The sequence below is a fragment of the Microbacterium sp. LjRoot205 genome (genome assembly GCF_056175745.1).
This window is the reverse complement of the sequence record NZ_JBGFFH010000008.1, coordinates 108,554-222,277: the sequence shown is the minus strand read 5'-3', so window position 1 is coordinate 222,277 and position 113,724 is coordinate 108,554. Positions and strand designations below refer to the sequence as shown.

The 113,724-nt window shown below is 67.3% G+C and carries 103 protein-coding genes, 1 tRNA gene and 1 pseudogene (2 of these 105 only partly in view); 68 read left to right on the top strand and 37 right to left on the bottom strand.

Annotated features, from left to right (window positions below):
• A protein-coding gene (locus AC04ME_RS15415; RefSeq protein ID WP_475435867.1) for a hypothetical protein crosses the window boundary here: on the bottom strand, positions 1–83 show its 5' portion. The gene continues 61 nt to the left of window position 1, outside the view; only the first 83 of its 144 coding nucleotides appear in the window; its start codon is at positions 81–83; its stop codon lies beyond the left edge, outside the window.
• 16 nt (positions 84–99) lie between these two features.
• Here AC04ME_RS15415 and AC04ME_RS15410 point away from each other — a divergent pair, with 16 nt between their 5' ends.
• The 3 genes from AC04ME_RS15410 to AC04ME_RS15400 all read left to right on the top strand — a co-directional run bounded on the left by AC04ME_RS15410 (position 100) and on the right by AC04ME_RS15400 (position 1,880).
• Entirely contained in the window at positions 100–603 is a 504-nt protein-coding gene (locus AC04ME_RS15410; protein ID WP_475435865.1) for a hypothetical protein, read from the top strand.
• Positions 604–850: 247 nt separating this feature from the next.
• The gene (locus AC04ME_RS15405; protein WP_475435863.1) at positions 851–1,537 is read left to right on the top strand and encodes a hypothetical protein; all 687 of its coding nucleotides are present in this window, start codon (positions 851–853) and stop codon (positions 1,535–1,537) included.
• A gap of 112 nt (positions 1,538–1,649) precedes the next feature.
• Positions 1,650–1,880 (top strand): histidine ammonia-lyase, encoded by a 231-nt coding sequence (locus AC04ME_RS15400; protein WP_475435861.1) that lies wholly within the window; start codon positions 1,650–1,652, stop codon positions 1,878–1,880.
• Between the two features lie 84 nt (positions 1,881–1,964).
• Here the strand turns inward: AC04ME_RS15400 and AC04ME_RS15395 are convergent, their stop codons facing one another.
• Genes AC04ME_RS15395 through AC04ME_RS15385 form a run of 3 tightly spaced genes read right to left on the bottom strand, consistent with a single transcriptional unit; the run spans position 1,965 to position 4,210 of the window.
• Positions 1,965–2,312, bottom strand: a complete 348-nt coding sequence (locus tag AC04ME_RS15395) for a cupin domain-containing protein (protein WP_475435860.1) — start codon at positions 2,310–2,312, stop codon at positions 1,965–1,967.
• Positions 2,309–3,715 (bottom strand): NAD(P)/FAD-dependent oxidoreductase, encoded by a 1,407-nt coding sequence (locus tag AC04ME_RS15390; RefSeq protein ID WP_475435858.1) that lies wholly within the window; start codon positions 3,713–3,715, stop codon positions 2,309–2,311. Before AC04ME_RS15390 ends, AC04ME_RS15395 begins: the two co-directional genes overlap by 4 nt.
• A gap of 27 nt (positions 3,716–3,742) precedes the next feature.
• The gene (locus tag AC04ME_RS15385) at positions 3,743–4,210 is read right to left on the bottom strand and encodes an Lrp/AsnC family transcriptional regulator (protein ID WP_140038142.1); all 468 of its coding nucleotides are present in this window, start codon (positions 4,208–4,210) and stop codon (positions 3,743–3,745) included.
• A 100-nt stretch (positions 4,211–4,310) separates the two neighbouring features.
• Here AC04ME_RS15385 and AC04ME_RS15380 point away from each other — a divergent pair, with 100 nt between their 5' ends.
• The 4 genes from AC04ME_RS15380 (at position 4,311) to AC04ME_RS15365 (ending at position 9,188) form a co-directional block, all read left to right on the top strand.
• Positions 4,311–5,744: a gamma-aminobutyraldehyde dehydrogenase gene (locus tag AC04ME_RS15380; protein ID WP_475435855.1), complete on the top strand. Its 1,434-nt coding sequence runs from the start codon at positions 4,311–4,313 to the stop codon at positions 5,742–5,744.
• Positions 5,745–5,821: 77 nt separating this feature from the next.
• Positions 5,822–6,961 carry an ROK family transcriptional regulator gene (locus AC04ME_RS15375; RefSeq protein ID WP_475435853.1) on the top strand — a complete coding sequence of 380 codons (1,140 nt, stop codon included), beginning with the start codon at positions 5,822–5,824 and terminating at the stop codon, positions 6,959–6,961.
• Entirely contained in the window at positions 6,958–7,866 is a 909-nt protein-coding gene (locus tag AC04ME_RS15370; RefSeq protein ID WP_475435851.1) for a polysaccharide deacetylase family protein, read from the top strand. Before AC04ME_RS15375 ends, AC04ME_RS15370 begins: the two co-directional genes overlap by 4 nt.
• Positions 7,863–9,188 (top strand): MFS transporter, encoded by a 1,326-nt coding sequence (locus AC04ME_RS15365; RefSeq protein ID WP_475435850.1) that lies wholly within the window; start codon positions 7,863–7,865, stop codon positions 9,186–9,188. The genes AC04ME_RS15370 and AC04ME_RS15365 overlap by 4 nt, the downstream gene beginning before the upstream one ends.
• 23 nt (positions 9,189–9,211) lie before the next feature.
• On the opposite strand, the gene galE is transcribed toward AC04ME_RS15365, so the two are convergent.
• The 3 genes from galE to galT form a co-directional block, all read right to left on the bottom strand.
• Positions 9,212–10,189: a UDP-glucose 4-epimerase GalE gene (gene galE, locus AC04ME_RS15360; RefSeq protein WP_475435848.1), complete on the bottom strand. Its 978-nt coding sequence runs from the start codon at positions 10,187–10,189 to the stop codon at positions 9,212–9,214.
• A gap of 64 nt (positions 10,190–10,253) precedes the next feature.
• Positions 10,254–11,438, bottom strand: coding sequence for a galactokinase (galK, locus tag AC04ME_RS15355; protein ID WP_475435846.1), 1,185 nt, complete (start codon positions 11,436–11,438; stop codon positions 10,254–10,256).
• Positions 11,435–12,658, bottom strand: coding sequence for a galactose-1-phosphate uridylyltransferase (gene galT, locus AC04ME_RS15350; RefSeq protein WP_475435844.1), 1,224 nt, complete (start codon positions 12,656–12,658; stop codon positions 11,435–11,437). The genes galK and galT overlap by 4 nt, the downstream gene beginning before the upstream one ends.
• A 170-nt stretch (positions 12,659–12,828) precedes the next feature.
• Here galT and AC04ME_RS15345 point away from each other — a divergent pair, with 170 nt between their 5' ends.
• From AC04ME_RS15345 to AC04ME_RS15315, 7 genes are all read left to right on the top strand, one after another.
• Positions 12,829–13,779: a LacI family DNA-binding transcriptional regulator gene (locus AC04ME_RS15345; RefSeq protein ID WP_042541493.1), complete on the top strand. Its 951-nt coding sequence runs from the start codon at positions 12,829–12,831 to the stop codon at positions 13,777–13,779.
• A 361-nt stretch (positions 13,780–14,140) separates the two neighbouring features.
• Positions 14,141–15,304, top strand: a complete 1,164-nt coding sequence (locus AC04ME_RS15340; protein ID WP_475435842.1) for a Gfo/Idh/MocA family protein — start codon at positions 14,141–14,143, stop codon at positions 15,302–15,304.
• A gap of 2 nt (positions 15,305–15,306) precedes the next feature.
• On the top strand, positions 15,307–16,506 hold the full coding sequence (locus AC04ME_RS15335) for a dihydrodipicolinate synthase family protein (RefSeq protein WP_475435840.1): 1,200 nt from the start codon (positions 15,307–15,309) through the stop codon (positions 16,504–16,506).
• Positions 16,503–17,366: a sugar phosphate isomerase/epimerase family protein gene (locus AC04ME_RS15330; protein WP_309691402.1), complete on the top strand. Its 864-nt coding sequence runs from the start codon at positions 16,503–16,505 to the stop codon at positions 17,364–17,366. Before AC04ME_RS15335 ends, AC04ME_RS15330 begins: the two co-directional genes overlap by 4 nt.
• 332 nt (positions 17,367–17,698) lie before the next feature.
• Positions 17,699–18,457 (top strand): sugar phosphate isomerase/epimerase family protein, encoded by a 759-nt coding sequence (locus AC04ME_RS15325; RefSeq protein ID WP_455905547.1) that lies wholly within the window; start codon positions 17,699–17,701, stop codon positions 18,455–18,457.
• A gap of 81 nt (positions 18,458–18,538) precedes the next feature.
• A complete protein-coding gene (locus tag AC04ME_RS15320) occupies positions 18,539–19,594 on the top strand; it encodes a LacI family DNA-binding transcriptional regulator (protein ID WP_475435838.1) in 1,056 nt (351 codons plus the stop codon).
• Positions 19,594–20,694 carry a glycerate kinase gene (locus AC04ME_RS15315; protein ID WP_475435836.1) on the top strand — a complete coding sequence of 367 codons (1,101 nt, stop codon included), beginning with the start codon at positions 19,594–19,596 and terminating at the stop codon, positions 20,692–20,694. The genes AC04ME_RS15320 and AC04ME_RS15315 overlap by 1 nt, the downstream gene beginning before the upstream one ends.
• Before the next feature lie 606 nt (positions 20,695–21,300).
• Here the strand turns inward: AC04ME_RS15315 and pgm are convergent.
• A complete protein-coding gene (gene pgm, locus AC04ME_RS15310) occupies positions 21,301–22,944 on the bottom strand; it encodes a phosphoglucomutase (alpha-D-glucose-1,6-bisphosphate-dependent) (RefSeq protein WP_475435834.1) in 1,644 nt (547 codons plus the stop codon).
• A gap of 62 nt (positions 22,945–23,006) precedes the next feature.
• On the opposite strand from pgm, the gene pheA reads away from it, so the two are divergent.
• Positions 23,007–23,957, top strand: a complete 951-nt coding sequence (gene pheA, locus AC04ME_RS15305) for a prephenate dehydratase (RefSeq protein WP_042541487.1) — start codon at positions 23,007–23,009, stop codon at positions 23,955–23,957.
• Positions 23,958–23,970: 13 nt separating this feature from the next.
• Here the strand turns inward: pheA and AC04ME_RS15300 are convergent, their stop codons facing one another.
• The 11 genes from AC04ME_RS15300 to AC04ME_RS15250 form a co-directional block, all read right to left on the bottom strand.
• Positions 23,971–26,037, bottom strand: a complete 2,067-nt coding sequence (locus AC04ME_RS15300) for a molybdopterin oxidoreductase family protein (protein ID WP_475435832.1) — start codon at positions 26,035–26,037, stop codon at positions 23,971–23,973.
• A complete protein-coding gene (locus AC04ME_RS15295; protein WP_475435831.1) occupies positions 26,034–27,575 on the bottom strand; it encodes an FAD-dependent oxidoreductase in 1,542 nt (513 codons plus the stop codon). The genes AC04ME_RS15300 and AC04ME_RS15295 overlap by 4 nt, the downstream gene beginning before the upstream one ends.
• A gap of 2 nt (positions 27,576–27,577) precedes the next feature.
• Positions 27,578–28,969 (bottom strand): MFS transporter, encoded by a 1,392-nt coding sequence (locus tag AC04ME_RS15290; protein WP_475435829.1) that lies wholly within the window; start codon positions 28,967–28,969, stop codon positions 27,578–27,580.
• Positions 28,970–29,096: 127 nt separating this feature from the next.
• The gene (locus AC04ME_RS15285; protein ID WP_200933737.1) at positions 29,097–29,381 is read right to left on the bottom strand and encodes a DUF6457 domain-containing protein; all 285 of its coding nucleotides are present in this window, start codon (positions 29,379–29,381) and stop codon (positions 29,097–29,099) included.
• Positions 29,378–30,073 (bottom strand): molybdenum cofactor guanylyltransferase, encoded by a 696-nt coding sequence (gene mobA / locus AC04ME_RS15280; RefSeq protein ID WP_475435827.1) that lies wholly within the window; start codon positions 30,071–30,073, stop codon positions 29,378–29,380. The genes AC04ME_RS15285 and mobA overlap by 4 nt, the downstream gene beginning before the upstream one ends.
• The gene (locus AC04ME_RS15275; protein WP_475435826.1) at positions 30,070–31,335 is read right to left on the bottom strand and encodes a molybdopterin molybdotransferase MoeA; all 1,266 of its coding nucleotides are present in this window, start codon (positions 31,333–31,335) and stop codon (positions 30,070–30,072) included. Before AC04ME_RS15275 ends, mobA begins: the two co-directional genes overlap by 4 nt.
• A 91-nt stretch (positions 31,336–31,426) precedes the next feature.
• Complete coding sequence (locus AC04ME_RS15270) at positions 31,427–31,636, bottom strand: methyltransferase (protein WP_042540132.1); 210 nt, start codon at positions 31,634–31,636, stop codon at positions 31,427–31,429.
• A gap of 260 nt (positions 31,637–31,896) precedes the next feature.
• Positions 31,897–32,250 (bottom strand): DUF559 domain-containing protein, encoded by a 354-nt coding sequence (locus AC04ME_RS15265; protein WP_311877991.1) that lies wholly within the window; start codon positions 32,248–32,250, stop codon positions 31,897–31,899.
• Between the two features lie 831 nt (positions 32,251–33,081).
• Positions 33,082–34,122, bottom strand: a complete 1,041-nt coding sequence (locus tag AC04ME_RS15260) for an LLM class flavin-dependent oxidoreductase (protein WP_056374223.1) — start codon at positions 34,120–34,122, stop codon at positions 33,082–33,084.
• Between the two features lie 64 nt (positions 34,123–34,186).
• Positions 34,187–34,423, bottom strand: a complete 237-nt coding sequence (locus AC04ME_RS15255) for a DUF2795 domain-containing protein (RefSeq protein ID WP_042539907.1) — start codon at positions 34,421–34,423, stop codon at positions 34,187–34,189.
• Between the two features lie 57 nt (positions 34,424–34,480).
• Positions 34,481–34,903 (bottom strand): Hsp20/alpha crystallin family protein, encoded by a 423-nt coding sequence (locus AC04ME_RS15250; protein ID WP_042539909.1) that lies wholly within the window; start codon positions 34,901–34,903, stop codon positions 34,481–34,483.
• Positions 34,904–35,025: 122 nt separating this feature from the next.
• Between AC04ME_RS15250 and AC04ME_RS15245 the strand changes: the two genes are divergently transcribed.
• Entirely contained in the window at positions 35,026–35,310 is a 285-nt protein-coding gene (locus AC04ME_RS15245; protein WP_042539911.1) for a MerR family transcriptional regulator, read from the top strand.
• 88 nt (positions 35,311–35,398) lie between these two features.
• Positions 35,399–37,129, top strand: coding sequence for a cation:proton antiporter domain-containing protein (locus AC04ME_RS15240; RefSeq protein ID WP_475435822.1), 1,731 nt, complete (start codon positions 35,399–35,401; stop codon positions 37,127–37,129).
• A 63-nt stretch (positions 37,130–37,192) separates the two neighbouring features.
• Here AC04ME_RS15240 and AC04ME_RS15235 read toward each other — a convergent pair whose 3' ends face one another.
• A complete protein-coding gene (locus tag AC04ME_RS15235) occupies positions 37,193–38,620 on the bottom strand; it encodes a dicarboxylate/amino acid:cation symporter (RefSeq protein WP_042539915.1) in 1,428 nt (475 codons plus the stop codon).
• A gap of 266 nt (positions 38,621–38,886) precedes the next feature.
• Between AC04ME_RS15235 and AC04ME_RS15230 the strand changes: the two genes are divergently transcribed.
• Positions 38,887–39,258, top strand: a complete 372-nt coding sequence (locus AC04ME_RS15230; RefSeq protein ID WP_042539917.1) for a YbjQ family protein — start codon at positions 38,887–38,889, stop codon at positions 39,256–39,258.
• A 1-nt stretch (position 39,259) separates the two neighbouring features.
• Here the strand turns inward: AC04ME_RS15230 and AC04ME_RS15225 are convergent, their stop codons facing one another.
• The 3 genes from AC04ME_RS15225 to AC04ME_RS15215 are packed head-to-tail and all read right to left on the bottom strand — an operon-like array spanning position 39,260 to position 40,742.
• The gene (locus AC04ME_RS15225; protein ID WP_042539919.1) at positions 39,260–39,490 is read right to left on the bottom strand and encodes a helix-turn-helix domain-containing protein; all 231 of its coding nucleotides are present in this window, start codon (positions 39,488–39,490) and stop codon (positions 39,260–39,262) included.
• Positions 39,487–40,122, bottom strand: coding sequence for a hypothetical protein (locus AC04ME_RS15220; protein ID WP_042539922.1), 636 nt, complete (start codon positions 40,120–40,122; stop codon positions 39,487–39,489). The genes AC04ME_RS15225 and AC04ME_RS15220 overlap by 4 nt, the downstream gene beginning before the upstream one ends.
• Entirely contained in the window at positions 40,122–40,742 is a 621-nt protein-coding gene (locus AC04ME_RS15215; protein ID WP_052492921.1) for a DUF2975 domain-containing protein, read from the bottom strand. The genes AC04ME_RS15220 and AC04ME_RS15215 overlap by 1 nt, the downstream gene beginning before the upstream one ends.
• A 227-nt stretch (positions 40,743–40,969) precedes the next feature.
• Here AC04ME_RS15215 and AC04ME_RS15210 point away from each other — a divergent pair.
• The 4 genes and pseudogenes from AC04ME_RS15210 to AC04ME_RS15195 form a co-directional block, all read left to right on the top strand.
• Positions 40,970–43,477: pseudogene (locus tag AC04ME_RS15210) on the top strand (ATP-dependent Clp protease ATP-binding subunit); the annotation flags it as partial.
• 98 nt (positions 43,478–43,575) lie between these two features.
• Positions 43,576–44,079, top strand: coding sequence for an amino-acid N-acetyltransferase (locus tag AC04ME_RS15205; RefSeq protein ID WP_042539928.1), 504 nt, complete (start codon positions 43,576–43,578; stop codon positions 44,077–44,079).
• 9 nt (positions 44,080–44,088) lie between these two features.
• Positions 44,089–44,754 carry a hypothetical protein gene (locus AC04ME_RS15200; protein ID WP_079113548.1) on the top strand — a complete coding sequence of 222 codons (666 nt, stop codon included), beginning with the start codon at positions 44,089–44,091 and terminating at the stop codon, positions 44,752–44,754.
• A gap of 279 nt (positions 44,755–45,033) precedes the next feature.
• Positions 45,034–45,444: a hypothetical protein gene (locus AC04ME_RS15195; protein ID WP_042539930.1), complete on the top strand. Its 411-nt coding sequence runs from the start codon at positions 45,034–45,036 to the stop codon at positions 45,442–45,444.
• Between the two features lie 29 nt (positions 45,445–45,473).
• Here AC04ME_RS15195 and radA read toward each other — a convergent pair whose 3' ends face one another.
• Positions 45,474–46,841 (bottom strand): DNA repair protein RadA, encoded by a 1,368-nt coding sequence (gene radA, locus AC04ME_RS15190; RefSeq protein ID WP_042539932.1) that lies wholly within the window; start codon positions 46,839–46,841, stop codon positions 45,474–45,476.
• A 100-nt stretch (positions 46,842–46,941) separates the two neighbouring features.
• Here radA and AC04ME_RS15185 point away from each other — a divergent pair, with 100 nt between their 5' ends.
• The 5 genes from AC04ME_RS15185 to cydC all read left to right on the top strand — a co-directional run bounded on the left by AC04ME_RS15185 (position 46,942) and on the right by cydC (position 53,622).
• A complete protein-coding gene (locus tag AC04ME_RS15185) occupies positions 46,942–47,619 on the top strand; it encodes a helix-turn-helix transcriptional regulator (RefSeq protein ID WP_475435817.1) in 678 nt (225 codons plus the stop codon).
• A 109-nt stretch (positions 47,620–47,728) separates the two neighbouring features.
• Positions 47,729–49,144, top strand: a complete 1,416-nt coding sequence (locus AC04ME_RS15180) for a cytochrome ubiquinol oxidase subunit I (protein WP_042539936.1) — start codon at positions 47,729–47,731, stop codon at positions 49,142–49,144.
• 14 nt (positions 49,145–49,158) lie between these two features.
• Complete coding sequence (cydB, locus tag AC04ME_RS15175; RefSeq protein WP_042539938.1) at positions 49,159–50,181, top strand: cytochrome d ubiquinol oxidase subunit II; 1,023 nt, start codon at positions 49,159–49,161, stop codon at positions 50,179–50,181.
• 109 nt (positions 50,182–50,290) lie between these two features.
• Complete coding sequence (cydD, locus tag AC04ME_RS15170; RefSeq protein WP_475435815.1) at positions 50,291–51,958, top strand: thiol reductant ABC exporter subunit CydD; 1,668 nt, start codon at positions 50,291–50,293, stop codon at positions 51,956–51,958.
• Positions 51,955–53,622: a thiol reductant ABC exporter subunit CydC gene (gene cydC / locus AC04ME_RS15165; RefSeq protein ID WP_475435813.1), complete on the top strand. Its 1,668-nt coding sequence runs from the start codon at positions 51,955–51,957 to the stop codon at positions 53,620–53,622. Before cydD ends, cydC begins: the two co-directional genes overlap by 4 nt.
• Positions 53,623–53,961: 339 nt before the next feature.
• Here the strand turns inward: cydC and AC04ME_RS15160 are convergent, their stop codons facing one another.
• The gene (locus AC04ME_RS15160) at positions 53,962–54,738 is read right to left on the bottom strand and encodes a hypothetical protein (protein ID WP_475435811.1); all 777 of its coding nucleotides are present in this window, start codon (positions 54,736–54,738) and stop codon (positions 53,962–53,964) included.
• 125 nt (positions 54,739–54,863) lie between these two features.
• Here AC04ME_RS15160 and AC04ME_RS15155 point away from each other — a divergent pair.
• Positions 54,864–54,954, top strand: a tRNA-Ser gene (locus AC04ME_RS15155).
• A 63-nt stretch (positions 54,955–55,017) separates the two neighbouring features.
• Here the strand turns inward: AC04ME_RS15155 and AC04ME_RS15150 are convergent.
• Positions 55,018–56,130 carry a tyrosine-type recombinase/integrase gene (locus tag AC04ME_RS15150; RefSeq protein WP_475435809.1) on the bottom strand — a complete coding sequence of 371 codons (1,113 nt, stop codon included), beginning with the start codon at positions 56,128–56,130 and terminating at the stop codon, positions 55,018–55,020.
• Positions 56,117–56,896, bottom strand: a complete 780-nt coding sequence (locus tag AC04ME_RS15145; RefSeq protein WP_475435807.1) for a hypothetical protein — start codon at positions 56,894–56,896, stop codon at positions 56,117–56,119. Before AC04ME_RS15145 ends, AC04ME_RS15150 begins: the two co-directional genes overlap by 14 nt.
• A gap of 214 nt (positions 56,897–57,110) precedes the next feature.
• Here AC04ME_RS15145 and AC04ME_RS15140 point away from each other — a divergent pair, with 214 nt between their 5' ends.
• From AC04ME_RS15140 to AC04ME_RS15110, 7 genes are all read left to right on the top strand, one after another.
• Entirely contained in the window at positions 57,111–57,401 is a 291-nt protein-coding gene (locus AC04ME_RS15140; RefSeq protein ID WP_475435914.1) for a helix-turn-helix transcriptional regulator, read from the top strand.
• 68 nt (positions 57,402–57,469) lie between these two features.
• The gene (locus AC04ME_RS15135) at positions 57,470–57,958 is read left to right on the top strand and encodes a hypothetical protein (RefSeq protein ID WP_475435805.1); all 489 of its coding nucleotides are present in this window, start codon (positions 57,470–57,472) and stop codon (positions 57,956–57,958) included.
• An 86-nt stretch (positions 57,959–58,044) separates the two neighbouring features.
• Complete coding sequence (locus tag AC04ME_RS15130; RefSeq protein ID WP_475435803.1) at positions 58,045–58,266, top strand: hypothetical protein; 222 nt, start codon at positions 58,045–58,047, stop codon at positions 58,264–58,266.
• Entirely contained in the window at positions 58,263–58,670 is a 408-nt protein-coding gene (locus AC04ME_RS15125) for an Lsr2 family DNA-binding protein (protein WP_475435801.1), read from the top strand. The genes AC04ME_RS15130 and AC04ME_RS15125 overlap by 4 nt, the downstream gene beginning before the upstream one ends.
• A 200-nt stretch (positions 58,671–58,870) precedes the next feature.
• On the top strand, positions 58,871–59,728 hold the full coding sequence (locus AC04ME_RS15120; protein WP_475435799.1) for a helix-turn-helix domain-containing protein: 858 nt from the start codon (positions 58,871–58,873) through the stop codon (positions 59,726–59,728).
• 323 nt (positions 59,729–60,051) lie between these two features.
• Positions 60,052–60,678 (top strand): hypothetical protein, encoded by a 627-nt coding sequence (locus AC04ME_RS15115; protein ID WP_475435797.1) that lies wholly within the window; start codon positions 60,052–60,054, stop codon positions 60,676–60,678.
• A gap of 18 nt (positions 60,679–60,696) precedes the next feature.
• Positions 60,697–61,278: a hypothetical protein gene (locus AC04ME_RS15110; RefSeq protein ID WP_475435795.1), complete on the top strand. Its 582-nt coding sequence runs from the start codon at positions 60,697–60,699 to the stop codon at positions 61,276–61,278.
• 274 nt (positions 61,279–61,552) lie between these two features.
• Here the strand turns inward: AC04ME_RS15110 and AC04ME_RS15105 are convergent, their stop codons facing one another.
• Complete coding sequence (locus AC04ME_RS15105) at positions 61,553–62,320, bottom strand: hypothetical protein (protein WP_475435793.1); 768 nt, start codon at positions 62,318–62,320, stop codon at positions 61,553–61,555.
• Positions 62,321–62,419: 99 nt separating this feature from the next.
• Here AC04ME_RS15105 and AC04ME_RS15100 point away from each other — a divergent pair, with 99 nt between their 5' ends.
• Genes AC04ME_RS15100 through AC04ME_RS15090 form a run of 3 tightly spaced genes read left to right on the top strand, consistent with a single transcriptional unit; the run spans position 62,420 to position 66,283 of the window.
• Positions 62,420–62,890, top strand: coding sequence for a hypothetical protein (locus AC04ME_RS15100; protein ID WP_475435791.1), 471 nt, complete (start codon positions 62,420–62,422; stop codon positions 62,888–62,890).
• The gene (locus AC04ME_RS15095; RefSeq protein WP_475435789.1) at positions 62,883–65,582 is read left to right on the top strand and encodes a phage tail tape measure protein; all 2,700 of its coding nucleotides are present in this window, start codon (positions 62,883–62,885) and stop codon (positions 65,580–65,582) included. Before AC04ME_RS15100 ends, AC04ME_RS15095 begins: the two co-directional genes overlap by 8 nt.
• A 2-nt stretch (positions 65,583–65,584) precedes the next feature.
• Positions 65,585–66,283 (top strand): hypothetical protein, encoded by a 699-nt coding sequence (locus AC04ME_RS15090; RefSeq protein WP_475435787.1) that lies wholly within the window; start codon positions 65,585–65,587, stop codon positions 66,281–66,283.
• 605 nt (positions 66,284–66,888) lie between these two features.
• Here AC04ME_RS15090 and AC04ME_RS15085 read toward each other — a convergent pair.
• Both AC04ME_RS15085 and AC04ME_RS15080 read right to left on the bottom strand, forming a co-directional pair.
• A complete protein-coding gene (locus AC04ME_RS15085; RefSeq protein WP_475435785.1) occupies positions 66,889–67,398 on the bottom strand; it encodes a type II toxin-antitoxin system HicB family antitoxin in 510 nt (169 codons plus the stop codon).
• Positions 67,399–67,407: 9 nt separating this feature from the next.
• Positions 67,408–67,998, bottom strand: a complete 591-nt coding sequence (locus AC04ME_RS15080; protein WP_475435783.1) for a hypothetical protein — start codon at positions 67,996–67,998, stop codon at positions 67,408–67,410.
• Between the two features lie 683 nt (positions 67,999–68,681).
• On the opposite strand from AC04ME_RS15080, the gene AC04ME_RS15075 reads away from it, so the two are divergent.
• Together AC04ME_RS15075 and AC04ME_RS15070 are read left to right on the top strand one after the other, a co-directional pair.
• Positions 68,682–69,122: a helix-turn-helix domain-containing protein gene (locus AC04ME_RS15075; protein ID WP_475435781.1), complete on the top strand. Its 441-nt coding sequence runs from the start codon at positions 68,682–68,684 to the stop codon at positions 69,120–69,122.
• A gap of 17 nt (positions 69,123–69,139) precedes the next feature.
• Complete coding sequence (locus AC04ME_RS15070) at positions 69,140–69,760, top strand: hypothetical protein (protein ID WP_475435779.1); 621 nt, start codon at positions 69,140–69,142, stop codon at positions 69,758–69,760.
• A gap of 454 nt (positions 69,761–70,214) precedes the next feature.
• Here AC04ME_RS15070 and AC04ME_RS15065 read toward each other — a convergent pair whose 3' ends face one another.
• Entirely contained in the window at positions 70,215–71,123 is a 909-nt protein-coding gene (locus AC04ME_RS15065; RefSeq protein WP_475435777.1) for a hypothetical protein, read from the bottom strand.
• 81 nt (positions 71,124–71,204) lie between these two features.
• Here AC04ME_RS15065 and AC04ME_RS15060 point away from each other — a divergent pair, with 81 nt between their 5' ends.
• Together AC04ME_RS15060 and AC04ME_RS15055 are read left to right on the top strand one after the other, a co-directional pair.
• The gene (locus tag AC04ME_RS15060) at positions 71,205–71,387 is read left to right on the top strand and encodes a hypothetical protein (protein WP_475435775.1); all 183 of its coding nucleotides are present in this window, start codon (positions 71,205–71,207) and stop codon (positions 71,385–71,387) included.
• Between the two features lie 26 nt (positions 71,388–71,413).
• Positions 71,414–71,746: a helix-turn-helix domain-containing protein gene (locus tag AC04ME_RS15055; protein WP_475435773.1), complete on the top strand. Its 333-nt coding sequence runs from the start codon at positions 71,414–71,416 to the stop codon at positions 71,744–71,746.
• Between the two features lie 401 nt (positions 71,747–72,147).
• On the opposite strand, the gene AC04ME_RS15050 is transcribed toward AC04ME_RS15055, so the two are convergent.
• A complete protein-coding gene (locus AC04ME_RS15050) occupies positions 72,148–73,104 on the bottom strand; it encodes a LacI family DNA-binding transcriptional regulator (RefSeq protein ID WP_079113542.1) in 957 nt (318 codons plus the stop codon).
• 112 nt (positions 73,105–73,216) lie between these two features.
• Between AC04ME_RS15050 and AC04ME_RS15045 the strand changes: the two genes are divergently transcribed.
• On the top strand, positions 73,217–74,536 hold the full coding sequence (locus tag AC04ME_RS15045; RefSeq protein WP_079113541.1) for an MFS transporter: 1,320 nt from the start codon (positions 73,217–73,219) through the stop codon (positions 74,534–74,536).
• A gap of 52 nt (positions 74,537–74,588) precedes the next feature.
• On the top strand, positions 74,589–77,021 hold the full coding sequence (locus AC04ME_RS15040) for a glycoside hydrolase family 2 protein (protein WP_079113540.1): 2,433 nt from the start codon (positions 74,589–74,591) through the stop codon (positions 77,019–77,021).
• Between the two features lie 127 nt (positions 77,022–77,148).
• On the opposite strand, the gene AC04ME_RS15035 is transcribed toward AC04ME_RS15040, so the two are convergent.
• A complete protein-coding gene (locus AC04ME_RS15035; RefSeq protein ID WP_079114061.1) occupies positions 77,149–77,778 on the bottom strand; it encodes a TetR/AcrR family transcriptional regulator in 630 nt (209 codons plus the stop codon).
• Positions 77,779–77,927: 149 nt separating this feature from the next.
• Between AC04ME_RS15035 and AC04ME_RS15030 the strand changes: the two genes are divergently transcribed.
• Together AC04ME_RS15030 and AC04ME_RS15025 are read left to right on the top strand one after the other, a co-directional pair.
• Positions 77,928–79,280 (top strand): MFS transporter, encoded by a 1,353-nt coding sequence (locus AC04ME_RS15030; RefSeq protein WP_475435771.1) that lies wholly within the window; start codon positions 77,928–77,930, stop codon positions 79,278–79,280.
• 1 nt (position 79,281) lies between these two features.
• Complete coding sequence (locus tag AC04ME_RS15025) at positions 79,282–81,963, top strand: family 78 glycoside hydrolase catalytic domain (RefSeq protein ID WP_475435769.1); 2,682 nt, start codon at positions 79,282–79,284, stop codon at positions 81,961–81,963.
• A gap of 57 nt (positions 81,964–82,020) precedes the next feature.
• Here AC04ME_RS15025 and AC04ME_RS15020 read toward each other — a convergent pair whose 3' ends face one another.
• Complete coding sequence (locus AC04ME_RS15020) at positions 82,021–82,482, bottom strand: MarR family winged helix-turn-helix transcriptional regulator (protein WP_079113538.1); 462 nt, start codon at positions 82,480–82,482, stop codon at positions 82,021–82,023.
• A gap of 167 nt (positions 82,483–82,649) precedes the next feature.
• On the opposite strand from AC04ME_RS15020, the gene AC04ME_RS15015 reads away from it, so the two are divergent.
• Positions 82,650–84,503 carry a flavin-containing monooxygenase gene (locus AC04ME_RS15015; protein ID WP_475435767.1) on the top strand — a complete coding sequence of 618 codons (1,854 nt, stop codon included), beginning with the start codon at positions 82,650–82,652 and terminating at the stop codon, positions 84,501–84,503.
• An 11-nt stretch (positions 84,504–84,514) separates the two neighbouring features.
• On the top strand, positions 84,515–85,513 hold the full coding sequence (locus AC04ME_RS15010) for an SMP-30/gluconolactonase/LRE family protein (protein ID WP_228385578.1): 999 nt from the start codon (positions 84,515–84,517) through the stop codon (positions 85,511–85,513).
• A gap of 59 nt (positions 85,514–85,572) precedes the next feature.
• Here the strand turns inward: AC04ME_RS15010 and AC04ME_RS15005 are convergent, their stop codons facing one another.
• Positions 85,573–86,607 (bottom strand): LacI family DNA-binding transcriptional regulator, encoded by a 1,035-nt coding sequence (locus AC04ME_RS15005; protein ID WP_194285961.1) that lies wholly within the window; start codon positions 86,605–86,607, stop codon positions 85,573–85,575.
• A 167-nt stretch (positions 86,608–86,774) separates the two neighbouring features.
• On the opposite strand from AC04ME_RS15005, the gene uidA (AC04ME_RS15000) reads away from it, so the two are divergent.
• The 8 genes from uidA (AC04ME_RS15000) to AC04ME_RS14965 all read left to right on the top strand — a co-directional run bounded on the left by uidA (AC04ME_RS15000) (position 86,775) and on the right by AC04ME_RS14965 (position 98,043).
• On the top strand, positions 86,775–88,547 hold the full coding sequence (uidA, locus tag AC04ME_RS15000; protein WP_475435764.1) for a beta-glucuronidase: 1,773 nt from the start codon (positions 86,775–86,777) through the stop codon (positions 88,545–88,547).
• 12 nt (positions 88,548–88,559) lie between these two features.
• Entirely contained in the window at positions 88,560–89,963 is a 1,404-nt protein-coding gene (uxaC, locus tag AC04ME_RS14995; RefSeq protein WP_475435763.1) for a glucuronate isomerase, read from the top strand.
• The gene (locus tag AC04ME_RS14990) at positions 89,960–91,258 is read left to right on the top strand and encodes a mannitol dehydrogenase family protein (protein WP_228385577.1); all 1,299 of its coding nucleotides are present in this window, start codon (positions 89,960–89,962) and stop codon (positions 91,256–91,258) included. Before uxaC ends, AC04ME_RS14990 begins: the two co-directional genes overlap by 4 nt.
• A 131-nt stretch (positions 91,259–91,389) precedes the next feature.
• A complete protein-coding gene (locus AC04ME_RS14985; protein ID WP_475435760.1) occupies positions 91,390–92,943 on the top strand; it encodes an ABC transporter substrate-binding protein in 1,554 nt (517 codons plus the stop codon).
• Between the two features lie 54 nt (positions 92,944–92,997).
• Complete coding sequence (locus AC04ME_RS14980) at positions 92,998–93,939, top strand: ABC transporter permease (RefSeq protein ID WP_079113531.1); 942 nt, start codon at positions 92,998–93,000, stop codon at positions 93,937–93,939.
• Positions 93,936–95,759 (top strand): dipeptide/oligopeptide/nickel ABC transporter permease/ATP-binding protein, encoded by a 1,824-nt coding sequence (locus AC04ME_RS14975; protein WP_475435758.1) that lies wholly within the window; start codon positions 93,936–93,938, stop codon positions 95,757–95,759. The genes AC04ME_RS14980 and AC04ME_RS14975 overlap by 4 nt, the downstream gene beginning before the upstream one ends.
• Positions 95,756–96,580 (top strand): ATP-binding cassette domain-containing protein, encoded by an 825-nt coding sequence (locus AC04ME_RS14970; RefSeq protein ID WP_475435756.1) that lies wholly within the window; start codon positions 95,756–95,758, stop codon positions 96,578–96,580. The genes AC04ME_RS14975 and AC04ME_RS14970 overlap by 4 nt, the downstream gene beginning before the upstream one ends.
• On the top strand, positions 96,577–98,043 hold the full coding sequence (locus AC04ME_RS14965) for a glycoside hydrolase family 43 protein (protein WP_475435754.1): 1,467 nt from the start codon (positions 96,577–96,579) through the stop codon (positions 98,041–98,043). The genes AC04ME_RS14970 and AC04ME_RS14965 overlap by 4 nt, the downstream gene beginning before the upstream one ends.
• Here the strand turns inward: AC04ME_RS14965 and AC04ME_RS14960 are convergent, their stop codons facing one another.
• Positions 98,044–98,658 (bottom strand): TetR/AcrR family transcriptional regulator, encoded by a 615-nt coding sequence (locus AC04ME_RS14960; RefSeq protein WP_475435752.1) that lies wholly within the window; start codon positions 98,656–98,658, stop codon positions 98,044–98,046.
• Between the two features lie 99 nt (positions 98,659–98,757).
• Here AC04ME_RS14960 and AC04ME_RS14955 point away from each other — a divergent pair, with 99 nt between their 5' ends.
• The 11 genes from AC04ME_RS14955 to AC04ME_RS14905 all read left to right on the top strand — a co-directional run bounded on the left by AC04ME_RS14955 (position 98,758) and on the right by AC04ME_RS14905 (position 112,188).
• The gene (locus AC04ME_RS14955; protein ID WP_079113527.1) at positions 98,758–100,002 is read left to right on the top strand and encodes a family 1 glycosylhydrolase; all 1,245 of its coding nucleotides are present in this window, start codon (positions 98,758–98,760) and stop codon (positions 100,000–100,002) included.
• Between the two features lie 27 nt (positions 100,003–100,029).
• The gene (locus AC04ME_RS14950) at positions 100,030–101,400 is read left to right on the top strand and encodes an MFS transporter (RefSeq protein ID WP_475435750.1); all 1,371 of its coding nucleotides are present in this window, start codon (positions 100,030–100,032) and stop codon (positions 101,398–101,400) included.
• 24 nt (positions 101,401–101,424) lie between these two features.
• A complete protein-coding gene (locus AC04ME_RS14945; protein WP_228385575.1) occupies positions 101,425–102,255 on the top strand; it encodes an SDR family NAD(P)-dependent oxidoreductase in 831 nt (276 codons plus the stop codon).
• Positions 102,256–102,333: 78 nt separating this feature from the next.
• Positions 102,334–104,127: a beta-glucuronidase gene (gene uidA, locus AC04ME_RS14940; protein WP_079113525.1), complete on the top strand. Its 1,794-nt coding sequence runs from the start codon at positions 102,334–102,336 to the stop codon at positions 104,125–104,127.
• Between the two features lie 30 nt (positions 104,128–104,157).
• Positions 104,158–105,396, top strand: coding sequence for a D-mannonate dehydratase ManD (gene manD / locus AC04ME_RS14935; RefSeq protein WP_475435747.1), 1,239 nt, complete (start codon positions 104,158–104,160; stop codon positions 105,394–105,396).
• Positions 105,393–105,908: a gluconokinase gene (locus AC04ME_RS14930; protein ID WP_475435745.1), complete on the top strand. Its 516-nt coding sequence runs from the start codon at positions 105,393–105,395 to the stop codon at positions 105,906–105,908. The genes manD and AC04ME_RS14930 overlap by 4 nt, the downstream gene beginning before the upstream one ends.
• A 23-nt stretch (positions 105,909–105,931) precedes the next feature.
• On the top strand, positions 105,932–106,969 hold the full coding sequence (locus tag AC04ME_RS14925) for a LacI family DNA-binding transcriptional regulator (RefSeq protein ID WP_079113523.1): 1,038 nt from the start codon (positions 105,932–105,934) through the stop codon (positions 106,967–106,969).
• A 184-nt stretch (positions 106,970–107,153) separates the two neighbouring features.
• Entirely contained in the window at positions 107,154–108,593 is a 1,440-nt protein-coding gene (locus AC04ME_RS14920; protein WP_194285960.1) for an MFS transporter, read from the top strand.
• Complete coding sequence (locus AC04ME_RS14915; protein WP_079113521.1) at positions 108,586–109,557, top strand: Gfo/Idh/MocA family protein; 972 nt, start codon at positions 108,586–108,588, stop codon at positions 109,555–109,557. Before AC04ME_RS14920 ends, AC04ME_RS14915 begins: the two co-directional genes overlap by 8 nt.
• Before the next feature lie 28 nt (positions 109,558–109,585).
• Positions 109,586–110,386: an SDR family NAD(P)-dependent oxidoreductase gene (locus tag AC04ME_RS14910; RefSeq protein ID WP_079113520.1), complete on the top strand. Its 801-nt coding sequence runs from the start codon at positions 109,586–109,588 to the stop codon at positions 110,384–110,386.
• Positions 110,383–112,188, top strand: coding sequence for a family 43 glycosylhydrolase (locus tag AC04ME_RS14905; protein WP_475435742.1), 1,806 nt, complete (start codon positions 110,383–110,385; stop codon positions 112,186–112,188). The genes AC04ME_RS14910 and AC04ME_RS14905 overlap by 4 nt, the downstream gene beginning before the upstream one ends.
• A gap of 245 nt (positions 112,189–112,433) precedes the next feature.
• Here AC04ME_RS14905 and AC04ME_RS14900 read toward each other — a convergent pair whose 3' ends face one another.
• A complete protein-coding gene (locus AC04ME_RS14900) occupies positions 112,434–113,549 on the bottom strand; it encodes an ROK family protein (RefSeq protein ID WP_475435740.1) in 1,116 nt (371 codons plus the stop codon).
• 110 nt (positions 113,550–113,659) lie between these two features.
• On the opposite strand from AC04ME_RS14900, the gene AC04ME_RS14895 reads away from it, so the two are divergent.
• Positions 113,660–113,724 carry the start of an alpha-galactosidase gene (locus AC04ME_RS14895; RefSeq protein WP_475435738.1) on the top strand. 2,116 nt of this gene lie beyond the right edge of the window, so the window shows 65 of its 2,181 coding nt (coding positions 1–65); the start codon lies at positions 113,660–113,662; the stop codon falls past the right edge of the window.

Below are 113,724 nucleotides of genomic sequence, written 5' to 3'. Positions count from 1 at the left end.
ACGTCGATGACCGCGCCGTAAACGATCGTTTTCGGCAGGCCGCTGAGGGCCCTCATAAAGTCACTTGGCGCGATCAACTGCATTGCTAGGGTGACGTTTATGACGCTCCGCGATACGCAGAAGGCTCGGCCGTCTCAGAACAGTCATGCTGCACGCCAATTCTTCGCTGGCGGTGCCGTGCTCTTCTTCTTTGCGCTGATTCTCACCAGCCTTCTCGCCTCGGCATACGACGGCGCCGCGTCGCTACTGGCCTACGGGCTCATCGCGGTCCTTGTTGCTGTGGTGTCCATGGTCGTGGCATTCGTCATCGGCTTACCGCTACGAATGATCGACGCTCTAAGGGCTCGATGGCTCGCGAACGGTGAGCTGGCTCTGGCGGGAGCTTTCATCGGACTCACCGCGTGCTTTCTCCTGATTAGTTTCGCGCCAGTGAGATACGTCGCGGACGACTTTGGCGAGTATGCGGTACGCGAGCCCATCGGCTGGCTCCTGTTCGCTGCGTGGGCACTGTTCGCGTTCTCAGTAGCGCACTTTGTCTGGCCGCGACGGTGGCACCGAGCCCGGCGGCGCGAGCGAGCAACAGATGCGGCTCGCACGAGCTGAAGCGGCCACAACGTGAGATCTGTGTCAGTCAGCTGTCGTATCGGGAGCGACACCGTAGTTCAGCCGGATACGTCTGCCGAATCGCGCTTCCGACTGGCGTTTACGGCGACCGCTTCGCGCTGTCGCAGGAGGCGCCGCCGATAACGATCGTTTTCGGCGGGTACGGTGGACGCGAGCGCGGGTCGCGGTCGGTCACGTTGCTCCCCCGACGGGCCGATACAGGGCCCCGGCGCGAGAGGATGGGGTGGTGCCGATCTCCTCCGACCGTCCGGATTGCTTCCGCCTGCCGGCCGTCGACGCAGCGGCGATCCGGACGCGCCCGGACCAGCTGCACCTCGTGCCGCCGGACAGCGACACCGACGCGTTGGCGATCATCGAGAGTTATCGGCGAGCGCGCGTCGCCCGTGGCAGGAGCGATGCGATCGGGTGTCTCGTCCCGATCGCCGGCGGTCTCCTGCTCGCGGCCGGGGCCGGCGTGGTGATCGCGTCGCTCCGACCGCCGTTTCGAGACGCAGCCATGGCCGTCGGGCTGCTGTTCGTCCTGGGCGCTGTGGTGACCGCGGTCATCGCCTCGCGCGCGCGACCGGCCGCCTCCATCCCGAAGCCCCTGCCGTCCGTGCTGATCCATCCCCTCGTGGAGGCCGGGGCCCCGGTGGACCTGACCGCCCAGGACATCGAGCTCGCGTCGCGGGCGCTCGACGAGCGGGACCGTGCCGAGGCCGACCTCTTTAAGGCCCGCGCCGACGCGCAGCTCACCGACGAGGAACGATACGTCTCCCCGGGAGACCGATCGACCTGGTACTTCCGCCCGGAGGATCTGCCCGGCCTCGAACGCGCAGCAGACGCCGCTGAGAGGCAGGCTCGTGCTGTCGCCGACCGACTCGGTATCGTCCTAGATGCGGACCGCGGCAGGGACTCATCACCGGAAGGCTGACTGCGCCCGGTGGAGATGCCGACAGTGTCGGCGGTGGGCGCGCTTGGCTACCCTGACAGGAACCAGGAAGCCTGACCTCGACGGTCGGTGAGGGCACGAGAGGAGGAGCACGATGGGCGTCGTATTCCCGGCGGGGTCAATCTCGGTCACGACTGCAGACGGTGACATCGTCATCCTGCGTATCTGCGACCTGTGCGGTGCGGCTGTCGTCGAAGCCGACGGCACCGATCTCGCGTTCCACAAGCGATGGCACCGGATGACCGGCTCGGGCAACTGGATCGACCCCGAGACCCGCCGTCACCACGGGCCCGCTAGTCCGTTCACTCCGGACGGATCGGTCTGACGCAGGGCCTCGGCTGCGGTCTCCTCGCAAGCCCCGAGGATCTCCTTAAACGATCCCGGGTGCGCGTGACGACGTCGCCACACCTCAGGCGATGTAGATCTTGCGGAGCGTCTCGGTGATCGTCCACACGGTGCGCTGGCCCTCGGACAGGCGCACGACCGACCCGGGGTCGACCTCGATCGCAGGCAGCGCCGGTTCGACGAACTCGATGCGAGCGTGACCTGAGAGCACGACGAACACCTCGTCGGCCTCGGTGTCGGATGCCGTGCCCGGCGTCATCTCCCAGATGCCGACCTCGACCTCGCCGACGGTGGCCAGCGGGTGCGTGGCGGAGGTCGGCCGGCCGATGAGAACCTCGTCCGCCGGCAACGGCGAGTGCGCGAGCGGCAGCGCCGCGGCATCCACCCCGGTTCCCGGTACGAGCTCGCTCACGAGTCGAATCCCATGCCGACCGCGTCGAGTGTCTTGAGGAACAGGTTGCGCTTGCCCTCGTTGTGGTCGGCCTGGTTCATCGCCGCGCGGACGAGGTTGACGCCGATCGAGGCGACGGGCTCTGGCGGGAAGGGGATCGGCTTCTCGCGGACCATCGCGAGCTCGGTGCGCTCGGTCGACTCACCCGAGAGCTTGTCGAGCATGACGTCGGCGGCGAAGCGCGCCGCGCCGACGCCGAGGCCGGTGAAGCCGGTCGCATACGCGACCCGACCCTTGCGGGCGGTGCCGAAGAACGCGCAGAAGCGGCTCGACGAGTCGATCGCCCCCGCCCAGCGGTGAGTGAAGCGCAGGCCCTCGAGCTGCGGGAACGTCGTGAAGAAGTGCGAGGCGAGCTTGCGGTGGCTCTCGGCGCGGTCTTCGTATTCGGGGCGCACCTTGCCGCCGAAGTGGTAGACCGCATCGTATCCGCCGAACAGGATGCGGTTGTCGGCCGTGAGCCGGTAGTAGTGGAACTGGTTGGCGCTGTCGGCCAGGCCCTGACGGTTCGACCATCCGATCGAGGCGAGCTGCTCGTCGGTCAGCGGCTCGGTCATCAGCACGTAGTCGTAGACGGGAACGGTCATCAGGCGGTTGCGCTTGAGCAGCGAGGGGAAGACGTTGGTGGCGAGTGCCACGGCATCCGCTCGCACCCGTCCGCCGTCGCGGGTCACGAGCGTGATCGCGCTCGACCCGTCGCCGATCACCTCGCGCACGAGCGAGTGCTCGTAGATCTCGACCCCGAGCTCGACCGCGACACGGGCCAGTTCGAGACCGAGCTTCGCGGGATGCACGAGCGCGCACGCGTCGCGTTCCCACGCTCCGGCGAGGAACGTGTCGGAGTGCACCTCAGCCTGCACGGCGTCGCGGTCGAGGAAGCCTTCCTCCTCGCGCAGCCACTCCACCTGGTGCGGCTCGACGGCCACGGCCAGCTGGCCGGTGCGCTCGAAGTCGACATCCATGCCATAGCGCTTCACGGTCGCCTCGATGCCGTCGAGGTTCTCGAGGCCGAGCTCTTCGAGGCGATCGATCTCGTCGGGCCAGCGGGTCACGCCGTTCTCATGCCCGTGCGTGAGGCTCGCCTCGCAGAACCCACCGTTGCGGCCGGATGCCGCCCACGCGATGCGCGATGCCTCGAGCAGCACGACACGTCGCTGCGGGTCGCGCTCCTTGGCGCGCACGGCGGTCCAGAGTCCGGCGTAGCCGCCGCCGACGATGGCGAGGTCGGCAGTGATGCTGCCGGTGAGCGTGGGGTGCGAGACGCGCTCGACGTCGTCGAGCCAGAACACGCTGAGAGCCGTGTCGCGCAGCGAGGCGTCGATCACGGCATCCGCGGGGCGGCGACGTTCGAAGACCGTGGTTCCCATGATCAGTCCCGTTCTCGGAGCCGCGCCTCAGCGCGTGCCCCAGTTGTAGAGGTCTTTGTAGAGCCCGGCGTAGAGCAGGCTCTCGGTGTGGGTGATGCCGGGGATCGTGCGGATGCGGGTGGCGATCAGGTCGAGCAGGTGGGTGTCGCTCTCGCACACGGCCTCGACGAGGATGTCGAAGGTGCCCAGCGTTACGACGACGTAGGCGAGCTCGGTGATCTTCGTCAGCTCCTCGGCGATGAGTCGGGGGTCGCCCGTCACTCGGATGCCGATCATCGACATGCGGTTGAAGCCGAGCTGCATCGGGTCGGTCACCGCGACGATCTGGATGATGCCTGCCTCGGTCATCCGCTGCACGCGCTGGCGCGCCGCCGCCTCGCTGAGCCCCACCTCTCGGCCGATCTCGGCGTAGGGCCGTCGCCCGTCCTCTTGCAACAGCTCGACGATCCGCTTCGAGATGTCATCCAGCACGGGCTGCTTCGCTGTGGCGCTCATGTGTCGATATTGACAGCACCGCTGCCTTCTGGCAACTGATTCCATCGTTCAGGCCAGCAGGCTCTTCTGTATTCGCAGTCGGATCGCTAGCATGGCGACCATGGCCACAGAACTCCTTCAGAACTTCATCGGCGGGCAGCACGTTCCCGTGAACGGACAGGGGCGGATGCCGCTCATCGATCCCGTCACCGAGGAGACGTATGGCGAGCTGCCGGTCTCGGACGCCTCTGACGTCGATGCCGCGTACGCCGCGGCATCCGCTGCCTTCCCGCTCTGGCGCGACACGACCCCGGCCGACCGCCAGCTCGCGCTGTTCCGCATCGCCGACGAGATGCAGGCGCGTGCCGAGGAGTTCGCCGACCTCGAGTCGAAGGACACCGGCAAGCCCCGGGCGAGCCTCGTGACCGACGAGATCCTGCAGTCGATCGACCAGCTGCGGTTCTTCGCCGGTGCTGCGCGCAGCCTCGAGGGGCGGGCGGCGGGGGAGTACCTCGCCGGACACACCTCGTTCGTGCGCCGCGAGCCGATCGGCGTGATCGGTCAGGTGACCCCCTGGAACTATCCACTCAACATGGCGGTGTGGAAGATCGCCCCCGCGCTCGCCGCAGGCAACACCGTCGTGCTGAAGCCCGCAGAGTCCACGCCGCTGACCACACTGCTGCTCGCCGAGATCGTGGCGCTGCACACACCGGCCGGCACGCTCAACGTCGTGCTCGGCGACCGCGACACAGGGGTGGCGCTCGTCGAGCACCCGACCCCGCAGATGGTCGCGATCACCGGCTCCGTGCGTGCGGGCATGGCCGTCGCGCGCTCGGCGGCGAACGACGTCAAGCGGGTGCACCTCGAGCTCGGCGGCAAGGCGCCCGCGATCGTGTTCCCCGATGCGAACCTCGACAAGGCGGCATCCGGCATCGTCTCCGGAGCATTCTTCAACGCCGGGCAGGACTGCACGGCCGCGACCCGCGTGCTCGTGCACTCGTCGGTGCACGACGAGTTCGTCGCGGCGCTGGTCGAGAAGGCGAAGACGGATGCTCGTACGGGCGGCCCCCACGAGGAGGGTGTGCTCTATGGCCCGCTCAGCAGCGCGGCCCAACTCGCCCAGGTGCAGGGCTTCGTCGACCGGCTGCCCGCGCACGCGAAGATCGAGACCGGCGGGGAGCGTCAGGGTGAGAAGGGCTACTTCTTCGAAGCGACGATCGTCTCGGGTCTGCACCAGGACGACGAGGCCGTGCAGGGCGAGATCTTCGGCCCGGTGCTGACCGTGCAGGCATTCGACACCGACGAGCGGGCGCTCGAGATGGCCAACGACGTGCCCTACGCACTGGCCTCATCGGTGTGGACGACCGATCATGCCCGTGCGATGCGCTTCTCACGCGACCTCGACTTCGGCTGCGTGTGGATCAACACGCACATCCCGTTCGTCTCCGACATGCCGCACGGCGGGTTCAAGCACTCCGGCTACGGCAAGGACCTCTCGCAGTACGGCTTCGACGACTACACGCGCGTCAAGCACGTGATGTCAGCACTCGACTGAGGATCGGGGTTCTGATTCCTCGACACGTATGACGCGATGTGTCAAGCTGGGCGCACGTCGAATCCGGGGGGATCATCTTGGCACGACCACTCGCGGGGCCCCAGACCCTGCTTCGAACGCTCAACGGCCGCGCGATCCTCGAGACGCTCGCGCGCCGGGGCCCGCTCACGCGCGCGGAACTCGTCGCCGAGACAGGTCTGTCGCGCACGGCGGTGACGCAGGTGCTGCGAATGCTCGAGGCATCGTCAGCGGTGGCCGCGGCCGGGGTCGATCGTGACACGCGCGGACCCGCAGCGGGGCGCGTCGCACTGCATCCGCAGCTCGGGTTCGCCGCAGCCGTGCACGTCGACGCCCACGCCGCTCATGTCGCCCTGGTCGACCCCGCAGGGGCAGTGCGAGCAGAGACTCACGCCGCATTCCCGCCGCGCGGCGACCGGGTGCAGCACATCGCCGGGCTGGTCGACGCGTGTCGCCGCACGGTGAACGGGCCGCTGCTGCTCGCTGTCGTCGGCATCCCCGGCATCGTCACCGCCGACGGAGGCATCCGCGACGACCAGGGTCCCGACGGCGGCGCGTTCAAGAACGGGCTTGCCGAGCGGCTCGGATGCCCGGTGCGGGTCGAGAACGACGTCAACCTCGCGGCGCTCGCCGAGCTCTCGGAGGGCACCGGCGCAGGGCTCAGCAGCTTCGCGCTGCTGCTCCTCGACGACGGTCTCGGAGCCGGGATCGTCATCGACGGGTCCCTGCACCGTGGATTCTCGGGTGTCGCCGGCGAGGTCATGTATCTGCCGCAGAGCCCGCTGCCGATCGGCGCTCCGGTGCTCGGCGACGCCGTCGTGCGCGATCTCGCGCTCGCCTACGGACGCGACCCCGACGAGACGATCGACCAGCACCTCGACGCGGCGTGGGCCGGCGATGCGGCCGCGCTCGCCATGACCGCCGAGATGGGGCGCAGGCTCACCCTGATCGCCGGCAGCATCGCGCTCGTGCTCGACCCGGAGGCCTTCCTGCTCAGCGGCACGGCCGCGCACCCGGCGCTCGCCCGTGCAGCAGCCGAGTTCGCGGAAGAGCTCGCCCCGCAGCTGCCGCTCACACTCGTCGTCTCGTCGTTCGGTCCGGAAGCGCCCCTGGTCGGCGCGGTCGGCGAGGCGGCATCCGCGCTTCGAGCATCGGTCTTCGCCCGGCTGCTCCCCGCCTCGGACAGGAGCCGAAGATGACCTCGGACCTCGCGGATCGCCTCGGACTCGCACCCGGAGCCAGGGCCGTGATCATCAATGCGGACGACTTCGGCATGTGCCACGCGGCCAACACGGCGATCACCCAGCTGCTGGACGCAGGCCATGTCGACTCGACGACCCTGATGGTGCCGTGCGCCTGGGCGCCGGAGGCGATGGCATTCGCGGCCTCGCGCACCGACCTCGACGTCGGCGTGCACCTCGTGCTCACGAGCGAGTGGACGGACTACCGCTGGCGACCGCTCACGGGCGCCGCCAGCACCCTCGTCGACGGAGCGGGGTACTTTCCCGCCGACGTCCTGACCATCGAAGAGCTCGCGACGGTCGATGACGTCACCGCCGAGATCGCCGCGCAGCTGCAGGCGGCGCTGGATGCCGGGGTCGACGTGACCCACCTCGACAACCACATGGGATCGGTCTACGGTCTGCTCACCGGGCGGGACTTCCTCGGTCCGGTCTTCGAGCTCGCCGCCCGCAACGGACTGCCTTTCCGGCTGCCGCGCAGCATGGAGGGCACGGACGAGGACCCCGCGCTGCAGGCGAAGCTCGCGGAGGCATCGGCCGCAGCCGACGCCCTGGGGGTCGAGATCATCGATCGGCTGTGGAGCCACCCGTTCGAAGAGGTGCCCGGCGAATCCTATGAGCAGGTCCGCGACGGCTTCATCGCCCTGCTGCGCGCTGTTCCGGCCGGGGTGACCGAGATCTACCTGCATCCGATGGTCGACGACGACGAGCTGCGGGCCGTCGTCGACTTCGCCGCCGCCAAGCGCGGACACGAGCTTCGCCTGCTCTCCGACCCCGCTGTGCTGCAGGCGTTCGCCGACGAAGGACTCGTACGACTCGGCTGGCGCGACCTGCGCGATCTGCAGCGGAGCCGGCGCGCATGACCTCGATGGCGACGCGGCTGCGTGATCGTCGACTCGACGGCGCTCCCACCAGAGCGCAGGCGATCGCGTTCGGCGCATCAGGGTTTCCCACGCAGCTCATGGCGCAGACGTTCTCGGCTTTCGTCGTCTACTTCTACGTCACCCACCTCGGACTCGCACCGGGGTGGGTCGCCGCGGCGATGATCGCGCACGGCATCCTGAATGCGGTGCTGAACCCCGTCGTGGGCGCGCTGTCCGACCGCATCCGCACACCGTGGGGCCGCCGCATTCCGTGGATCGGTCTCGGCATCGTGCCGCTCGTGATCGCCTTCGCGCTGGTGTGGATGCCCCCGGAGCTGCCGACCGCCGGGCTGATCGTGTGGTTCCTCGTCGTCGTGGCGGTGTACGACATCGCGTTCGTGGTGGTGGTGCTGAACATCTCGGCGCTGTTCCCCGAGATCTTTCGCACGACCGACGAGCGCGCGCGGGGCAACGTGCCGCGCCAGATCTTCGCGATCCTCGGAATGGTGCTCGGCACCGCGGGCGCCCCTGCACTGTACGGGTCGATCGGCTGGCCGGGCATGGCGATCGTGCTCTCGACCGTCTGCCTCGTGCTGCTGGTGTGGTCGTTCGTCGGCGGCATGATCGAGCGCCGGGTGCCGGAGGCGGCGTCCGAGGCGATGCGGTGGCGCGACCAGCTGAAGTACACGTTCGCGAATCGGGCGTTCGTCCCCTACGTGCTCGGCTCGTTGTTCATCCAGACATCGATCGCCGTGATCCTCGCCGCTCTGCCGTTCTACGTGAGGTATTCGCTGGGCGCCGCCGAGGGCGAGGCCAGCCTGCTGCTGGGTGCGATCTTCGTGACCGCCATCCCGTCGATCGTGCTGTGGAGCGCGGTCGTGCGCCGCACCTCACCCCGCGCGGCGCTGCTGTGGAGCGTCGCGGTGTTCGGCATCGCCATGCTCGGCTACCTGCTGCCGTCGACCGTGCCGGCCGCGRCTCTGGTCGGCGTCGCGGTGGGTGTCGGTGTCGGCGGCCTGCTGCAGTTGCTCGAGGTCGTGCTCGCACAGATCATCGACGAGGACGCGACCCGCACCGGTCACCGACGAGAGGGCGCCTACTTCGGCGTGAACGGGTTCGTGGTGCGCGGCTCGGTCGTGCTGCAGGCCGTCGTCGCGGCGGCCGTGCTGACGGCGTCAGGCTTCGATGCGTCGCTGGGCGATGCGCAGCCCGAGGCGGTCGATGGCGGCATCCGCGTGATGGTCGCCGTGGTTCCGCTCGTCTTCGCCGCCCTCGCGTGGCTGTGCTTCTGGCTCTACCCGATCCGCTCCCGAGACCTCTGAGGCCGCACCCGAGACCTCTGACGTCAGGACGCGGCCCGACGCGCTTCCCACCCCGTCCGCACCATCTCGTCGACCGTGTACCGCATCTTCCAGTCGAGGTCGCGCGCGGCGAGCTCGCCGGTCGCGACGATGCGGTCGGGGTCGCCGGGGCGACGGGGGCCGATCTCGGGGGTGAAGTCGATGCCGGTGACGCGTGCGACGGCATCCATGATCTGCTTCACGCTGAGGCCGTCGCCCGAACCGAGGTTGTAGGCCGCTTCGATCGGCGCGCCGGTGGCGAGGCGCTGGGCTGCGGCGACGTGGGCCGCCGCGATGTCGCCGACGTGCACGTAGTCGCGCACGTTGGTGCCGTCTTCGGTGTCGTAGTCGTCGCCGTTGATGCGCGGGGTCTCTCCCGCGATGAGCTTCTCGAACACGATCGGGAACAGGTTGTGCGGGCTCACGTCGTAGACGGTCGGGTCTGCGGAGCCGACGACGTTGAAGTAGCGCAGCGACGTGTGTCGCAGCGGCTTGTCGGACTCGGCGGTCGCGATCGCCTGATCGCGCAGCAGCCATTCGCCGATCAGCTTCGACTCGCCGTAGGGGCTGGCCGGCTTCTTGGCGGTGTCTTCGACGACGAGCGCCACATCGGGGGTGCCGAACACAGCGGCCGACGACGAGAACACGATGTTGGCGACGCCCGCGGCCTCCATCGCCTCGAGGATCACGCGGGTGCCTTCGACGTTCTGCGCGTAGGTGTGCAGCGGACGCTGCACCGACACTCCGGCGTACTTGTATCCGGCGACGTGGATGACGCCCTCGGCGTCGTGGTCTCGGAGGGTCTTCTCGACGAGCTCGCGGTCGAGGATGCTGCCCTGCACGAAGGCCACGCCCTCGGGCACGAACGACGCGACGCCACTCGAGAGGTCGTCGAGGATGACGGGCGTCAGCCCCGCATCCGACAGTGCGCGAACGACGTGCGAGCCGATGTAGCCGGCGCCGCCGGTCACGATCCAGGACATTGTGCTCCTCAGGGTGGGGAAGTGTTCAGTATCTCAGGTCGCGATCAGCGGACCCTGACTCCGGTCAGGCGTCGCGGCCCGCTCCGGCCGACGGGGTGACGGTGAAGATCACGGGGGCCGTGAACCCGGATGCGGCGAACGCGGCGTTCACGGCATCCGTCACCTGCTGCACGGCATTCTGCTCGATGAGCGCGATCGCGGCTCCGCCGAACCCGCCGCCGGTCATCCGAGCGCCGATGGCTCCGGCGGCGAGGGCGGCCTCGACCGCCGTGTCGAGCTCGGGCACCGAGATCTCGAAGTCGTCGCGCATCGAGGCATGAGAGGCCACGAGCAGGTCGCCGATGGAGCGGGGGCCCTCTTCGCGCAGCACCTTCACAGTGTCGAGCACGCGCTGGTTCTCGGTGACCACGTGGCGCACTCGACGGAAGGTCACGTCGTCCATGAGCTCTTCGGCGCGGGCCAGGTCGTCGACCAAGACGTCGCGCAGGCTCGGCACGCCCATGATCGCGGCGCCGCGCTCACAGGCGGCGCGGCGCTCGCCGTAGCCGCCGGTGGAGTGGGCGTGCTTGACGCGGGTGTCCATCACGAGGATCGCGAGGCCGGCCTCGGCGATGCCGACCTGCACGAGGTTCGCGTCGAGCGAGCGGCAGTCGAGGAAGATCGCCGCGTCCGGCTCGCCGAGCATCGAGGCCATCTGGTCCATGATGCCGGTCGGAGCGCCGACTGCCTCGTTCTCGGCTCGACGGCCGACGCGCGCGAGGGCGGTGCGGTCGAGTCCGGCGGCCCAGAGGTCGTTCAGGGCGGATGCCGTGGCGCTCTCGATCGCGGCGGACGACGAGAGTCCTGCGCCGACCGGGACGTCGGAGGTGATCGCGATGTCGAGACCGCGGCCGTCCGCACCCGCCTGACGGAGCGCCCAGGCGACGCCGAGCGGGTATGCGGCCCATTCGGGCACACCGGGGGCGGTACCGGACGGGGTGGGGAACAGCTCGTCGAGCTCGTCGAGGGAGACCTCGACCGGTGCATCGGCGAAGGTCGATGCGACGCGCACTCGACCGAGGCCGTCGTCGCGGATCCCGACGGCCGCGTAGGTGCGGTGCGGGATCGCGAACGGCAGCACGAAGCCGTCGTTGTAGTCGGTGTGCTCGCCGATCAGGTTCACTCGTCCCGGCGCCGACCAGACACCGTCGGGGGCGCGGCCGGTGAGGTCGGTGAAGAGCGCCGTCGCGGCCTCGATGGTGGTGGTCATGCGGATGCCTCGTCTGCGGTGTCTGCGGTGTCTGCGGATGCGTGGGTGGCGTCTGCCTTCGCGATGGCCTCGCGGATGCGGGCGGCGCCCTGTTCGGGGGTGACCTCGGCGGCCCAGGCCCACATCGCGGCCTCGGAGCCGGCGAGGAACTTGAGCTTGTCGGCGGCCCGGCGGGGGCTGGTCAGCTGCAGATGCAGCCGCACGCTGTCGCGACCGACGTTCACGGGAGCCTGATGCCAGGCGGCGATGTACGGGGTCGGGGTGTCGTAGAGCGCGTCGACGCCACGGAGCAGGCGCAGGTACAGCGGGGCGAGTTCGTCGCGCTCGGCATCCGTCGTCTCGGCGAAATCGGGAACGTGGCGGTGCGGCATCAGGTGCACCTCGAGAGGCCAGCGGGCGGCGAAGGGCACGAAGGCCGTCCAGTGCTCTCCGCGGAACACGACGCGCTCGGACGCCTGCTCGGACTCGAGGATGTGCTGGAACAGGTCGGGAGCGGTGCGGTCGATCGAGTCGAGCAGCCGCGTGGTGCGCGGCGTCACGTAGGGGTACGCGTAGATCTGGCCGTGGGGGTGGGGGAGCGTGACCCCGATGGCCTCGCCGCGGTTCTCGAACGGGAAGATCTGCTGGATTCCCGGGAGCTGGGAGAGCGCGGCGGTGCGGTCGGCCCAGGCCTCGATCACGGTGCGGGCGCGCGTGACCGACTGCGTGCCGAACGATCCGGTGTGCTCAGGGCTGAAGCAGACGACCTCGCAGCGACCGACCGACGTGCGGGTGCGGCCGAGGCCCAGAGCGCTGAGGTCGTCGAGTCCGCGCGGAGGGTTGCTCGCTGCGGGGGCGGTGCCGGTGGCCTCGGCCAGGGCAGGGCCGAACGCGGGCGAGCGGTTCTCGAACACGGCGACGTCGTAGAGCGACGGCACCTCAGACGGGTTGGTCGGCGACTGTGGAGCGAGCGGGTCGGCGTCGGCGCTCGGCATCATGACGCGGTTCTGCCGGTTCGCGGCGACGGTGATCCAGTCGCCCGTCAGCACGTCGAGGCGCATCGTGGCGGTCTCGCCGCGGGCATCGAGGGTGCGTGCGTCGACCGCGCGCTCGGCACCGAGCGTCGTGTCGGGGTCGTCGAAGTAGATCAGCTCGCGGCCGTCGGCGAGCGTGGTGGCCCGTTTGATGATTCCGGCTGAGAGAGTCTCGGTTCGCAACTCAGGAGATTCGTGCGTGTTCACGTAAACATGGTACGCACATCGCCGTGGTAACGTCAACATTCCGAGAGTTGTGGACGGACTTCGACGGAGACGGACCGAGTGATGGGTGGAGGATGCCGGTGAACGACGACGACCTCGCGCTCAGCGGCGACCGGCCGCGCCGCAGTCGCCCCGCATCGGGTCGAGTGTCGATGGCGATGGTCGCCTCTCGCGCCGGCGTCTCGGGTCAGACCGTCTCACGCGTCGTCAACGACAGCCCCCGCGTCGACCCCGCCACCCGTGAACGTGTCGAGACGGCGATGGCCGAGCTCGGCTATCGCCCGCATCGCGCCGCGCGGGCGCTGCGCACCGGCCGCTCGCAGACCATCGGGCTCGTCGTCACCACTCTCGCGACGGTCGGCAACTCGCGGATGCTGCAGGCCACCGCCGAGGCAGCGGCGGAACGCGGCTATGCGCTCACCCTCGTGACGGCGGGCGACAGCGTCGCCGACGCCTTCGAACGGCTCGCCGAGCAGGAGGTCGACGGGGCGATCGTGCTGAACGAGGCGTCCGCTCTGGTTCCCGAAGCCCAACGGCCGCCCGGTCTGCGACTGGTCGTGGTCGATGCGCCGGCGTCAGCCGAGCTCGCCGTCGTGCACAGTGACCACGTTGGCGGCGCCGCCGCGGCGACCGCCCACCTGTTGAGCCTCGGCCACGAGACCGTGCACCATCTCGCCGGTCCTTCCGGGTCGTTCGCCGCGGCGGAACGCGAGCGCGGGTGGAGGCAGGCTCTCGCGGACGCGGGCATCGAGCCCGCGCCCGTCGTCCGCGGCGACTGGACGGCCGAGGCCGGGTTCGTCGCCGGGGAGGCGCTGCGCGCAGCATCCGCCGTCTTCTGCGCCAACGACCAGATGGCGCTCGGGCTGCTGCGGGCCTTCGCCGAGGCGGGGCGGCGGGTTCCCGAAGACGTCGGCGTCGTCGGGTTCGACGACGTGCCGGATGCCGCGAACTACCGGCCTCCGCTGACGACGATCCGCCAGGACTTCACGGCGCTCGCGCAGCGCGCCGTGGGTCTGCTCGTCGCAGAGATCGAGGGCACGCCGGGCGTCGCGGCATCCGCTGTCGTCCCGACTCTTCTGATCGACCGCGCCAGCACCCGCTGAGGCGCTCGGTTCTTCACGCGGGCAGCCGTCCGTCTCGCCCTGCGGGGTCAGAGGCGCGCCCGGCGCGCGGTGTGGGGCCAGAGATCGCACCCGGCGCAGGTTGTGGGGTCGAAAACGCATCTGGCGCACGGTGCGGGGTCAAAAGAGCACCGGAACAGGCCGGTTCGGATGCGGAATTGACCTCTGCACCCGGCCCCGCCCAGCGAGACCCGTCGCAGGAGTAAGGGAGAGCGTTTTCCCCGCTGCTTGCACATAAGCCTCTAGCGTGGCATGCTGACGGAAAGCGCTTACCCGCGCCGGATCGCACACAGGGGTTTCCCCGCAGAGGATGCGGGATCTGAAAGAAGAGAACGGACCAGCAATGTCGCAGACGACAACCCGCGAGATCGGGATCATCATGAACGGCGTCTCGGGACGCATGGGCTACCGGCAGCACCTCGTGCGGTCGATCCTCGCGATCCGCGAAGAGGGCGGCATCGAGCTGCCCGACGGATCCCGCATCACGGTGAAGCCGCTGCTCGTCGGCCGCAATGAGGCCAAGCTCGCCGAGCTCGCCGCCAAGCACGGCATCGAGGACTACACGACCGACCTCGACGCGGCCCTCGCCGACCCGAAGTGGGAGATCTACGCCGACTTCCTCGTGACCAAGGCCCGTGCCTCCGCTCTTCGCAAGGCGATCGCGGCAGGCAAGGCCATCTACACCGAGAAGCCCACCGCTGAGTCGCTGGACGAGGCTCTCGAGCTCGCGCGTCTCGCCGATGAGGCGCGCGTCAAGACCGGCGTCGTGCACGACAAGCTCTACCTGCCCGGCCTCCAGAAGCTCAAGCGCCTGATCGACTCGGGCTTCTTCGGCCGAATCCTGTCGGTGCGAGGCGAGTTCGGCTACTGGGTGTTCGAGGGCGATTGGCAGCCCGCGCAGCGCCCCAGCTGGAACTACCGCACCGAAGACGGCGGCGGCATCATCGTCGACATGTTCCCGCACTGGAACTACGTGCTCGAGAACCTGTTCGGCCACGTCAAGAGCGTCTACGCGCAGGCCGCCGTGCACATCGCCGACCGCTGGGACGAGAACGGCGAGCACTACACCGCCACCGCCGAAGACGCCGCATACGGCATCTTCGAGATCGAGGGCGGCATCATCGCCGAGATCAACTCGAGCTGGACGGTGCGCGTGAACCGCGATGAGCTCGTCGAGTTCCAGGTCGACGGCACCCACGGATCCGCCGTGGTCGGACTCTTCGGCGCGAAGATCCAGCCGCGCAACGCGACGCCGAAGCCGGTGTGGAACCCCGACCTCGAAGACAGTCATGACTACGACGCCGACTGGCAGCAGGTGCCCACGAACGACGTCTTCCTCAACGGCTTCCGTCAGCAGTGGGAGGAGTACCTGGTCTCGTTCGTCGAGGGCACGAAGTACCCCTTCGACCTGCTTTCGGGTGCTCGTGGCGTGCAGTTCGCCGAGGCGGGTCTGACCTCCAGCGCCGAGGGCCGCAAGGTCGCGCTCGAGCCGCTGACGCTGGGCTGAGCATGAGCACTCTCCGACTTCTCGACACCGCGGGCGCGGTGACGGACGCCGAGCTGCGCGAGGGCGGTGGGTACTCGCGACCGTCCTCGCCGCTGCAGAGCCGCGTCGCTTACGCCGCAGCCCACGTCGTGCCCAAGGTGCACGCCGACAACACCCCCGGCCAGCCCGCCGACATCGATTGGGATTCGACGCTCGCGTTCCGCCGCAACGTGTACTCGTGGGGACTCGGCGTCGCCGATGCCATGGACACCGCGCAGCGCAACATGGGCCTGGATGCCGCGGCGACGCGCGAGCTCATCGCACGCAGCGCCGAGGTCGCCCGCGAGGAGGGTGGCTCCGTCGTGGTCGGCGTCAACACCGATCACGTCGCCGAGTCGCACATCACACTCGACCAGGTGATCGATGCCTACAAGGAGCAGCTGCACTTCACCGAGGAGCAGGGCGCGGGCCCCGTGCTCATGGCCTCGCGCCACCTGGCCCGCGTCGCGGAGAGCGCCGACGACTACCGTCGCGTCTACCGCGAAGTGCTCTCGTCGGCCACGGTTCCGGTCGTGCTGCACTGGCTCGGCACGGCCTTCGATCCTGAGCTCGCCGGCTACTTCGGCGCGGACGAGTGGCAGACGGCATCCGCTGTGCTGCTCGACATCATCGGGGAGCAGCCCGACAGGGTCGCGGGCGTGAAGATGAGCCTGCTGAACGCCGAGTCCGAGATCTCGGTTCGTGAGCAGCTTCCGCAGGGCGCGCGCATGTTCACGGGCGACGACTTCAACTACGTCGGCCTGATCGGCGGCGACACCACCCGGTCGTCGAGCGAGGAGCGAAGCACCGAGACGAAACGCACCCACTCCGATGCGCTGCTCGGCGCGTTCGCGGCGATCACCCCGGTGGCGTCCGCAGCGATCCAGGCGCTGGATGCCGGAGACCCTGCCCGCTACCTCGAGATCCTCGGACCGACCGAAGAGCTGAGCCGTCAGGTGTTCGCGGCGCCGACGTTCTATTACAAGACCGGTGTCGCCTTCCTCTCTTGGCTCAACGGGCATCAGCCCGCGTTCCAGATGGTCGGCGGTCTGCACTCGGCGCGGAGCCTTCCGCACCTCAGCCGCATCGTCGAGCTGGCCAACGCGTCGCTCGCATTGGAGAAGCCCGAACTCGCGCGCGAGCGCTGGCACGGGATGCTGCGCCTGAACGGGGTGGATGCATGATCGTCGATCCCCGCCTGTCGATCAATCAGGCGACCATCAAGCACGCCGACCTCGCGACGGCGCTGCGGGTGACGGCGGATGCCGGCATCCAGGCGATCGGTCTGTGGCGCGAGCCCGTGAACGAGGTCGGGCTCGACGTCGCCGCCCGCATGCTCGAGGACTCGGGGCTGCGATTCACGACGCACTGCCGCGGCGGGTTCTTCACCCTTCCCGAGGGGCCCGAGCGCGTCGCGGCACTCGACGACAACCGCCGCGCGATCGAAGAGACCGCGACGCTCGCCGCCGCAGGTGCCGACGGGTCGACCGCGGTGCTCGTGCTCGTGGCCGGCGGCATCCCCGCCGGCTCTCGCGATCTGATCGGCGCGCGCGAACGTGTGCGCGACGCGATCGGCGTTCTCGCCTCCGACGCGAAGGCGGCGGGCGTGACGCTGGCGATCGAGCCGCTGCATCCGATGTACGCCTCCGATCGCGCTGTCGTCTCGACGCTCGGCCAGGCGCTCGACATCGCCGCCGACTTCGACGCCGATGTCGTGGGCGCAGCAGTCGACACGTTCCACATCTGGTGGGATCCGCAGGTGCTCGAGCAGATCGCGCGCGCCGGTCGAGAGGGCCGCATCGCGACCTACCAGGTGTGCGACTGGAAGACCCCGCTCGCCGCCGACGTGCTGCTGTCGCGGCACTACACGGGCGACGGCGTGATCGACTTCGGCTCGCTCACCCGCGCCGTGATCGAGACGGGCTACGACCGCGATATCGAGGTCGAGATCTTCAACGCCGACGTCTGGTCGGATGCTCCCGAGAACGTCGTGCGGCGCACGGCCGAGACCTTCGGTGCCGCGGTCTCGCCGCACCTGCGCTGACGTCGGGGACTCGATCGCCGAAGGCGGGCCGCTTGCGTGCGATAGGCGTGCCACGTGCAGGACCAGGGCACGGATGCCGGGCCGGAACACGGCTTCTCGTCCTGCATCCGTGCCTCGATCCTGCAGGCGGCAGAGGGCTCTTCGGATGGCGGCCCGGATCGGAACCGGTCGGGGTCCCACGTGCAGGGCCAGGGCACGGATGCCGGGCCGGAACACGATTCCGGTCCTGCATCCGTGCCTCGATCCTGCAGGCGGTGCAGCGGGCTGACACGAAGAGAGCCGCCGGGCGCAACCCCCGAGACACCGACGCAGACCGTTGAGAGGATGAACCCATGACAACGATCCGGCCAGGACTCTGCTCGGTGACCTTCGCGTCGCTGAGCGTCGAACGCGTCGTCGAGCTCGCAGCCGAGGCGCGACTCGAGGTCATCGAGTGGGGTGCCGACACGCACGTGCCGGCCGGGGACGTCGAGCAGGCGGCGAGGGCGGCGAGGCTGACGACGGATGCCGGGCTGGTGTGCTGCTCGTACGGCTCGTACTTCCGCGCCGGTGCCGACGAGGCGGTCACTCCCGTGCTCGACACCGCCGAGGCTCTCGGCGTCGACCGCGTGCGCGTCTGGGCGGGTTCGATCGGATCCGACGAGGCCGCACCGCAGGACTGGGCGGCGACGATCGCCCGACTGCAGGATGCGGTCGACGAGGCGAGCGCGCGGGGCATGTCCCTCGCGCTCGAGTTCCATTCGGGCACGCTCGCCGACACCGCGCCGACGACACTCCGAGTGCTCGAGGAGGTCGCGAGGCCCACGCTCAGCACCTACTGGCAGCCCACGGTCGGTGCCGCGGTCGACGCGGTGCTCGATGAGTATCGCGCGATCGCAGACCATGTGAGCGCCGCGCACGTGTTCTCGTGGTGGCCCGACCACGACCGGCTGCCGCTGCGGGCACGTGATGCCCTCTGGACCCGGTTCTTCGGAGAGGCGCAGTCTGCGCCGACGCCCCCGAGAGACGCACTGCTCGAGTTCGTGCCCGGTGATGATCCGGCGATGCTGCGTGGCGAGGCCGCGACGCTCCGCTCGTACCTCTCGCTCTAAGGCCGGCATGCACGTCAGCACTCGGGATGCCGCCGCCCACCGTTCCTCGGCGCCGCCCGCATCGCACAGTATGCTCGGGGCATGAGTCAGCAGGAAAGCCCTTCCCGGGTGCGTCAGCCGCGGCACTCCCGAGGCGCAGCCCCGACCCTGCACGACGTGGCCCGAGAGGCCGGGGTCTCCCTCGCCACGGCATCCCGCGTTCTGAACGGATCCGAGCGCAAGGTCGCCGAGTCCTTCCGTGAGCGCGTCGAGCAGGCGGCGGCCGAGCTCGGCTACACGGCGAACGCGTCTGCTCAGGCCACGGCCCGCGGCAGCTCGCCCGTGATCGCGTTGCTCGTCGCCGACATCGCCGACCCGTACTTCGGACTCATCGCCGCGGGCGTCGCTCGCGGAGCCGACGAGCACGGTCTCGTCGTCACCATCGCGATCACCGAGCGCGACCCGGCCCGCGAGGCGCGCATCGTGCGCGCGCTGCGCGGACAGCGACCCCAGGGCCTGATCCTCGCCGCCTCACGCACGAACGAGCCGACCGACTCCGACACCTCGCGCGAGCTCGCGGAGTACGCCCGGTTCGGCGGGCAGGTGGTCACCTTCGGGGCCGGCAGTGCAGAGAACCGCCACGTCGAGATCGACAACCGCGCCGGTGCGGAGGCGCTGGGCCRCCGTATGGCGTCGCTCGGCTACCGCTCGGCCATCGCGATCGGCGCGGCCGAGGGGGTCCTGACCTCAGACGAGCGTCTCGCCGGATTCCGCGCCGGCTTCGAATCAGGCGGCGGCACGATCGATCGGCTGATCCGTGGCGACTTCCGTCGCGAATCCGGTGTGCAGGCGATGTCGGCGGCGCTCGCCGATGGCGTCGAGCCGGGCACTCTCGTGTTCGGCATGAGCGATGTCGTCGCGATCGGTGCGATGTCGGCGATCCGCGACGCGGGTCGTGAGATCGGCTCCGACATCGCCGTCTGCGGTTTCGACGATGTGCCGTCGTCGAGCGATGTCACGCCGGCGCTCACGACCGTGCGGGTGCCGCTGAGCGAGGTCGGCTACCAGGCCTTCCGAGCGACGGTCGACGCCGACTGGCAGCAGGCGGCGCTGCCGCTCGAGGTCATCGTGCGGTCGAGCACCCCCGGTATCACCTGATGACCCGCGTCGTGCTGGCGCCAGACAGCTTCAAGGGCACGATCACCGCGGCGGATGCGGCGGCATCCCTCGCCGCGGGCTGGGCGTCGGTCGATCCTTCCGCGACGTTCGTGCACCGGCCGATGGCAGACGGCGGCGAGGGCACCGTCGCCGCATTCGCCGCGGCCGTGCCGGGGGCGCGACGCATGCCGGTCGTCGTCGACGGGCCCGCTGGCGTGCCGCTGAAGACCAGCTGGCTGCTGCTGCCCGCATCCGCCGGGTCTGCTGGCGGCACCGGCGTCATCGACCTCGCCTCGACCTCGGGCATCGAACTTCTCGACGACCTGCGCCCGTGGGACGCCGACACCACCGGCTTCGGTCAGGCTATCGCCGCGGCCCTCGACCACGGCGTCACACGACTGGTGGTCGGCATCGGATCGAGTGCGTCGACAGACGGCGGTACCGGGATGCTGTCCGCACTCGGTGCCCGATTCCTCGACGCCTCCGGTGAGTCCGTCGTCCACGGTGCGCGCGGCCTCGCAGACATCGCATCCGTCGACCTGAGCGCCCTGCGCACCGCGCCTCAGGTGCGCGTGCTCACCGACGTCACCAACCCGCTCGTCGGCCCTCGGGGTGCCGCCGCCGTGTTCGGACCGCAGAAGGGTCTCGACGCCTCCGAGCTCTCAGACGTGGATGCCGGGCTCGCCCGACTCGCCGACCTGCTCGGCCTCGATGCCGCTCTGCCCGGCACCGGAGCCGCCGGCGGCACGGGTGGTGCGCTCGTTGTCTGGGGAGCGGCACTCGCTCCCGGAGCCGCCGAAGTGGCGGAGCTGATCGGACTCGCGGACGCGATCTCCGACGCCGACATCGTCATCACGGGGGAGGGCTCGTACGACGGTCAGTCCGGCGACGGCAAGGTGCCTTCGTTCATCGCCGGCCTCGCGGCATCGGCCGGGGCCGTCGCGCTGCTCGCGGCCGGGCGCATCACCTCCGACTCCGATGTGTCGCTGTTCGCGGCATCCGCGTCTCTCACCGACATCGCCGGATCGTCGGATGCCGCTCTCGCGGAGCCTGCGCGCTGGTTGCGCGAGGCCGGCGCGCTGCTCGCCAGTTCGGTCTGACCGGCCGCTGCTGCCGCCTCTGCTCTTCGGGCTGCCCCCGCGCAGCATCCGATCGCGCTCGACTGCGGTGGTCGAAAGAGCATCCCAGGCGGCCGTTTCCGGTGGTTCTTCGACCACGCACGTCCGTGCAACCCCCGGTGGCGCGCAGTCGCGGTCTGCGGTGGTCGAAAGAGCATCCCAGGCGGCCGTTTCCGGTGGTTCTTCGACCACGCACGTCTGTGCAACCCGCAATGGCGCGCAGTCACGGTCTGCGGTGGTCGAAAATGCATCCCAGGCGGCCGTTTCCGGTGGTTTTTCGACCACGCACGTCTGTGCAACCCCCGGTGGCGCGCAGTCACGGTCTGTGGTGGTCGAAAACGCATCCGAAGTCGCTGCGTCGGATGTGTCTTCGACCCCGCACCCGCGTTGGGTGGCTGTTTCGACCCGGCCTGCGCATGGCGTCCGCCAGGTGGGGTCGCTTTCGCATCGCTGAGCCCAGGCGCTCCCGATCCCGGATGCTCTCGACTCCGGCATGCGCGACCCCGGCGTGCGCTGACCCCGGATGCACTTCTGCCCCCGCACGGGCGGCGTGCGGGGGCAGAAGACGGACGGAAGCGGTACGCCGGGTCAGTCGCCGAGGGCGGCCGACACCACGGCGCGGGCCTCGGCCTGCACCTCGGCGAGGTGCTCGGGGCCGCGCAGGCTCTCGGCGTACAGCTTGTAGACGTCTTCGGTGCCGGACGGGCGCGCGGCGAACCACGCGTGCTCGGTCTGCACCTTGAGGCCGCCGATCGCGGCGCCGTTGCCCGGTGCGTGCGACAGCTTGGAAGTGATCTCCTCGCCCGCCAGGGTCGTCGCCGAGACGGCATCCGGCGCCAGCTTGCCGAGCGTCGCCTTCTGCGCCGGCGTCGCCGGGGCGTCGACCCGCTGATAGGCCGACGAACCGAAGGCCTGCTCCAGCTCGGCGTACCGCTCCGACGGGGTCTTGCCCGTCACGGCGATGATCTCGGCCGCCAGCAGGCACAGCAGGATGCCGTCCTTGTCGGTCGACCACACCGTGCCGTCCTTGCGGAGGAACGATGCTCCGGCCGACTCCTCGCCGCCGAAGGCCACGGATCCGTCCAGGAGCCCGGGCACGAACCACTTGAAGCCGACGGGCACCTCGAGCAGGCGGCGTCCGAGCGACTCGGCGACGCGGTCGATGATCATCGACGACACGAGGGTCTTGCCGATCGCGGCGTCGCGCGGCCACTCGGCGCGGTGCGAGAACAGGTAGTCGATCGCGACCGCGAGGTAGTGGTTGGGGTTCATCAGCCCGGCGTCGGGGGTGACGATGCCGTGGCGGTCGGCATCCGCGTCGTTGCCGGTGAGCACGTCGTAGTCGGCCTTCTTGGCGACCAGCGAGGCCATCGCCGACGGGGATGACGGATCCATGCGGATCTTCTCGTCCCAGTCGAGCGTCATGAAGCGCCAGGTCGGGTCGACTTCGGGGTTCACGACGGTCAGGTCGAGGTCGTAGACCTCCTTGATGAGCGCCCAGTATTCGACCGAGGCTCCGCCGAGGGGGTCGGCTCCGATGCGCACCCCGGCGGTGCGGATCGCGTCGATGTCGATGATGGTGGCCAGATCGCGCACATAGGCGTCGCGGAAGTCATATCCGGGAAGCGCGTCCCAGTCGATATCGGCGAACCGCTCGCGCTTGACGTCGACCAGACCGCCGGTGATCAGCTCGTTGGCGCGGTCGGCGATCCAGCCGGTCGCGTCGGTGTCTGCCGGTCCGCCGTGCGGCGGGTTGTACTTGAACCCGCCGTCCCTCGGCGGGTTGTGCGACGGGGTGACGACGATGCCGTCGGCGCGGCCGGCGGCATCCGGCGCGAGGTCGCGGTTGAAGGTGAGGATCGCGTGGCTGAGCGCCGGGGTCGGCACCCACGCGTCGCGGGAGTCGACTCGGACGTCGACGCCGTTCGCGACCAGCACCTCGATGGCGCTGCGCTCGGCCGGCAGCGACAGGGCGTGCGTGTCACGACCGAGGAACAACGGGCCGGTGATGCCCTCCGCCGCGCGGTAGTCGACGATCGCCTGGGTGGTGGCCAGGATGTGGTTCTCGTTGAAGCTCTTGGTGAGCGAAGACCCGCGATGACCGCTCGTCCCGAACGCGACCCGCTCGGCGGCGACGCCGGGGTCGGGGACGCGATCGTAGTAAGCGGCGATCAGCTCGTCGACATCGATCAGATCGGATTCTTCGGCTGGTAGGCCGGCACGGCTCGTCATGCAGACAGTCTGCCCCCATCTCGGCATCCGCGCATCTTCTGGGCCCCTACCCGTGCCCTAAGGTGAAACGCGTGACTGAACGCCGCACCTACAGCTATCTCGGCCCCGCCGGAACATTCACCGAAGCGGCGCTCGAGCAGGTCGCCGAAGCGCGAGGCCAGGACTGGCGTGCCGTGCACAACGTCGGCGAGGCGCTCGCCGACGTGCTCGAGGGTCGTAGCGATGCCGCCATGATCGCGATCGAGAACTCGATCGAGGGCGGCGTCTCGACCACGCAGGATGCTCTGGCCACGCTGCCCGGCCTGCGGATCGTCGGCGAGTACCTGGTGCCGGTGAACTTCGTGCTCGTGGCTCCGCGCGGCACCACGCTCGCCGATGTGCAGGTGATCGCCGCGCACCCCGTCGCCTATGCGCAGTGCCATGGCTGGCTCGGCGAGCACCTTCCGACGCACTCGCACGTCCCGGCGGCGAGCAACGTGGCGTCGGCGATCGGCATGCTCGACGGCGGTCTTCCCGCGCAGGCGGCCATCGCCGCTCCCGGCGTCGTGAAGCACCTCGACGTCGACGTGCTGGCCGAGGACATCGGTGACAACGCGCAGGCCGTCACCCGCTTCGTGCTCGTCACCCGCACCACCACGGCACCGGCTCCCACCGGCGCCGACAAGACCTCGCTGATCGTCGAACTGCCGAACGACCACCCGGGTTCGCTCCTCGAGATGCTCGAGCAGTTCTCGACCCGTGGCATCAACCTCTCACTGATCCAGTCGCGTCCGATCGGCGACGAGCTCGGCCGCTACCGGTTCGTGATCGACGCCGACGGCCACATCGAGCACGAGCGCATGGCCGATGCTCTGCTCGGCATCCGTCGTTTCAGCCCCCGGGTGGTGTTCCTCGGGTCGTACCCGCGGGCCGACCGGCAGATCGTGCAGTACCCCGAGCGCTACTCCGACGACATCTTCGTCGAGGCACGCGACTGGCTGCGCGGCATCCTCTCGGGCGAACCCGAGGACTGAGACCGACCCCGGGTCAGACCGCGCTGAGCTGCACGAGCGCCCTCTTGAACTCGGGCATCGCCGAGTGCGGATCGACCCGGTCGTCGGTGAGCAGATTCGCGCTCTCGCCGTCGGGGTAGTGGAACGGCAGGAACACCGTGTCTGGCCTGATGTCGTGCGTCAGCTCGGCCCGCGCCTGCACCGTGCCGCGGGAGTTCGAGAGGCGGATGCCGTCGCCCTCGCCGATCCCGTGGCGACGCGCCGTGGCGGGGTGCAGCTGGGCGACGAGGGAAGGCCGCTTTTCGGTCAGCTCGGAGACGCGGCGGGTCTGCGTACCGCTCTGATACTGCTCGAGCAGTCGCCCGGTGATCAGTGTGAGCCGGTCGGCGCTCGGCGTCTGCTGCGCCCGCGCCCGCACCGCCACGAGCTTCGCGCGCCCGTCGGCGTGCGCGAACCGGTCGGCGAACAGACGGGGCGTGCCGAGGCTGCCGATCGGGAACGGCCAGTGCGCCTCGATGCCCAGGTCGAGCAGGGCGTGACTGAGCCCCGAGTAGTCGGCGCGGCCGCCGGCCGATGCGCGGGCGAGCTCGTCGAACACCTCGGAGGGGTCGAGGCTCCAGACGCCGGGGGCGTCGAGGCGGCGGGCGAGCTCGGCCATGATCCACAGCTCGCTGCGGGCTCCGGCGGGGGCGTCGACGGCCCGTCGGCGACGCAGCACCCGGCCCTCGAGGTTGGTCATGGTGCCCTCCTCCTCGGCCCACTGCAGCACGGGCAGCACGATGTCGGCGGCCTTCGCGGTCTCGGAGAGGAAGAAGTCGGCGACGACGAGCAGGTCGAGCCGGCCGAGGGCCTCTCGCACCGTCGAGACGTCGGGTGCGGACACGAAGACGTTGGAGCCGTGCACGAGCAGGGCGCGCACGCCGCCTGGCAGGCCGGCGGTCTGCAGCAGCTCGACGGCCGGCACACCGGCGCCGGGGAGATCGTCGGGGTCGACACCCCACACCGCCGCGACGGACGCGCGCGCCACCGGGTCCGTGATCGACTGATACCCGGGCAGCTGGTCGGCCTTCTGCCCGTGCTCGCGTCCGCCCTGCCCGTTGCCCTGGCCGGTGAGGGTGCCGTAGCCGCACCCCGGAGTGCCCGGCAGTCCGAGCAGCAGCGCCAGGTTGATGGCAGCGGTCGCGGTGTCGGTGCCGTCGACGTGCTGTTCGACCCCGCGGCCGGTGAGGATGTACGTCGAGCCGGGTTCGGCCAGCCGGCGGGCGAGATCCCGGATGCTGCGCGCGGGCACCCCTGTGACGGTCTCGGCGCGCTCGGGCCACCACGCCGACACCGACTGCCGGAGCGCATCGATGCCCGAGGTGCGCTGCCGCACGTAGCCCGAGTCGTACAGCTCTTCGGCGATCACGACGTGGGTCAATGCCAGCAGCAGAGCGAGATCGGTGCCCGGCACCGGCTGCAGATGGATGCCGGCCCCGTCGGCGCACAGCCGGGCCGTCGAGCTGCGGCGAGGGTCGACGACGATGAGGCCGCCCCGTGCCCTGGCGCCCTGCAGGTGCGACACGAACGGCGGCATGGTGTCGCCGACGTTCGAGCCGAGCAGGAGAACCGTCTCGGCGGTGTCGAGGTCGGTCAGCGGGAAGGGCAGACCCCGGTCGATCCCGAAGGCGCGGTTGGCGGCGGCCGCGGCGGACGACATGCAGAAGCGGCCGTTGTAGTCGATGCGCGAGGTGCGCAGCGCGATGCGGGCGAACTTGCCGAGCTGGTAGGCCTTCTCGTTCGTGAGGCCGCCGCCGCCGAAGACGCCGATCGCATCGTGGCCGTCCTCCGCGGCGATCCGCTCCAGCTGAGCGGCGATCAGGTCGAGGGTGGAGTCCCACTCCGCCGGATGCAGCTCGCCGTCGTCGCCCCGCACCAGGGGAGTGGTGAGGCGCCCGGTGTCGGCGAGCAGCTCCGCCGACGTCCATCCCTTCTTGCACAGACCGCCGCGGTTGGTCGGGAAGTCGCGGCCCGCGACGGTCACCGGCAGGGCTTCTCCCGCGGTGGGAGTCAGCGTCATCGCGCACTGCAGCGCGCAGTAGGGGCAGTGGGTGTCGGTCATGCGACGGCCTCCGCGCGGTCGTGCAGCAGTTCGGTGATCCTGGCTCGGCATCCGCCGCATCCGGTGCCGGCGCGCGTGCAGTCCCCGATCGCGGCGACCGAGCTGCAGCCGTCATCGATCGCATCCTCGATCTGCCCGACGGTGACGGCGTTGCAGATGCAGAGCGTCGCGTCACGACCGGCAGGCGCCACCACGTCGGCATCGGGATCGTCGAGGCGCAGCAGCAGCGATCGGTCTGCGGGCAGCTCGCCGCCGCGCAGATACAGCACGCTCAGTTCCGCGGCGGCCCGCGGCATCCCGACCGCCACGAAACCGGTGAGGATGCCGTCGCGCGTCGCCATCTTGACGTAGGTGCCGTGCTCGGGGTCGGCCCACACCGCGATGCCCGGCGCATCCTCGCCCGCAGGGACCGGCGCGAACGGGTCGGCCGAGACGTCGCCTGCCGAGGCGATGTCGACCAGCTCGCCCTTCAGCACGACGACCCCCGGATGCTCGTCCGTGAACTCGGCGGCGTCGCCGATGCCGTCCAGCTCGGCGGCGATGGTCGCGGCCAGCCAGCTCGCCTGCCGCCACCCAGGGCCGATGAGGCCGTGCGGTCCGCCGGGCACCTGGCGCTCGTGCAGGTGCTCGGCGGGGTCGGCGAGGTGAGCGCAGTCGCCGATCGCATGGATGCGGGGATCCGACCACGATCGCAGCGAGCGGTCGACGAGCACGCCGTTGCCGACGCGCAGTCCTGCCGCCTCGGCGAGCTCGGTGCGCGCCCTGACCCCGCACGACAGCACGAGCAGGTCTCCTTCGATGCGCTTGCCGTCGGAGCTCGCCAGCGCGCGGAACCGGCGGATGCCGTCGTCGCCCTCGACGCCGATGACGCCCTCGGCGCGCGTGTGCGGCACGAGCGTGACGCCGGCGGAGGCGAGGGCGGTCGAGAGGATGCTCGCCGATCCGCGGTCGAGCTGACGCGGCATCGGCATCGGACCGAAGTGGGCGACCGAGGGCACGGCGCCCGCATCGGCGAGCAGCATCGCGAGCTCGATTCCGAGCACGCCGGCCCCGAGCACCACCACCCGGCCGCCGCGCTCGACCACGGCCCGCACCTGCTCGGCATCCGCCAGGTCGCGCAGCACGCAGACGCCCGCGGTGAGGCGGGTGTCGAGGCCCGTGCCGTCCGGCCCCAGCGTGTCGAGTCCGTCGAGTGTCGGGACGATCGATCGCGCGCCGGTCGCGAGCACCAGCCGGTCATAGCCGACGTCCGAGCCGTCGGCGAGCTCGACGAGCTGCGCCCCGCGGTCGATGCGCAGCGCTCGCGCCCCGAGACGCAGATCGATCCCCGGAAGGCCCGCTGCGGTGGCCAGGGTGAGTTCGTCGGCCGAGGCCTCGCCGACCGCGAGCTCCGCGAGGAGCACCCTGTTATAGGGATTCGCCGTCTCCGCACCCAGCACGGTCACCGTCGCCCGGCCCTCGGAGACGAGGGGCAGGAGCTCCTCGGCGAAGCGGATGCCGACGGGCCCCGCGCCGATGACGACGATGCGCTCGGTCATGATCAGATCCGGTGTCCGGCGAGGGAGGCCCGGGGGATCAGGTAGACGAAGATCGTGATCAGGAGCAGCGCGACGTAGCCGGCGACGAAACCGCCGAACGCCGGTGCGTACGACCCTGTGCCGCTCTTGGCCGCGGCGAGCACCTGGGGGATCACGAATCCGCCATAGGCGCCGATCGCCGAGATCAGGCCCAGGGCAGCCGCACCCTTGCGCTGGGTGCTGACCGCGAGTGCATCACCCGCGGTCGCGGCTCCTCGCGCGGCGAAGACGTTGGGGATCATCCGGTAGGTCGCGCCGTTGCCGACGCCCGCGGCGACGAACAGCAGCAGGAAGCATCCGAGGAAGAGCGCGAAGCTGTTCGCTTCGAGGGTGACGAGCAGCGAGATGGCTCCGACGATCATGAGCGAGAAGGCGGCGATCGTCATCGGCGCACCGCCGAAGCGGTCGGCGAGCTTTCCGCCGTAAGGGCGGGCGAGCGAACCGACCAGCGCGCCGAGGAACGCCAGTGTGATCGAGGCGCTGCCGATCTGGAAGGTCGAGAACTCGGGGAAGGTGTCGGCGATGAGCTTCGGGAAGACGCTGGCGAAGCCGATGAACGATCCGAACGTGCCGATGTAGAGCAGCGAGAGCACCCACAGGTGCGGTTCGCGCAGGGCGGCGGCGGCTCCGGCGAAGTCGGCCTTGGCGGACGAGAGGTTGTCCATGTGGCGCCAGGCGCCCCAGACGGCTACGAGGATCAGCGGCACCCACATCCACCCGGCGAGCGAGAGGTTGAACGTGAAGGCGGCGGTCATCGAGACGACGATCGGCACCGCGAGCTGCGCCACGGACGTGCCGAGGTTGCCGCCGGCGGCGTTGAGGCCGAGCGCCCAGCCTTTCTCCTTCTGCGGGAAGAAGTAGGTGATGTTCGCCATCGAGCTGGCGAAGTTGCCGCCGCCGAAGCCGGCGAGGGCGGCCACGGCGAGCAGCACGCCGAACGGGGTCTCGGGGTCTTGCACGACGATGCCGAGCAGGACAGCCGGGATCAGCAGCAGGAGGGCCGAGACCATCGTCCAGTTGCGTCCGCCGAAGCGGGCGACGAGGAACGTGTAAGGGAATCGCAGGGTCGCGCCGACGAGGCTCGGCAGCGAGATCAGCCAGAACGACTCGGTGGTGCTGAGCGTGAAGCCGGCGGCCGGGAGCAGCACGACGACGATGCTCCAGAGCTGCCAGATGATGAACCCGAGGAACTCGGCGAAGATCGACCAGCCCAGGTTGCGGCGGGCGATCGCCTTGCCTTCGCCGGCCCAGAACGTCGGATCCTCGGGGTTCCACCCGTCGATCCAGCGACCGGGTCGATGGGTGAGCGTGACGGCGGGGGCATCGACGCTGCGTGTTCCGGTGGTCTGTGACATCGCGGCTCCTGGCGTTCGAGAGGGTGAATGCTCTGAACGTAGGCGGCGGATGTTGCAGGGCCGCGCGCATGCCGTTTCGGTGTGATTACTTCTCGATCACATCGGGGAGGTCGGCGATGAGAGAACTTCAGGAATCGTGGTCGTCGGCGCGCCAGGATGCCGCCAGCGCGGTGATCGTGGCGACCGCCGCGGCCGTGTCCTCGCGGCTGCCGCCCGCGCGACCTGCGGCGAGGCCGGCGAGATAGGCACTGAGCGGGGCGGCGGGGCGCGCGACGCCGTGCGCGACGTCGCGGGCGAGATCGAGGAGCAGGCCGATTTCGACGGACGCGCGGTCGATCCCGAGGGCGGCGCAGGCGGCGGAGGTCCAGTCGTCGAGGGCCTCGACCGGAAGATGCTGCGGCTGGTCGGTCATGTCGTCTCCTCGTTCGGTGCGCTGCCACGCAGGGCGTCTGTGCCGTTGTCGTGGTCGGCGTCTGTGCCGTTGCGGGTGGGTGCCTGCACCGTGGCGCGGGCTCGTTCGAGATCGTCCCACGTGTCGACGTCGGCCGCCAGGGCTCCCGCCGGCAGAGCGCGGATGGTGAGGCCCGCGAGCAGTGAACGGATGGATGCGTCTCGGCCGCCGTCGGGGAGGGTGGCGACAGCTCGGCGCAGCGCGTCGGTGCGATAGAGCCCGATCAGCCACTGCATCCGCCCGGAGTCGTCGGCCAGGCAGACGCCGTCTTCGCCGCCGGCGAGGGGCGGATGCCGACGCAGCAGCGCGACCGCCTCTTCGGCGTTCGGCAGGTCGGCCGCCAGCACGAACACGTCAGCGCTCTCGGTGCGTGCGAGTCCGGCCGCGATGCCGGCGACCGGGCCGCCGAACTCGGGGGTCTCGCGAGTCCAGACGACCTCGCCCTGCACGGGCGCGGGCGGACCGACGACGATGATCGGGTCGCAGCCTGCGACGGCCGCGACCGCCCGATCGAGCAGCGTGCGACCGCCGACGTCGAGCAGCGGCTTGGCGGCACCGTCGAGTCGAGACGCCCGCCCGCCCGCAAGGACGATCGCCGCGGTTGCGCCGCTCGTGTCGGCGGCGCTCGCGTCGGCGGCGCTTGCCGCGGTCACGAGAGCAGCATCACGTCGACGTGGTCGCCGGCGGCCACCGCCGATACCTCGGCGGGCACGACGGCGTAGGCATCCGCTCTGGCGAGTCCTGCGGCGAGGTGCGCGCCGGACGACCCATCGACGGCTGCCGGGTGCACCGCCCAGGCGGCGGGGTCGGACCGGTCGAGAGTGACCGGCACATACTGCTGTCGTCCTGCCGGGCTGCGCCACCCGGCGGTGGTCGTGAGACGGATCATCGGGCGCTGCAGCGGCTCACGCCCCTGGAGAGCGAGCAGTGCCGGGCGCACGAACGCCTCGAACGAGGCGGCGACGCTGGCGGGGTTGCCCGGCAGGCCGAAGATCAGCGCGTCGTCTATTCGTCCGAAGGCCTGCGGTCTGCCGGGCTGCATGGCGACCGCGACGAACTCGATACGATCGCGCAGCACGTTCTTGACGACCTCGTGGGCGCCGGCGCTGACGCCGCCCGAGGTGACCACGACATCGACGCGGCCGGAGTGCAGCGCACGGTCGACGAGGGCTGTGAAGGCGACATCTTCGTCGGTCACCGTGTCGACAGAGATGACGTCGGCGCCCGCCTCGGCGCACATCGACGCGAGCAGCACCGAGTTCGACTCGGGGATCTGCCCTCGGGCGAGGTCTGCGCCGGGCGCGGCGAGCTCGGTGCCCGTCGAGATCACGGCGACTCGGGGGCGGCGACGCACCTGCACGGTGTCGATGCCCGTGGCCGCGATGGCCGTCAGCTGCAGCGGCCCGAGCACGGTGCCCGCCGGCGCGACGACCTCGCCGGCGCGCAGTTCCTCTCCGCGGCGGCGGATGTGAGCGCCCTCGCGGGCAGGAGCCGTGGTCACGATGGCCGGGGCGTCCCAGGCCTGCAGCCCGTCACGGGTGTGCTCGAAGGGCACGACGACGGTCGCCGTGCGGGGCACGCGAGCGCCGGTCATGATCCGAGCGGCCAGCCCTGGACGCAGCTCGGGCTCCTCGCACGACCCCGCCGGCAGGTCGGCGATGACGCGTAGTTCGGCAGGGTGCTCGGCCGTCGCTGCCTCGACGTCGGCGAAGATGACGGCATATCCGTCCATCGCGGAGTTGTCGAACAGCGGCACATCGACCCGGGCGCGCACGTCGTCCGCGAGGGTGCGACCGGCTGCCAGTGCGATCGGCACCGCCTCTGCGCGGAGCGGCCGGGCGGCGGCCGACACCTTCGCCTGCTGCTCCTCGACCGTCAGCATGGCACGAGGAGCGAGGGAGGTGGCGTGGTGCATGCAGTCAGCGTACGACGGTCGCGGGGGTGTCCCCGCGACCGCGTCGCCCCTCTTCCCCTTGTTTCCCCGTTCTCGTGTCAGCGCTCTCGAGTCAGTGCTCGCGGAACATCGGCCAGCCGCTGCCCGGCAGCATGTGCGAATGCAGCGCACCCTTGGCCGATTCCAGGGTCGGATACGTGCCCGTCGCGGCATCCGCTCCGGCCATGACGACGGTGTATCCCCCGTCATCGTGTCGGATGCTGCCGACGACTCCGTTCGTGCCGTACGCCACCCAGAGGGCCAGAGTCTTGGTCGTGCTCATCATCGAACCCCTTCCGTTGCTGGTGAGGGTACGCCCCGGCGCACCGGAATACCAGCCCCTGTCGGAGGGTGCGCGGGCGCCGGTGCGGCGGCGCGTGGTCAAAAGCGCAGCGTTCAGTCGGTGGGTGGTCGAAAAGGCACGGCTACGGGCCGGTGGGGATGCGTTATTGACCACTCAGCGCGTCGGTCGTGCGGGCGGTCGTGCGCACGTAGGGAGAGCGGTGGGCAGGCGCAGGCGCGGCGCAGGGGCAGGGGGGTGTGTCAGGAGCGCGACGCGATCGCACGGCGGATGCGGTCGAGCAGCATCCGTCCTCCGTCGTCGAGGTCGAGTTGCGTCACTCGGATGACGATCCAGCCGATGTCCTCGAGTTCTCGCTGCCGCTGAATGTCACGGCGCCACTGGTCGCGGTCGGTTCGGTGTCCGTCGCCCTCGTATTCGACGGCGATTCGGAGCTCGGGATACGCGAGGTCGCTTCTCGCGATGATCACGCCGTCGCGACGGATCTCGTGCTGGACCACGGGCTCGGGCAGGCCTGCCGCGACGAGCAGCAGCCGCGTCTCGGTCTCCTTCGGGGACTCGACGGACGCACGCACCGCGGGCAGCGCAGCTCGCACGCGCGCGCACCCGGCGAAGCGCCCCCAGTGGCGCAGGCGTTGATCGATCTCCTCGACCGTGTGCAGGGGTCGGTCGGCGCGCAGCCCCGGGTAGTTGTTTGCGGTCGTGACGAGAGCGTCGAGGCTACCACGAGCTCGTCGTCGGTGAACGACGCGACGCAGAGGAAGAGGGCGGTCAGAGGATCGACGACGGGGACGCGGCCGATCCACCACAGCTGTGCTCTGCCGGTTGCGAGCCTTCGACTCCTCACACCCCGCGTGCGCGGCCGGACGGCATCCGTCGCCACGACGACGTCGATGTCGTCGGCGACCTTCCACGAGCCCGGAACGGGATAGCCCCACACGCGCATCGCGGTCGCGCCCCCGATCAGCTGTCCTGGTCTCAGTCGCGAGGCGAGCGCGAACACTCGGTGCAGAGGTGTCGTCTGAGGCGTGAGCGATCGCACACCGTGGAAGGGGCGGTGCAGGTCGGCGGCTGCCGCACGTCCGCGTCCCACCCCCGCTGCCGCTGCCGCTCGAACGGTGAAGGTGGCTCCGAGTGTGGGCGGCAGCACAGATCGACGACGCATCTCCCCAGCATCCGCGTCCGGGAAGCGCCATTCGGAGAGGTGCGCGTTGCGGGCCGGGAGCTGTGCATAAGTCGGTCTCACCCGCCGCWGTGGTGGAGGAGTGATTCAGGTCGTCGTCGCGTCAGCGACGTCGCCCGTACGCCGATGGATGGTCGAAAAAGCATCGGAGCGGAGGAGCGTGGTCAAAAATTCATCCCACGCGGCCCTCAGGCGTGCGCTTTTGACCATCCACGCCCGCGGGCGGGGGGACCGGGGACCGCGACTACAGAGCGGCGGCGATGAGCTCGAGCGTCTGCGCGCGGCCGGCGGCGGCGTCGCGCGGCTCGGACTCGTAGGCCCCGGCGACGGGCGAGAGCATGACCTCGTCGACGCCGTACTTCGTCGCGAACGCACGCACCTCTTCGGCGACGGACTCTCCCGTGCCGACGAACCACCGCGAGCGGGCAGCTTCGACGACCTGGTCGGTCGCGGGATCCGACTCGGCGGCGAGCGCCTCTTCGACGGTCTCGAGCGCGATGAGCGGCTTGTTCAGCCGCAGGCGCGACATCATGCGCAGCTGCGGCAGGGCACGGGCCTCGGCCTCTTCCTGCGTCGGCGAGGCGACGACGTTGACCGTGAGGAACGTGCGGGGCTCGGGATGCTCTTCGCTCGGCTGGTAGCCGGTGCGGTAGAGGTCGAGTGCTCGTTCGAGACCCTGGCCCGAGAAGTGGTTCGCGAAGACATAGGGCAGCCCGTGCGATGCGGCGAGCTGCGCCGAGTAGTCGCTCGACCCGAGCAGCCAGACCTCGGGGCTTCCGCCGGCGGCGGGCGTCGCGTGCACCGTGTACTCGCCACCCGACGTGAAGCGCACGGTGGCGCCGTCGCTCGAGAGGAGCGCAGCGATGTCCTGCACGTTGCGGGGGAACTGCTCGACGTCGCTCGTCGTGCCCGATCCGCGCAGCAGCTGAGTGATGACCGGGTCGCTGCCGGGGGCGCGGCCGAGGCCGAGGTCGATGCGTCCTGGCGCGATCGCCTCGAGCGCGGCGAACTGCTCGGCGACGATGAGCGGGGCGTGGTTGGGCAGCATGACGCCGCCGGATCCCAGACGGATCTTCGTCGTGCGCATCGCGGCGGCGGCGATCAGCACCGGGGGAGTGGTGGACGCCACGGCCGGCATGTTGTGGTGCTCGGCGAACCAGTAGCGGCGATAGCCGAGGCGGTCGGCGGTCGCGGCGAGATCGAGGGAGGAGGAGATCGCCTCGGCACTGGTCTGGCCGGTGCGAACGGGGACGAGGTCGAGGACGGAGAGCGCGGTGGAAGTCATCCCCGAATGCAACGGCGGGGGCGGGCGGGGAATTCCCGCCCGCCCCATCGTCGCCGGTGGGTCGTCACGCTGCGGCGAGGGCGGAGGATGCCGACGGCGAGAACTCCTCGGCCAGAGCGTGGCGCGCGAGGTGGTAGCGGATGTGCCAGGCCGCGCTGAAGCTCTGCTCGGGAAGCCGAGCGAGCACCGCTCTATCGTCGGAGCCGAGACCGTCACGGGCTGCTTCGCGCAACAGGTCGTCGCGCGTCGCCGGGTACTCCATCCCGCGCAGGAAGCGATCGAGTGCAGCGGAGTCGTGCATGGGTCGTCCTTTCCAGAGGAGGAAGCGGGGGCCGGGTGCGCCCCGGCCCCCGTGCTGTCAGGCAGCGATCGACTGTCGGCTGTCGCTCGATTCGACCTCGATCTTGCGCGGCTTCGCCCTCTCGCTGACGGGGATGATCACCGAGAGCACGCCGCTCTCGTACGAGGCGCTGATCGCGTCGAGGTCCACTCCGTCGCCGAGCGAGAACTGACGGAGGAACGAGCCTGCTCCGCGTTCGCGGGCGAGCCAGCGGACGCCTTCGCGGCCGTCGGCCGTGCGCTGCGCGCGGATCGTGAGCTGGCCGCCGTCGAGGTCGACGTCGATGGACCCCGGATCGATGCCGGGAAGATCGGCGTGCAGGACGTACTTGTCGCCGTCGCGGTAGAGGTCCACCGGCATGAGACGCGGTGCGCGGACGGAGTCCAGCACGCTCGCAGCAAAGCGGTCGAGCTGACTGAACGGATCGAAGGACATGGCCATGAGTGTCTCCTTTCGTGTGGCCCGGGTGGGCGTTGTGGATGCAGATTATCTGCATCTGTTGCTATAGATTTGTTATAGAACAATATCGAATAGAATGCAAGTGCCACGAGAAGGAGCTGCCGATGGATGAGCGTGATCCGAGCATGCCGGTGTACGGCATCGCCGTCGCCGCCCAGCTCAGCGGCGTCCCCGAAGCGAGCCTGCGGCTCTTCGAGGCGAAGGGCCTGGTCACGCCTGCGCGCAGCGACGGAGGCACGCGCCGATACAGCGACGACGATCTCGCCCGCATCCGTCGGGTGACGGGCCTGCGTGTCGAGGGCATCAACATCGTCGGCATCCGACGAGTCCTCGATCTGGAGGACGAGAACGCGGGACTCCGCGACGAACTCGCGGACGATCGTCCCTGACCCCGTCGGAACCGCCCGACCCCGTCGGAACCGCCCGACCCCGTCGGAACCGCCCGGCGGCGGCGCGGCAGGGCAGTACTTTAGGGGCATGGATGCCGAGATCTTCTACGTGCTCGTCGGTGCTGTGGTCGTGGCGGCGATCGCCCGATGGCGCGGATGGCCGGCTCCGCTGCTCGTCACGGTGGTCGCGCTCGCGGCATCCTTCCTGCCGTTCGTTCCCGAGGTCGAGATCGACGGGCACCTGCTGCTGAACCTCGTGCTGCCGCCGCTGCTGTACTCGGCGGCGCTCGACGTGTCGTTCGTGGGCTTCAAGCGCAGCCTCCCGCAGATCCGGCGCCTCGGCGTCACCCTCGTGCTGCTCACGGCTGTCGCCGTGGGGCTGGTGGCGTGGTGGATCCTGCCGTCGCTGACCCTGCCGGGCGCGCTGCTGCTCGGCGCCATCGTGGCACCGCCCGATGCCGTCTCGGCCGCGGCCATCGGCCGTAAGCTCGGGCTTCCGCGCCGCATCATGACGGTGCTGTCGGGAGAGAGCCTGATCAACGATGCGACCTCGCTGACCCTCTATCGCGTGTTCGCGGCGATCATCGCCGGGGCGACCCTGACCGTCTGGGACGGCATCTGGCAGTTCCTGCTCGCGGTCGGCGTCGGCGTCGCGGTCGGACTCGTCTTCGGCATCGTGCTGCACCAGCTGCGCATGCGCATCAGCGACCCGGTCGTGATCGGCACGTTCGGTCTGCTCGCCCCGTTCGGTGCATATGCGATCGCCGAGCACCTGCTCGGCTCAGGCGTGCTCGCGGTCGTCGCGATGGGCCTGTATGTCGGATACAACTCGCCTCGCACCGACTACACGACCCGTCAGCAGGAGGCGCCCCTCTGGCTCTCGGCCGACCTGCTGCTCGAGAGCTTCGTGTTCGCCTACATCGGCCTGCAGTTCCCGCGCGTGCTCAGCGACCTCGGGGGCGAGGAGGTCGGTCGCATCCTGATGCTGTCGGGTGTCGTGCTGCTCGTCGTCCTGCTCGTGCGGCCGCTCTACGTGTACCCGACGAATCTCTGGGCGAACTTCCAAGACCGCAAACGGTTGGAACGCTGGGATCGAACGGTCGAATCCGGAGCCTTCGACGAGCGCCGCCGCGACTCGAAACGCTGGAAGCAGTACAGCGCAGAAGAGCTGCGCTCCAAGATCCTGCGCGACCGCATGGCAGGACTGCAGCTGACCTGGAAGGACAACGCCGTCATCTCGTGGGCGGGCATGCGCGGTGTGGTGACGCTGGCGACCGCGCTCGCCGCAGCCGATCTCGCTGCTCTCGACACCGAGCCGTCGCACGCGATCGTCGTCGTCGCCTACGTCGTGACCCTCGGCACGCTGCTGCTGCAGGGCCTGACCCTGCCGCTGCTGATCCGCAGTCTCGGCATCGCCAGCGACGTCGACGACGAAGAGGACGAGCGCGCGATCGCCGACGTCAAGGCCAAGAGCCGCGAGGCGGGCAAAGCCTTCCTCGCCGAGAAGCGCGACGAGTGGGTCGACAAGTACGGCAGCGTCGACATCGGCGTCTTCGATGCCTTCACCAAGCGCATGACCAGGGTCGAGAAGGCCGCAGACGAGGCGCAGGAGGTCGAGGAGGCGGTGACCCGCCCCTCGTACGAAGACCTCGCAGCGCTCACCCGCGGGTGGCTGCAGGTGCGCCGTGACATCCTGCTCGCAGAGCGAGACGCCGGCAACCTCGACGAGGAGGTCATGCGCGAGCTGATGGCCGCGATGGATGCCGAGGAGCTCGCCCTCGACACCCGCGCCGCCACGCGTCTGCAGGGTCGCGCATAGCGGGAGACAGACGAGCGCCCCGCCCCTGAGTGGGGCGAGGCGCTCGGTCGGTGCGGCGAAGGGTCAGCGGGTGCCGGCCGGCTCCTTCTCGGATGCTGCGGCATCCGCCTCGGGTGCCTCGTCGTCGGCCGAGTCGTCGGCGAACGGCAGGCCCTCGCGCGGTGCGTTGTAGAGCTCCTCGTCGAGGATGCCCTCGCGCTTCGCGACGATGGTCGGCACGAGCGCCTGGCCCGCGACGTTGACCGCGGTGCGGCCCATGTCGAGGATCGGGTCGATGGCGAGCAGCAGTCCGACGCCCTCGAGCGGCAGGCCCAGCGTCGACAGCGTCAGCGTGAGCATGACGGTCGCTCCGGTGGTGCCGGCGGTGGCGGCGGAGCCGACGACCGAGACGAGCACGATCAGCAGGTACTGCACGAGGTTCAGTTCGATGCCGAAGAACTGTGCGACGAAGATCGCGGCGATGGCGGGGTAGATCGCGGCGCAGCCGTCCATCTTCGTGGTCGCACCGAACGGCACGGCGAACGAGGCGTACGAGCGGGGCACGCCGAGGTTGCGCTCGGTCACGCGCTCGGTGAGGGGCAGGGTGCCGATCGACGAGCGGCTGACGAACGCCAGCTGCACGGCGGGCCAGACGCCCGAGAAGTACTGCTTGATCGAGAGTCCGTGCGTCTTCACCAGGATCGGGTAGACGACGAAGAGCACGAGAGCCAGGCCGACGTAGACGGCGATCGCGAACCAGCCGAGCGACGCCAGCTTCTCCCAGCCGTATTTGACCACCGCGGCGCCGATGAGGCCGAACGTGCCGAGCGGGGCGATGCGGATGATCCACCACAGCACGCGCTGGATGACCTTCAGAAGCGACTCGGTGAACGCGAGGAACGGCTCGGCCTTCTTGCCGGCCTTGAGAGCGGCGATGCCGACGGCGACCGCGATCACGATGACCTGCAGGATGTTGAAGTTCACGCTCGACGAGAACGTGCCGTCGGTGGCTCCCGGGTTCGTGCTGACGCTGAGCCCGAGGAAGTTCTGCGGGATCAGACCCAGCAGGAAGTTCCACCACGTGCCGACCGTGTACGGGTCGCCGGGCTCGAGGCCCTCACCGGCGCGGTTTCCCGGCTGGATGACCAGGCCGAGCGTGATTCCGATGATCACGGCGATGAATGCGGTGATCGCGAACCACAGCAGGGTCTGGCCCGCGAGGCGCGCGGCGTTCTGCACTCGGCGCAGATTCGAGATGCTGGCGACGATCGCGGTGAAGATCAGCGGCACGACGGCGGCGCGCAGCAGTGTCACGTACGAGCTGCCGATCGTGTCGAGGGTGGCCGAGAGGCCGTTCGGGCTGTCGGCGGTGGCGCCCAGCTGGCGGGCGATCAGGCCGGCGGCGATGCCGAGGACGAGGGCCGCGAGGATCTGGAAGCCGAACGAGGTCAGCAGCTTCCGGACGGGACCGCGGGTGTCAGGCGCCTTCGTGGGGCGGGCGGTGGTGCTCATTGGATTGGGGACTCCAGAATCGGTGCGCGCCGTGTGCGCGCTATAACGCCCAACGCTATGAGGGCGAGTGAATTCCGAGGCTGAGATGACGAAGGATGACGGATGCCGCGGCATCCGTCATCCTTCGTCAGGCGACCCGGCGGGTCAGGCCGCGCACTTCTCGAGGTTGTCGGTCAGGATCTGCGTGGTCAGAGCCTTGTCCTCTTCGCTCGACTGCTTGTCCTCGCCGCCTGGTCGCGTCGGCTGTGTTCTGCCACGATGGCCTCATGTTCATGGTGACCACGAACGACATCCCCGGCTACCGCATCACCCAGGTGCTGGGGGAGGTCATGGGCCTGACGGTGCGATCGACCGACTTCGGGCAGGGTTTCGCCGCCGGGTTCCGCTCGCTCGGCGGCGGCGAGATCCCCGAATACACGCAAGTGATGTACGAGGCGCGGCAGGTCGTGATGGGCCGCATGTGGGCCGAGGCGCAGCAGCGCGGTGGCAACGCGATCGTCGCGATGCGCTTCGACGCCGGGTCGATCCAGAACTTCACCGAGATCTGCGCCTACGGCACCGCCGTGGTCGTCGAACCTCTCGCGCCGGTCGCGCAGCCGCCGCAACCGCCGCAGGCCCCGCAGCCGCCGCAGGCCTGACCTACGCCAGCACCAGCAGGTCGCCGACCTCGCACCCGAGGGCGTCGCAGATCGCCCGCAACGTCGAGTACCTGATCGCTCGCGCCCGGTCGTTCTTCAGCACCGACAGGTTGACGATGCTCACGCCGACGCGCGCGCTCAGCTCGGTCAGAGTCATGCCGCGCTCCGCGAGCAGCTCGTCGAGGCGGCAGTGGATGCCGGTGAGTTCGTCGTCGTTCTCGGCCGGGGTCATACGAGTCCCCTCGTCTCGTCCTCGAGGGCCGCGTTCGTGCGCTGCAGGCGGATGCCCTGCCGGAACGCTGCCGCGATGAGTCCCACCGCGACGCCGGTCGCGAAGATCGGGACGATCGACCAGAACTCGATCGGATGCACGGGCTCGCCGGAGCCGAGGCCCACCGCAGCGGACACCCCGTTCAGCCCCAGCTTCTCGAGCAGCACGATGAACATCGGAGCGAGCACGAGAGTCCAGCCGATCGCGTCGAAGGCCCGCGCGTTGCTCCGCACGAAGAAGCGTCCGCGGAGGAAGTTCCAGGCGACGAGCATCACGCCGACGATGACGATCAACGGGGCGAGCGCCCACAGCACGAGCGAGCCGATGATCGCCGCGGTCGCGGCGGCATCCACTCCGGTGGCGAACACCATCGCCTCCTGAGCGATCCCCTCGACCGACGCGGCTCCTGAGCCGACGGTCGCGTCGATCGGCTGCTCGTCGATGGGGATGGACCACGCGATGCCCTGGTCTCGGAAGGTTCCGAGCACGCGCAGGACGGTGCTGATCGCGGTCACCACCAGAGCGGCGGCGCCGAAGAGGATCACGGTGATCGCATCGGCGGTCTGGGAACGTGTCGCGGTCACGGTGCTCATCAGACGAGCCCGTCCGTGTCGCGCTGCAGGCGGTCGCCGATGGAGAACACCGTGCAGATGAGGGCGATGACGAACGCCCCGAGGATGAAGGTGAACGGTTCGACGCTGATCACGGCGTTGTCGATGCCGTTGTCGGTGATCTGTGCCACCGTGGCATTCGCGAGCATGTTGTCGAAGAAGCGCACAGTGGCGAAACCGACGAGTCCGGCGATGCCGGCTGTCGCGACGAGAGCGGTGTTGCGTCGGCTGAACACGCGGTCGGTCAGCACGCTCCGTGCCAGCAGGATCAGGCATCCGATCACGATGACGATCGTGAGGATCTGCGCCACTTGGCCGATGATGCCCGGCACTGCGGCGATCGCCGGCAGCTGAGGCGCGGTGATCACAGCGCTGTCGACGCCGACGGAGATGCTGGTGCCGTTGCTCAGCGGCAGGTCGACCGGCGTCTGCGAGCCGATGAGCTCGATCAGCACCGGCACGTCGACGCCCCGGGCGAGTTCGATGATCCGCATGACCGAGAAGACGGTGATGTAGGCGGCGATCAGCGCGCCCGAGATGCAGAAGCCGACCAGGGCTCCGCGGTCGCCTCGGGAGATCGTCCGGTTCTTCGTCGAGGTCATCATCCACTCCTTATCGAGAGTCGTTATTACCGATAATCGTTAACATAACGACTGTCGATAAGTGAGTCAACCCCGGCCGCACGAGAGCGCCGTCACCGACCGTCACGGCGCTATGCCGACGGCGAACACGGGCATACAGCATCCGCACGGTGGTTACTCTCGATGTACAGGCGCGGAGACCCGTCGAGGACTCAGCGCTTCGCCCCGTGCGAATAAGGAGTCACAGCATGTTCGAGAGATTCACGGACCGAGCCCGTCGAGTGGTCGTCCTCGCCCAAGAAGAGGCGAAGATGCTCAACCACAACTACATCGGCACTGAGCACATCCTGCTCGGCCTCATCCACGAGGGTGAGGGTGTCGCAGCCAAGGCGCTCGAAAGCCTCGGTATCTCCCTTGACGCCGTCCGCGAGCAAGTGCAGGACATCATCGGTCAGGGCCAGCAGCAGCCCACCGGTCACATCCCGTTCACGCCGCGCGCCAAGAAGGTGCTCGAGCTCAGCCTCCGTGAGGCTCTGCAGCTCGGCCACAACTACATCGGAACCGAGCACATCCTGCTCGGCCTCATCCGCGAGGGCGAGGGTGTCGCAGCCCAGGTGCTCGTCAAGCTCGGCGCCGACCTCAACAAGGTCCGCCAGCAGGTCATCCAGCTCCTGTCGGGTGCTCCCGGACGCGAGCCGGCAGCCGTCGGCGCGCAGTCGAACGACACCCCGAGCGCCCAGGGCGGCTCGCAGGTGCTCGACCAGTTCGGTCGCAACCTGACGCAGGCCGCGCGCGACAACAAGCTCGACCCGGTCATCGGGCGCGAGAAGGAGATCGAGCGGGTCATGCAGATCCTGTCTCGCCGCTCCAAGAACAACCCCGTGCTGATCGGTGAGCCCGGCGTCGGCAAGACCGCCGTCGTCGAGGGCCTCGCCCAGGCGATCGTCAAGGGCGATGTGCCCGAGACGCTGAAGGACAAGCAGCTCTACTCGCTCGACCTCGGCTCTCTCATCGCCGGCTCCCGCTACCGCGGTGACTTCGAGGAGCGCCTGAAGAAGGTCACCAAGGAGATCCGCACGCGCGGCGACATCATCGTCTTCATCGACGAGATCCACACCCTCGTGGGTGCGGGTGCCGCCGAGGGCGCGATCGACGCGGCCAGCATCCTGAAGCCCCTCCTCGCTCGTGGAGAGCTCCAGACCATCGGTGCCACCACGCTCGACGAGTACCGCAAGCACTTCGAGAAGGATGCCGCTCTCGAGCGTCGCTTCCAGTCGATCCAGGTGAACGAGCCGAGCCTCCCTCACACGATCAACATCCTCAAGGGACTCCGCGACCGGTACGAAGCGCACCACAAGGTGCAGATCACCGACGGCGCGATCGTCGCGGCATCGAACCTCGCCGACCGCTATGTCTCCGACCGGTTCCTACCCGACAAGGCCATCGACCTGATCGACGAGGCCGGTGCACGCCTGCGCCTCAGCATCCTGTCGAGCCCGCCCGAGCTGCGCGAGTTCGACGAGAAGATCGCCAAGGTGCGCGAGCAGAAGGAAGTCGCGTCCGAGGACCAGGACTTCGAGAAGGCCGCATCGCTGCGCGACGAGGAGAAGAGCCTCCTCGCCGAGCGCCTGCGCCTCGAGAAGCAGTGGCGTTCGGGTGACGTCGCGACCCAGGCGGTCGTCGACGAGGGCCTGATCGCCGAGGTGCTCGCACAGGCCACCGGCATCCCGGTCTTCAAGCTGACGGAAGAGGAGTCCTCGCGACTCGTCTTCATGGAGAAGGCTCTGCACCAGCGCGTCATCGGTCAGGAGGAGGCCATCGCGGCGCTCTCCAAGACGATCCGTCGTCAGCGTGCCGGCCTCAAGGACCCGAAGCGTCCCTCCGGTTCGTTCATCTTCGCCGGCCCCACGGGTGTCGGAAAGACCGAGCTGGCCAAGGCGCTCGCCGAGTTCCTGTTCGACGACGAAGCTGCTCTCATCTCGCTCGACATGAGCGAGTTCGGTGAGAAGCACACCGTCTCGCGTCTGTTCGGTGCTCCTCCCGGATTCGTCGGATTCGAAGAGGGCGGCCAGCTCACCGAGAAGGTGCGCCGCAAGCCGTTCAGCGTGGTGCTGTTCGACGAGATCGAGAAGGCCCACCCGGACATCTTCAACTCGCTGCTGCAGATCCTCGAAGAGGGTCGGCTGACCGATGGTCAGGGCCGCGTGATCGACTTCAAGAACACCGTCATCATCATGACCACCAACCTCGGTGCTCGTGACATCGCCGGTGGTCCGGTCGGATTCCAGATCGAGGGCGTCAACTCGACGAACTACGAGCGGATGAAGGGCAAGGTCAACGAAGAGCTCAAGCGCAACTTCAAGCCCGAGTTCCTCAACCGCGTCGACGACATCATCGTGTTCCCGCAGCTGTCGAAGGAGGAGCTCGTGCAGATCGTCGATCTGTTCACCAAGCGCCTCGGCGAGCGTCTGCTCGACCGCGACATGACGATCGAGCTGTCTCAGGCCGCCAAGGAGCGTCTCATCGAGATCGGGTTCGACCCGGCACTCGGTGCCCGCCCCCTGCGTCGCGCGATGCAGCACGAGGTCGAGGACCGTCTGTCCGAGAAGATCCTGCACGGCGAGCTCAACCCGGGCGACCACGTGAAGGTCGACTCGAAGGACGGCGAGTTCCTCTTCGAGCACGGCCCCCGCGGCGAGAAGGTCGCGGTCGGCGTGAACACCGGCGGAGCGATCTCCGGCACCCCTGACCTGGCGGTCGCCATCCGCCCCTTCTGCGTGTCCGGGTGGTCCAGCACTCCGGCATTCCGCGTCCGCTCAGGGTCTCGGGAGGTGACGGGTTCTAGGCTTGACGTGTGAGCGAGTACATCGTCCGGCCGGCGCGCAGCGCTGACATCATCGGCATCCGCAACCTGCTGCAGCCGATGGTCGAGCAGCGCATCCTGCTCGGCAAAGACCTGGCAGTGCTCTATGGCGCGGTGCAGGAGTTCGTCGTCGCCGAAGCCGACGGCGAGCTGATCGGATGCGGCGCGCTTCACGTGTTCTGGGAGGACCTCGGCGAGGTGCGCACCCTCATGGTCCGCGGTGACTGGCTGCACCATGGCGTGGGCGGTGCCATCGTCGGCGCGCTCGAAGAGCAGGCGCGCGAGCTCGGCCTCAGCMGACTGTTCTGCCTCACCTTCGAAGTCGACTTCTTCGGCCGGCGCGGCTATTCGATCATCGGCGAACAGGTCGTCGACCCTGACGTGTACTCGCAGCTGCTGCGCAGCGGCGACGCGGGTGTCGAGGAGTTCCTCGATCTCGCGCACGTCAAGCCGAACACGCTCGGCAACACCAGGATGCTGAAGAGCCTCAACTAACCTGAACTAATGCCTCGTCACTCCGCCGCCGTGTATCGTCGCCGGAGATTGGTGACCCTCGTCGCGGCGATCCTGGTGGTCGCGGTCGTCGGCGTGGCGGTATGGCTGCTCGTGGCTCGTCCGTGGGCGAATGCCGCCGAGGCGACGCCATCGCCCAGCGCATCGGCGTCTGCGCCGGAGTCGCCGACACCCGATCCCACCGCGGGCGAGTCGCCCGCAGCCGAGTCGCCCGCGCCTGAGTCGTCGGCCGAGGAGACTCCGGGGATCGTCGCGTGCGAAGCCAGAGACGTCGAGGTGGCTGCTGTCACCGATGCTGACGCATACGACCCCGGGGTCATGCCGCAGCTGTCGATCTCGCTGACCAACCGCGGTTCGACCGACTGTGCGATCGACGTGGGGTCGACGACCCAGAGGCTCACGGTGTCGAGCGGATCCGACGTCTGGTGGACGTCGACCGACTGCCAGGAGAATCCGAGCAGCATGGTCGCCACGCTTCCGGCCGGCGCGACCGTGACGAGCAAGGTGCCGGTCACCTGGGATCGCACCCGCTCGAGCGTCGAGACCTGCGCCGACGAGAATCGTCCGCGTGCACCCGGCGGCGGAGCGTCGTACCACGTCGCCGTCGAGATCGGTGGCTTCAAGGGCACGACCACGAAGCAGATCCTGCTCTATTGACGCCGAAACTGGCCAAACGTCTCGAATACAGTCCTGCACTCAGTTTCGGGTGACACTGGTCGTTCTTTGGGATACCATTGAAGTGACCCTCGCAGACTTGCGGCGCATGCCATCCCCAGTGGCGTCGAGCACAGCGTCCCCAGCGCTTCGACATGCCGCCCGAGGGTCCGAGGGCCCTCTCGAGTACCCCAGTCCCCAATGGATGACTCGAGAGGGCCCCTTTCCATCTCTCCTCCCGTTTCGGGACGCGCATCGCCATCCGCTCAATATGCTGGATGCATGGCAGCGAAGAAGTCGAGATCAGCGAAGAGCGCACCCGCACCCGAGGATTTCCGGTCGGATGCCCTCGCTCAGGCGCTGGAGAAGCAGGACATCGCTGCGGTCGCTCTGGCGCTGCGCCACGGCACCACGGTCGTGCCGCTCGTGAAGCCCGGTGCTCGCGACAATCCGCTCGACAGCGGAGAGGTCTGGACCTATCGCGACCCGAAGTCGGGCGATCTGGCGCTGCTGCTGTTCAGCGACGCCAAGAACAAGCCGGCGAACCTGCCCCCGGGGGTGGGGATCTACACCGCGGACTGGCTGCGCAAGTTCCTCGCCGCGCACCCGATCACCACTGTCTTCCTCGACATCGCCGGGCCGCATCCGATGCAGGCCGCGCCCGACGAGCTGCTCAAGGCGCTCGACGCCTGAGACCCGGCGGCGCTGCGGTGGGATCGCGCTCAGAACGGCGGGATGTCTGCGTCGCTGCGCCGGGTGGTGTTTCGGGCGCGCACGTCGTTCAGTGCCGCGCGCAGAGTCTTCGAGCGATCGTCGACCACCTGGTCGTAGCCGAGCCGCGCGGCCTCCGACCGGCGCTGCGCCGACTGGGTCACCGGGCGGATCTCGCCCGCGAGGCTGAGCTCCCCGACGGCGGCGACCGTGCGCGGCACGGAGATCTGCTGGATGGACCCTGCCACGGCGATCGCGATCGCCAGGTCGGCGGCCGGTTCGGTGAAGCGCACCCCGCCCACGGTCGAGACGTAGACGTCGAGGGTGCTGGTCTTGATTCCCGCCCGGCGTTCGAGGATCGCCAGCACCATCGCCACGCGGGAGGAGTCGAGTCCGTGCACGACACGACGGGGGTTGGGTGCGGTCGTGTTGATGGTGAGCGCCTGCACCTCGACGGGCAGCGCCCGTCGACCTTCGAGCGAGATGGCGACGCACGTGCCCGGCTCCGTCGCGCCCTGCGAGAGGAAGAGGCCCGAGGGGTCGGGCACCTCGGAGATGCCCGCACCCGTCATCTCGAAGCAGCCGACCTCGTCGGTGGGCCCGAAGCGGTTCTTCAGCGCTCGAATGAAGCGCAGTGAGGTCTGTCGGTCGCCCTCGAAGTGGCAGACGACGTCGACCAGGTGCTCGAGCACTCGGGGGCCGGCGACCGTGCCGTCTTTCGTGACATGGCCGACCAGGATGATGGGCAGGCTGCGGTCTTTCGCGACGCGGATGAGAGTCGCCGCCACCTCGCGCACCTGACTCGGCTGACCGGCCGCGCCGTCGATGAGCGACGACGACACCGTCTGCACCGAGTCGACGATGACCAGCTGCGGTGCCACTTCGTCGATGTGGCCGAGGATCGTCGCGAGATCGGTCTCGCTCGCCAGGTAGAGCTCGTCGTGCAGGGCACCGGTGCGCTCCGCGCGCAGGCGCACCTGGGCGGGAGACTCCTCGGCGCTCGCGTAGAGCACGCGACGCCCCGCGCGAGCCGCCTGCGCTGCGACCTCGAGCAACAGCGTCGATTTGCCGACACCCGGTTCGCCGCTGAGCAGGATCGCCGCACCGGGCACGATTCCCCCGCCGAGGACGCGGTCGAACTCGCCGACACCGCTCGTGCGGCGCGGGGCGTCTTCGGTGGTGATCTGCGTGATCGGGCGGGCGGCCTTCGCCGCCGTCGGCGCGAGCGGGGTGATGCGGCTCAGGATGCCGGTCTGCACGCCCTGCTCCTGCACGGTGCCCCACTGCTGGCACTCGGCGCACCGACCCACCCACTTGGCCGTCGTCCACCCGCATTCGGTGCAGACGTACGCGGGAGGGGCAGGTTTTCGGGTGGCCATGCAGCCAGGCTATCGCCGGGATCAGACATCCCTATCGGTTCGGGCATTATTCACGGCCCAACCCCTCGATGTCGCGCAGCAGCCACGGAATACTGGAGTCATGGCCAACGGCGGGCCCGTCTGCGGGCCGATCTCGACCTTCTCGCGAGTGCGGATCCTGCACGCGCTGTTCGAGGGCGGCTCGGCGCAGAACGACGGCACGCGGACGCGCGCGGAGCGAACGATCGGCGAGCTCTGCGAGGCGACCGGGCTGCACCCCAACACGGTGCGCGAGCACCTGCAGCGTCTGATCGAGGGCGGCTACGTCATCCAGGCCAGCGAGCACCGCACCACCCGCGGTCGCCCGCGCACGCTCTACAGTGCGGTGACGGGCGCAGCGGATGCCTCCAGCCCCATCGCCCGCAACAAGGCGAAGGCGGCCGCCGCCCGCGGCGATCTGCTGCGCCGAGTCCTTCCTGCGTCGGCATCCGCTCTGGGTCGCGATGCGACCTATCAGCTGGATGCCCTGATCGAACACTTGGAGGAGAGCGGCTTCGAGCCCGTCGTCGATGACGAGCAGCTCACCGTCGATCTCAGCCCGTGCCCGCACGCCGCGGGTCGCGCCGAAGACCGTCCGATGCTGTGCTCCGTGCACCTCGGCCTCATGCAGGGGGTGCTCACCGAAGCCGGTGGGCCGCTCGCTGCCGAGGCCGTGCGCACCCCCGCCCTCGCGGCGGACTGCGCTGTGCCTGCTGAGTGCGTGGTGCAGCTGCGCCTGACGGAGATGACCGCCGCCTAGGCGAGCATCTGTCTTATTCACGGTCTGCGGCCCCACGAGGGCAGCGGGCACGTCGTTAGCGTGGCACCCGGGGCACGGAAGAATACGGGCACGGAAGAAGGAGTGGCTCATGGAATGGCTCGACCCGCTGGTCCTGTCTCGATGGCAGTTCGGTCTGACGACCGTCTACCACTACCTGTTCGTGCCGCTGACGATCGGCATGGCGCTCGTGGCCGCGATCTTCCAGACCGCGTGGGTGCGCACCGGCAAGGTGCAGTACCTGCACCTCACACGGTTCTTCGGCAAGATCTTCCTGATCAACTTCGCCATGGGCGTCGTCACCGGCATCGTGCAGGAGTTCCAGTTCGGCATGAACTGGTCGGACTACTCCCGCTTCGTCGGTGACGTCTTCGGCGCTCCGCTGGCCTTCGAGGGGCTGCTCGCGTTCTTCTTCGAGGCGACGTTCATCGGCCTGTGGATCTTCGGCTGGGACAAGCTCCCGCAGAAGCTGCACCTCGCCACGATCTGGTGCGTCTCGATCGGCAGCATCCTCTCGGCGTACTTCATCATCGCGGCGAACGCGTTCATGCAGAATCCGGTCGGCTACGTCTTCAACCCCGAGACCAACCGCGCCGAGCTCACCGACTTCTGGGCGCTGCTGACGAACCCCGTCGCGCTCGCCGCCTTCCCCCACACGATCTTCGGTGCGCTGATGTTCGCCGCCGGCGTCGTGATCTCGGTCTCGGCCTGGCACCTCGCACGGGGCCAGCACTTCGACACCATGCGCATCTCGCTCAAGTTCGGGCTCTGGGCGATGATCGTCTCGACCGCCGGCGTCGTGCTCACCGGCGACCAGCTGGGCCTCGCGATGTACGCCGCGCAGCCGATGAAGATGGCCGCGGCCGAAGCCACGTTCAACACGGTCTGCGGGCCCGATGCCTCGTTCAGCCTGTTCACGCTCGGCACCCCCGACGGCAGCTCCGAGCTGTTCTCGATCCGTGTTCCGTACCTGCTGTCACTGCTGTCGACGCACACCTTCGACGCCTGCGTGCACGGCATCAACGACCTCAACGCCGAATACGCCACGACGTTCGCCGACACCGGCCTCACCGAGTTCGCCCCGATCCTGTGGGTCACGTACTGGGCGTTCCGCTGGATGATCGGCCTCGGCATGGCCGCAGCCCTCGTCGCCGTGGTCGGCCTCTGGGTCACCCGCAAGGGCGCCAAGAACCCGCCGGCGCCGTGGATGTGGAAGCTCGCGATCTGGTCGTTCCCGCTCGCGCTCGTCGCCAACATCATGGGCTGGGTCTTCACTGAGATGGGCAGGCAGCCCTGGATCGTGTTCGGCCTGATGACCACGCAGGACGGCGTCTCGCCGGGTGTGAGCGGCGTCGAGGTCCTCATCTCGCTGATCGCCTTCACCGCGATCTACGCCGCGCTCGCCGTGGTCGAGATCCGCCTCATCATCCGCGCGGCCCAGAAGGGCCCGGACACCGAAGAGCAGCCCCACGAGGAGACGGCCCAGCTCCCGTCTGTCGTGTACTGAGAAAGGGATCAGTCATGGAATACATGTGGTTCTGGATCGTCGCCTTCCTCTTCGTCGGCTACTTCGTGCTCGACGGGTTCGACTTCGGCGTGGGCATGTCGCTGCCGTTCCTCGGCAAGAACGACGTCTCTCGTCGCCAGGTGATCAACACGATCGGCCCGATCTGGGATCTCAACGAGACCTGGGTCATCGTCGCCGGCGCCTGCCTGTTCGCGTCGTTCCCCGAGTGGTACGCGACGCTGTTCAGCGGGTTCTACCTGCCGCTGCTGCTGATCCTGCTCGCGCTCATCCTGCGAGGCGTGTCGTTCGAGTACCGGCACCAGCGCGAGAGCGCGGCCTGGAAGCGCGGCTTCGACCGGATGATCGTGATCGGCTCTGCCGTGCCCGCGCTGCTGTGGGGCGTCGCTTTCGGCAACATCGTGCAGGGGGTGGCGATCGACGAGAACCACATCTACGTCGGCGGCTTCTTCGCCCTGTTGAACCCGTATGCGCTGCTGGTCGGCGTCACGACGCTGCTGCTGTTCTTCCTGCACGGCGTGCTGTTCGTCTCGCTCAAGACCGACGGACAGGTGCACGCGGATGCTCGTCGACTGGTGAAGCTCGCCGCCGGCCCGACGGTGCTCGCCGCCGCGGGAACCGTGATCTGGACCATCGGCATCGCCTGGGGGCGCCAGTCTCCACTGATGCTCATGGTGGTCGGCTGCGGGCTCCTTGCAGCGCTGGCGCTCATCGCCTCGGTCCTGTTCTCGCTGCGCGGACGTGACGGGCGCGCGTTCACGGCCGGCGCTGTGACTGTGGCATCCGCTGTCGTGATGCTGTTCGCGGCGCTGTTCCCCTACGTCATGCCGTCGACGATCGACCCGGCCTTCAGCCTCACGATCGAGAACGCATCGAGCACGCCGTATACGCTGACCATCATGAGCTGGACCGCCCTGATCGCACTGCCCCTGGTGCTGGCGTACCAGACGTGGACCTACTGGATCTTCCGCAAACGCGTCACCCGCAGCTCGATCGAGGGGGCTCCGGCGCACGCGTGAGACCTGACTCCTGTTCCGGTCGCAGTTCGTGCCGCATCCCTGTTCGGGGCGCGGCACGAACTGCGATCGGAGTGTCTTCGCTCGTGTCTGTGGCGCGGGAGGTGCGCTCGTGAAGCCGGTCGACATCCGCCTGCTGCGGTATGCGAGTGCCGCGCGCGGATTCCTGCTGCTGTCCGGCGCGATCGGGGTCGTGCAGACGGCGGTCACAGTGGCGTTCGCGTGGATGCTGACGCAGGCCGTCACCGGCGTGCTCGCGGGGCGCGATGTCACGGCATCTCTCCTGTGGCTGCTCGGTCTGGCAGCGCTGCGGGGCGTGCTGATCGCCGCCTCGGATGCCGCCGGCACCCGTGCCGCGGCGAAGACGGGCATGCAGCTGCGGGCTGCGCTGATCGCGGCAGTCGGGCGTCTCGGGCCCGGCTGGCTCGCGCAGCGCAATCAGGCGGGGCTCGCCGTCACGGCGGGGCATGGGCTCGAGGCACTCGACGCGTACTTCGCGCGCTACATCCCGCAGCTGGTGCTCACGGTCATCGCGACGCCGGTGCTGGTGGCGGTCATGTGGTGGCAGGACTGGCCGAGCGGACTCACCGCGATCATCACGCTCCCGCTGATCCCGCTCTTCCTGATCCTGATCGGCATCGCGACCCGCACGGTGCAGCGCACGCAGTGGCAGACGCTGCAGCGACTCGCGGCCCGGTTCGCCGACACGGTGCAGGGTCTCTCGACGCTGCGCCTGTTCGGTCGTGAGCGGCGGGCCGCCGCCCAGATCGAGGCCACGGCCGACGAGTACCGCCGCGAGACCATGAAGGTGCTGCGGTTCTCGTTCCTGTCCGGTTTCGCGATGGAGCTGCTGGCGTCACTCGCCGTGGCGCTCATCGCGGTGGCCGTCGGATTCCGGCTGCTGTCGGGCGACCTGTCGCTCGAGGTCGGGCTGTTCGTGCTGCTGCTCGCCCCCGAGGCCTTCCTGCCGATCCGCCAGGTCGGCGTGCAGTTCCATGCCGCGTCCGAGGGGGTCGCGGCGACGGAGGACGTGTTCGAGGTGCTCGACGCGGCGGAGGCTCGCGTCGTCGGCGTTCACAATTCAGCACGGAACCGTGGCACGGTGCCGGAAGAAGAGCTGAGCGCTGGTTTCGGCCGTGTTCATGCTGAATTGCGAACGGGCAGCGCGCGAGACCTCGTCGTCTCGGGTCTGCGCGTGCGCGATCTGCCGCCCGTCTCGTTCACAGCCGTTCCTGGAACCATCACGCTGATCGAAGGACCGAGCGGCGCGGGCAAGTCGAGTGTGCTTGCGGCCCTGCGCGGCGCCGTCGAGTTCGAGGGCTCGGCTGCGATCGGCGGTGTCGATGTGCGCGAGCTCGCGCCGTCGGAGTGGCTGGCGTGGAGCGGGCAGCGCCCTCAGCTGAGCCGAGGCACGATCGCGGCGAACGTGGCGCTGGGCGATGCGGACCCGGATGGCGACCGCATCCGCCGTGCACTCGACGATGCGTGCGCGCAGGAACTGGATCCGACGTTCGAACTCGGCGTGCAGGGCAGCGGGCTGTCGGGTGGCCAGGCGCAGCGGGTCGCGGTGGCACGGGCGCTGTATCGGCAGGCCGGTCGCCTCGACGCGGTGCTGGCGCTCGACGAGCCGTCCAGCGCGCTGGATCCCGAGACCGAAGCGCGGCTCTGGGCGTCGCTGCGTGCGCGCGCGGATGCCGGCGCGACGGTGCTGCTCGTCTCGCACCGCCGGTCGGCGAGAGACATCTCCGACCACGTCGTGGAGCTGGGGGTGAGCGCATGAGCGCCGACTCCGGTCGCATCCGCGGCATCCTTCGCCTGGCGCAGCCGCCTGTTCGTCGCTTCCTCCCTGGCCTGATCTGGGGCTTCCTCTCGGCTGGTGCCGCGGTCAGCCTGCTCGCGGTCAGCGGCTGGCTGATCGTCAGCGCGTCGATCGTGGATTCGCTCGTACCTCTGTCGATCGCCGTGGTGGGCGTGCGGTTCTTCGCGGTGTCGCGGGCCGTGACGCGCTACCTCGAGCGTCTGAGCGGACACGATGCGGCGCTGCGTCAGCTCGCGTCGACCCGTGCCGACATGGTGCGGCGGTTGACTCCGCTGTCGCCTGCCGGGCTCGGACGCACCGACCACGGACGGGTGCTGTCGGCTCTGGTCGACGACGTCGAGAATCTGCAGAATCTGCCGCTGCGAGTGGTTCAACCGCTCGCGGTGTCGGGGCTCGTGGCGCTCGGCGCGGTGGGGTTCCTCGCGTTCGTGTCGGTGCCCGCGGCTCTCACCCTCGCGGCATGTCTGGTCATCGCGGCCGCTGCGGCGATCGGTCTCGGCTGGTTGTTCGGCTCCCGCGCCGAGGCAGCCGTGTCGAGTCGCCGCGGAGATCTGTCCGCCGCGCTCATCGACTACTTCGGCTCGCTCGACGTGCTGCTCGCCTATGGAGCTGAGCCGCAGGCCCGCGAGCGCGTGCGACAGGCGGATGCCGAGCTGCGTCGCGCCGTGAGCACCGCCTCGCTCGCGCAGGCGATCGCCGCCGGGGTCGTGTCTGCGGTGGCGGGTGCTGCATCGGTGTGGGCACTGGCGGTGGCCGCGCCGGGTCTGCAGACCGGTGCGATCGACGGGCCCTGGCTGGCTGTCGCTGTGCTGGTGCCCATGGTCGTGTTCGAGGTCTTCGGCGCGGTGCCGATCGCGGCGGCATCCTGGCGAAGCGTGCGGTCGAGCGCCGAGCGCATCGTCGACGTGCTGCCCTCCGAGGTGCCGGGCGAACTGCGGTCGGACGACGGCGAGGATGCCGAGATCGTCGGCGTCCCGGCGCTGAGGCTGCGGGGCGTGCAGGCGTGGTGGCCCGGTGGGGCGTCGGCGTTGCGTGGAGTGGATCTCGATCTGCATCCGGGCGAGCGCGTGCTCGTGTCGGGGCCGAGTGGGGCGGGCAAGAGCTCTCTGGCTGCCGCGCTCGTCGGATTCCTGCGGGTCGAGGGCGAGTATTCCGTGGGCGGCATGGATGCTGCGGCGCTGTCGGGTCCCGCGCTCCGCCGCACGATCGGGCTGTGCGAGCAGAGTCCACAGCTGTTCGACGAGGACATCCGGCAGAACCTGCTGTTCGCCCGCGACGATGCGACCGATGATGAGCTGCTCGCCGTGCTCGACCGGGTCGGACTCGGGTCGTGGGTGCGCGAGCGCGGGGGACTGGATGCACGGGTCGGCGACCGGGGCGGCCTCGTGTCGGGCGGTCAGGCGCAGCGCATCGCCCTGGCTCGAGCGCTCCTGCGGGGATTCCCGGTGCTCGTGCTCGACGAGCCGACCGCGGGGGTCGATCCCGACGCATCCGATGCCCTGCTGCGCGACCTGCTTCAGGCGGCGGGGGAGCAGTCGGTGCTGCTGATCTCGCACGTCGCCCCTCCGGCAGGAACCGTCGACCGGGTCGTCAGGTTGGAAGAGGGGCGCACCGTATCGGGGTAGCCGCCGGTCATCCGCGTCCGCGGGGCCGGCCCCGCGGGCTCAGCGTCGCATGACGGGCGCGCCGCGTCGTGGCATCCGTCGTCTCGTGCGGTGTGTGGGTCTCTGCATCTCGAGGTGTGCGCGCTGGCGCGGTGACGATCTCCGAACCTCGTGTCCGTGTGCAGGACGCAGGCACGGATGCCCTCTCGAAATCGGGGTTCCGATCCTGCAGGCGTGCCTCGGTCCTGGAGACGGTACGTGTGGACGGTCCCCGGGGTGGCGGTTCGGGGGGTGGCGCGGTGCGGCTCGGTCGGTGAGCGAGGAGCGCAGCGACGAGACGAAACGCGGTGAGCGTCCCCGTCAGATGCTCAGGTCGGCCCGGGGCTCCATCACGATGCCCTGGGCTTCGAAGACGCGGCGGCGCTCTTCGATGCGGCGGTGCAGCTCGACCTGCGCGTCGTCGACGAGCTGCGGGTCGAGCTCGACCGTCGCGGGGTGCGGGTCGCCGTGGTTCGCCTCGATGTAGGCATCGAGCTCGGGGCCGGACGTCCACGACGTGATCAGGGCGTAGCGCGGAGTCGTGCCGCGGTGCCAGACCGCATGCCAGAAGCGCTGCGTGTCGACGATGATGCGCGAGCCCTCGCGCAGCGGCAGGCGGATCTCGGTCGCCGGGTCGAACCGATCGGAGCGCAGGAGCAGCAGCGAGTCGGTGTCGTCGGAGAGGTTGTAGTAGCCGCGCACGACCCAGCCGGTGCCGTCTTCGTTGAGGCGGTTGTTGTCGTCCTGGTGCAGGTTGTAGACGGCGTCGGCGTATTCGTTGGGCTGCAGCTCGATGACGCGGCAGCGGCCGACTCCGGCACCGGGTTCGAGGGCGCGGCGCTGCAGGGTCGGCGCGATAGCGACCTGCGACTCGACCCACACGCCGTCTTTATCGGTGCGAGGAGGGGTGTGGTTCCAGAATCCGTTGCATTCGATCGCGCCGGCATAGCTCGCGAGCGGGGCGAAGCGCGTGACGCCCGACGAGCGCCACCCGATGTACTCGAGATCGAGCCACTCGGCGGGGTCGGATGCCTGGTCGTGGTCGTCGAGCACGACGTAGCCGGTCTCTGCCAGCGCCTCTGACCTGATGAAGCCCATTGCGTCCCCTCCGTGCCTGATTCCTTAGGTCATCCTAACCAGGGGAGATGGCGGCCGACCGAGGCGCGGCCGGGGAAAACCCCGTCGATTCGCGCCGTGGCCCGGGTTGTCGTAAGCTAGTCCGCGGTGACGTGTCCGAGCGGCCGAAGGTGCAACTCTCGAAAAGTTGTGTAGGGTAACCCCCTACCGTGGGTTCAAATCCCACCGTCACCGCCATTTAGGAATAGCCCCGCTTCCCTTTGTTTCATTGGGAGAGCGGGGCTTTTTCTTTGCCCAAATTCAGTCCGTGGACACGTCTTTGGACACATTCACTTTGGAACGGGCTCGATCGAGTGCGACCGCCACTGAGTTGAGGTCGTCGTCGAACAGGTCGCTATACACGTCCAGGGTCATGGCCGCCGAAGCGTGCCCGAGCATCCGCTGCACGGCTTTTACGTTCGCCCCTGCGGACACCGCGAGTGATGCTGCAGTGTGGCGCAGACTGTGCGGCGTCACGCGAGGAAACTTCGGATCTTCGGCCTGAGCCCGCTTCACGGACGCCGCGAACCAGCCGTCACGAGAGTTGGGCAGGCGAAGGTGATCGAACCCGTCTCCGAAGATCAGCGAGTCGAGCGAGGGTCGAGACGCGACGATCGAGTGCAGGCGATCGGCGATGAACTCGGGGTACGGCACCCAGCGGAACTCATGCGTCTTGGGTGTACCTACATGGATGTTCGATCCGACCATCACGGCGTTCTCTTCGACCGCCAGACGCCGCCTGACGACATCGACATGCCGAACCCTCAGCGCGGTCGCCTCACCCCACCGCAGTCCCGTATAGGCCAGCACATCGACTAGCAGGGCATGCTGACGGGCAGACGCCGCCAGCAATGCAGCCTGATCATGGGAAAGGTAGGTCTTGCTCGACTTCCCCTTGCGGGGCAGATTCACACCGCGCGCCGGATTGGACGGCAGGCGCCGGTCCTTCACGGCCACGTCGAGGATGCCGGCCAGCACGCCGTAGATGCGCAGCACCGATGATGCGGACAGCTTGCCGGTGAGCTCAGTCACCCAGACCTGAACGTCACTGTGTTTGATCTCCCCGATGCGTCGTCGCCCCCAGTGCGGTTCTACGTGCAGTCGCCAGGCGCTTTCGACGGGCCTCAGGGCAGACGGCTTGAGATGAGACTGCCCCTTGAGCCATTCAGCGCCCAGAGCTGCGATCGTCGCTTTGCTGTCTGCCGGGTCGATGAACGTGCCCTGGGACTTCGACATCTCAATGCTGTGCAGGAACTCGCGGGCATCGCGCTTGGTAGTGAACCCCCGCTTGGACGTCTGCTTGCGATCAGGTGTTCGGTAGCGCACCCGGTAGAGCGTCTTGCCACGCGCGGTGTACGGCTCAATCGTTGCCATGAGTAGATCCGACTGGCGTCAGGTCTCCATAGACCTGCGCCACCTTCTCTTGGTTTCGTTGGATTGCCTCGAGAGCGGCATCTCGCGAGGCGAAGGTGTCTTCGATCTCTTGTCCGTTGATTCGCACCTTCACCGCTCCCGTTTCGATTCTCCAGAGGTCAACCCAAACGTCGGGGCTGCCGTCTGGCGAAGAAAGCGTCAGAGATTCGAAGCCGGAGGAATCAACCTCAGTTGTTGCTGCGCTTCCCGGGGCGCGTGCCACTAGAACTTGGCCCGCCTCGCGCGCCTTGGAAATGAGTCGAGTCGCCGTGCTCTGGCTGATTCCTAGCTTCTCCGCGACCGTCCGAAGCGGAGGCAGCCCAACGATCGTGGCAATGCGGTAGATCCGAGCAGCGATCGATACATGCTCAGGTTGCGCTCGGCCATCGACCGTTGCGATCCGCCGCATGAAGGTCAGTCCCCACTTGCTTGAGATCATGCCCCGACGCGGATCGCTGAACCACACCACTCCGAGAGCGCTCTGCTGGATGATCTCCTGAACACGGATCTCGCGCAGCAGAGCACCAGTGATCTCTTCAGTGGGGGCGGGGCCACGGCGCGCCGCGACTCGATCGACTAGGTATCTCCCCGCTTCGTCACTGAAGACCACATCGATCTCCACCGTGGCCTCGGAATCTTGGATGGACGTGGTCGCGCGGAAGCTCTCGGCTACCCAAAGGTCATCGCCCAGATCGAGCGGGTCGGAGGTCATCTTCACAGACGTCATGCGCCTAGTATCCCACTCGGCGAGGTCGGCATGCCTGACTGGCTCTTGCAAGACTGGCTCAAATCATGTACTCTCACAAATGAGCCAGATAAGCACGCATGGCTCAGACAAACTCAATCTCTCGCCGGCCCCCTGAGCCACAGGGCGCGTACGGAGAGACGACAACTAAAAATCGCCGTATTGAGTACCCGTTCGCACTGGCCGCTTGGCAGGCGTGGTGATCGCGGGGCTGCGGACAACAAAACAAAAGACTTCGGGCTCACCGACCGGTGAAGCCCAAATCAGCGAACGAAGAAAGGAGAGCTCCATGGATGAGCTTCTAACCCCGGAGCAGCTTGCGGAGTACCTGCAGGTTTCAACGGCAGCGCTGGCGAACGATCGCTACCTGGGCAAAGGCCCGCGCTTCATCAAGCTCGGCGGCAAGGTCCGATACCGGCGAGCAGACGTTCTCGCTCATCTCGACGAGAACGTTCACACGCGCACCGACATGCGCGTTGCAGTCTGACCAAAAAAGAAGGCCCAGCCCGGGGGCAACCGGGTCTGAGCCAAAGCCACATTCGAAGGGATCGAAAAATGACTACTCATACGAGTATCGCAGAAGCCACAGACAATCGCACCTTGTTGGATGTGGGGGTGGGGAGTACAGCGGCAACTCCACCCCCAACAAGCCGCGACGAGGGCTGGGAGGAGCATGCGGCGGCCTTCCTCGCCAGCCACCCGGAGATCTCGGCAGCCGTCCCCAGGTGGGCGGAAGAGGTCGGCTTCTCTGAGATCGATAGTGAAGTCGAGGGGACGATCTTCTCGTTCTCCCACTCGATCGGCAACGTGGAGCTGTACGGGGTCGGGCAACTGCATAACGGGTTGTTGCAAATCTTCGAAGGGGGCAGGCCGAGCGTGTATCTGCCATCCGAGATCGACAGCCAGAAGGTCTCGGACGTGGCGCAGACGATGCTCGATCTCGCTCGCGATCTCATCTCCGCAGCAGGGTTGTTGCGTGCCGAACCAAAAGTGTTGCGCCGGCCCGTTGAGGTCGACGACGAACTGCAGCGGCTGGACATCTGATGGCCTGCCGATTTGGTTGGTGCGAGACGCCGACCGATCTCCACATCGAAGACCCGACCAATCACACGCGTGAGGTTGGTCACGGCATGCTTTTGGCCGTGAACGTTGAGGGTCAACCGATCTCCAATTGGATGCCCGACTGGTCTGAATGGTGGATCAACCGGCCCGACGAGATCGACACCGAGTATGCGTCGGTGGCTGATATGTTGCGCAACCTCAGTCAGACGTTTCGTGCGTTCCGTGACGCTCTGGCTTCCGACCCGGAGTTTGCTGCAGAGGTCGCGGCAATGAAGGAGCGGGAGCGGTGACCGCGCTCGAGATGAATCCGAATCCGGGTGCAGTCCGAGCCTGGGCAGTGAAGAACGGCATCCCGATCAGCAAGACCGGGAAGATCGCTCGACACGTCCGGGACTGCTACGTCGAAGCGAACCCGACAGCAGTCCTCCAGCAGAGCTCGGAGCTACAGGTGCGGAACTCGCGCCCGGATCTCTTCGCCCTCGCGGACGACATGGCAGAGGCCGAGCTGATCCGCACGGGCCGGCTGAGTTTCAGTCCGCCCGTGGGTGAAGTGCAGTTCGAGGAGCCGCGGTCGCTCGCTGAGTGGCTGCGCATTCGTGACGAGCTCGCCGCTGCGATCGCGGAGCATTCGAACCCTCGCGAGGCAGCCGAAGCACTTCTTGTCCATGGGTGGATGAAGACCGCTGCTGCGTGACGCACCACTAGACCCGGTGCCCCTGATCCCGGCCCGATCAGGGGCACCGTTCCACTTCCAACTGAACAATCACAACCCCGAAAGGGGGACCACATGACCGAGAACGTGAAGGAGACCGCTGCACAGAAGCGGATGAGGGAGTTTCGAGAAGCACAAGCCCGGCTCGCAGCGAATCGGCAGCGAGCGAAAGGGGGCGAGGCGTGGCCAGAACCGATGGATTCGTCAAGATTCCGAATTGGCTGATCGACGACAGCGACTTCTCGCTCTACGAGCTGGCGGTGTACGCGGTGTTGCTGAGGTTCCGTGACCCGAAGACCGGGACGTGCTTTCCGGGCATGACGACCATCGCTGACAGGGCTCGGATCTCGCGCAAGAGCGTGGAGCGCGCGATCCCGAAACTCGAGGCACGGGGAATGATCCGGGTGCAAAGGAGAAGCACCCTCAAGGAGAACAAGCCCAACGTCTACACGGTGGCTTTGGCGAACGAAACACCTGAGTTCATCTGGGCGGAAAGCGCACGCGGGCGTCGGGTTCCTAAGCGCGTCAAAACCACAGACTCCGAGTCGCTGGATCGGGACGAGAGCGAGGTGCCCACAGACTCCGAGTCTGTGGGCACAGACTCCGAGTCGCTACCCCCACAGACTCCGAGTCGCCCTAAGAAGATCCACCTTAAGAAGATCCAAGAACAAGATGTAACACCCACTTTCGTTGAAAGCGGGTCAGAGCGCTTCACCTTCGATCTTCCAGAGCAAGACAAGGCCACCGAGAAGCAGGTGGCTTACCTCAAGGATCTCGCCATCCACCTGTCATACGGATCTGGTGGCGGTGTACCTGACGACCTGCAACTGCAGCGGTGGCGAAAGCTCACGCGCGACCAAGCAGACCACCAGATCGGCGGCTACCTGAAAGCGCTCGGGAGACCCGACGACATCGTGTACCCGGAGTTCGGAGATCCCGAATACGAAGCGCTCAGCGACGCCGGCAAAGAGTTCGCGGAGTCGGGCGGTGATCCCGCGAGCGTCTTCGACTACGGGTTCCTGCGAGGAGTAAACGAATGAATCGACCGATCAACATCTCGCCCGCCACATGCGAAACCTGCTGGCCGTGGGTCCGATGGTTCCGCACCAACTCGGGCGCGTGGGTACGGCAAGAGCAACACGAACCACACTGCAGCGTGTTCCCGCGCATACAGAGATCGGAGATGACATGACCATCCGAACCGCCGTCCTATGCGACACCTGCGACGCAGTATTCGCACCCGACGAACGACAACCAAAAGGCGGGCTCACCCAGCAAGCACACAACGACGGCTGGACCTCAACCCTCACCAACGGACGCTGGACCAACCAGTGCCCCGACCACACAGACAAAGGAGAAGCCAATGGCACTCACCCTTCTTGAGAACAACATCGACAGCGTGCGTAACCGCGCAACACCCATCAAGGACGGCCTGAACGCCGTGCTCGACAAGGTGCGCAACGACGGGCGGCTCACACCGCAGGCAAAGCGTCAGGAGATCGCACGGCACTACCTCGCCGCGAAACAGAAGCTGGACGGTCTGCTCGACGAKGAACGGGCGATTACGGCGAAGCAGCGCGACAACGTGGAACGCGACCTCTTCGGACAGCGCGACACCGGACCAGCCGGCGTCGTTGCCTACCGTGACGCACAGGACCGGGCCTTGCGCCTCGGACCCGCCGACGAAGACCACGCCCTCGCACTCCTCATCAGCGCACGACACAGCGGCGACGACACGCTCGCTACCGCGGTTCTCTCCCGAGCCCTGCACTTCGGATGGTCCGGCGTCATCAGCACCTACACGGACAACTACCCCGAGCAGCGTGAACGCCTCGAAGACCTCACCAACATCAACCACTGGACCAAACAGCAGGAATCGGACGGCTTCAACGGATACGGCGCCATCTACTCCGTCGCCCCTCCCCGAGAAGTCAGCGGCGGGATCAACGACGCCGGCATCCAGAAGATCGCAAGCGGCGACAACGCCTAACCAACACAAGGAGACACCATGACCTTCAGCGACGGAAGCAACGTCAACATCCGATCCACCGACAGCGAGAACCTTGTCGGAGTAGCCATGCGCATCAAGGAACTGCGCGACTCGAACAATCACGCAAGCCGTGAACACACCCGTGCGGTCGACGCGATCAACAACGACCCTTCCCTCAGTGACCACGGCAAGAAGGAACGCATCGACGCACTCGAGGCCGATCGCACCACCCAGCGTCGCAATGCAATGGACCAGGAAAAGCAGATCATCACGAACAAGATCGGAGAACTCGAGCGGCGACTCGACGGATTCGTGGGCTGGTCGAGCGAAAACATCATGGCGTTCAGGGACGCGCAGGACCGTGCTGAGAACATCGACGACCCCGACAAGGCAGCGACCGTCATGGCCCGAGCCATCCGCACCAACGACAAGACTCTCGCGCACGCTCTCTACCGACGCGCGGTCGACCAGCGATGGGACGACGCATCACGCGCATTCGCAGCAGACAACCCCGCTGTCGCACAGCTAGTGAACGACGTGCAGAAGCTTCAGCAGCTTCACGACAACAGCTTCAACCGGGCTGTCTCGTACATGGGTTGAGGCAATGCGATGAGGGCTCTGCGCACACGCGTGGAGCCTTCTCGCATACCCAGGGGGAGGGAGGGGGTAGGCGTGTCGCTTCCGGGTCTCTGGGTGATGCCGTCCTCCCTCCCCGACATTTTTTCCACACGGGGAACACCTTCAGCCCTCTCGCTGGCGAAGAAAAAAAGATCAGAGAGAGACCATCCCAAGACCCAGAGACCTACAGGGCATGGGCCTAGGGCCATCCCTCCCCTGGTCTGCGACTGGTGATCTGGCGCCTCCGCCACGACACCTATGCGGGTCGAGGGTCGAAGACGATCGTTCCGGTTCCGGATTCCGAATCCCAAACGAGACGGACCTCGAAGATGTCGCCCTGGAATGGGATGGTCGCCACTCGCCCTTCTGCATTGGGGTCGAAGAGGACATCGAAGCCGAACTCGTCCGACTGGGCGACGAGGGCGTTGACGCGGATCGGGCCGACGTAATAGGGCCGATGAACAACGTCAGAGCTGATCGCTTGATTAAGGATCGAGGACAAGGCGTGTTCCGCGACCGCGCCTGCTGCTCGGACGAGGTATTCGCTCATCTTGCCTGCTGGTCCCTGGTGGAGCTTGATGGATTCGAGCTCAGTGTTTATGTGCAGGCTGAGGTGAGAGGACGATTCGTTTGCGAAGTCTCGGACGAATCGTTCCCACGTCATCACGCCTTGAGGGAGTCGGATGGCGGGTTCGTTCAACCATTCGAGTAGGGGGACGGTCCGGACAGCATCTTTGGGGCTGCAGGGGATGGGGCCGATCTGCAGGGTGATGGGCCCGCGAAGTTCGGTGACCGCGGGCAAACCCACGTCGGGGAGCTCAAGGTTGAAGGCGTTTGAGAGCCGCAACGCGAGGCGGTCGCCCTTTCCCATGCCCAGGATCGTCCTGTTCAGCGCGGCGACGGTGTAGATGTCGATCGCGTTGCCCTGGTCGAAGCGGTCGAGTGCTTCGGTCAAGCGCTGCAGCACGCTGGGAGCGGCATCCAGCATCTCCTGCGGGGTTCTCTGGCGGACGCGTGAGCTCATCCCCTGAGGCTAGCGGCGAGCCGTTCGAGCGCGCCCGACATTCATAACTAACCCATAACAGACCGGCGCCACCGAGCGTCGAAAGACAAGGAGAAGGACATGACTGATCTGAAAGAGCTGATCGAACGCCAGAAGCGTTGGAACGAGGTGTTGGTTGCCGAGGCTCACGAGTACTACGAGTCGGTGGGGCCGGTTGAGGTTGAGACGGTTTTCGGTGAGCGACCTGTCACGTTTCGAGTTCCGTTCATCCACCCAACGGCGTTCAACGATGTCGCTGACCAGTTCCCGCCGCGTGCTGGGGTTGCTGTCGATTCGACGCTGTGGTTCAACCTCGCGGCGGTGGCTCGGAACTATCCGGGGGTGACGCTGGTCGTCGACGGCGAGGAAGACGACCTGTTCCGGGTGCGGAATAAGGAGGCCGTCTACGTGTGGCCGGAGCTGTACGACGAGATGCCGCCGGAGGATCAGCAGAACTTCCGGATGGCGGTGTGGTCGCTCAACATCTGGGAGCCGCAGCAGCGGCGGAATGCGATTAAGGCGCGCGAGGCAGAGGGGGTCGAGAATGGCTGATCGCAAGGTAAAGGTGACGCTTTCGGCGGTGGTTTCGGACTTTGAGAAGGGGATGCGGGCCGCGGCGCAGGCAACCCACGAGGTGGGAACGGAAGCCGAGAAGCTGGCGCAGCAGAAGCAGGCGTTTCAGCAGCTCGGTGCGACTGGGCTGACGATGGGGGCGGTGCTGTCGGCGAGTCTTGCTCTGGCTACGAAGGCGTCTATGGATTTCGACGCTCAGATGTCGAACGTCGGGGCGGCTACGCATGAGACTGCCGAGAATATGGATCTGCTGCGGCAGGCGGCTCTGGACGCGGGCGAGTCGACAGTGTTCTCTGCGACGGAGTCGGCGGCGGCGATTGAGGAGATGGCGAAGGCTGGTGTTTCGACTGCAGACATTCTCAACGGGGGTCTGCGGGGTGCGCTCGACCTGGCGGCGGCTGGCGGTCTTGACGTGGCTTCGGCGGCGGGCATCGCGGCCACGTCGCTGAAGCAGTTCAACCTTGAGGGTTCGGACATGGCTCACGTGGCGGATCTCCTTGCAGCGGGTGCGGGCAAGGCGATGGGTGATGTCTCTGATCTCTCGGAGGCTTTGAATCAGTCCGCACTTGTGGCGAAGCAGACGGGGCTTTCGATCGAGGAGACGACGGCGGGGCTGTCGGCGTTCGCGGCAGCGGGTCTGCTGGGTTCTGATGCCGGAACCAGCTTCAAGACGCTGTTGCAGTCCCTTACTCCTAGCTCGTCGGCGGCGGCTGAGGCGATGAAGGAATACAACCTCGAGGCGTATGACGCTCAGGGCAATTTCGTTGGTCTATCGGAGTACGCCGGCAAGCTCAAGGAGGGCCTGTCGGGGCTGAGTGTCGAACAGCAGAACGCGACTCTGAAGACGATCTTTGGCGCTGACGCTGTTCGTGCTGCGACCGTGCTTTATCAGCAGGGTTCTGAGGGCATTGATGAGTGGACGGAAGCTGTTGACGACCAGGGGTATGCGGCGTCCACGGCGGCTATGCGGCTCGACAACCTCAAGGGTGACGTGGAAGCACTCGGTGGTGCTTTCGAGACCGCTCTGATCGACACGGGGTCAACGGCGAATGACACGCTGCGCACGATGGTGCAGGCGCTTACGGGGCTGATCGGTATTTACAACGACCTTCCCGGACCCGTGCAGGGGTCAGTGATGGCGCTGGGCGGTGCAGCGGCGGCTGTCGCTCTCACGGGTGGGGCCGCGTTCCTGGCGGTTCCGAAGTGGCTCGAGTTCAAAGCGACGGTGGAAGCATCCACCTGGACGATGAAGGGCATTGGGTTCGCTGCGGGTGGTGCGGCTGCTGTCTTGAGTGGCTTGTTCCTTGTTGTCGGGGAGCTCGCGGCTAGTCATCAGCGTGCGGAGCAGAAGGCACAGTCCTACGCGGACACTCTCGCCGATGGGACTCACAAAGTCACCGATGCCACTCGAGAGATGATCGCGACCAACCTGACCGCGGATCAGTCGTTCCTTTGGGCATCTCAGGGTTCGCTCGCTGATAACGCGGAGACGTTAGGGCTGTCGATCTCGACGGTGACCGATGCAATCTCGGGGAACGTGGAGGCGCTCGAGGAGGTGCAGACGGCGCTGCAGAAGGGCATCGACGAGGGTTACAAGCCTTCGAAGGACGCGAACCTTGAGATGTATGACGCGGCTGTTCTGTTGCAGAGCGGTCTTGAGGGCGAGATTGGCGCACTGGACAAGGCGACGGATAAGGCTCGTCAGTCTGAGGAGGCGACGAAGGGTAGCGCGGAGGCGGCAGGTACGGCGGCTGAGGCGTACCAGGCAGAAGCTGACAGCATCAACGATCTGAACTCGCAGCTCACGGATCTCATCAACCAGATCAACAGCGCGAACGGCGTTGCTGTGGATGCGATCACCGCGAATGCCAACTATCTGTCGGCGCTCGATGGTCTCGGTGCTCAGGCGGAGAAGCTGGGTGTGTCGCTAGACGAGTCGAGTGTGTCGGGTTCGGCGAATGCTGCGGCGATGGGTGAGCTCGCGGAGAAGGCTCGTGCCGCTGCGGAGGCTCAGTTCGAGCAGGATCTTGCAACGATGTCCGCTGACGATGCAGCGAAGAAGTGGAACGGTACTCTCGCGGCGCAGCGGCAGGCGTTCATCGACTCAGCAATCGCAGCGGGTTACAACGCCGATGAAGTGCAGGCGCTCGCAGATCGGATCTTCCAGATGCCGCCCGAGAAGCAGATCGACATGTTGGTGGAGACGGCTCAGGCGCAGTCTCAGATCGATAAGTTCGTGACGCTCAACAACGGCAAACGCGTGAGAGTTCTCGTCGACGTGGAGGGCAACCAGTCGTTCACGGTGGGAAGCAAGACCGTCTCTGCGTTCGCTTCTGGCGGGCGCGTTGCAGGCCCGGGTACTACGACGTCGGATTCGATCCCTGCTCGTCTGTCTCACGGTGAGTACGTCCTGGATGCTTCGGATGTCGACCGTGCTGGTGGCCCTGATGCGATTGATGCATGGCGGGCGGGCAATGACGCGGCTTGGGTTCCGACCAGTCGCTACATCGCATCGCCCGACCACGGCCAGTCGGCAGCTCAATCGCAGGCTGTCGCGCCGCGTTTCGACGTGGTGGTGCAGTCGAAGGGTGGCGTGGATCTTCTGCAGTACGTGGACGTTCGCATCGAACAGTCGAACGACAACTTGGGTTCCAAGATGAAGGGGTTCTGATAGTGGCTGAAGACTTGAATCGCAAGTTTGAAAAACAGCTCGAGAAGCTGAGCAAGGACGTTGCCCGGTTGCAGCGCACCAATCCGCTCGAGTCTGCGTCGGTGACGTCGGGTCGAGTTCGATTCATCGGCGGCCTGCTCCGGGTTGATTCCGGGGGTCGGGTCGAGATCGATGGAACGTTCGTCGGCGCGGGTGGGATGACGTGGACAGGGACGGTCACGCTTGAATCGACCTTCACGCAGAACGGCCCTTGGTTCCTCAACGGCCCCGGCACCATTTCCGGGAACGTCACTCAGACCGGAAACACAAACCAGCAGGGCAACGTGGCGTTGGCAGGAGGCGGGAAGTTGACCGCTGGCAACGTGACGGTCGAACCAAACAAGGTCACGGTGGGCACTGCCCCGAACGCCGCCGTACTGCAGAACGGTGAGCTGGCACTGTCGAATGGCGCGAAGGTTGCAGTCGGGTTGACGGGCGGCTCGTCGAGCATCGGGTTGCTCCCGGGCGGGTCTGCCGACATTTCCGTGAACACGCTCACCGCGTGGTTGCGCGCTACCGGATCAACGATCTCCGTGACGACTGCTCAAGCGAGCATCTCGGCGCCGAACATCTTCATGGCGAACCTGCCAACGGGTGCGCCTGCCGGCGCTAAGGCGGTTCTTGTTGATCCTTCTAACGGGAAGCTCTACCGTGCGGCCTGAGCGATGTCCGACGCAGCTGATTTGATAGCCTCACCGACCGGAAGGGGCCTCATGTTCAATGAGGAGTACGACGATATTCGTAAAGCCATCGGAAACGCTCAAGAACAGACGCTGCAGCTCGCAGTCAGTCTTAATGGTGTGAACCCGAGCCAGGGTGGCCCTGGACTAACACCCGAGCAGACTCACCAAGCGATCGGGTCTCTCACCGCGGAGGTCCACAACCTCGCCTTCGCGTTCGGGAACTTAGTCGACATCCTCGACCAGAATTCGAGAACGACCCAGCCGCCTAGCTAGACGAAGCCCCGGGTCTCGCATCAACATGATGTGGGACTCGGGGCTCCTTCAAAGCGGCGTAACTATCCGTCTGGGGGCAACGGAAAAGCTTCAAGTCTGCGCGGGGTCCCCGACAGGTTCGATCCCATCCGCGGTGTAGAACGCAACCTGGCCATTGTTGGACAGCACCCCGTAGATGACCTTGCCGTCGTCAACCCGCCTGCGTTCGATCACACGCCCAGGGCCGCCTGCGCCGATGGGGGTCACACTGGCGCCAACCGAGTATCTCGCATCTTCCATACACCTGACTCTGGCGGTAAATGCTCGCCACATCAAGGCCGCTCGTTGCCCCCAGGAAGGTGGTAGTCGGACCGTGAACCGAACCGAAAGTGTCGATAGGTCGCCTTCGGAACAAGCCGGCGACCATCGGCCCGCTTCCTCAATAGTTCAGCGATGAGGTCTGCATCCTCCGCCCGCATCCCCGCGTTCAGCGCACGCGCGCGTAGGTGCTCGGATGAGATGCCCGACCAACGCTGCGGCTCGTTCATCAGGTCTGCCTTGAGCTTTTCCTTCTCCATCCAATGGAGACGGTTGCCGTACCCGCGAGCCTTCCCGGCTAAGTGCTCAACGATCTCGTCAACACCGTTCGGCAACGGCTCCGACCGCCAAAGATCGAGAAGAATCTCAAACGCGTCGACCGGCATGCTCAAGGTGATCGAGATGTAGTCGCGAGCCATGTCGGGGATCTCATCCCGTGTGCGAGCTTGTGTCACGCCGTCGAGTTCGGGGATCCGAACTAGCCAGAACTTGCCGTCGCGCTCTGTGGTCACGTCGTAGATCATGCCGCGATCCTACGTCGCCGTTCGGACGTCAGTCAGACCGAGCTTCGGGTGCCCCATCCAGTCGTGACCGGTGATCACGAGCTGGGGAAACTGCTGGATGTAGTGCTCAGCAACTCTCTTGTTCTGAGCGCGGATGTCGACTTGATAGTCGGCCAGGCCGATCAGCCAGTGTGCGACCGAGGCACGGAGGGCTCGAGCACTCGTAGCACCAAACGCCCGCCCGTGATTGGCCAACGAGATGCGGCACCTGCTCCTGAAGAGGACGTCAAGCGACGAGCGCCCGTCCGGTGCGATCATCACGAGCCGGTTCGGGTCCAGAAGCCGCCAAGCGACATGAACGGCAACCATCGCGATGCTGAGGACTGGGAGAGCCACGATCACCGCGAGGACCAGCAGTACTACCTCCGCAGCGCCGAGAAGGGCGAGGATCGCAGCCTCGAGCACCAGCAGTGCGAGCGCCCCGATCATGACCCAGCGCCAGAGCTGGAACTTCCAAAGGGCCAGTACGAGCATCGCGCCGCCCATCTTGACCAGCAGCCAGGCATCACCCCAGGACGCCTCGCGAATACCACTCGGGCGGCTGTCGGGAAGTCGGCTCACGTCGGACACTGTATGAGATTTGACGTGTGGATGGATGATTTCTCGGAGCTTTTTGCCGCCACTACTCAACCGACATGGCGTTACCCCACACCCAGCAGCGGAACGTCTGATCGCCTGCTCGGAACTCGATCCCCGCAGCAAGCGGAGTCGATCGCACGACCCTGGCGCCAACGCGGATCGGCTCGGCACCAAACCTCACCCAAGCCCGGACTCGACGCTGTGCCGCGTGCGGGTAGATGGTCACTGGTGTCTCACGTAGCCCGAGCTCTCGATCCGAAAGTGACTGTAACGGCCCGTGTTTCGCCGCGGAGAGGATCGCCTGGTGCTGTGCCTGCATGTCGTAGTACGGGGCTAGTCGCTTGCTTGTCCCCATGCCGGCACCTCGTCCTCCAGCGTGATTCGATACTAGCAAACTTTCGAAGATATGTTCCATATCTCGAGCGCGCCAGACTGGGGCGAACCGACGACTTAGGGGGTTACACTTAATGTGAAACCCTGCTAGAAAAGTAGTGCCAGTACCAGAACATCCAATCAAGCAATCAAGCAACCACTCAAGCAACCACTCAAGCAACCACTCAAGCAACCACTCAAGCAACCACTCAAGCAACCACTCAAGCAACCACTCAAGCAACCACTCAAGCAACCATCGAAGAGACCAGAGAGTCCGGACTGAGAGCAGTCATATGGGACAGATAACACTTACACCAACGACCGTTGTCGACGACGAGATCCAGGACGAAGCCCGCGAGGCCGTCCGCGTTCTCCAGGATGCCGAGCCCGAGCGCTTCGTGATCCGGACGAACATCGGCGAGATTACACTGCCTGCTGATCTGTCATCCTTCCTGATGGGAGTGGTTCAGCGTGCAGCTACTGGCGACGCGATCGCCATCCAGAGCCTTCCCGAGGAGCTGACGACGACCACCGCCGCGCAGCGACTTGGGGTGTCGCGCCCCACTCTGATGAAGATGATCAAGCGAGGCGAGCTTGAAGCATACAAAGTGGGAAGCCACACGCGCGTTAAGACATCGACGGTGATCGAGTACGCGCGTGGGCGACAGGACGCTCGCAGGGCAGCACTGAGTGAGATGATCCGCACGGGCTATGAGTTCAGCGATGAGGACTAACCGCTAAAGTTCTTTCCATGGTTCCCTTGGTGTTCGTCGATGCAGATGTCCTGTACTCGACGACCCTTCGTGGATGGCTGTTCAACCTCGCGCACGGCAAGTCATTGAATGTTCCTTCCTTCGAGTTGGTCGTGACCGAGGATGTCATCGCTGAGACGGTCGCGAAGTGGCGCGATGGTCACCCGACTGCACCGGGCGGCGTGCTCACCACACTCAGCAACAACCTGCGCACTCTTTGTACAGTCCTCGAGGACTACGACTGCGAGATGGACTTCCCCGGCGATGACGACGGAGATATTCACGTCTTTGCGGCGGCGGTGACGGCGAAGGTCGGCTACCTCGTAACCAAGGACAACGGCTTTCATGACCTGCCAAGCGAGGTCAAGGACGAGCTCGAGTTTGAGATCTATCACCCCGACGATTTTTTTCTCTTGGTGGATGCTCAGAACCACAGCAACGTTCTAGAAGCTACGCGAGAGAACATGCGTCACCATCTGTCCCGGGGACAGGATGACCTTGGCATGGTGGAGATGTTGCGCCGAAACGAGTGCCCGAAGTTCGCGGATATCGTGGAGCAACACTTGATCGTCCTTACGGGGACTGCTGCGATAACTGCGAACGCGGCGCGTGCGCGGTAGCGCTCTCCCTATGGCTGATACATGAGCGGTGACTTCTGGGGTGTCGTGGCTGGCTGGGCGCTTTGGGAACCATCGCGGCGTCTACAGTCGCCCTTTTCGCCTACGTCGCCGGTCGGTCTGCTCAAGGTGGGGTAAAGCAAGAGCTTCTTCGATTCGGCAGCATGTCGATCCAACCCGCGATGCTGAGTCATGGTCGTTCGAGCAATGTGGATCGAAGGTGACGTTTCGCAACGCCACTCAATCCACTGCGGTCGTGGAGCGCGTAGTGGGGGATACGTCCCCCTTACTCAGCATTTCAGCTACCCGGTGGCAGTGCCCCCGTTAGCAGGGTTCGAGATTATCGTGCATCGCATTCTCGGCGGTCCAGCAGTCGCTGGCCTCACGATCGAGGGGACGGATGATGTCGGGCACCGTCACTCGAGGGCGTAACACCTCTGACCCTATGAGCCGGAGCTTAATCCGGCTGTCGCTTCTCGGCGCCAAGCAAGCCAGCGCTTTCGGGAAGCGGGCGGTCTGCCAGTTCCCGGAGGCGCTGGGCCATGTCCTGTGAGAGCTTCGCCGGCGCTAGCCGAATGCGTGCGATTGCGTTCGGGACGATCTTCACGAAGTCGAGGTACATCTCGCGTAGCCGCAGGTAGTCGTCTGCGAGCGAGGGCGTACCTGCATCGACCAACCAGTGAAGAAAGGCAATCGACTCCGCTTCGATATCCGTCCAACGCTGAAGCCTCTTTGCGTAGCGGTCTCCGTCCCTGGCCTGCTGCACCCACCACGGGTCGCCATCGCGCGCGACTTGTTGCTTCCACACATCATCATCCGCCCGACGTTGCGACAGGAGCTCGAGTGCGGGCCTCGGATTCAACCGGCAGAGTGCTCGAAGAACCAAGAGTGTCGTCGGCCACGGCACATAAAGCGCGTCGTCGTGAAACGCGTCCTCATGTCCTGTCAGTTGCTCTTCGGGAAGCTCGGCCAGCCGTGCAAGCTCGCTCACATCTCGAATCACCAGGACGCCTTCTACTCCCGTGTAGTAGATCTCAGCGACACTCGGATGTAGGTACGTTTCGAACAACAGCACAGCGGCTTCACGGTAACCAGTCGGCGGTCGATGGTTCTCGGCCTTGCGCCACGTCTCGAGCATCCTCTGATAGTCGTCTCGGAGTTCCCACGGCACCTTTGCCCTGGCGATCGGCACCCACTCCGACTTGCCACGCATGTCCCTAGCGACATACTGGATGCGAATACGTTGCGCTTTGTCGGGCACGACGTCGATCTCCACACGATGCGCTGACTTCGTTGTCGGATCGACGTAAAGCCAGTCGGTTCCCTCGTCTTCGGGAGTCACGCGGCGTTCGTAAGTGAGAGCCATGGAGGCCAGCTTGGCACCGAACCTAGCGTGGGGGAATGGACGACCAGTCGCTCTGCGCTGTACGCGGCTATGCATCCCCGCATGAAGGTCTACGAGGCGATTGCGCAGCGAGACGGCAAGTTCTGGTTTGTTCAGATCCCCGAGCTCGATCTGTTCACGCAAGCGCGCACGGCGGACGAGATCGACAGCATGGCGCGCGACGTCATCTCGATCACGCTAGAGGTTCCACCCGACTCGTTCGAGGTTCTTGTCAGCGCCCGCTGACTCAATTTTTGAGTATCGTGCGGTGAATGGACTTCAAGGATGCAGTCGCAGGGGCGGTCAGGGCGGAGCTGGCCCGAGCGAACAGGAAACCGGCCGACCTCGCGGATGCTTTGGGTGTGAGCCGGCCCACTGTCGCGGGCCGCTTGTCCGGCGCCTACCCATTCACCATTCCGGAGCTCGACAAGGTGGCCGCACTTCTTGGCCTCACGACTCAGGACATCATGCTGTCCGCGGCGCTCACCGAACGGTTCGGGACGAGCCGAGTTGATGCAATCACCCCGCTCGAGAAACCGCGACAAGATGCGTGGGCTCAGCCAGCGCGCTCTCGACAGCGTGGACACGCCCGTGGACACAAATGAAGCCGAGATCCCCTGATCGAACAGGGCCGTTGCAGGTGCGCTTTCCCCGTGAAATCAACTAAGAAGCGACATCTGCTCGACATTGCGCGGAGCCACATTAGGGTTCAAATCCCACCGTCACCGCCACCACGAAGGCCCCGACTCCCTGGAAGCACAGGGATTGCGGGGCCTTCGTCATGTGCGGAGTGCTGGCAGCGGTAACCCAGCGATGGCCGTCTTGCTGCGCACGCTCAGACGGCTGATCGAGTGGTGAACAGCTTGATCCGATGCTGATACGGATCGCGGAGGTACAGGAACAGCGCATTGCTGATGCCGTGCCGGCCGAGGTCACGATCGATCTCGTCTCCGAAGCCGAGATCTTCGGCGACGTCGGCCGCGTGCAGAAGAGCCGTCCCTCGGCGTCAGGCGGAGTCCCCCGGTACGACGGTGAGGACGACTGGGTCGGTCGGGCGGGCAGGACGAGCGGATCCGGAGACTCGGCTCACGACGTCCCGGATCATTCTGTCCATGGCGGGCGCTGCCTCGACCTTGATCGTGGTGAGGCGTGGCGCCACGAGCGTCCCGATCCGCGTCGCGTCCATGCCCATCAGCGCGACATCTTCGGGAACCCGACGGCCGAGTTCGCGCGCTGCGCCGAGAAGGGCGATGGCCACGTCGTCGTTGTAGCAGGCGATGGCTGTTCCGAGAGGCAGAGTCCGAAGCAGGGAGACCGCCTCGTCGAGCTCGAGCGGAAGCCGGATCGACGTCGGCGCGTCGATTCCGTGCGCGAGGCAGTAGTCGGCGAGCCCCTGTTCCCGAGCGTCGCCGAAGACATCGAGGCGGGCATCTCGGAGGTGCGCGTAGACGAGGTGCCTGTGTCCTTTCGATGCCAGGTACTCGCCCTGGAGCTGGCCGATGCGGTGGTTCTCATCGCGACCGCCCTCCGCGTGCAGGTCGATGAGGGTGATTCCGGCGGCATCGATGGATTCACGCTCCGCGGCTGTGGGAGCGACGAACGGCGCGATGACGGCGCGCGGTCGCACGGTGGTGATGAAGTGCTCGAGCAGCTCCACCGGCGAGCTTGCGAAGCGCAGCACGAGGATCAGTCCCGCGCGAGCGAGCTCTTCGGTGAGAAAGTCGACGAAGTCCTGCAGGTTGGTGCCGAAGGTGGTGTTCGGGACCAGGGCGATGACGACATCGCTCGTGCCTGTCGCGAGAGTGCGAGCCGCCGCCGAGGGGTGATAGTTCATGGCCGCGGCGGTCTCCTCGACCCGTCGGATGGTATCCGCTGAGAAGCGACCGCGACCGTTGAGGATCTGACTGACAGCGGGGCGGGAGACCCCCGCTGCGCGCGCGACGTCGTCGCTGGTCACTGTCATCGGGGCCCCTCCGGTGTCGTCTGCACCAGTGTAGTTGACGCGCGTAATCAGATGGTGTTCACTCGGTGATAACGCGCGTTAGCGCAGTCCCTCACAATGACGTGGAGATCAAATGACCAGCAACATCCATCCGGAAACCGGCCCCTTCGAAGCAACCGTTCCCGGAGCTGCCGTCCGCCCCGATGCCCTCCTCGAGCCGTCGGAAGGCCCGCAGCGGATGAGCCGGTGGCTGTGGGTCATCTACCCCCTTGCACTGATCAGCGTCAACGTCGTGTGGGGTGGAGTGCTCCAGGTCATGCTGGGCAGACAGGTCGCGGAGCTCCTCGGGGAGACGACCGCGGCGGCAGGCGTGCTGGGTCTCGTGATCAGCGCAGGGGCCATCTCGAGTCTGGTCGCGCAGCCGCTTCTCGGACTGCTCTCCGACAAGACGAGCAGCCGCTTCCTGGGGCGTCGCAACATCTGGATTCTCGGATCCGCCATCGCTGCGACCATCGCCCTACTGGTGACGGCCAGCAGCCCGAGCCCGGTTGTGCTCGCCATCACCTGGGCGATCGCAATGTGGCCCCTCAGCGGGTTGCAGGCCGCGCTGACCGCCGTGCTGCCCGAGCGCGTGCCCGTCCGCAATCGCGGCACCATGTCGGGGCTGGTCGGCGCCTCTTCGATCCTCGGCGCCTTCGGCGGTATCGCGATCGCCGGCCTGACGACGAGTCTGTTCGTCGGATATGTAGGCATCGCCGCCGTCATGCTCGTCTTCGGAACCATCTTCGCGCTCACGACCAAGGATTACGTGCCGTCCCTCGCGGGCTCCGGTGCATCCAAGGCGGAGCGTCGCGCCGCCTCCCGTTTCCCCAGCTTCCGCAGCGCACCGGACTTCTGGTGGACATTCGTCGGGCGGTTCCTCATCGTCTTCGGGTACAACTTCATGTCCGGCATGCAGCTCTACATCCTTGCCGACTACATCGGCGTCGGCACGGTCACCGAGGCGGCCGCGGTTCTCGTCGCCGTCCAGGGTGTGAGCACCCTCGCTTTGCTGGTGTTCTCGATCGTCGGCGGGTGGCTGTCGGACCGATTCGGACGAGTCCGGGTGTTCGTCGCGCTGTCGAGCCTGCTCTTCGCACCGGGCGCACTCGTCTACCTCCTGGCTCCCACGCTGACCGGCGCGTTCGTCGCGAGCGGGATCCTTGGTGTCGCGTTCGGTGTGTACCTCGCAGTCGACCAGGCCCTGATCACGCGCGTTCTGCCGAACATGAACAACGCCGCACGCGACCTGGGCGTGATGAACGTCGCCAACGCGGGACCGCAGGTGATCGCCCCTGCCCTCGCCGGGGCGCTCGTCGCCGCGACAGGGCTCTATCAGCCGCTGTTCATCGTGACCATCGTCGCCGTGATCCTCGGGGCGATCAGCGTCCGCTTCATCAAGGGTGTCCGGTGACGACCGACACGCGCTCTTCTCAATCCCTGGCACACAATCAGAAAGCACCGGCATGATACGCACACCCTTCAACAACGACTGGACCGTCGGGCCCAAGGGCTCGATCTTCGACGCCTTCACCGGTGGGGCTGCCAAGACGGCGGTGACCCTGCCGCACGACGGTCTCCGCGATATGCCGCGTTCGGCGAGCAGCCCCAACGGAAGCCACACCGGGTATCACCCCAGTGCACATCTGGAATACAGCAAGACCTTCGACGTGCCCGCAGAGTGGCGTGACAAAAGCGTGGTCCTCGATATCGAAGGGGCATATCGCGACGCCGTCGTCTACGTCAACGGCGACTTCGCCGCCCAGCGCCCGAACGGGTATGCAGGTTTCGCCGTCTCGCTCGATCCTTTTCTCCGTTTCGGCGAGTCGAACACGATCAGCGTGGAGGTCCGCACTCACGAAGACAGCCGCTGGTACACCGGGGCCGGCTTGTATCGCGACGTCTGGCTCGTCGCCACCGCCCCTGTGCACATCCCGCTCGACGGCGTGCGGATCACCACTCCTGTGATCGACCCCGACCTCGCATCCGTGGTCACGACCGTCGAGGTCGTCAACAAGACCCGCCACACCCGCACCGTGCGGGTGGAGACGGAGATCCACGGCGATTCCGGTGATCTGCTCAGCCTGCAGACGGCACCCCTCACCGTGCTTCCCGGCACGACGGGGCTGGTGCACCTGCGCCACTACCTCGCGGAGCCGGTGCTGTGGGACGTCGACGGTCCTCGCCTTCATGTCGCGCGCACCCGGATTCATGAGAGGGGCGCAGTTCTCGATGAGGACGAGTCGGTGTTCGGCATCCGTTCCGTGACCGTCGACCCCATTCACGGACTGCGGATCAACGGGCGCTCTGTGAAGCTCCGCGGGGGGTGCATTCATCACGACAACGGGCCGCTCGGCAGCGCCGCACACCCGCGCGCAGAAGAACGCCGCGTCGAGCTGCTCAAGGCCGCTGGCTACAACGCGATCCGCAGCTCTCACAACAGCATCAGCCGTGCGTTCCTCGACGCCTGCGATCGCCACGGCCTCCTCGTCTGGGACGAGACCTCCGACGTGTGGACGAAGACCAAGACAGCGTTCGACTACTCGCTCGATTTCCCCGAGTGGTGGGAACGGGATGTCGAATCGATGGTCGCGAAGGACTTCAACCACCCGAGCGTCATCATGTACTCGATCGGCAACGAGATCTTCGAGACCGGCAGTCCGATCGGATCCACCTGGGGTCGCGCTCTCGCCGAGAAGGTCCGTTCTCTCGACAGCACCCGGCTCGTCACGAACGCCATCAATGGCATGGTCTCGGCAATCGACGTCCTTGCAGCACATGCCGCCTCGGGCGACGGTGATACCGCCTCGACGAGCGTCAACGCATTCATGGCTTCGATGGAGGACATGGGGAACACTCTCGGTGCATCAGAGCTGGTCTCCGAGCGAATCGAGGAGGCGCAGTCCCAGCTCGATGTCAGCGGTGTCAACTACGCCGAAGCTCGCTATGTCATCGACGCGGAGCGGCACCCCAACCGGATCGTGGTCGGGTCTGAGACCTACCCCCGCGCTCTCGACAGGATCTGGCCGCTCGTCGAGCAGCACCCGACCGTGATCGGGGACTTCGCATGGACGGCCTGGGACTATATCGGCGAGGCGGGTCTCGGGAGAGCGATCTACGCGGATGACCCCGATGCGCCGCAAGGGCCGAGCTCGCCCTTTCCTTGGCTTCTCGCCCAGTCCGGAACCATCGACATCCTCGGGAACAGGCGCCCCATCTCGTTCTGGCGAGAGACGGTCTGGGGGCTGCGAAGCGAGCCGTACATCGCGGTTCATCGTCCTGAGAACCACGACCGTGAGGTGTTCATCGGCGGTTGGTCCTGGGACGATGTCGTCAGCAGCTGGAGCTGGGACGTGCCCGCCGGATTCCCGGTCGTGGTCGATGTGTACAGCGATGCGGAGGAGATCGTACTCCAGCGCGACGGAATCACGGTCGGCCGTGCGCAGGTAGGCGTGCACAAAGCCTTCATCGCAAGGTTCGAGACCGAGTATCGCCCAGGGGAGCTCACGGCGATCGCCATTCGAGATGGGCAGGATGTCGGCGTCAGCAGTCTGCGCACGCGCCAAGACGACGTCCGTCTCGCTCTCGCTGCCGATCGTGCAGACCTGCGCGCCGACGGTTCCGATCTCGCGTACATAGCCATCGAGCTCGCCGATCGCGGAGGAACCCTGGCGACCGACGCCGCTGCCGTCGTCTCGGTGGAGATCGAGGGGCCGGCGGTCCTCGCGGCATTCGCGAACGCGCAGCCGGACTCGATCGAAGAGTTCAGGGCCGTGACCCGCACCACCTATGACGGACGGGCGTTGGCGATCATCCGTCCGATCGGTCCAGGATCGATCACCGTTCGCGCCACCGCGGCGGGTCTCGACGCGCAGCAGGTGGATCTCGTAGCGCGCTGACCGGGGTGGCGGTCGGCGGAGGAGCCGACCGCCACCCAGGACGGGGTGGGCGAGTTGACCCTCTCGAAGCGGTGATGCTCACACCGCCGCAGCTCTCCATCGAGTCGTCCGGCGCGTCGGCAGAACCTCACGATAGCGAGGAAGCGGCGGCTGGAGGCTGAGCGGCCACCAGCCGCATGAACGTGGTGAGCAGGCCGAGGGCGTCGCGGGAAGGATCGAGCAGAGCCTGGATGCGCAGTCCGTCGACCATCGCGAGCACGAGCGTCACCTTCTCGTCGGCCGTGAGGAGCTCGCTGTCGCTGGTGGGCAGGGGGCCGTCTGTGAAGCGCGACCGCATGCGTTCGCGGCGGCCGAGGAAGAACTCGTGTGCAGGGTGCTCCGGGTTCGTCGCGGCGACGGCGAGGGCGAGCCAGTTGCGCTGGAACTCCGAGTTCGAGAACTCGTCGGCGAGTACCGCACTCAGGATCTGCTCACCTGGAACGTTCGCGGTCATGATGCGTGAGGCGAGGTCTTCCTCGTGCTCCTCGCGCTGCGCGAGCGCGGCGGGGAGGAGTTCCTCTTTTCCGGAGAAGTGCCGCAACAGGGCGGCATGGGTGAGTCCGGCCCTGCTGGCGATGTCACGGAGAGACGCCCGCTCATAACCGTGTTCAGCGAAGCTGGCGAGTGCCGCTTCGACGATCTCGGCCCGTCTCGCCGGTGTGGATGCGCTCTTGCCTCGTCGGCGAGGTGATGGCGTTGCGGTCGGCGGTGACGTCATGTGTCCACTTTCTCACTTTTGCCTTCTGTAACCAAAGTGGTTACTATCGCTCAGGATCGACAATCGGTTGCCAAACGGATTTCGACCACATCTCGCGAAGGACGCCCATCGACGGGCGCCGCGGATCACTGAACGATGAAGGAGTCCAGGTGACCAAGAGTGAATACGACCGCAGCGACACGATCGACTCGATCGCCGCGGCCCAGCCGGTAGGCGGGAACACCCCGGACGGCACCCCGCTCGAGACGACCGTCGTCGGCTCCGAGCCGACGGCCAAGGTCAGTGGCGGCTACATCTTCTGGCTGATGCTGGCCAACTTCGGTGCATCCATCGCGATGATGGTGCCGCTCGCGTACGGCCTGGCACTGCGCATCACCGAGCTCGCCCCCGGGCATGAGGAGGTGCTCGGTTACGTCACCGGAACCGCGCAGCTGATCTTCCTGGTGCTGAGCCCCATGATCGGCATCTGGAGCGACCGCACCCGGTCGCGCTTCGGTCGACGCACGCCGTTCCTGTTCCTCGGCGCTGCCCTCGGCCTCGTCGGAGCGGTCATCATCGGCTTCGCCCCGAACCTCCTCCTCGTGGGTGCAGGCTGGGTGGTCGCGATGACCGGATGGTCGACCGCGGGCGCCGCCATCCAGACGCTGCAGGCCGACAAGCTCCCCGAAGAACAGCGCGGCAAGGTGTCGGCGCTCACAGGGCTCATGACGCAGGTGGCGCCGGTGCTCGGTATCGGCATCGCCTACGCCGTGTCGTACAGCACCTTCCTCGTGTTCTTCGTCCCCGCGGTGATCGGTGTCGTCCTGCTCGTGCTGCTCCCGACGTTCAAGAGGGAAGGCAGCTCGAAGGATCTCGTCGTCGACTCGACGGTGACTCTCAAGAAGGTCATCGCCGGCTACGGCTTCAACGCCCGCAAGTACCCGGACTTCGCCTGGAACTGGGTCGGCCGGATGGTGTTCTTCATCGGTCTGTACTTCAACACCACGTTCGGCACGTTCTTCTACGCCCAGCGTCTCGACCTGCCGGTGCGCGAGGTGGCCGGTGTCGTCGCCACCGTCGGGATGCTCGGGGTCGTCGCCGCTGCCGGCGGCGCACTGCTCGGCGGCTTCCTCTCGGACAAGCTCAAGCGCCGCCGTCTGTTCGTGCTCGCGGCCGCATTCATCTTCATCGGAGGCGCGCTCGCCGAGGCGTTCGCCTGGTCGCTGCCGCAGCTGATCATCGGCGCCGTGCTCATGCAGCTCGCGATCGCCGTGTTCGCCACAGTGGATCAGGCCATCGTCTACGCGATCATCCCCGACCGCGCCGAGTCCGGTCGATACATGGCCGTCGTCGCCTTCGCGCAGAAGATCCCCAGTGCGATCGCCCCGCTGATCGCGCCGCTCATCATCACGATCGGTGCCGTCGGCGCGGAGAAGAACTACACGCTGCTGTACCTCATCGGCGCGGTGTTCGCGCTGGTCGGCGGTCTCATCATCATGTTCAAGGTCAAGGGAGTTCGCTGAGATGACCACCCCCTCGAGCCTCGCATCGCTCGCGTCGACTCCCTTCGACCTGCGGATCGACAGCGGCGGAGACGACTTCACCGTGTCGGAAGCCACACCGCGACTGTCGTTCACCGTGCCCGTCGAGGCGGAGACATCGAACGGTTTCGAGCTCGAGGCGATCGTCGACGGCGAGAGACGGGCGCGCGTGCCGCTCGATGCCGGCTCTCCTCTCTTCGTCGAGTGGCCCTGGGTTCCGCTGACAAGTGGGCAGCGCGTGCGGTGGCGGGCGCGGGTGCAAGCCGGGGACGCCCCGTCGGAGTGGTCCGACTGGTCGACCTTCGAGTGCGGTCTGCTCGACGCCGACTGGTCGGCGGAGTGGATCAGCCCGGTCGAGCACGATGACCCTGGCTACGGAGCTCGCGGCGCCCACACACTGTCCCGCGCGTTCGAGGCGGACGACGTCGTCGCGGCTCGTCTCTACTCGACGGCGCTCGGGGTCTACGAGGCCAGGGTCAACGGACAGCGGGTCGGCACCGCCGAGCTCGCTCCGGGTTCCACGTCGTACGACCGCACGGTCTACGCGCAGGCGGCCGATGTGACCTCCCTGCTCCAGGGCGGTCGCAACGCACTCGAGATCGAGCTCTCCGACGGCTGGTATCGAGGTCAGGTCGGTGCGTTCCGCCTGCCGGCGGGATGGGGTACGACGCTCGCGGCTCGGGCGGAACTGCACCTCGAACTCGCCGACGGATCGCGGCGTGTGATCCGCACCGACGGCGAATGGACCAGCGCTCAGTCGACGATCGTCCGGGCCGACCTGATGGACGGGCAGACGACCGACTTCCGCGCGGAGAGCGGATCCGCGGTGCCCGTGATCGTCGGCGCGGTCGAGGGGCCGCCCATCTCCTGGTCGCCCGCCCCGCCGGTGCGCGTGGTCGAGACGCGCGACGCGGTGAATGCGAACCGAATCGCAGAAGACACCTGGGTGCTCGACTTCGGTCAGAACGCCTCGGGATGGATCCGGCTGACGGACCTCGGCCCCGCCGGCACACGCACGGTGATCGACTATGGCGAGCACGTCGGCCCGGACGGCGATCTCGACACCTCGCACCTCGACTCGACCAAGCCGGGCGAACCGTCCGTGGTGTTCGTCCAACACGACGAGGTGGTATCCGCCGGAGGAGGCGAGGTCTTCGAGCCGCGCCACACGGTGCACGGGTTCCAGTACGCGCGGATCACGCGCGAAGGCTCGCCCTTCGAGGCGTCCACGGCGCAGATGCGCATCGTGCAGACGGACCTCCGCCGCACCGCATCGTTCGAGTCGAGTGATCCCTCGCTCAACCGCCTGCACGAGATCGCCGACTGGAGCTTCCGCGGCAACGCGGTGGACGTGCCGACCGACTGCCCGACGCGCGAGCGCCTGGCGTGGACGGGCGACTACCAGGTCTTCGCTCCCACGGCGGCGCGGCTGTACGACGTGCTCGGCTTCACTCGCAAGTGGCTGCAGTCGGTGCGCGATGATCAGCTCGATGACGGGCGGATCGCGAACTTCTCGCCCGATGGGCGGCGCATCAAGCAGAAGCTCGACGATCAGTTCGCGATGATGACCGGATCCTCCGGGTGGGGCGACGCGATCACCTTCGTGCCGTGGGAGATGTACACCGCGTACGGCGACTCCCTGGTCCTGGAGGAGAACTGGGGCGCGATGGTCCGCTGGGTCGAGTGGGCCCTCGGGGCTGCGCGCACGACCAGGCATCATTCCCGCGTGGAGCGGTCGGGGGAGCCGCAGTCGCACGAGGAATATGTGTGGGACGGCACCTTCCATTGGGGGGAGTGGACCGAGCCCGTCCCCAAGGCGGAGGACGGCTCGCGCCTCGACCCGATCAAGTCCAACCCCATGSCCTGGTTCATGGCCGACAAGGGAGAGGTCGGCACGGCCTACCTCTACCGTTCGACGCGGATCCTCGCGGACGCGGCGACGGTGCTCGGGCGGGACGAGGGCGCCGAGCGGTACGCCGTGCTGGCCGACCGCATCCTCGACGCCTGGCGCACCGAGTTCCTCGCCGGCGACGGACGCACAGTGCAGGACACGCAGGCCGCCTACGTGCGGGCGCTGACCTTCGGCCTCATCCCGGAGTCGCAGCGCGCTGCGGCGGCGGAGCGGCTCGTCGACCTCATCCGCGCTGCCGGCACMCATCTCGGCACCGGATTCCTCGCCACCGGCGACCTGCTGCCCGTGCTCGCCGACACCGGCCATGCCGGCGTCGCCTACGAGCTGCTGTTCCAGCGGAGCGCACCGTCGTGGCTGCACATGATCGACAAGGGTGCGACCACGATCTGGGAGGACTGGGAAGGCATAGACGACGACGGCGCTGCCCACGAATCGCTGAACCACTACAGCAAGGGCGCGGTCATCCGCTTCCTGCACACCCACACCCTCGGTCTTCGTCAGGACCCGGATTCGATCGCTTGGCAGTCGTTCACGATCGCCCCCATCCCGGGCGGCGGACTCACCTGGGCGACCGGGCATCTCGACACTCCGCGAGGGCGGATCCGCGTCGAGTGGCGGATCGAGGGTGACGAACTCCGGATCGACGCGGAGATCCCGGCCGGGGCGAGCGCGACGGTTGTCTTCCCCGACGGCTCGACGCGCACCGCGCCCCCCGGAGCGTTCACCGGTCTCGGGCGTCTCGCCGTCCGCTGAGTGCGACGGCTGTGTATGGCGACGGGTGCGCAGATCCAGGGCTGCGCACCCGCCGCCTCAGCGGCCGTCGGAACTCGCGGCATGCAGCTCGCGGCTGATGGCTCGCAGGCCGACGGCCAGCGATTCGAGTTCGTCGAGGGAGAGGCCGTCGAGGATGTCGGCACCCATCTCCGGGCGTGCCGCCATGATCTTCCCGATCACGTCGCGACCGAGCAGGGTGGGATGCAGTCGGCGGACTCGGTGATCGTCGGCATCCGTCATCCTCTCGACGAGTCCCTGCTCGACGAGACGTTCGATCAGCTTCGACATCGTCGCGAGGGACACCTCGAAGGTGGAGGCCAGCTCGCTCGCGCTGCTCTGCTCGGACACGACGATCGCCGTCAGCACCTTGAGCTGCTGGATCGTCAGCTGGGTGCTGAGCAGGGATCCCACCATGCGGGGGAGCGAACGCACCGAGATCGCGAGGGTGAGCGCATCGATGTTCTCGAGCGCGGCGGTTCGTCTCAGTTCGTCTCCCACGTCTGTACCGTAGTGCCTTCATAGCGTCTTCCCAGTGAGATTTACTTAGCTTCAAGCTAACCTTTTGTCGAAGGAACCGATCCGGGGTCGTGTCGGGCCCAGGCTCGTGCGCCATCCCCGACGTCGGCCTCCTGTGCCCGCACCCCCGAAGACAGGAGGGTGGAACGATGGCGTATCAGGTGCAGCAGACCCGGAGTGGGCAGGAGCGGGAGCGCTCCCTGCAGGAGATCCGAGAGAAGTATGCGTATGAGCGCGATCGGAGGATCCGCCCGGACGGCGCGACGCAGTACCGCTCGGCGCTGGGCGAGTACGGCTACTACGCGAAGGATCCCTACACGACGCGTGTCGAGCGGGAGCCGCTGCACGATCGCGTGGACGCGCTGATCATCGGCGCCGGATTCGGCGGGCTGCTCGCGGGGGCAGGTCTGCGCGACACGGGACTCTCGTCGATCCGCCTGATGGACGAGGCGGGAGACGTGGGTGGCACCTGGTATTGGAACCGTTATCCCGGCATCCGCTGCGACATCGAGTCGTACGTCTACATGCCCCTCCTGGAAGAGACGGGATACGTGCCCACCGAGCGCTACTCGACGGGGGAGGAGATCCGCCGGCATGCCGTGCGCATCGCCGAGCACTACGACCTGCGACGCGACTTCGTCGGGCACACCCGCGCGACGGGTCTCACGTGGGACGAGGGCGCGTCGGAGTGGCAGGTCGAGACGGATCGGGGCGACGTCTTCCGTGCCCGCTACGTCATCACCTCGTCGGGAACCCTGACGCAGCCGAAGCTTCCGGGCATCCCGGGCATCGAGCGCTTCGCCGGCCACACGTTCCACACGAGCCGTTGGGACTACGGATACACCGGAGGATCGCCGGACGGCGATCTCTCCGGTCTGGCAGACAAGCGGGTCGCGGTTGTCGGCACGGGAGCGACCGGGCTGCAGGTGATCCCGCACCTCGCCGAGCACGCGAAGCAGCTGCTCGTCTTCCAGCGCACGCCGTCGACGGTCGACGTGAGGGACAACCGCCCGACCGATCCGGAGTGGGCGGCATCCCTCGCACCCGGATGGCAGCGCGAGCGGATGGACAACTTCCTCGCCGTGCTGGCGGGGGAGGCCGAGGAATCGCTCGTGCAGGACGGGTGGACGGCGACGCACGCGCTGCAGCGCAGCATCCTCTCCGGTGCCGTAGACGAGGCCGTCTCCGAGGAGGAGCGGTTGCGTCGGGAGGAACTGGACGACGCCGAGACGATGAACAGGATCCGAGCGCGTGTCGACGAGATCGTCGAGGATCCGGCCACCGCGGAGGTGCTGAAGCCCTGGTACCGGTACATGTGCAAGAGGCCCGGGTTCAGCGATCTCTACCTGCAGGCGTTCAATCGGTCGAACGTTGTACTCGTCGACACGGCGGACACCCACGGTGTCACGGCGCTCACCGAGACGTCGATCGTGGTCGGCGACGCGGAGTACGAGGTGGACTGCCTCATCTTCGCCACCGGATTCGACGTGGGCGTCTCGGGTGTGGTCTCGGGAACGCTCCCCGTCGTCGGTCGAGGCGGGCGTTCGCTGCTCGAGGCTTGGGGGTACGGGCCGCGCACGCTGCACGGGTTCAGCACGCACGGGTTCCCCAACCTCTTCCAGCTCGGCCCCATGCAGAACGCGAACTCGGTGAACTTCGTGCACATCCTCCAGGAGCAGGCGACGCACATCGCCGCGGTCATCGCACGCGCCGAGCAGGTCGGGGCTCGCCGTATCGAGCCCACGGCGGAGGCGGAGGATGCGTGGTGCCGCACCGTGGCCGAGACTGCGAGAGACGTCTCGGACTTCCAAGCTCAGTGCACTCCCGGGTACTACAACGGCGAGGGATCCCGATCGATCGGCGGCCTTACATTCTCGCCGGGGCCGGTGGTCTTCCACCGTCTTTTGCGTGAGTGGCGGAGCGGGGACATGGCCGACGTTCTCGTCGTCTCGGATGCCGATGATCACATCCGCGTGACGGCCGCGGTCGGGGTGCCCGCATGAGGGTGCCGATCGTGACGGTCGCGACGGTGGTCGGCGCAACGGTCGTGCTCGCCGGATGCGCGCCCGCGGCGGACGATGGCGGGTCGGTGGGCGAGGCCGCGGGGCCGGCACTCGAGCAGACCTCGACGGAACTCCTGCAGGTCACCGAGCCGCATGAGCTCACCGGGGGGACACTGCTCGAAGGGCCGACCTTCCACGACGACGGCTCTCTGTTCGTGGTCGACGTGATGGCACCCGCGGGCGAAGCCAAGGTGCTGCGAATCGATGTCGAGGAGGCCTCGGCGGAGCAGGTCTTCACGGATGAGACGAGCGCATTCACCTCGGCGCAGTTCCATCCGAGCGACGGGCGTCTGTATCTGACCGACTTCCTCGGAGGCGACGTGCTGAGCATCACGCCCGATGGCGAAGACCCGCAGGCCCACTTCACGGGTGCGGTCGAGGGCGTCGCGATGCTGCCCGACGACATCGCCTTCGCCCCCGACGGGACGATGTTCGTGACCGACACCCGCGGCATGGACGGGCCCGGGTGGGAGACGCCGGGCAGGGTGGTCAGGATCGGCGTCGACGGGTCGGCGAGCGTGCTGGCCGACGATCTGCCCTCGCCGAACGGCATCGTGTTCGACGAGGAGGACGCCGGGCTCTGGGTCGCCCAGTACAACGCGAACCGCATCGACTACTTCGCCCTCGACGAGGAGCGCACGCGTGTCGTCTCGGCGTACCCGGCGATCCATGTCGACGGCGGGATCGGACGCATCGACTCGACCGCGGTGGATGCCGAAGGGAACATCTACCAGGCGTTCCACGAGAAGGCGGAGATCGTGGTGTTCGCCAAGACCGGCGAGCAGATCGGGGTGATCCGCGTGCCCGGGGAGGGGCTCGAATCCGCGACGAACATCGCCATCGCGCCGGGGACCACTGACGGCTATCTGGTGGTCAGTGGGCCCGCGGGCGGGTTCGTGCACACCTTCGAGGCGTACGGCGAGGGCATCAGGCAGTCGAACGGGGGATGATGCCCGGACGCGACCCGTACCGGCAATCGCTCGGCTGCGGGTCGCGTCCTCTCAAGGCGTCACCTCGTCGGTGCCGCCGTGGACTCCCGCACGACGAGCTCGAGCGGCAGGACGACCTTCGTCGGTGTCCTGCTCCGCTCAGGGTCGATGAGTGTCTCCATCGCGCGGGTGCCGATCTCGCGGAGCGGAGAGCGCAGAGTCGTGAGCGCGGGAACGGCCAGCTCGGCGCTGAAGATGTCGTCGAAGCCGATCACGCTGAAGGCCTCGGGCAGCTGCAGACCGCCGCTGCGCGCGGCCCGAAGGAGTCCGTGCGCGACGAGGTCGTTGTAGGCGAGGACGGCGGTGACGCCGCTGGCCCGGACGCGTCGGAGGGACTCAGCGCCGCCCGCGACCGTCGGCTCGTCCACGGTGATCTCCACCACCCCCAGGCCTCGTGCGGCCGCGAGATCGAGAGTGAGCTCCCATCGTGCCCGGTTGATCCGGGCGCCGCCGAGACCGAGGTACGCGACGGAACGGTGTCCGAGGTCGCGCAGATGGTCGAGTGCGTCGGTGAGGCCGGACTCGAGGTCTGGGGTGACGCTCGGCAACGACGGTGTGGAGTGATTGGCTCCGACGATCGGCTTGCTCGCAGCCAGCGCTGCCAGCGAGTCGTCGTCGAGGCGAGAGGCGACGACGAGGAGGCCGTCCACGGAGGGCTGCAGCGTCTCGATCGTCTCGAGCTCGATCTCGGCAGCACCCTCGGTCTCAGAGACGATCAGAGTGAAGCCGCTCCTCCGCGCGACCTGCTCCGCGCCACGGATCAGCTCGAAGTGCACGGGGTTGGTGATGTCGGGGAGGACGATCGCATATGTCCCCGAGAGCCCTGTGGGAAGCGCCCGAGCCATGGGGTTCACCCGATAGCCGAGTTCTGCAGCAGCCGCGCGGATCTTCTCCTCGGTGGCGACGTTCGTGCGACCGGGCTTGTTCAGGGCGCGCGACACGGTCGACGGATTGAGTCCGACCCGCTGGGCGATGTCGTAGATCGTGGGGCGTCGGCCGATGCGACCGTCGATCGCGGCCGCATCCTGCGAGGCGTTCGGCTCGTCTGTCGACATCGTGCTGTCTTCCCCTCGTCGCGACGGCATCCGGTTCCCCGATCGTACGGCAGAAGTCATCCGTCCGATCGAGACGCGTTTTGGCAACCGCTTGCCAAAACGGGTCGATCATGGTTGTCTGGTCTGACGATGTCGGGGCGGGGCGCCCCGGAGAGGATTGAGCGACGATGCTTCGACCCCAGTGGTCCCCGACGCGGGAACTGGTCTCCCTCGACGGCCTGTGGAGATTCGCGGCGGATGACGACGCGGTGCCCGAGCCGTGGTCGGATCGCCTCCGCACCGAACTCGAGGCGCCGGTCCCGTCGAGCTACGACGACCTGTTCGCCGACCAGGAGATCCGCGACCACGTGGGCTGGGTCTGGTATCAGCGCACGGTCCGCGTGCCGCGCGGATGGGACGGCTCCCGGATCCTCGTGCGGGTCGAAGCGGCATCGCACCGAGCCCGCGTCTATGCCGGACATTCCCTCGTCGCCACCCACGACGGCGGGTTCACTCCGTTCGACGCCGATGTGACCGATCATGCGATCCCCGGCGAGGAGTTCCGCCTGACGATCGGCGTCGACAACGAGCTGACGAAGACCACGCTCCCACCCGGCTTCGTGACCGTGGCCGACGACGGCCGCAGACAGCAGCGGTACCTGCACGACTTCTACAACTACGGCGGTCTGCCGCGCTCTGTGTGGCTCGCGGCTGTTCCGCCCGTGCGGATCGAGGACATCACGGCGGTCCCCGACCTCGACGGCGCCGACGGCATCGTCCGCTACGACATCGTCCTGTCGGACCCGTCCGTCGCCGCCGACCTCTCGATCAGAGTGCTCGACGGCGCCGGACGCCAGGTCGCCGAGGGGCACGGGCGCACCGGGGAGATCCGGATCCCGGACGCGATCCTGTGGCGTCCGGGGGCGGGCCACCTGTACGACCTCGTCGTCGAAGCGACGACCGAGACGGGCGTCCGTGACGTGTACACGTTGCCGGTCGGCATCCGCACCGTCGAAGTGAGAGGAGCCGAGTTCCTCATCAACGGCGAGCCCTTCTACTTCCGCGGATTCGGCAAGCACGAGGACTCCCCGGTTCGAGGCAAAGGTCACGACCCCGCGTACATGGTGCACGACTTCCACCTGATGCGCTGGGCGGGGGCGAACTCGTTCCGAACCTCCCACTACCCCTATGCGGAGGACGTCCTGGAGTACGCCGATCGGCACGGAATCGTCGTGATCGACGAGACCGCGGCCGTCGGTCTCAACCTCGCGATCGGCGCCGGGATGGGCACGGGAGCGACCAGGGCGACGTTCGGACCGGAGGGCTTCGGAGACGAGACGAGAGCCGCTCACGCTCGCGCGATCCGCGAGCTGGTCGCCCGGGACAAGAACCATCCCAGCGTCGTGATGTGGTGCATCACGAATGAGCCGGCGTCGTTCGAGGAGGGAGCCCGCCCCTACTTCGAGCCGCTCGTGGCGCTGACACGGGAACTGGATCCTCACCGCCCTGTCACGTTCGCCAACCTCATCCAGGCATCGCATGAGACCGATCGCATCGCTGATCTGTTCGACGTCATCTGCCTCAACCGCTACTACGGCTGGTATGCCGACGGCGGCGACCTGCGCAGCGCCGAACGGCACCTCGAGGCTGAACTCCGCGGGTGGGAGAGCACCTACGGCAAGCCTCTCGTCATGACCGAGTACGGGGCCGACACGATCGTCGGGACTCACTCGGTATACGACCAGCCCTGGACCGAGGAGTATCAGCTCGCCTTCCTCGAGATGTACCACCGGGTCTTCGACAGGATCCCGGCGGTCGTCGGAGAGCAGGTCTGGAACTTCGCCGACTTCCACACGCCAGGCAGCGCCTTCCGCGTCGACGGGAACAAGAAGGGGATCTTCACACGTGATCGACGGCCGAAGGCCGCCGCTCACGCACTTCGTACCCGCTGGCGCGGCTGAAAAGGACCTTCCATGTCACACGCATCACTCGTCCGTCGCGACCGCGACCGACTGCTCCCCGCCGATCCGACGACGCGCTCGGTCGCGCGCGCCCTCTACGAGCGCGTCGCCGATGCCCCGATCATCTCGCCGCACGGTCACGTGCCGGTGGAATGGCTGGTCGAGGATCGCCCGTTCTCCGACCCGGCATCGCTACTGATCACACACGACCACTACGTCACCCGGCTGCTCCACGCGTCCGGGGTCGGCCTCGACGAGCTCGGGGTCGGCGGCAGTGCCGCGGACCCGCGCCAGGTGTGGCGGAGGTTCGCTGAGCGTTGGCCCCTGTTCGCGGGCACGGCGTCGGGGTACTGGATCTCGGAGTCTCTGCAGAATGTGCTCGACGTGACGGTGCCGCTCTCGGCGGCGACGGCGGATGAGGCGTACGACCGCGTCGCGGATCAGCTCGCCACGCCCGAGCTGCGGCCGCGTGCGCTGTTCGAGCGCTTCGGCATCGAGGTGCTGGCGACGACCGACGATCCTCTGGACGATCTCGCAGGGCACGCGGCGCTCGCCGCGGAGGGCGCGGTCGGCCGGGTTCTGCCGACGTTCCGCCCCGACCGGTACCTGGATCCTGATGCGGCAGGGTTCGCGCAGAACGTCGAGCGGCTCGTCGCCGAGACGGGCAGCCCGGGCACGTTCGCCGGGTACCTCGCCGCCCTCGAGCAGCGGAGGCGGTACTTCATCGAGCACGGGGCCGTGTCCGCAGATCACGGTGTCGAGGTCCCCGACACGCTCGACCTCGCGCCCGAAGAAGGCGAGGGGCTCTTCGCCCGCGTCGTCTCCGGTGATGCGGATGCCGGGGAGCGTCACTCGTTCCGGGCGCACATGCTGCTGCAGATGGCCCGGATGAGCGTCGACGACGGACTCGTCATGACGGTGCACGCCGGCGTCGTGCGCAACCACAGCACGCAGACCTTCCGCCGCTTCGGCCCCGACTCCGGGCATGACATCCCGCGGCGCACAGACTTCGTCGGCGGTCTGCGGCCGCTTCTCGAGCGCTTCGGCCTCGAGCGCGATCTGCACCTGGTGCTCTTCGCCGTGGATGAGACCGTCTACTCTCGCGAGATCGCCCCGCTGGCGGGGTTCTACCCGAGCGTCTACATCGGCGCTCCCTGGTGGTTCCTCGATGCCCCGGATGCCATGGCACGGTTCCGCTCGGCGGTGACCGAGACGGCCGGGTTCTCGCGCGGGTCGGGGTTCATCGACGACACCCGCGCCTTCCTCTCCATACCAGCCCGACACGACACCGCACGCCGTGCGGATGCCGCATTCCTCGCCCGGCTGGTCGTCGAGGGGCGTGTGGACGAGGACGCGGCCGGCGCCGTCATCGACGACATCGTCGGGCCCCAGCCGAAGAGGGTGTTCAAGCTGTGAGCGGTGTGATGCTCGGAGTGCGCGAGTCGCCGGCACCACCGGTGCGGATCATCCATATGGGGCTCGGCGCCTTCCACCGCTCGCATCTGGCCTGGTACACGGCCCATGCCGGTGACTCGGCGCAGTGGGGGATCGCGGCGTACACCGGAAGGAGTGCCGGGCTCGCGGATGATCTCTCCGCCCAGGACGGTCTGTACACACTGATCGTGCGTTCGCCGGCAGGCGACGACGCCGAACGAATCGGGAGCATCGTCCGGGCGCATCCGGGCACGGACATCCCGTCATTCGTGAATGACGTCGCCGCTCCTGCGACCGCCATCGTCAGCCTGACTATCACCGAGGCCGCCTATGCCGATGATCGGACGGCTCTCGATCGAGCCCTGCTGGCAGGACTCCTCGACGACGACCTCGTCAGCGTGCGTCCTGTCACCGCCGTCGGTCGCCTCGTGCTCGGTCTGGAGGCGCGCAGGCGTTCGTGTTCCGGAGCTCTCGCTCTCGTCTCCTGTGACAACCTGGCCGACAACGGGGGAGTGCTGCGCGCCGCCGTCAGCTCTCTCGCGAGGGAGGTGCCGGGGCTTGTCGACTGGATCGATGCGCACGTGTCGTTCGTGTCGAGTTCGGTGGATCGGATCACCCCTCGACTCTCGGATGAGGAAACGACCGAGCTCTCGCGGCGCTACGGGGATCGTGCACCGGTGGTCGCAGAGAGCTTCTCCGACTGGGTCATCGCCGGAGAGTTCCCCGCGGGCCGGCCGCAGTGGGAAGTGGCGGGAGCCCGCCTCACCGACGACCTTGAACCGTGGGAGGCGCGGAAGCTCTGGCTGCTGAACGGCGCTCATACGCTTCTCGCGTCGCTCGGTCGGCTTCGTGGTCATCACACGGTCTCCGAGGCGATCGCCGACATGGTGTGCTTGCGCGCCGTCGACGCGTACTGGGATGAAGTCTGCCGGCATCTTCCGGCGGAGCTCGGACTGCAGGAATACCGGTTGGCGCTGCTCGACCGCTTCCGAAACCCGCGCATCCGGCATCTCCTCGCGCAGATCGGTCTCGATTCCGACACCAAGATGCGTGTGCGCGTCGCGCCGGTCGCAGAGCTCGAACGCAGGGCGGGGCGCCCCGCCGACGCGTGCGCAGCTGTCGTCGCGGCGTGGCTGGCGATCGGCGGACAGCGAGGGGATCGTTCATCCGTCGAATGCGCGGTCGCCGAGCTCAGCCCCGTGCTCGGCGACGACGAGGCGTTCGTCGATGAGGTGCTCGCGAGTCGGCGATCGATCGATGATCTCACACTTCGATAACGAGTTGGCAATCGGTTGTCATTGACTCGAATCCCTGCTTTACTGACATCAGACGCCGCCGTCCTCGTCCGCTAGACCCTTAATGACAAGCGGTTGCGCATCAAGTCGTTTCATCCAAAGGAGTATGAACAATGTGGAACACCCGTAAGCACCGTCGTGGCGTGGTCCTGCCCGCCGCGATGCTCATCACCGCACTCGCGGTGTCCGGCTGCGCGGCCGGAAGCGACCCCGAACCCGCAGGCACGTCGGCCACCGTCGTCGAGAAGGATCTCGCCATCGCGGCTGTCTCGGCGCCGAACTCGCTCGACCCGGCGCAGCTCGTCGATGGGCAGCAGATGTTCGTGTGGTCATCGATCCTCGACACTCTGCTCCGCAAGGATCCGGCCACGGGGGAGATCATCCCGGGTGCCGCGGAATCGTGGGAGTACAACGAGGACGGCACGCAGCTCACGCTCGTGCTTCGTGAGGGAATGAGCTTCAGTTCGGGAGACCCGGTGAACGCGGACGCCGTCGTGGCGACCATGCTCCGCTCGCGGGAGACCGCCGGCAACGTGCAGAGTCGTCTGGCTTCGGTCACGGATGTCGTCGCCGAGGACGACCGGACGGTCGTGGTCTCGTTCGATGGCTTCGACCCGCAGTTCCTCGACAACCTCTCCTCCGGCCCGGGGGCGATCGGCGACCCTGCCACGATCGACGAGGAGCGCACCGCCACAGATCCCGTCGGCTCGGGGCCGTTCACACTCGACACCGAAAAGACCGTTCCCGGGAGCAGCTACGTGCTGGTGAAGCGAGACGACTACTGGGACGCGGAGAACGTCCCGTTCAAGACGCTGACGGTGAAGGTCCTTCAGGATCAGACGGCGTCGTTCAATGCGCTCCAGGCGGGCGAACTCAACGCGGCGACAGTGCAGACGCAGGTCGTCGGGCAGCTCGACAAGGAGAAGTTCTCGATCAAACAGAACGATGCGGTCGCGACGAGCTTCCTGAACATCCTGGACAGAGGCGGGGAGAAGTGGCCCGCTCTCGGAGATGAGAAGGTACGCCAGGCGATCAACCTCGCCATCGATCGGGACGCCGTCCTCAAGGGGCTGTACAGCGGAGTCGGAATCGCCACGACGCAGCTGGTGAGCCCATTCGGCGCCATCTACGACGAATCGCTCAACGACGAGTACGAGTACGACCCAGAGAAGGGGCGTGAGCTCGTCGAGGAGGCGGGCTACGCGGGGGAGAGCTTCCAGATCCCCAGCACCTTCCTGTCGACCACTGTGGAACCCGTTCTCACCCAGGCGTTCGCCGACATCGGCCTGACGCTGGAATGGGTCACGGTTCCTCCGCAGCAGGCGCAGTCGGCGGCTCGCTCCGGCGACTACGGTCTGTACTTCCAGATCCTCGGGTTCAATGCGGACAGCGCGGACCTGGCGACGACCTTCGCCCTGGACGGAGTCGGCAACCCGCGCGGCTACACCGATGACACCTTGGACCGGCTGTTCTCGGAGATCGACTCGACGGTCGCCTTCGACGACCGCGTACCGCTGTATCAGGAACTGAACGAGTACGTCGTCGATCAGGCATTCGTCGCGCCGCTGGTCTACGTCGGCGCTGTGTGGGCTACCGCCGACGGCATCAGCTACGTCGGAGAGGCGAACACCCTCTCCACGATCCGACAGTTCGACGTCACCGAGTGAGTGAGGGGTGGGGATGCGGTCCGCCGCATCCCCACCCGCACCGGGAGTTCTTTGATGCTCAGTTATATCCTTCGCCGTCTCGGTGCCGGGATCGTGCTCGCGATCCTGGTGACCCTGATCACCTTCCTGCTGCTCAGCACGTCGTTCGATGACGTCGCGCAGTCGATTCTCGGCACCGGTGCGACGCCGGATGTCGTTGCGGGGCTCATCGAGCAGAAGGGGTGGGATCGACCTGTCCTCGTCCAGTACTTCGACTGGCTGATCCACGCGGTTCAGGGCGACTTCGGCGTCTCCGTGTACACGTCGCTGCCAGTCGGACCGACCGTTCTCCAGCGCCTCGCCGTCACGCTCTCGATCATCGTCCCCGCGCTGATCCTGACCGTCATCATCTCGGTGGTGCTCGGCGTCTGGTCTGCCTCGCGCGGGGGAATCGTCGATCGCATCGCGCAGGGGATCTCTCTCATCGGGTACATCGTCCCCGGCCTCCTGCTGGCGATCGTGCTGGTGGTGGTGTTCGCAGTGCAGCTCAAATGGCTTCCCGCCACCGGCTTCACACCGTTCGCCGAGGACCCGGCGGCGTGGGTGCGCAGCATCACGATCCCGGTGATCGTGCTGACCATCGGCGGCGTCGCCAACATGGCGGCTCAGGTGCGAGGGCGCATGATCGACGAGCTCCGCCGCGACTACATCCGCACCCTGCGGACGCGCGGCTCATCGACCACCTCGATCGTCATCAAGCACGCGCTGCGCAACGCTGCGAGCCCGGCGCTCACGGTGATGTCGCTGGAGTTCATCCAGATGTTCGGCGGCGCGCTCATCATCGAGAACGTCTTCGCTCTGCCGGGCTACGGCAGCTTCGCGTTCAACGCCTCTCTTCAGGGCGACATCCCCGTGATCATGGGCATCACCGCCTTCGGTGTGCTGCTGGTCACCGTCGTCAACCTCCTCACCGACCTGGCCAACGGCTGGTTGAACCCGAAAGCGAGAGTCCATTGAGCGACGAACGCCCACTCCAGACGAACACCGGAACCGTGACGCCGCCCAGCACCGAGCTGCTCGTCACGCTCGAGAACGCGGCGAAGACCCGGACGTCCACCTGGCGTCGAATCCTGCGGGATCCTCAGGCCGTCGGGACCCTCGGCATCCTCGCCGTGATCTTCCTCCTCGGACTGCTCACGCCGTGGCTCGCGCCGCACGGTCCGAACGACGCCGATCTCGCGATGATCAACGCCTCCGTCGGTACGCCCGGGTACCTGCTCGGCGCCGACGAGGCGGGCCGCGACATCCTGTCTCGGCTGCTCCACTCGATCAACACGGCGGCCATCTCTGCTCTGATCGGCGCCGGCGTGGCGCTGGTCGTCGGAGTGATCGCCGGTCTCATCGGCGGGTACTTCGGCACGGTGACGAGAGCCACCACCGAGTGGCTCTTCAACCTGATCATGACGTTCCCCGGCATCCTGCTGCTGATCATCCTGATGCCGGTCACGGGTGGCGACTACCGCTTCACAATGCTGATCTTCGGTGTGCTCCTCTCGCCGGGCATCTATCGCATCGTCCGCAACCTCGTGCTCGGGGTGAAGAACGAGCTCTATGTCGACGCGGCGCGGGTGTCGGGTCTCGGCAATCTCCGCATTCTCGGCCGCCACGTGCTCTTCGTCGTTCGCGGTCCGATCATCATCGCCGCAGCCTTCCTTGCCGGGTCCGCGATCGCCGTGCAGTCCGGGCTCGCCTTCCTCGGCGTCGGCTCGCTGCAGATCCCCAGCTTCGGATCGATGATCTCGTCGGGCTTCCGCAACCTCTACATCGCGCCGACGCAGTTCCTCTGGCCGAGCCTGCTGCTCGGCGTGATCACGGCGTCGCTCGTGCTGCTCGGCAACGCTCTGCGCGACATCCTCGAGGGCTCCATGCCGAAGCCGGCGAAGGTCGGACGCGGTCAGCGTGTGCTCGACAGCGCCGGAGAGGCGACGGCCGCGCGGACGGGGCTGCTCGAGATCAACGACCTCGCCATCGCCTACCCGCGTCCGAGCGGAGGACTGAACGAGGTCGTGCGCGGCGTCGACCTCTCGATCGCCAGAGGGCAGGTCGTCGGACTCGTCGGGGAATCGGGCTCGGGCAAGTCGCAGACCGCCTTCGCCTCCCTCGGCGTGCTCCCCAACGAGGCGGTGATCACCCGCGGGTCCATCCGTTTCGACGGGCGTGAGCTCGTCGGTCTCACGGACGCGCAGATGCGGCCCCTCCGCGGCAAGGAGATCGCCTATATTCCGCAGGAGCCCATGTCGAACCTCGACCCCTCCTACAAGGTGGGCGCTCAACTGGTCGAGGGAGTGCGCTCGGCGCTCGGCGTGACGCGCGCCGAGGCGACCGCTCGTGTGCTCGCGCTCCTCGAGCGGGTCGGCATCGCGGATCCGAAGCGGACCTTCGACTCGTATCCGCATCAGATCTCGGGCGGCATGGCGCAGCGCGTGCTCATCGCCGGTGCGGTCGCCAGCCGACCGAAGCTCCTGATCGCCGACGAGCCGACCACGGCGCTCGATGTCACGGTCCAGGCGGAGATCCTCGATCTTCTGCGCGATCTGCAGTCGGAGCTCGACATGGCGATCCTCCTCGTCACCCACAACTTCGGCGTCGTGGCTGACCTGTGCGATCGCATCGCGGTCATGCAGAACGGCGTGATCGTCGAATCCGGCACCGCCGCGGAGGTGTTCGCCCACCCGACCCACGAGTACACGAAGATGCTGCTCGGGGCGATCCTCGACGAGAGCACGGTCCGCACGGACCCGCCCGTCGCGATCACTGAAGAAGGGACGCAGCGATGAGTCTTCTCGAGGTCGATGAGCTTCGCGTGTCGTTCCCCGGCAAGGGGTGGCGGAAGAAGCCGGTGGAGGTGCTGCACGGCGTCTCGCTGAGTGCGGCGCCCGGCGAGACGCTGGGGCTGGTGGGGGAGTCCGGATCCGGCAAGACCACCATCGGTCGCGCGGTGCTGGGGCTGGTGACGCCATCCGGAGGCGACATCCGCTTCGACGGGACATCCATCGCACGGATCTCGGCGCGCGATCGACGCCGGCTGTCGCGAGACATCCAGGTCGTCTTCCAGGATCCGTACACCTCGCTGAATCCCTCGATGACGGTGGGCGACATCCTCGCGGAACCGCTCGTCATCCAGGGGGCGACCGCCAAGGACGCGCGCTCGCGCGTCAGAACGCTGCTCGACCAGGTCGGATTGCCCTCGGATGCGATCGAGCGGCTGCCCCGGGAGTTCTCGGGCGGTCAGCGCCAGCGTGTCGCCATCGCGCGTGCGCTCGCCCCCGAGCCTCGCCTCATCGTGTGCGACGAGCCGGTGTCGGCGCTCGACCTGTCGACGCAGGCCCGAGTGCTCGATCTGTTCGTCGAGATCCAGCGGGCGACGGGGGTGGCCTATCTCTTCGTCTCGCACGACCTCTCGGTCGTCAGACACATCAGCCATCGCGTGGCCGTGCTGTACCGCGGCGACCTCGTCGAGACGGGATCAGCCGAGCATGTGACGTCGAGCCCCGACCACCCGTACACCCAGAAGCTGCTCCTGGCGGCTCCGGTCGCCGACCCCGCCAGGCAGCGCGAGCGGAGGCTCGAGCGTCGCCGCCTCATGGAGGCGTCATGACTCAGAATCCGATCATCCCCGGCTACCACCCGGACCCCTCGATCTGCCGCGTCGGCGACGATTACTACCTCGCGAACTCGAGCTTCGAGTACTCGCCGGGCGTCCCGCTGTTCCACTCGCGCGACCTGATCTCATGGACGCAGGTCGGCAATATCCTCGATCGGCCGGAGCATCTCGATGTGCGCCCAGGACTCGCGGGCGCCAGCGGAGGGATCTACGCTCCGACGCTGAGGCATCATGACGGCCGGTTCTGGATGATCACGACGAACATCCACGAGGTCGGCCGCGGTCACGTTCTCATGCACGCGAACGCCCCCACCGGGCCGTGGAGCGATCCCGTCTACGTCGCAGGGCTCATCGGCATCGATCCGGACATCGCGTGGGATGACGACGGCACGTGCTTCGTGACCTGGAGCGATGTGATGCGCGGCGGCATCTCGCAGGCCGTCATCGATCCGGTGTCGGGCGACGTCCTCTCGGAGCCGCGCCCGCTGTGGGCGGGAACCGGCGGGGCGCACGCCGAAGGGCCGCATCTGATCCGTCGGGGGGAGTGGTGGTACCTGCTCGTCGCCGAAGGTGGCACGGGCCCCGGACACATGGTGACGATCGCGCGATCCCCAAGCATCCGCGGACCCTTCGAGCCGGCGCCGACGAATCCGATCCTGACCCACCGCAGCACGAGTGCGGCCGTGCAGTCGACAGGGCACTCCGATCTCGTCGAGCTCGCCGACGGCTCCTGGGCGCTCGTGTTCCTCGCGACACGGCCGCGGGGAACATTCCCTCGCTGGCACACCAACGGCCGCGAGACGTTCCTCGCGGGAGTCGACTGGGTCGACGACTGGCCCGTCGTCGACGAGGCGCGCTACGACGTGCCGGTCTCGACGTCATCGTTCGTCGACGAGTTCAGAGGCGAGGTACTGCATCCGCGGTGGATCGCGCCGGGCACCGCACCATCGACCTTCGCCCGCACGAGCGCGGATGGTCTGCGCCTCGACCTGGGTCGGGACGCGCTCACCGTGAGCGCCGAACGACTGCTCGCGGTGCGCGCCGAAGACGAGTTGTGGTCGGCTCGCCTGCACGCCACGGGTGACGTGGCACTCTCGGTCCGTATGGATGACGCGCACCAGCTGCTGGTCGAGCGCATCGGTGAAGAGGTGCGTGCGCGGATCGTCATCGGTCCGCTGAGCGACGTCGTCGCGAGTGCGACGGTGTCGGCTGACGCGGCGCTCGAGATCAGGGCTGTGGAGTTCGAGGCCGAGCGCGGCGCTCGCCGCGGGCCGGATCTGCTGCGTGCCGGGGTTGCCGCGGCAGAGGGCTTCGTCGAACTGGCGGCCCTTGACGGTCGGTATCTGTCCACCGAGGTCGCGGGGGGATTCACCGGACGGGTCATCGGGATCGAGGCGCTCGGAGAGCAGGTCGCCGTCATCCGGTTCGAGTACGAGTCGGGTGTCGCCGCGGGGTGATCAGCCCTGCGCCGTGGGCCTCAGCTCCGGCACGAAGGTCGACATGAGCGAGGTGACGCACGCATCGACGTCGATCGTCGAGCGATCGAAGAGCCACTGCGTGTGCAGGCCGTCCATGGCGGCGATGGTGATCGCTGCCAGATGCCTCGGAGGCAGGTCGGTCGACAGGCGTCCCTCGTCTCGGAGTCGCGTGAAGAGGCGGGTCATGAACGAGCGGATGTTGCGGTATCGAGTCTCGAAGTAGACGTGCGCCGGGTGGGCCGGCGCTGTGGCCTCACCGGTGAGCACGGCGCTCAGCTCCACCAGGCCGACTCGTTGATCCCGTTCGATCAATGTCGTGGCCATTCCGCGGAGGACATCGAGCGGGTCGGCGTCGGTGTCGAGCGCGGCATTCCGCGAGAGATAGTCGGCGCTGCGCTCGTCCTGCAGCTCGAGAACCGCCATGAGCAGATCCTCCTTACGCGGGAAATGATGCAGAAGTCCCGTGTGGCTGATGCCGGCGCGACGCGCGATCTCCGCCATCGATGCGCCGTGGAACCCGGATTCTCCGAAGATCGTGAGACACGCGTCGAGGATGCCGCGGCGTACGGCCGCGGTCTTGGCGTACTGCGCCATCAGTCCTCCTCAGATCAAAATAGTGAGTGCTTTCTAATTTTATGTTACCGTGGTGTGGCAATCGGTTGTCATGATTGCTCCGATCGAGAGGATCCCTCAATGACGAACTTCCCCACCGGCTTCCTCTGGGGTGCCGCCACCGCCGGACACCAGATCGAAGGCAACAACGTCAACAGCGACTGGTGGGAGCGCGAGCTGACCATGCCCGGCATGGAACCCTCGGGTGACGCGGTCGACAGCTATCACCGGTATCGCGAGGACATCGACCTGCTCGCGGATGCGGGGCTCACGACCTACCGGTTCAGCCTCGAGTGGTCACGCATCGAGCCCGTCGAGGGTCGCTTCTCGCGGGCCGAGCTCGCGCACTACCGACGCGTGATCGACTACTGCTTCTCGCGTGGAGTCGTTCCCTTCGTCACCCTGCAGCACTTCACGACGCCGCGCTGGTTCGCGAACGACGGCGGGTGGACGTCGCCGAAGGCCAAGGACCGCTTCCTGAGTTTCGTGACCGAAGCCACGACGATCCTCGACGGCGTCGAGTGGGTGGCGACCATGAATGAGCCCAACATGCAGGCGGCCATCATGACGGCGATGCGCCGCATGGCGGAGACGCAGGGCGGGCAGTGGACGAGTCCCACGGTCGAGAGCGACGCCGAGCGCGAGGGCGGCGAGGAGACGAAGCTCGAGAAGAAGCAGCACGGTGCTTTCCTGCAGGACGCCGACCCCGAGATCGGCCGCGCGTTCGTCGAGATCCACCATGCTGCACGCGAGATCGTGCGCGCCCGTACGGACGCCAAGGTCGGCTGGACCATCGCGGCGGGCGCGCTCACCGCCGCCCCCGGCGGTGAGGAGAAGCTGAAGCAGATCCGCTACGGCAAGGAAGACGTCTACTGGGAGGGATCCCGGGGCGACGACTTCGTGGGCGTGCAGGCGTACTCGTCGCAGGAGGTCGATGCGGACGGTCTCGTGCCGCACCCGCCGCACCCCGACAACACGCTCGTCGGCACCGCTTTCCGCCCGGACTCTCTCGCCATGGCCGTGCGGCACGCATGGGAGGTCTCCGAGGGCGTCACGGTCATCGTGACCGAGAACGGCATCGCCACCGGCGATGACACCCAGCGGATCCGTTACACGGATGCCGCGCTGCGCGGCCTCGCAGACACGATCGACGAGGGCATCGACGTGCGCGGCTACCTGCACTGGACGCTGCTGGACAACTTCGAGTGGGGTCACTGGGCTCCGACCTTCGGTCTGATCGCCGTGGACCGCGAGACGTTCGTGCGCACGCCCAAGCCGAGCCTCGGCTGGCTCGGCGAGGTCGCGAAGCGCAACGGTCTGGGCTGACCGGCACCACGCACAGAGGCCGAGCAGATGACCGTCGACGTCGACGATCCCCAGGGCGAGAGCGCTGCGGAGGCTGCGGGGCGCGTTCCGGAGGGCAACCTCGCGCTTCCGCAGCCACCCTCCCTGACCCCCGCGCCCGACGGCGCGGGGGCCGGGCAGGCAGCCGTCTCGGCGTGGTCGATCGTCCTGCTCGTCGCCGCGACGTTCGGGGCCGGCATGGCGATGATCGTGCCGATGGCTTACTCGCTGGCGGTGCGTCTCGACCAGTTGGCGCCCGGGCGCACCGAAGCCCTCGGCATCGTCCTGGCCGTCGGCTCGGCAGCCACTCTCGTGCTCGCCCCTCTCACCGGCATCCTCAGCGATCGTCTGCGCAGTCGCTGGGGGCGACGGCGTCCGTTCACCGTGATCGGTCTGCTGATCGGCGCGGCTTCGGTGCCCGTCATGGCCCTCGCGCCGAGTCTCGTCGTGCTCACGATCGGATGGACGCTGTCGACCGTCGGCTGGGGAACAGCGGCAGCCTCGCTCGGCAACTGGCAGGCGGACCGTCTGCCGCCGCATCAGCGCGGACGCGTATCCGGACTCACCGGTGTCACGATGCAGGTCGCGCCCGTCATCGGGATCATCCTCGTCGGATTCTTCCGCGATCAGGTGCTCGTCGTGTTCGCGCTCCCGGCCGCGATCGGTGTGGTGCTGGTGGTAGCGTTCCTCGCTGTCGTGCGCGACCCCGACAGCCGGGGGATGGTGATCGAGCGGCGGCTGACCGTCGGTGGACTGCTGCGGAGTTACGGCTTCGATCCGCGCAACGCGCCGGACTTCGCGTGGAACTGGCTCGGACGCTTCATCTTCTTCTCCGGGCTGACCCTCACCACCAGCTTCACCGTGTTCTTCGTCGCCCAGCGCCTCGAGCTGCGCGTGCCGGATGTCGCGGGAGTGCTCGCGATCGTCTCGGCGTCGAGCATCGTCACGGCCACCCTCGGCTCCCTCGGGGGCGGATGGCTGAGCGATCGGGTGGGCAGGCGCAAGCCGTTCATCCTCACGGGTTCCGCTCTCTTCGCTGCGGGATGCAGCGTCTCGGCGTTCGCCCACGACCTGCCGACGCTCATGGTCGGCACCCTGCTGAACTCCCTCGGCATCGCCACTTTCTCGGCCGTGGCTCAGGCGCTGCTGCTCGACGTGCTCCCCGATCGCGAGCGCGAAGCGGGTCGTTACATGGCCATCGCCCTGTTCGCGCAGAAGATCCCCGGCGTCTTCGCGCCGGTGCTGGGCGGGGCGGTGCTGGCCATCGGCGCCGGCGCCGGTGCCGGCGCCGAGAACTTCACCGCGCTGTACCTCCTCGCTGCCGCGCTCGCCTTCGCCGGCGGTCTCCTCATCACCCTCTCGGTGCGCAGCGTCCGCTGAGCATCACCCCTTCGAAACGGAGCAATGATGTCCTTTCCCTTCCCCGATGTCTCGTCGACCCCCCTCGCCTCGCTGACCGATCTGACAGGACGCACCGCGCTCATCACCGGCGGCGCTCAGGGCCTCGGCCGTGCCATCGCGGATCGGCTCGCCGAGGCCGGTGCGAGCATCGTGATCGCCGACCTCGACGAGGGTCGCTCTCGCGCGGCGGCGGGCGAGATCGGCGAGCGTTTCTCGGTGCGGACGGTGGGCGTGCGAATGGATGTGACCGACTCGGCGTCGGTGTCTGCAGCGACCGACGCCGCGGCGGCTGAGGTCGGTGCCCCGGACATCTGGGTGAACAACGCCGGGATCTTCCCCAGCCAGTCGCTGCTCGAGATGAGCGACGAGACCTGGGAGCAGGTCTTCGCGGTCAACACCCGAGGTGTGCGCAACGGCGCGCGCGAGGCGGCCCGTCGGATGCCGCAGGGTGGCGTGATCGTCAACATCGTCTCGACCGCGGGCTTCCGCGGGACTGCGCCCGGCCTGTCGGCCTACGTCTCGTCGAAGCATGCGGTGCGGGGGCTCACGAAGCAGCTCGCCCTCGAGCTCGCCCCCCAGGGCATCCGCGTGCTCGGCGTCGCCCCCAGCTACGTGCCCACGGAGGGCAACATGGCGATGGCGGCCGCGGCGATCGAGCAGATGGCTGCCGCGGGCATCGATCCCGCCACCATGCCTGCGGCCATGTCGCAGAGCCTGATCGGTCGCCAGGGGACGCCCGACGACATCGCACGGGTGGTGCTGTTCTGCGCGAGCGACCTCTCGACGGTGATGACCGGCAGCACCCTTCTGGCTGATGCGGGCGAGACCATCTGACTGGCAATCGGTTGCCATTTACCTCGAACTCTGCTGTACTGAAATCAAGAACGCAAAGAAGCGCACGAAAGGCCCTTGATGCTCAAGCCCATCGCCACCGCGACCCGTGACCTCGTCAAGCTCGACGGCGTCTGGAAGTTCGGGATCGACTCCCGCCTCCCGGAGGAGCCCTGGCTCGCCGCTCTCGATACGCCTCTCGAAGCAGCCGTCCCGGCGAGTTACAACGACCTCTTCACCGATCCGGCGATCCGCGACCACGTCGGCTGGGTCTATTACCAGCGGTCGGTGCAGGTGCCGCGCGGTTGGGCGGGGGAGCGGATCCTCCTGCGTTTCGACGCCGCCACGCACTCGGCGAAGGTCTACGTCGACGACCGGCTCGTCGGTGGACACGTCGGCGGGTACACGCCGTTCGACATCGACGTCACCGAAGTCGTGAAGCCGGGCACCGCCTTCCGGCTCACGGTGGCCGTGAGCCCCGACCTCACGAACACCACCATCCCGCCGGGCAAGATCGAAGTCGGCATGACCGGCGCCAAGACCCAGACCTACTTCCACGACTTCTACAACTACGCGGGGCTCGCGCGATCGGTGTCGCTGTACTCACTGCCGCAGGTGCACGTTGACGACGTCACTGTGGTGACGACCTTCGAGGGCACCACCGGTCTCGTCGACTACCGCGTCGAGACCGTCGGCGGTGCCCACGTGCGCGTCAGCCTGGCGGATGCCGCAGGCAGTGTCGTGGCGACGTCGTCCGGCCCGGAGGGTCGTCTCGAGATCGCAGACGTCGTGCTCTGGAAGCCGGGCGCCGCGTACCTCTACGAGCTGACGGTCGAGGCCGTCGACGGAGAGGACGTGCTCGACACCTACTCCCTGGCAGTAGGTGTGCGAACGGTCGCGGTTCGAGGCGAGGAGTTCCTCGTGAACGGCGAGCCGTTCTACTTCACCGGATTCGGCAAGCACGAAGACACGTTCGTGCGTGGCAAGGGTCACGACGACGCCTACATGGTGCACGACTTCCAGCTGATGGAGTGGACGGGTGCGAACTCGTTCCGCACCTCGCACTACCCCTACGCCGAGGACGTCCTCGACTTCGCCGACCGCCACGGCATCCTCGTGATCGACGAGACCGCGGCCGTGGGTCTCAACATGGGCGTGGTCGGCGGTCTCAGCGGCACCCCGCCGTTCCCCACCTTCTCGGAGCAGTACGCCGGGGCGGAGACGCAGGCTGCGCACGCACAGCACCTGCGCGAGCTGATCGGGCGTGACAAGAACCACCCGTCGGTGGTGCTGTGGTGCATCGCCAACGAGCCGGCCTCGAACGAGGACGGCGCGCGCGAGTACTTCGCTCCCCTGGTGGACCTCGTGCGCGAACTCGACCCGACGCGTCCGATCACCTACTCGATGGTCATGTTCGCCACGTTCAAGAACGACCAGATCATCGACCTCTTCGACGTCGTGAGCCTCAACCGTTACTACGGCTGGTACATCAACGCGGGCGATCTCGCGACGGCGGAGATGTATCTGCAGGGAGACATCCAAGGCTGGATCGATCGCACCGGCAAGCCCATCATGATGCTGGAGTACGGCGCCGACACGATGCCGGGTCTGCATTCGGTGTGGGACCAGGTGTGGACCGAGGAGTACCAGACCGATCTCCTCGCCATGTACCACCGGGTGTTCGACCGCTTCCCGCAGTTCGTGGGCGAGCAGATCTGGAACTTCGCCGACTTCGCCACCACCAACGGATTGCACCGCGTCGGCGGCAACCGCAAGGGCATCTTCACCCGCGAGCGCAAGCCCAAGGCTGCCGCATTCGCGCTGAGGCAGCGCTGGCGCGGGCTCGACGGACGCAAGCCTGCAACAGACGCCTGACCTACCGGCTTCACGCAGAGGAGAAACCACATGACCATCGACAGAGCCGACGTCATCGTCACGAGTCCCGACCGCAACTTCGTCACGCTCAAGATCACGACCGCTGACGGCGTGACAGGGCTCGGTGACGCGACACTCAACGGGCGCGAGCTCGCGGTCGTCGCCTACCTGACCGAGCACGTGGTGCCGCTGCTGATCGGCGCGGACGAGTCGCGCATCGAGGACACGTGGCAGTTCCTCTACCGCAGCGCCTACTGGCGTCGCGGACCCGTGACCATGGCGGCGATCGCAGCGGTCGACATGGCGCTGTGGGACATCAAGGGCAAGGTCGCCGGCCTTCCGGTCTACCAGCTGCTGGGCGGTGCCAGCCGCAAGGGGTTGTTGGCCTACGGGCACGCCTCGGGCAAAGAGCTGCCCGAGCTGTTCGACTCGATCCGAGCCCACCAGGAGCAGGGGTACCGAGCGATCCGGGTGCAGACCGGTGTGCCGACGCTGAAGGCGATCTACGGCATCGCCTCGCAGTCGGCCGACACCGGAGGAGGAGAGGCTCGATACGACCACGAGCCGGCGCGCCGCGGAGCGAAGCCCGTCGAGGAGGACTGGGACACCCGCGCCTACCTGAACCATCTGCCCGGTGTGTTCGAGGCGGTGCGCAACGAGTTCGGCCCCGACATCCCCCTGCTGCATGATGGGCACCACCGCATGACGCCGATCCAGGCCGCACGCCTGGGCAAGGACCTCGAGCCGTACGACCTGTTCTGGATCGAGGACTGCACGCCGGCGGAGAACCAGGAGGCGCTGCGCCTGGTGCGCCAGCACACCACCACCCCGCTCGCCATCGGCGAGATCTTCAACACGGTGTGGGATTTCAAGGACATCATCCGCGACCAGCTCATCGACTACGTCCGCGGTGCAGTCACCCACATGGGCGGCATCAGCGCGCTGAAGAAGACGCTCGACTACGCCGCGATGTACCAGATCAAGTCGGGCATGCACGGCCCGACCGACATCTCACCGGTCGGGATGGCGGCGGCGATGCACCTCGGGCTCGCGATCCACAACTTCGGAATCCAGGAGTACATGCAGCACGGCGCCCGCACCGATCAGGTCTTCCAGCAGTCGTTCACCTGGACCGACGGCTACCTGCACCCCGGTGACAAGCCGGGACTCGGTGTCGACCTCGACGTCGACGAGGCGGGCAAGTATCCGTACGAGCAGGCCTACCTGCCCTACAACCGGCTGCTCGACGGCACCGTCCACGACTGGTGAGCGAGTCGATTCGCCCGTCGGTCGTGGTGATGGGCGTCTCGGCCGCGGGAAAATCCACCGTGTCCCGTCTGCTCGCGGAGCGCCTCGGCATGGATTTCCTCGATGCGGACGACCTGCACCCCGCGTCCAACCGGGCCAAGATGAGTTCGGGAACACCACTGACCGACGAAGACCGGATGCCGTGGCTCGACCGCGTGGGTGAGGAGCTCGCCCTGCGGTCGGTATCCGGTGCCGTCATCGCCTGTTCCGCGCTGCGCCGGGTCTACCGCGACCGCATCCGGGCTCGGGTGCCCGGCGCGGTGTTCGTGCATCTGCATGGGAGTGACTCTCTGCTCGCCGAGAGGGCTGCGGGGAGGACAGACCATTTCATGCCTCCGTCGCTTCTGCGGTCTCAGATCGACACGCTGGAGGCGCTCGAACCGGACGAGATCGGCGTGACGATCGATGTCGCGCCCGCGCCGGAGCAGATCGCACGCGCCGCCGTCGAATGGCTCGAAAAGCCCCGGACATGACACGCTGGGAGCTGGGAGGAACCATGGACGACGAACTGCCCGGCGAACTCGCGGAGCGCATCCGCCGTCGCAACGGCGCTGCGACCATCTACGACATCGCGGAACTCGCTGGAGTGAATCCGTCGACGGTCTCGCGCGCGCTCAGCAAGCCGGGGCGGATCAGCAAGAAGACGGAGGAGCGGATCCGCGCGGCCGCCGATCGCCTCGACTTCCAGTTCAACCCGATGGCTCGCGCGCTTCCCACCGGACGCAGCCACACGATCGGACTGATGGTGGCTGACATCACCAACCCGGTGATCTTCGGGATCGTCCGTGGCGCGGAGCACACCGCGGCTGCTGCCGGCTACACGTTGGTGATCGCGGAGTCCCAGGAATCGGGGGAGGCAGAAGCAGAGGCGGTCTCTCGTCTGCTTCCGAGTGTCGATGGACTGATCCTCGCGACCACCCGACTGGGCGACGAGCGCATCACCGCTCTGTCGGAGCGCAAACCCGTCATCCTCATCAATCGACAGGTCGACGGAGTCGTCGGCGTGCTGCCTCAGGTCGAGGAGGGCGTCGTCGCACTCGTCGCTCATCTCGCCGAACTCGGGCACACCTCCCTCGCCTACCTCTCCGGACCCGAGACGTCGTGGATCAGTCGGCGACGCTGGGAGAGCCTTCTCGACGCCGCTGAACAGCGTGGCATCGCGGTGGTCGAGATCGGCCCGCTCAGCCCCACCATCGACGGAGGGCGAGAGTCGCTCCGCCGAGTGCAGGCGGCCAGGGCGACGGCCGTGATCGCGTTCAACGATCTGATGGCGATCGGCCTGATCCAGGCGGCATCCGCCTCCGGCATTCGGGTCCCCGACGAGCTGAGTGTCGCAGGCTTCGACGACATCTTCGGCAGCGAGCTCATCGTCCCTGCGCTGACCACCGTGCGGGCGCAGTTGGAGCTGGCAGGCGAGCGCGCCGTCGGCAAGGTCCTCGAGGCTCTCGGTGATGCGATGGAGGCCGTGAGCGATGAACCGCTTGCGACCACGCTCGTCGTGCGCGGGAGCACCGGCCCGGTCGCTCGGGGCTGAGACCGGGGGTCCGAGACGTCTCGGAGCGCCAGCCCTCCACCATTTCTGGCAATCGGTTGCCTTGTTGTTCGGAATCTGTTTTGATGGAACCGTCTCAACAGCGAGACGGTCTGGAGTCTTCGATGTCGAATGCACTGTCCCCACTCCCCGGTCGCGGGGAGCGCATCACCGCAGGGCCGCGGCCATGAGCGAGCCCCTCACGCAGGTGGCCGGCGAGGAGTCTCGCTGGACCTCGACGGTCGCGGTGCACTACGACGCGAAGAGGCCCCTCTCGCGCTACATCCGCTGGTATCTCCTGCTCTCGCTGGCCGTCTCGGCGGTCTGGGCGGCGACGAACGGCATCCTGATGCCGAACCAGATCCAGATCCTGGAGTTCGGCTCGTTCTTCGCGGGGGCGGATGCCGGGGTCGATCTGCAGGCGCTGACCGAGCTCGGCCGAGCCGTCGCCTCTGGCGAGGTCACCCCGACCGCTGAGCAGACGCGACAGCTCGCTCTCCTCTCCGACTTCGAGGCGGCGCGCGCGAACGGGCTGGCTCTGGTGACGACGACCAGCGCCATCATCGTGATGATCCTCCAGCCGGTGATCGGTGTGCTCTCCGACCGGACCCGCTCGCGTCTCGGTCGGCGCGCTCCCTGGATCCTGTACGCCGGTCTGATCGGTGCTGTGCTCCTCGTCGCCGTCCGTTACGCGCCGTCGCTCGTCGTGCTCGTCGTGCTGTGGTCCGCGACCGAGCTGGCACTGAACGTCGCGGGCAATCCACTGCAGGCGACGGTGGCAGACCGGGTGCCGCGGGATCGTCGCGGGCGTGTGACCTCGTGGACGAGCATGGGCGCCATCATCGGCGGCATCCTCGGCGGAATCGGCGCCGGCGCTCTCTTCGGGATGGTCGGCCTCGACTTCTACCTGATCCTGGGCCTGATGGTGGCGATCGCCACCATCCTGTTCGTCACGCGCAATCGCGACGAGTCCTCGAGCGACCTGGAACGCGAGCCGTTCGCCTGGAAGCCGTTCCTCCTCGGATACGCGAGCGCGCTCACAGCCCGTAACTACCGCTGGCTGTGGATCTCGCGCGTGCTCTTCTTCTTCGGCTACAGCACGTCGACGGTGCTCAACCTGTACATGCTGCAGAGCTATGTCCGCCCTGCGCTCAGCGCCGCCGAGGCATCGGCGATGGTGCCGATCCTGGGGCTCGCGGGGATCCCCTTCACGCTCATCGCCGTCGCGATCTCGGGCAGGCTCTCCGACCGCGTGGGGCGCCGCAAGCCGTTCATCATCGTCGCGTCTCTTCTCATGGCCGTGTCCATGGCGATCCCGCTGATCTCTCCGACCCTGCCGGCGCTGTTCGCCCAGGTCGTCCTGACCGGACTCGCCTTCGGCATCTATCTGCCGGTCGACAACGCCATGTTCATCGACGTTCTGCCCGATCCTGCACGTGCCGGACGAGATCTGGGACTCGCGATCGTCGCCATGAACCTCGGCCAGGCACTGGCACCCGCCCTCGCTGCTGCTGTGGTCTCGCTGACCGGCGGCTACCAGCTCGTCTGGGGCGCGGCCCTCGTGCTCGTGGCACTCGCGACGCTGACGGTGGCGCCGATCAGAGAACGCAAGGGCGCGGATGCCTAGGTGGGGCATCGTCGGTACGGGAGACATCTCCGACCGGGTCGTCGCCGACCTGCTCGACATCAGCGGTGAGATCAACGGGGTCTGGGGGCGTACCGCTGAGCGAGCTGACGCATTCGCCTCGCGGCACGGAATCCCGTTCGCGACGTCGGATCGTTCTGCGCTCCTGGGGCGTGACGACATCGACGCGGTGTACATCGCCACGCCTGCCGACACGCACACGGCGATCACGCTCGAGGCGCTCGACGGGGGCCTGCACGTGCTCGTCGAGAAGCCGATCACCACGTCCGCCGCCGATGCGGAGATGCTCTTCGCCCGAGCTGCACAGGCCGACCGCTTCCTCATGGAGGCGATGTGGATGCGGTTCAATCCGCTCCACGTCGAGCTGATCCAGCGCATCACCGGAGGGGAGCTCGGCGCGATACGCAGCGTGCGAGCGAGCTTCGGCACGCCGTTCTTCCCTCGGCCGGGCAAGGCGCGACCCGAAGACGGTGGCAGCATCCTTCGAGACCGTGGCATCTATCCCGTGATGCTCGCGCACTGGTTCCTCGGTGATGCCGATGCCGTGACCGCGCGGGGAGTGATCTCGGACGGTGTCGACCTCGCCGGTCACGCGACTCTCGACCACAGCGGGGGCGCGTTCGCTCAGCTGTCGTGGTCGGGCACGGAGTTCCTCGACCTCTCCGCGGCCGTGAGCGGCGAGCGCGGATGGATCACGATCGACCCGATGTTCTGGGCAGGCAGCACCGCTCGTGTGCACGCGGGCACCGCCGAGCGCATCTTCCGCGTGCCGGAGCGGGTGGAGCATCCGCGAGTCGGCCACGGATACGGGCCGATGCTCGAGGCCGTGACCGCAGCGATCGACTCCGGCCTGCGCGAGCATCCCTGGCACGACGCCGCGACGACGATCTCGGTCACCCGAACGCTCGACCGCATCCTCGCCGACATATCTTCCCCGTCGCTCTGATCGCGACCCACCCACCCAGAAGGAACCCATGGACATCTCAGGCAAGGTCTTCGTCGTCACCGGCGCAGGGAACGGCATCGGACGCGAGGTCACGTTCAGACTGCTCGCCCAGGGGGGCTCCGTCGCCGGCGTCGACCTCAATGAGGTCGGTCTCGACGAGACGGCCCGCCTCGCGGGGGCCGGTGGCCGTTTCACCGCGCACGTCGTGAACATCACCGACCGGGATGCGATCGACGCGCTGCCCGGCGCGGTGATCGCCGCGCACGGTCAGGTCGACGGAGTCGCGAACATCGCCGGTGTCATCCAGAAGTTCGTCAAGGTCAACGATCTGCCCTTCTCCGAGATCGAGAAGGTCATGAACGTGAACTTCTGGGGCGTGATGAACGTGTGCAAGGCGTTTCTCCCGCACCTGCTCATCCGCCCGGAAGCCTCCCTGCTGAACGTCGCGAGCATGGGTTCCTACGCTCCCGTGCCCGGCCAGGCGGTCTACGGAGCGTCGAAGGCGGCGGTGAAGCTGCTCACCGAGGCGCTGTACGCCGAGCTCCTCGACACGAACGTGCACGTCACCGTGATCTTCCCCGGAGCGATCAGCACCGGCATCGCGGCGAATTCGGGTGTCGATCTGGGAGGTGACGCGTCGGCAGAGAACAGCTCGTACAAGACGACCACGCCGCAGGAGGCCGGACGCGTGATCGTCGACGCCATCGTCAAGAACCGCTTCCGCGCGACGATCGGCTCGGACGCGGCCACCATGGATCGCCTCTCGCGCCTCAACCCCAAGCTCGCGACGACGATGATCGCGAAGCAGATGGGAGCCCTGCTGTCATGACCTCGACGACGTCGCCCTCGACCCGCCGGATCTACTGCAACCCGCTCGACCTCGAATACCGCTATCAGGACGTCAGATTCACAGGTGTCGTGCGCGGCCTCACCATCGGAGAACCGCGACGTAGCGTGCACAGGGAGGGTGCTGATCCGTCGCTCGTTCGATACCGCGGTCGGTACTACCTCTTCGTCTCGATGTCGCGGGGGTTCTGGCACTCGGATGACCTCCTCGACTGGCAGTACGTCGCGACGGACAAGATCCCCCCGTACGATTACGCTCCGGACGTCAGGGTCGTCGACGACGCCCTCATCATCAGTGCATCCCGGAAGACGAACTCCCCGTTCTTCCGCAGTGTGGATCCGTTGGCCGACGATTTCGAGGAGATCACTCCGGGGACGTTCGAGTTCTGGGACCCGCACGTGTTCCAGGACCTCGATGACCGGGTGTACTTCTACTGGGGCTGCAGCAGTGACGACCCGATCCGCGGGGTGGAGATGGACTCCACCTTCACGCCCATCGGGCAGCCGGTCGATCTCATCACCACGGACACCACGACCCGCGGCTGGGAGAAGACGGGGGAGGACTATGTCGTTCCCGAGCCGGTCACCGAGCGAGAGAAGCTCGTCGCGTCGTTCTCCAACGGCAAACCCTATCTGGAGGGCGCGTGGATGACGCGCGTGGATGACACGTACTACTTGCAGTACGCCGCCCCGGGAACAGAGTGGAACACGTATGCCGACGGCTACTTCACGGGTGCGCATCCGCTGGGGCCGTTCACCTATTCGCCGACGAATCCCTTCTCCTCCAAGCCCGGCGGCTTCATCACCGGGGCCGGGCACGGGAGCACTGTGCAGGACGAGTACGGCAACTGGTGGCACACCGCCACCATGCGCATCAGCATCAATGACGTCTACGAACGGCGGGTGGGACTCTTCCCCGCAGGATTCGATGAAGACGGAGTCCTCTACTGCAACCAGAACTTCGGAGACTATCCCTGCGCCGTGCCGGCCGGTCCGGTGGATGCGCGGGAACGGATCGCGCCGGAATGGATGCTGCTCTCCTACAGAGCCGGTGCGCGCGCGTCGTCGTCGGCGGAAGGCCACCTGCCGGGCCTTGCCGTGAACGAGAACATCCGTGACTGGTGGGCATCCGACGGACCGGGCCGCGGGCACTGGATCGAGATCGAGATGGACGGCGGGCATCGGGTGCACGCCATCCAGGTCAACCTCGCCGATCACGAGCTCGCCGACTACGCGCCCGAAGACCTGATCGTCGAGGGAAAGGATCAGGGGCACACGTGGCGCGGCATCCATGCGGACCATACGGCGGCGCAGTTCACCGTCGAGGGGTCAATCGACGGCCAGGAGTGGGTCACGCTCCACGACTCGCGTGACGACGAGCGGGAGCGCCCGCATGCCCTGATCCTGCTCGACGCCCCTGCGGAGTATCAACTCATCAGGGTGCGGGCGGATCGGGTTCCGTTCGACGGCCCGTTCGCGGTGAGCGGCATCAGGGTCTTCGGCGTCGGAGTCGGCGAGCCTCCCGCTGAGACGACGCCCCGTGCCGTGCGCACCGATGGGACGACCGCGGAACTGGACTGGCCTCCCGTCGACGGAGCGCACGGCTACAACATCCGCTATGGCCACGCGCCTGACCGCCTGTACCACAGCTGGCTCGTCTACGAGCAGAACCACCTGCGCCTCCCGTCGCTGAACGACGGGGAGACCGTGTGGGTGAGCGTCGACTCCTTCAATGAGAACGGAGTCACTCCCGGCCGCGCATTCGAGGTTCCTCCTCGTGTGTGAGCACGGTCGCGTTTGAGAATCCCCGCTCAAAACCATCGGCCAGGGTTTCATGGTCGGTGTGACCAACCCCAAGAGGATCGTGTTCTCTCATCTCCGTGCGTGACGCGTCGTGGGAGCGGACCTTCGCGTGGTTCGCTGCAAGGCATGCTGCGCACCGCGCCCGAGAACGACGGCAGCCGCTCGCCGGTGTCGACGAGGGCGGGCGATGATCATCGTTGATCCGATGACGAGGCAGCGATCTCGGGTCAGCGTGCCAGTGAGAGGGTCGCGATCGCCGATTGGATCGCCACCGCGGCGGCTCCGCGCGCCCAGGCGGTGAACCCGGGCTCGTCGATATAGAGCTCGATGGGATCCGCGAGCGGGTCGCGGTCGGCGGCGATCGCGCGTCGGATGGCGGGTTCAGCGACCGAGAACAGACCGATGCCATCGCCGGCGAGAACCGTGGCGGGCTGCATCGTCAGGTTCGCTGCGAGGGCGATGAATCGGCCGAGCGCTTCGCCTGCTGCATCCGCCACCGCAGTCGCTGCGGGGTCTCCGTCTGCGGTGAGCGCCAGGAACTCCTCGTAGTCGACCGCGCGTCGCAGGGCACCGGAGACCTGAGCGGTGATCGATCCCGACGTGAGCATCGCCTGTGCGCACCCGCGGTGTCCTCGGTCGCAGAGGGGCCCGTTGGCTGCGAGCGGGATGTGTCCGCCGAGACCCGCGCCGACTTCGCGCGTGCGCACGACCTCGTTGTGAGCGACGACCGCGTATCCGATGCCCTCACCGATGGTGATCACTGAGAATCCGGGCAGGCCGCGGCCCATTCCGAACCACCTCTCGGCCTCGGCGAGCGCGACGAGGTCGTTCTCGACGGTGACGGGCAGTCCGGTCGCTTCGGCGAGCATCGCCGCGAACGGCACGTCGTGCCAGTCGAGGAACGGCGCGAACTCGACGACGCCGTCGTCGACGGAGCCGCCGAGGCTCACGCCGATGCCGCGGATGTCGCCGTCGAAGTCGTGGATCGCCGCGCGGATGTCCGTGACCACGCTCGACGGGTCGGAAGCGGTGAGGGGGCGTGTGGAGGAGTTGACGAGAGCGGCGCGGACGTCGGTGAGAGCCGCGTGCAAGGTGTCGCCGGTCAGCTTGATGCCGACGAAGAAGCCGCGGTCAGGGGCGATGTCGAGGGGCCTGGTCGGTCGGCCGACCGAGCCGTCGACGACGTCGTCGAGCTCGATGAGCAGCCCGGTGTCGAGGAACGGCTTCGCCAGTCGGGTCAGGCTCGCTGCTGAGAGTCCGAGTCGACTCGTCAGGGCCGAGCGCGAGATCGGCCCGTGGATCAAGACCGCCTCGGCGAGCGCGTTCTCGCTCTCTGTGAGCATGATCACCTCCTCGTTGTTTCCATTGTGGCAGTAAAACGGGCTTCCTCTCGGGAATCGAGGGGTCGAAATCGGGTCTTGGCTCATAGTTATTTTCGTGATAGAACTAATCCATGCATTTCAGCAATGAGGCTCTGCAGGAGAGCGTGATGGATGATCTCGAGTCCCCGGCCACCCG

Bases quoted from the DNA above. Each gene is read 5' to 3' on its own strand.
- AC04ME_RS15410 (WP_475435865.1), top strand. From the start codon at position 100: ATGACGCTCCGCGATACGCAGAAGGCTCGGCCGTCTCAGAACAGTCAT.
- AC04ME_RS15400 (WP_475435861.1), top strand. From the start codon at position 1,650: ATGGGCGTCGTATTCCCGGCGGGGTCAATCTCGGTCACGACTGCAGAC.
- AC04ME_RS15390 (WP_475435858.1), bottom strand. From the start codon at position 3,715: ATGGGAACCACGGTCTTCGAACGTCGCCGCCCCGCGGATGCCGTGATC.
- AC04ME_RS15385 (WP_140038142.1), bottom strand. From the start codon at position 4,210: ATGAGCGCCACAGCGAAGCAGCCCGTGCTGGATGACATCTCGAAGCGG.
- AC04ME_RS15380 (WP_475435855.1), top strand. From the start codon at position 4,311: ATGGCCACAGAACTCCTTCAGAACTTCATCGGCGGGCAGCACGTTCCC.
- AC04ME_RS15370 (WP_475435851.1), top strand. From the start codon at position 6,958: ATGACCTCGGACCTCGCGGATCGCCTCGGACTCGCACCCGGAGCCAGG.
- galE (WP_475435848.1), bottom strand. From the start codon at position 10,189: ATGTCCTGGATCGTGACCGGCGGCGCCGGCTACATCGGCTCGCACGTC.
- galK (WP_475435846.1), bottom strand. From the start codon at position 11,438: ATGACCACCACCATCGAGGCCGCGACGGCGCTCTTCACCGACCTCACC.
- AC04ME_RS15345 (WP_042541493.1), top strand. From the start codon at position 12,829: ATGGCGATGGTCGCCTCTCGCGCCGGCGTCTCGGGTCAGACCGTCTCA.
- AC04ME_RS15340 (WP_475435842.1), top strand. From the start codon at position 14,141: ATGTCGCAGACGACAACCCGCGAGATCGGGATCATCATGAACGGCGTC.
- AC04ME_RS15335 (WP_475435840.1), top strand. From the start codon at position 15,307: ATGAGCACTCTCCGACTTCTCGACACCGCGGGCGCGGTGACGGACGCC.
- AC04ME_RS15330 (WP_309691402.1), top strand. From the start codon at position 16,503: ATGATCGTCGATCCCCGCCTGTCGATCAATCAGGCGACCATCAAGCAC.
- AC04ME_RS15325 (WP_455905547.1), top strand. From the start codon at position 17,699: ATGACAACGATCCGGCCAGGACTCTGCTCGGTGACCTTCGCGTCGCTG.
- AC04ME_RS15315 (WP_475435836.1), top strand. From the start codon at position 19,594: ATGACCCGCGTCGTGCTGGCGCCAGACAGCTTCAAGGGCACGATCACC.
- pgm (WP_475435834.1), bottom strand. From the start codon at position 22,944: ATGACGAGCCGTGCCGGCCTACCAGCCGAAGAATCCGATCTGATCGAT.
- AC04ME_RS15300 (WP_475435832.1), bottom strand. From the start codon at position 26,037: ATGACCGACACCCACTGCCCCTACTGCGCGCTGCAGTGCGCGATGACG.
- AC04ME_RS15295 (WP_475435831.1), bottom strand. From the start codon at position 27,575: ATGACCGAGCGCATCGTCGTCATCGGCGCGGGGCCCGTCGGCATCCGC.
- AC04ME_RS15290 (WP_475435829.1), bottom strand. From the start codon at position 28,969: ATGTCACAGACCACCGGAACACGCAGCGTCGATGCCCCCGCCGTCACG.
- AC04ME_RS15285 (WP_200933737.1), bottom strand. From the start codon at position 29,381: ATGACCGACCAGCCGCAGCATCTTCCGGTCGAGGCCCTCGACGACTGG.
- AC04ME_RS15275 (WP_475435826.1), bottom strand. From the start codon at position 31,335: ATGCACCACGCCACCTCCCTCGCTCCTCGTGCCATGCTGACGGTCGAG.
- AC04ME_RS15270 (WP_042540132.1), bottom strand. From the start codon at position 31,636: ATGAGCACGACCAAGACTCTGGCCCTCTGGGTGGCGTACGGCACGAAC.
- AC04ME_RS15260 (WP_056374223.1), bottom strand. From the start codon at position 34,122: ATGACTTCCACCGCGCTCTCCGTCCTCGACCTCGTCCCCGTTCGCACC.
- AC04ME_RS15255 (WP_042539907.1), bottom strand. From the start codon at position 34,423: ATGCACGACTCCGCTGCACTCGATCGCTTCCTGCGCGGGATGGAGTAC.
- AC04ME_RS15250 (WP_042539909.1), bottom strand. From the start codon at position 34,903: ATGGCCATGTCCTTCGATCCGTTCAGTCAGCTCGACCGCTTTGCTGCG.
- AC04ME_RS15245 (WP_042539911.1), top strand. From the start codon at position 35,026: ATGGATGAGCGTGATCCGAGCATGCCGGTGTACGGCATCGCCGTCGCC.
- AC04ME_RS15240 (WP_475435822.1), top strand. From the start codon at position 35,399: ATGGATGCCGAGATCTTCTACGTGCTCGTCGGTGCTGTGGTCGTGGCG.
- AC04ME_RS15235 (WP_042539915.1), bottom strand. From the start codon at position 38,620: ATGAGCACCACCGCCCGCCCCACGAAGGCGCCTGACACCCGCGGTCCC.
- AC04ME_RS15230 (WP_042539917.1), top strand. From the start codon at position 38,887: ATGTTCATGGTGACCACGAACGACATCCCCGGCTACCGCATCACCCAG.
- AC04ME_RS15225 (WP_042539919.1), bottom strand. From the start codon at position 39,490: ATGACCCCGGCCGAGAACGACGACGAACTCACCGGCATCCACTGCCGC.
- AC04ME_RS15220 (WP_042539922.1), bottom strand. From the start codon at position 40,122: ATGAGCACCGTGACCGCGACACGTTCCCAGACCGCCGATGCGATCACC.
- AC04ME_RS15215 (WP_052492921.1), bottom strand. From the start codon at position 40,742: ATGACCTCGACGAAGAACCGGACGATCTCCCGAGGCGACCGCGGAGCC.
- AC04ME_RS15200 (WP_079113548.1), top strand. From the start codon at position 44,089: ATGCCTCGTCACTCCGCCGCCGTGTATCGTCGCCGGAGATTGGTGACC.
- AC04ME_RS15195 (WP_042539930.1), top strand. From the start codon at position 45,034: ATGGCAGCGAAGAAGTCGAGATCAGCGAAGAGCGCACCCGCACCCGAG.
- radA (WP_042539932.1), bottom strand. From the start codon at position 46,841: ATGGCCACCCGAAAACCTGCCCCTCCCGCGTACGTCTGCACCGAATGC.
- AC04ME_RS15185 (WP_475435817.1), top strand. From the start codon at position 46,942: ATGGCCAACGGCGGGCCCGTCTGCGGGCCGATCTCGACCTTCTCGCGA.
- AC04ME_RS15180 (WP_042539936.1), top strand. From the start codon at position 47,729: ATGGAATGGCTCGACCCGCTGGTCCTGTCTCGATGGCAGTTCGGTCTG.
- cydB (WP_042539938.1), top strand. From the start codon at position 49,159: ATGGAATACATGTGGTTCTGGATCGTCGCCTTCCTCTTCGTCGGCTAC.
- cydC (WP_475435813.1), top strand. From the start codon at position 51,955: ATGAGCGCCGACTCCGGTCGCATCCGCGGCATCCTTCGCCTGGCGCAG.
- AC04ME_RS15160 (WP_475435811.1), bottom strand. From the start codon at position 54,738: ATGGGCTTCATCAGGTCAGAGGCGCTGGCAGAGACCGGCTACGTCGTG.
- AC04ME_RS15150 (WP_475435809.1), bottom strand. From the start codon at position 56,130: ATGGCAACGATTGAGCCGTACACCGCGCGTGGCAAGACGCTCTACCGG.
- AC04ME_RS15145 (WP_475435807.1), bottom strand. From the start codon at position 56,896: ATGACGTCTGTGAAGATGACCTCCGACCCGCTCGATCTGGGCGATGAC.
- AC04ME_RS15135 (WP_475435805.1), top strand. From the start codon at position 57,470: ATGACTACTCATACGAGTATCGCAGAAGCCACAGACAATCGCACCTTG.
- AC04ME_RS15130 (WP_475435803.1), top strand. From the start codon at position 58,045: ATGCTTTTGGCCGTGAACGTTGAGGGTCAACCGATCTCCAATTGGATG.
- AC04ME_RS15110 (WP_475435795.1), top strand. From the start codon at position 60,697: ATGACCTTCAGCGACGGAAGCAACGTCAACATCCGATCCACCGACAGC.
- AC04ME_RS15105 (WP_475435793.1), bottom strand. From the start codon at position 62,320: ATGAGCTCACGCGTCCGCCAGAGAACCCCGCAGGAGATGCTGGATGCC.
- AC04ME_RS15100 (WP_475435791.1), top strand. From the start codon at position 62,420: ATGACTGATCTGAAAGAGCTGATCGAACGCCAGAAGCGTTGGAACGAG.
- AC04ME_RS15095 (WP_475435789.1), top strand. From the start codon at position 62,883: ATGGCTGATCGCAAGGTAAAGGTGACGCTTTCGGCGGTGGTTTCGGAC.
- AC04ME_RS15085 (WP_475435785.1), bottom strand. From the start codon at position 67,398: ATGATCTACGACGTGACCACAGAGCGCGACGGCAAGTTCTGGCTAGTT.
- AC04ME_RS15075 (WP_475435781.1), top strand. From the start codon at position 68,682: ATGGGACAGATAACACTTACACCAACGACCGTTGTCGACGACGAGATC.
- AC04ME_RS15070 (WP_475435779.1), top strand. From the start codon at position 69,140: ATGGTTCCCTTGGTGTTCGTCGATGCAGATGTCCTGTACTCGACGACC.
- AC04ME_RS15065 (WP_475435777.1), bottom strand. From the start codon at position 71,123: ATGGCTCTCACTTACGAACGCCGCGTGACTCCCGAAGACGAGGGAACC.
- AC04ME_RS15060 (WP_475435775.1), top strand. From the start codon at position 71,205: ATGAAGGTCTACGAGGCGATTGCGCAGCGAGACGGCAAGTTCTGGTTT.
- AC04ME_RS15055 (WP_475435773.1), top strand. From the start codon at position 71,414: ATGGACTTCAAGGATGCAGTCGCAGGGGCGGTCAGGGCGGAGCTGGCC.
- AC04ME_RS15050 (WP_079113542.1), bottom strand. From the start codon at position 73,104: ATGACAGTGACCAGCGACGACGTCGCGCGCGCAGCGGGGGTCTCCCGC.
- AC04ME_RS15045 (WP_079113541.1), top strand. From the start codon at position 73,217: ATGACCAGCAACATCCATCCGGAAACCGGCCCCTTCGAAGCAACCGTT.
- AC04ME_RS15040 (WP_079113540.1), top strand. From the start codon at position 74,589: ATGATACGCACACCCTTCAACAACGACTGGACCGTCGGGCCCAAGGGC.
- AC04ME_RS15035 (WP_079114061.1), bottom strand. From the start codon at position 77,778: ATGACGTCACCGCCGACCGCAACGCCATCACCTCGCCGACGAGGCAAG.
- AC04ME_RS15015 (WP_475435767.1), top strand. From the start codon at position 82,650: ATGGCGTATCAGGTGCAGCAGACCCGGAGTGGGCAGGAGCGGGAGCGC.
- AC04ME_RS15005 (WP_194285961.1), bottom strand. From the start codon at position 86,607: ATGTCGACAGACGAGCCGAACGCCTCGCAGGATGCGGCCGCGATCGAC.
- uidA (WP_475435764.1), top strand. From the start codon at position 86,775: ATGCTTCGACCCCAGTGGTCCCCGACGCGGGAACTGGTCTCCCTCGAC.
- uxaC (WP_475435763.1), top strand. From the start codon at position 88,560: ATGTCACACGCATCACTCGTCCGTCGCGACCGCGACCGACTGCTCCCC.
- AC04ME_RS14985 (WP_475435760.1), top strand. From the start codon at position 91,390: ATGTGGAACACCCGTAAGCACCGTCGTGGCGTGGTCCTGCCCGCCGCG.
- AC04ME_RS14980 (WP_079113531.1), top strand. From the start codon at position 92,998: ATGCTCAGTTATATCCTTCGCCGTCTCGGTGCCGGGATCGTGCTCGCG.
- AC04ME_RS14970 (WP_475435756.1), top strand. From the start codon at position 95,756: ATGAGTCTTCTCGAGGTCGATGAGCTTCGCGTGTCGTTCCCCGGCAAG.
- AC04ME_RS14965 (WP_475435754.1), top strand. From the start codon at position 96,577: ATGACTCAGAATCCGATCATCCCCGGCTACCACCCGGACCCCTCGATC.
- AC04ME_RS14960 (WP_475435752.1), bottom strand. From the start codon at position 98,658: ATGGCGCAGTACGCCAAGACCGCGGCCGTACGCCGCGGCATCCTCGAC.
- AC04ME_RS14955 (WP_079113527.1), top strand. From the start codon at position 98,758: ATGACGAACTTCCCCACCGGCTTCCTCTGGGGTGCCGCCACCGCCGGA.
- AC04ME_RS14950 (WP_475435750.1), top strand. From the start codon at position 100,030: ATGACCGTCGACGTCGACGATCCCCAGGGCGAGAGCGCTGCGGAGGCT.
- AC04ME_RS14945 (WP_228385575.1), top strand. From the start codon at position 101,425: ATGATGTCCTTTCCCTTCCCCGATGTCTCGTCGACCCCCCTCGCCTCG.
- uidA (WP_079113525.1), top strand. From the start codon at position 102,334: ATGCTCAAGCCCATCGCCACCGCGACCCGTGACCTCGTCAAGCTCGAC.
- manD (WP_475435747.1), top strand. From the start codon at position 104,158: ATGACCATCGACAGAGCCGACGTCATCGTCACGAGTCCCGACCGCAAC.
- AC04ME_RS14925 (WP_079113523.1), top strand. From the start codon at position 105,932: ATGGACGACGAACTGCCCGGCGAACTCGCGGAGCGCATCCGCCGTCGC.
- AC04ME_RS14920 (WP_194285960.1), top strand. From the start codon at position 107,154: ATGAGCGAGCCCCTCACGCAGGTGGCCGGCGAGGAGTCTCGCTGGACC.
- AC04ME_RS14915 (WP_079113521.1), top strand. From the start codon at position 108,586: ATGCCTAGGTGGGGCATCGTCGGTACGGGAGACATCTCCGACCGGGTC.
- AC04ME_RS14910 (WP_079113520.1), top strand. From the start codon at position 109,586: ATGGACATCTCAGGCAAGGTCTTCGTCGTCACCGGCGCAGGGAACGGC.
- AC04ME_RS14905 (WP_475435742.1), top strand. From the start codon at position 110,383: ATGACCTCGACGACGTCGCCCTCGACCCGCCGGATCTACTGCAACCCG.
- AC04ME_RS14900 (WP_475435740.1), bottom strand. From the start codon at position 113,549: ATGCTCACAGAGAGCGAGAACGCGCTCGCCGAGGCGGTCTTGATCCAC.